Annotated in this window: 101 protein-coding genes and 12 pseudogenes (1 of these 113 running past the window's edge); 88 read left to right on the top strand and 25 right to left on the bottom strand. The window is 44.5% G+C overall.

Annotated features, from left to right (window positions below; all coding sequences use genetic code 11):
• The 4 genes and pseudogenes from A372_RS0117825 to A372_RS0117810 all read left to right on the top strand — a co-directional run.
• Nucleotides 1–1,312, top strand: partial view of a cytochrome P450 gene (locus A372_RS0117825; RefSeq protein ID WP_019422243.1) — the 3' portion only. The gene continues 80 nt to the left of window position 1, outside the view; only the last 1,312 of its 1,392 coding nucleotides appear in the window; its start codon lies off the left edge, out of view; its stop codon occupies nucleotides 1,310–1,312.
• A 117-nt stretch (nucleotides 1,313–1,429) separates the two neighbouring features.
• Nucleotides 1,430–2,500: a right-handed parallel beta-helix repeat-containing protein gene (locus A372_RS0117820; protein ID WP_019422242.1), complete on the top strand. Its 1,071-nt coding sequence runs from the start codon at nucleotides 1,430–1,432 to the stop codon at nucleotides 2,498–2,500.
• Between the two features lie 413 nt (nucleotides 2,501–2,913).
• Nucleotides 2,914–3,657 (top strand): CsxC family protein, encoded by a 744-nt coding sequence (locus A372_RS0117815; protein ID WP_019422241.1) that lies wholly within the window; start codon nucleotides 2,914–2,916, stop codon nucleotides 3,655–3,657.
• 121 nt (nucleotides 3,658–3,778) lie between these two features.
• Nucleotides 3,779–4,186: pseudogene (locus A372_RS0117810) on the top strand (IS256 family transposase); the annotation flags it as partial.
• A gap of 228 nt (nucleotides 4,187–4,414) precedes the next feature.
• On the opposite strand, the gene A372_RS0117805 reads toward A372_RS0117810, so the two are convergent.
• Nucleotides 4,415–5,392, bottom strand: coding sequence for an EndoS/ChiA family endoglycosidase (locus A372_RS0117805; RefSeq protein ID WP_019422239.1), 978 nt, complete (start codon nucleotides 5,390–5,392; stop codon nucleotides 4,415–4,417).
• 1,028 nt (nucleotides 5,393–6,420) lie between these two features.
• Between A372_RS0117805 and A372_RS0117800 the strand changes: the two genes are divergently transcribed.
• From A372_RS0117800 to A372_RS0117790, 3 genes are all read left to right on the top strand, one after another.
• Nucleotides 6,421–7,263 (top strand): PEP-utilizing enzyme, encoded by an 843-nt coding sequence (locus tag A372_RS0117800; RefSeq protein WP_157259603.1) that lies wholly within the window; start codon nucleotides 6,421–6,423, stop codon nucleotides 7,261–7,263.
• A 137-nt stretch (nucleotides 7,264–7,400) separates the two neighbouring features.
• Nucleotides 7,401–7,994, top strand: a complete 594-nt coding sequence (locus A372_RS0117795; protein WP_019422237.1) for a TetR/AcrR family transcriptional regulator — start codon at nucleotides 7,401–7,403, stop codon at nucleotides 7,992–7,994.
• 359 nt (nucleotides 7,995–8,353) lie between these two features.
• Nucleotides 8,354–8,731, top strand: a complete 378-nt coding sequence (locus tag A372_RS0117790; RefSeq protein ID WP_019422236.1) for a hypothetical protein — start codon at nucleotides 8,354–8,356, stop codon at nucleotides 8,729–8,731.
• A 69-nt stretch (nucleotides 8,732–8,800) separates the two neighbouring features.
• On the opposite strand, the gene A372_RS34220 is transcribed toward A372_RS0117790, so the two are convergent.
• Nucleotides 8,801–9,322: a uridine kinase family protein gene (locus A372_RS34220; protein WP_051004506.1), complete on the bottom strand. Its 522-nt coding sequence runs from the start codon at nucleotides 9,320–9,322 to the stop codon at nucleotides 8,801–8,803.
• Between the two features lie 809 nt (nucleotides 9,323–10,131).
• Between A372_RS34220 and A372_RS0117780 the strand changes: the two genes are divergently transcribed.
• From A372_RS0117780 to A372_RS0117765, 3 genes are all read left to right on the top strand, one after another.
• Complete coding sequence (locus tag A372_RS0117780) at nucleotides 10,132–11,076, top strand: GNAT family N-acetyltransferase (RefSeq protein WP_019422234.1); 945 nt, start codon at nucleotides 10,132–10,134, stop codon at nucleotides 11,074–11,076.
• 789 nt (nucleotides 11,077–11,865) lie between these two features.
• Nucleotides 11,866–12,519, top strand: a complete 654-nt coding sequence (locus A372_RS0117770; RefSeq protein WP_019422233.1) for a FusB/FusC family EF-G-binding protein — start codon at nucleotides 11,866–11,868, stop codon at nucleotides 12,517–12,519.
• 130 nt (nucleotides 12,520–12,649) lie between these two features.
• On the top strand, nucleotides 12,650–13,756 hold the full coding sequence (locus A372_RS0117765; RefSeq protein WP_019422232.1) for a DUF3626 domain-containing protein: 1,107 nt from the start codon (nucleotides 12,650–12,652) through the stop codon (nucleotides 13,754–13,756).
• Nucleotides 13,757–13,824: 68 nt separating this feature from the next.
• Here the strand turns inward: A372_RS0117765 and A372_RS34215 are convergent.
• Nucleotides 13,825–14,025, bottom strand: a pseudogene (locus tag A372_RS34215) (ABC transporter ATP-binding protein); the annotation flags it as partial.
• Nucleotides 14,026–14,580: 555 nt separating this feature from the next.
• On the opposite strand from A372_RS34215, the gene A372_RS0117760 reads away from it, so the two are divergent.
• The 4 genes and pseudogenes from A372_RS0117760 to A372_RS36495 form a co-directional block, all read left to right on the top strand.
• Nucleotides 14,581–15,144: a MarR family winged helix-turn-helix transcriptional regulator gene (locus tag A372_RS0117760; RefSeq protein WP_019422230.1), complete on the top strand. Its 564-nt coding sequence runs from the start codon at nucleotides 14,581–14,583 to the stop codon at nucleotides 15,142–15,144.
• A 201-nt stretch (nucleotides 15,145–15,345) separates the two neighbouring features.
• Nucleotides 15,346–15,756 (top strand): hypothetical protein, encoded by a 411-nt coding sequence (locus tag A372_RS0117755; protein WP_237728557.1) that lies wholly within the window; start codon nucleotides 15,346–15,348, stop codon nucleotides 15,754–15,756.
• On the top strand, nucleotides 15,753–16,619 hold the full coding sequence (locus A372_RS0117750) for an NmrA family NAD(P)-binding protein (RefSeq protein ID WP_019422228.1): 867 nt from the start codon (nucleotides 15,753–15,755) through the stop codon (nucleotides 16,617–16,619). Before A372_RS0117755 ends, A372_RS0117750 begins: the two co-directional genes overlap by 4 nt.
• 216 nt (nucleotides 16,620–16,835) lie before the next feature.
• Nucleotides 16,836–17,321 (top strand): annotated as a pseudogene (locus A372_RS36495) (aminoglycoside phosphotransferase family protein); the annotation flags it as partial.
• A 25-nt stretch (nucleotides 17,322–17,346) separates the two neighbouring features.
• Here A372_RS36495 and A372_RS0117740 read toward each other — a convergent pair.
• Together A372_RS0117740 and A372_RS0117735 are read right to left on the bottom strand one after the other, a co-directional pair.
• Nucleotides 17,347–17,655 (bottom strand): hypothetical protein, encoded by a 309-nt coding sequence (locus A372_RS0117740; RefSeq protein WP_019422226.1) that lies wholly within the window; start codon nucleotides 17,653–17,655, stop codon nucleotides 17,347–17,349.
• A 20-nt stretch (nucleotides 17,656–17,675) separates the two neighbouring features.
• A complete protein-coding gene (locus A372_RS0117735; protein ID WP_019422225.1) occupies nucleotides 17,676–18,857 on the bottom strand; it encodes a multidrug effflux MFS transporter in 1,182 nt (393 codons plus the stop codon).
• 317 nt (nucleotides 18,858–19,174) lie between these two features.
• Here A372_RS0117735 and A372_RS34205 point away from each other — a divergent pair, with 317 nt between their 5' ends.
• Complete coding sequence (locus A372_RS34205; RefSeq protein WP_019422224.1) at nucleotides 19,175–19,774, top strand: MFS transporter; 600 nt, start codon at nucleotides 19,175–19,177, stop codon at nucleotides 19,772–19,774.
• Between the two features lie 645 nt (nucleotides 19,775–20,419).
• Here the strand turns inward: A372_RS34205 and A372_RS0117725 are convergent.
• Nucleotides 20,420–21,355, bottom strand: coding sequence for a DMT family transporter (locus A372_RS0117725; RefSeq protein WP_019422223.1), 936 nt, complete (start codon nucleotides 21,353–21,355; stop codon nucleotides 20,420–20,422).
• Between the two features lie 111 nt (nucleotides 21,356–21,466).
• Between A372_RS0117725 and A372_RS0117720 the strand changes: the two genes are divergently transcribed.
• From A372_RS0117720 to A372_RS0117690, 7 genes are all read left to right on the top strand, one after another.
• On the top strand, nucleotides 21,467–22,873 hold the full coding sequence (locus tag A372_RS0117720) for an aminotransferase-like domain-containing protein (RefSeq protein WP_019422222.1): 1,407 nt from the start codon (nucleotides 21,467–21,469) through the stop codon (nucleotides 22,871–22,873).
• Between the two features lie 256 nt (nucleotides 22,874–23,129).
• Nucleotides 23,130–23,801 carry a response regulator transcription factor gene (locus A372_RS0117715; RefSeq protein ID WP_019422221.1) on the top strand — a complete coding sequence of 224 codons (672 nt, stop codon included), beginning with the start codon at nucleotides 23,130–23,132 and terminating at the stop codon, nucleotides 23,799–23,801.
• 140 nt (nucleotides 23,802–23,941) lie between these two features.
• Nucleotides 23,942–25,219 carry a sensor histidine kinase gene (locus A372_RS0117710; protein ID WP_157259602.1) on the top strand — a complete coding sequence of 426 codons (1,278 nt, stop codon included), beginning with the start codon at nucleotides 23,942–23,944 and terminating at the stop codon, nucleotides 25,217–25,219.
• 125 nt (nucleotides 25,220–25,344) lie between these two features.
• Nucleotides 25,345–26,211 carry a carbohydrate ABC transporter permease gene (locus A372_RS0117705; RefSeq protein ID WP_019422219.1) on the top strand — a complete coding sequence of 289 codons (867 nt, stop codon included), beginning with the start codon at nucleotides 25,345–25,347 and terminating at the stop codon, nucleotides 26,209–26,211.
• A gap of 104 nt (nucleotides 26,212–26,315) precedes the next feature.
• The gene (locus tag A372_RS0117700) at nucleotides 26,316–27,113 is read left to right on the top strand and encodes a carbohydrate ABC transporter permease (RefSeq protein WP_083858881.1); all 798 of its coding nucleotides are present in this window, start codon (nucleotides 26,316–26,318) and stop codon (nucleotides 27,111–27,113) included.
• A 45-nt stretch (nucleotides 27,114–27,158) separates the two neighbouring features.
• Nucleotides 27,159–28,292 carry an efflux RND transporter periplasmic adaptor subunit gene (locus tag A372_RS0117695; protein WP_019422217.1) on the top strand — a complete coding sequence of 378 codons (1,134 nt, stop codon included), beginning with the start codon at nucleotides 27,159–27,161 and terminating at the stop codon, nucleotides 28,290–28,292.
• A 15-nt stretch (nucleotides 28,293–28,307) separates the two neighbouring features.
• On the top strand, nucleotides 28,308–29,648 hold the full coding sequence (locus A372_RS0117690; protein WP_157259601.1) for an ABC transporter substrate-binding protein: 1,341 nt from the start codon (nucleotides 28,308–28,310) through the stop codon (nucleotides 29,646–29,648).
• Between the two features lie 126 nt (nucleotides 29,649–29,774).
• Here A372_RS0117690 and A372_RS0117685 read toward each other — a convergent pair whose 3' ends face one another.
• On the bottom strand, nucleotides 29,775–30,557 hold the full coding sequence (locus A372_RS0117685) for a formate/nitrite transporter family protein (RefSeq protein ID WP_019422215.1): 783 nt from the start codon (nucleotides 30,555–30,557) through the stop codon (nucleotides 29,775–29,777).
• A gap of 166 nt (nucleotides 30,558–30,723) precedes the next feature.
• Here A372_RS0117685 and murB point away from each other — a divergent pair, with 166 nt between their 5' ends.
• From murB to A372_RS0117660, 6 genes and pseudogenes are all read left to right on the top strand, one after another.
• On the top strand, nucleotides 30,724–31,641 hold the full coding sequence (gene murB / locus A372_RS0117680; protein WP_019422214.1) for a UDP-N-acetylmuramate dehydrogenase: 918 nt from the start codon (nucleotides 30,724–30,726) through the stop codon (nucleotides 31,639–31,641).
• A 234-nt stretch (nucleotides 31,642–31,875) separates the two neighbouring features.
• A pseudogene (locus A372_RS37470) lies at nucleotides 31,876–32,004 on the top strand (MFS transporter); the annotation flags it as partial.
• Between the two features lie 170 nt (nucleotides 32,005–32,174).
• Entirely contained in the window at nucleotides 32,175–33,371 is a 1,197-nt protein-coding gene (locus tag A372_RS0117675) for an MFS transporter (protein ID WP_036704596.1), read from the top strand.
• Between the two features lie 185 nt (nucleotides 33,372–33,556).
• Nucleotides 33,557–35,395, top strand: coding sequence for an ABC transporter ATP-binding protein (locus A372_RS0117670; RefSeq protein ID WP_019422212.1), 1,839 nt, complete (start codon nucleotides 33,557–33,559; stop codon nucleotides 35,393–35,395).
• Nucleotides 35,392–37,134, top strand: a complete 1,743-nt coding sequence (locus A372_RS0117665) for an ABC transporter ATP-binding protein (RefSeq protein ID WP_019422211.1) — start codon at nucleotides 35,392–35,394, stop codon at nucleotides 37,132–37,134. Before A372_RS0117670 ends, A372_RS0117665 begins: the two co-directional genes overlap by 4 nt.
• 125 nt (nucleotides 37,135–37,259) lie before the next feature.
• Nucleotides 37,260–38,267: a helix-turn-helix transcriptional regulator gene (locus A372_RS0117660; RefSeq protein ID WP_019422210.1), complete on the top strand. Its 1,008-nt coding sequence runs from the start codon at nucleotides 37,260–37,262 to the stop codon at nucleotides 38,265–38,267.
• Between the two features lie 308 nt (nucleotides 38,268–38,575).
• Here the strand turns inward: A372_RS0117660 and A372_RS38705 are convergent.
• A pseudogene (locus A372_RS38705) lies at nucleotides 38,576–38,740 on the bottom strand (cation transporter); the annotation flags it as partial.
• A 130-nt stretch (nucleotides 38,741–38,870) separates the two neighbouring features.
• Here A372_RS38705 and A372_RS0117650 point away from each other — a divergent pair.
• The 13 genes from A372_RS0117650 (at nucleotide 38,871) to A372_RS34195 (ending at nucleotide 54,593) form a co-directional block, all read left to right on the top strand.
• Nucleotides 38,871–39,470 carry a sugar O-acetyltransferase gene (locus A372_RS0117650; RefSeq protein WP_019422208.1) on the top strand — a complete coding sequence of 200 codons (600 nt, stop codon included), beginning with the start codon at nucleotides 38,871–38,873 and terminating at the stop codon, nucleotides 39,468–39,470.
• Between the two features lie 208 nt (nucleotides 39,471–39,678).
• Nucleotides 39,679–40,245, top strand: coding sequence for a TetR/AcrR family transcriptional regulator (locus A372_RS0117645; protein WP_019422207.1), 567 nt, complete (start codon nucleotides 39,679–39,681; stop codon nucleotides 40,243–40,245).
• Nucleotides 40,246–40,394: 149 nt separating this feature from the next.
• Nucleotides 40,395–43,592, top strand: coding sequence for a bifunctional cytochrome P450/NADPH--P450 reductase (locus tag A372_RS0117640; RefSeq protein WP_019422206.1), 3,198 nt, complete (start codon nucleotides 40,395–40,397; stop codon nucleotides 43,590–43,592).
• Nucleotides 43,593–43,866: 274 nt separating this feature from the next.
• A complete protein-coding gene (locus A372_RS0117635; RefSeq protein WP_019422205.1) occupies nucleotides 43,867–44,322 on the top strand; it encodes a V4R domain-containing protein in 456 nt (151 codons plus the stop codon).
• 399 nt (nucleotides 44,323–44,721) lie between these two features.
• Nucleotides 44,722–46,074 (top strand): ABC transporter substrate-binding protein, encoded by a 1,353-nt coding sequence (locus tag A372_RS0117630; protein WP_026011137.1) that lies wholly within the window; start codon nucleotides 44,722–44,724, stop codon nucleotides 46,072–46,074.
• Between the two features lie 40 nt (nucleotides 46,075–46,114).
• Entirely contained in the window at nucleotides 46,115–47,497 is a 1,383-nt protein-coding gene (locus A372_RS0117625) for an ABC transporter substrate-binding protein (RefSeq protein WP_019422203.1), read from the top strand.
• Between the two features lie 284 nt (nucleotides 47,498–47,781).
• A complete protein-coding gene (locus A372_RS0117620; RefSeq protein ID WP_019422202.1) occupies nucleotides 47,782–48,180 on the top strand; it encodes an Rrf2 family transcriptional regulator in 399 nt (132 codons plus the stop codon).
• Between the two features lie 240 nt (nucleotides 48,181–48,420).
• Nucleotides 48,421–49,347, top strand: a complete 927-nt coding sequence (locus tag A372_RS0117615; RefSeq protein WP_019422201.1) for an NAD(P)/FAD-dependent oxidoreductase — start codon at nucleotides 48,421–48,423, stop codon at nucleotides 49,345–49,347.
• Nucleotides 49,348–49,363: 16 nt separating this feature from the next.
• Entirely contained in the window at nucleotides 49,364–49,816 is a 453-nt protein-coding gene (locus tag A372_RS0117610) for a carboxymuconolactone decarboxylase family protein (RefSeq protein ID WP_019422200.1), read from the top strand.
• A gap of 37 nt (nucleotides 49,817–49,853) precedes the next feature.
• Entirely contained in the window at nucleotides 49,854–50,171 is a 318-nt protein-coding gene (trxA, locus tag A372_RS0117605) for a thioredoxin (protein WP_019422199.1), read from the top strand.
• A gap of 298 nt (nucleotides 50,172–50,469) precedes the next feature.
• Entirely contained in the window at nucleotides 50,470–51,087 is a 618-nt protein-coding gene (locus tag A372_RS0117600) for a class I SAM-dependent methyltransferase (RefSeq protein WP_019422198.1), read from the top strand.
• A gap of 822 nt (nucleotides 51,088–51,909) precedes the next feature.
• The gene (locus A372_RS0117590) at nucleotides 51,910–53,385 is read left to right on the top strand and encodes a protein adenylyltransferase SelO (RefSeq protein WP_019422196.1); all 1,476 of its coding nucleotides are present in this window, start codon (nucleotides 51,910–51,912) and stop codon (nucleotides 53,383–53,385) included.
• 476 nt (nucleotides 53,386–53,861) lie between these two features.
• Nucleotides 53,862–54,593 (top strand): NAD(P)/FAD-dependent oxidoreductase, encoded by a 732-nt coding sequence (locus tag A372_RS34195; RefSeq protein ID WP_157259604.1) that lies wholly within the window; start codon nucleotides 53,862–53,864, stop codon nucleotides 54,591–54,593.
• Between the two features lie 226 nt (nucleotides 54,594–54,819).
• On the opposite strand, the pseudogene A372_RS36480 reads toward A372_RS34195, so the two are convergent.
• Nucleotides 54,820–54,999: pseudogene (locus A372_RS36480) on the bottom strand (IS3 family transposase); the annotation flags it as partial.
• 415 nt (nucleotides 55,000–55,414) lie between these two features.
• On the opposite strand from A372_RS36480, the gene A372_RS0117580 reads away from it, so the two are divergent.
• From A372_RS0117580 to A372_RS0117575, 3 genes are all read left to right on the top strand, one after another.
• The gene (locus A372_RS0117580; RefSeq protein ID WP_019422194.1) at nucleotides 55,415–55,624 is read left to right on the top strand and encodes a hypothetical protein; all 210 of its coding nucleotides are present in this window, start codon (nucleotides 55,415–55,417) and stop codon (nucleotides 55,622–55,624) included.
• Between the two features lie 180 nt (nucleotides 55,625–55,804).
• Nucleotides 55,805–56,071: a hypothetical protein gene (locus A372_RS37455; protein WP_157259599.1), complete on the top strand. Its 267-nt coding sequence runs from the start codon at nucleotides 55,805–55,807 to the stop codon at nucleotides 56,069–56,071.
• 5 nt (nucleotides 56,072–56,076) lie between these two features.
• A complete protein-coding gene (locus A372_RS0117575) occupies nucleotides 56,077–56,550 on the top strand; it encodes a GNAT family N-acetyltransferase (RefSeq protein WP_019422193.1) in 474 nt (157 codons plus the stop codon).
• A gap of 641 nt (nucleotides 56,551–57,191) precedes the next feature.
• On the opposite strand, the gene A372_RS0117565 is transcribed toward A372_RS0117575, so the two are convergent.
• The 5 genes from A372_RS0117565 to A372_RS0117545 form a co-directional block, all read right to left on the bottom strand.
• Nucleotides 57,192–57,887, bottom strand: coding sequence for a MerR family transcriptional regulator (locus tag A372_RS0117565; RefSeq protein ID WP_237728555.1), 696 nt, complete (start codon nucleotides 57,885–57,887; stop codon nucleotides 57,192–57,194).
• Nucleotides 57,888–57,998: 111 nt separating this feature from the next.
• The gene (locus A372_RS35515) at nucleotides 57,999–58,979 is read right to left on the bottom strand and encodes a hypothetical protein (RefSeq protein ID WP_019422189.1); all 981 of its coding nucleotides are present in this window, start codon (nucleotides 58,977–58,979) and stop codon (nucleotides 57,999–58,001) included.
• A 43-nt stretch (nucleotides 58,980–59,022) separates the two neighbouring features.
• Nucleotides 59,023–59,907 carry a hypothetical protein gene (locus tag A372_RS0117555; RefSeq protein WP_019422188.1) on the bottom strand — a complete coding sequence of 295 codons (885 nt, stop codon included), beginning with the start codon at nucleotides 59,905–59,907 and terminating at the stop codon, nucleotides 59,023–59,025.
• Nucleotides 59,904–60,413 carry a S16 family serine protease gene (locus tag A372_RS0117550; RefSeq protein WP_019422187.1) on the bottom strand — a complete coding sequence of 170 codons (510 nt, stop codon included), beginning with the start codon at nucleotides 60,411–60,413 and terminating at the stop codon, nucleotides 59,904–59,906. The genes A372_RS0117555 and A372_RS0117550 overlap by 4 nt, the downstream gene beginning before the upstream one ends.
• A 44-nt stretch (nucleotides 60,414–60,457) precedes the next feature.
• Nucleotides 60,458–60,958 carry a YciI family protein gene (locus A372_RS0117545; protein WP_019422186.1) on the bottom strand — a complete coding sequence of 167 codons (501 nt, stop codon included), beginning with the start codon at nucleotides 60,956–60,958 and terminating at the stop codon, nucleotides 60,458–60,460.
• A gap of 229 nt (nucleotides 60,959–61,187) precedes the next feature.
• Between A372_RS0117545 and A372_RS0117540 the strand changes: the two genes are divergently transcribed.
• On the top strand, nucleotides 61,188–62,744 hold the full coding sequence (locus A372_RS0117540) for an ABC-F family ATP-binding cassette domain-containing protein (RefSeq protein WP_019422185.1): 1,557 nt from the start codon (nucleotides 61,188–61,190) through the stop codon (nucleotides 62,742–62,744).
• A 162-nt stretch (nucleotides 62,745–62,906) separates the two neighbouring features.
• Here A372_RS0117540 and A372_RS0117535 read toward each other — a convergent pair whose 3' ends face one another.
• Nucleotides 62,907–63,560: a class I SAM-dependent methyltransferase gene (locus A372_RS0117535; protein ID WP_019422184.1), complete on the bottom strand. Its 654-nt coding sequence runs from the start codon at nucleotides 63,558–63,560 to the stop codon at nucleotides 62,907–62,909.
• Between the two features lie 253 nt (nucleotides 63,561–63,813).
• On the opposite strand from A372_RS0117535, the pseudogene A372_RS37450 reads away from it, so the two are divergent.
• The 4 genes and pseudogenes from A372_RS37450 to A372_RS0117510 form a co-directional block, all read left to right on the top strand.
• Nucleotides 63,814–63,891 (top strand): annotated as a pseudogene (locus A372_RS37450) (DJ-1/PfpI family protein); the annotation flags it as partial.
• A gap of 314 nt (nucleotides 63,892–64,205) precedes the next feature.
• On the top strand, nucleotides 64,206–64,379 hold the full coding sequence (locus A372_RS38695) for a 4-hydroxyphenylacetate 3-hydroxylase N-terminal domain-containing protein (RefSeq protein ID WP_237728554.1): 174 nt from the start codon (nucleotides 64,206–64,208) through the stop codon (nucleotides 64,377–64,379).
• Nucleotides 64,380–64,388: 9 nt separating this feature from the next.
• Nucleotides 64,389–64,895 (top strand): annotated as a pseudogene (locus A372_RS38690) (ornithine cyclodeaminase family protein).
• Nucleotides 64,896–64,902: 7 nt separating this feature from the next.
• Nucleotides 64,903–65,160, top strand: a complete 258-nt coding sequence (locus A372_RS0117510; protein ID WP_026011133.1) for a hypothetical protein — start codon at nucleotides 64,903–64,905, stop codon at nucleotides 65,158–65,160.
• A gap of 203 nt (nucleotides 65,161–65,363) precedes the next feature.
• Here the strand turns inward: A372_RS0117510 and A372_RS0117505 are convergent, their stop codons facing one another.
• The 3 genes and pseudogenes from A372_RS0117505 to A372_RS36475 all read right to left on the bottom strand — a co-directional run bounded on the left by A372_RS0117505 (nucleotide 65,364) and on the right by A372_RS36475 (nucleotide 67,596).
• Entirely contained in the window at nucleotides 65,364–66,500 is a 1,137-nt protein-coding gene (locus A372_RS0117505; RefSeq protein WP_019422181.1) for a hypothetical protein, read from the bottom strand.
• A gap of 566 nt (nucleotides 66,501–67,066) precedes the next feature.
• A pseudogene (locus tag A372_RS34185) lies at nucleotides 67,067–67,384 on the bottom strand (DUF3238 domain-containing protein); the annotation flags it as partial.
• Nucleotides 67,360–67,596 (bottom strand): MarR family transcriptional regulator, encoded by a 237-nt coding sequence (locus A372_RS36475; protein WP_085981979.1) that lies wholly within the window; start codon nucleotides 67,594–67,596, stop codon nucleotides 67,360–67,362. The pseudogene A372_RS34185 and the gene A372_RS36475, both read right to left, overlap by 25 nt.
• Before the next feature lie 415 nt (nucleotides 67,597–68,011).
• Between A372_RS36475 and A372_RS0117490 the strand changes: the two genes are divergently transcribed.
• The 4 genes from A372_RS0117490 (at nucleotide 68,012) to A372_RS0117475 (ending at nucleotide 73,042) form a co-directional block, all read left to right on the top strand.
• Nucleotides 68,012–68,401, top strand: a complete 390-nt coding sequence (locus A372_RS0117490) for a hypothetical protein (protein WP_019422178.1) — start codon at nucleotides 68,012–68,014, stop codon at nucleotides 68,399–68,401.
• A complete protein-coding gene (locus A372_RS0117485) occupies nucleotides 68,388–69,026 on the top strand; it encodes an O-methyltransferase (protein ID WP_019422177.1) in 639 nt (212 codons plus the stop codon). Before A372_RS0117490 ends, A372_RS0117485 begins: the two co-directional genes overlap by 14 nt.
• Before the next feature lie 674 nt (nucleotides 69,027–69,700).
• On the top strand, nucleotides 69,701–70,051 hold the full coding sequence (locus tag A372_RS34180; RefSeq protein WP_237728553.1) for an alpha/beta fold hydrolase: 351 nt from the start codon (nucleotides 69,701–69,703) through the stop codon (nucleotides 70,049–70,051).
• 750 nt (nucleotides 70,052–70,801) lie between these two features.
• Nucleotides 70,802–73,042, top strand: a complete 2,241-nt coding sequence (locus A372_RS0117475; protein ID WP_019422175.1) for an ATP-binding cassette domain-containing protein — start codon at nucleotides 70,802–70,804, stop codon at nucleotides 73,040–73,042.
• A gap of 177 nt (nucleotides 73,043–73,219) precedes the next feature.
• Here the strand turns inward: A372_RS0117475 and A372_RS0117470 are convergent, their stop codons facing one another.
• Complete coding sequence (locus tag A372_RS0117470; RefSeq protein WP_019422174.1) at nucleotides 73,220–74,764, bottom strand: flavocytochrome c; 1,545 nt, start codon at nucleotides 74,762–74,764, stop codon at nucleotides 73,220–73,222.
• Between the two features lie 296 nt (nucleotides 74,765–75,060).
• Here A372_RS0117470 and A372_RS0117465 point away from each other — a divergent pair, with 296 nt between their 5' ends.
• The 11 genes from A372_RS0117465 to A372_RS0117415 all read left to right on the top strand — a co-directional run bounded on the left by A372_RS0117465 (nucleotide 75,061) and on the right by A372_RS0117415 (nucleotide 85,698).
• Nucleotides 75,061–75,885: a MerR family transcriptional regulator gene (locus A372_RS0117465; RefSeq protein ID WP_019422173.1), complete on the top strand. Its 825-nt coding sequence runs from the start codon at nucleotides 75,061–75,063 to the stop codon at nucleotides 75,883–75,885.
• A 65-nt stretch (nucleotides 75,886–75,950) separates the two neighbouring features.
• Nucleotides 75,951–76,973 carry a serine hydrolase domain-containing protein gene (locus tag A372_RS0117460; RefSeq protein ID WP_019422172.1) on the top strand — a complete coding sequence of 341 codons (1,023 nt, stop codon included), beginning with the start codon at nucleotides 75,951–75,953 and terminating at the stop codon, nucleotides 76,971–76,973.
• Nucleotides 76,974–77,129: 156 nt separating this feature from the next.
• Complete coding sequence (locus A372_RS0117455; protein WP_026011132.1) at nucleotides 77,130–78,257, top strand: NAD(P)/FAD-dependent oxidoreductase; 1,128 nt, start codon at nucleotides 77,130–77,132, stop codon at nucleotides 78,255–78,257.
• A 47-nt stretch (nucleotides 78,258–78,304) separates the two neighbouring features.
• Nucleotides 78,305–78,808 (top strand): multidrug transporter, encoded by a 504-nt coding sequence (locus A372_RS34175; RefSeq protein ID WP_337484143.1) that lies wholly within the window; start codon nucleotides 78,305–78,307, stop codon nucleotides 78,806–78,808.
• Between the two features lie 221 nt (nucleotides 78,809–79,029).
• A complete protein-coding gene (locus A372_RS0117445; protein ID WP_019422169.1) occupies nucleotides 79,030–80,871 on the top strand; it encodes a serine hydrolase in 1,842 nt (613 codons plus the stop codon).
• 368 nt (nucleotides 80,872–81,239) lie between these two features.
• Nucleotides 81,240–81,554, top strand: coding sequence for a hypothetical protein (locus A372_RS38680; RefSeq protein WP_237728552.1), 315 nt, complete (start codon nucleotides 81,240–81,242; stop codon nucleotides 81,552–81,554).
• A 1,017-nt stretch (nucleotides 81,555–82,571) separates the two neighbouring features.
• Complete coding sequence (locus tag A372_RS0117435) at nucleotides 82,572–82,955, top strand: GntR family transcriptional regulator (protein WP_019422168.1); 384 nt, start codon at nucleotides 82,572–82,574, stop codon at nucleotides 82,953–82,955.
• Entirely contained in the window at nucleotides 82,952–83,818 is an 867-nt protein-coding gene (locus A372_RS0117430) for an ABC transporter ATP-binding protein (RefSeq protein WP_019422167.1), read from the top strand. The genes A372_RS0117435 and A372_RS0117430 overlap by 4 nt, the downstream gene beginning before the upstream one ends.
• Nucleotides 83,811–84,437 carry an ABC-2 transporter permease gene (locus A372_RS0117425; protein WP_019422166.1) on the top strand — a complete coding sequence of 209 codons (627 nt, stop codon included), beginning with the start codon at nucleotides 83,811–83,813 and terminating at the stop codon, nucleotides 84,435–84,437. The genes A372_RS0117430 and A372_RS0117425 overlap by 8 nt, the downstream gene beginning before the upstream one ends.
• 55 nt (nucleotides 84,438–84,492) lie before the next feature.
• Nucleotides 84,493–84,783: a YfzA family protein gene (locus A372_RS0117420; protein WP_019422165.1), complete on the top strand. Its 291-nt coding sequence runs from the start codon at nucleotides 84,493–84,495 to the stop codon at nucleotides 84,781–84,783.
• Between the two features lie 36 nt (nucleotides 84,784–84,819).
• Complete coding sequence (locus A372_RS0117415; RefSeq protein WP_019422164.1) at nucleotides 84,820–85,698, top strand: CPBP family intramembrane glutamic endopeptidase; 879 nt, start codon at nucleotides 84,820–84,822, stop codon at nucleotides 85,696–85,698.
• A gap of 140 nt (nucleotides 85,699–85,838) precedes the next feature.
• On the opposite strand, the gene A372_RS0117410 is transcribed toward A372_RS0117415, so the two are convergent.
• Nucleotides 85,839–87,179, bottom strand: a complete 1,341-nt coding sequence (locus tag A372_RS0117410) for a lytic polysaccharide monooxygenase (RefSeq protein ID WP_036704583.1) — start codon at nucleotides 87,177–87,179, stop codon at nucleotides 85,839–85,841.
• A gap of 465 nt (nucleotides 87,180–87,644) precedes the next feature.
• Here A372_RS0117410 and A372_RS34165 point away from each other — a divergent pair, with 465 nt between their 5' ends.
• The 4 genes and pseudogenes from A372_RS34165 to A372_RS39610 all read left to right on the top strand — a co-directional run.
• On the top strand, nucleotides 87,645–87,902 hold the full coding sequence (locus tag A372_RS34165) for a DUF6463 family protein (protein WP_019422162.1): 258 nt from the start codon (nucleotides 87,645–87,647) through the stop codon (nucleotides 87,900–87,902).
• A gap of 434 nt (nucleotides 87,903–88,336) precedes the next feature.
• Nucleotides 88,337–88,606 carry a CD3324 family protein gene (locus tag A372_RS0117400; protein ID WP_019422161.1) on the top strand — a complete coding sequence of 90 codons (270 nt, stop codon included), beginning with the start codon at nucleotides 88,337–88,339 and terminating at the stop codon, nucleotides 88,604–88,606.
• A gap of 164 nt (nucleotides 88,607–88,770) precedes the next feature.
• Nucleotides 88,771–90,243 carry an amidase family protein gene (locus A372_RS0117395; RefSeq protein WP_019422160.1) on the top strand — a complete coding sequence of 491 codons (1,473 nt, stop codon included), beginning with the start codon at nucleotides 88,771–88,773 and terminating at the stop codon, nucleotides 90,241–90,243.
• A gap of 26 nt (nucleotides 90,244–90,269) precedes the next feature.
• A pseudogene (locus tag A372_RS39610) lies at nucleotides 90,270–90,427 on the top strand (integrase); the annotation flags it as partial.
• 143 nt (nucleotides 90,428–90,570) lie between these two features.
• Here A372_RS39610 and A372_RS0117390 read toward each other — a convergent pair.
• The 3 genes and pseudogenes from A372_RS0117390 to A372_RS38670 form a co-directional block, all read right to left on the bottom strand.
• Nucleotides 90,571–91,857: a DHHW family protein gene (locus tag A372_RS0117390; protein ID WP_019422159.1), complete on the bottom strand. Its 1,287-nt coding sequence runs from the start codon at nucleotides 91,855–91,857 to the stop codon at nucleotides 90,571–90,573.
• 20 nt (nucleotides 91,858–91,877) lie between these two features.
• The gene (locus tag A372_RS0117385) at nucleotides 91,878–93,284 is read right to left on the bottom strand and encodes an MBOAT family O-acyltransferase (protein ID WP_019422158.1); all 1,407 of its coding nucleotides are present in this window, start codon (nucleotides 93,282–93,284) and stop codon (nucleotides 91,878–91,880) included.
• Nucleotides 93,285–93,570: 286 nt separating this feature from the next.
• A pseudogene (locus A372_RS38670) lies at nucleotides 93,571–93,684 on the bottom strand (sensor domain-containing protein); the annotation flags it as partial.
• A gap of 429 nt (nucleotides 93,685–94,113) precedes the next feature.
• Between A372_RS38670 and A372_RS38660 the strand changes: the two are divergent.
• The 9 genes from A372_RS38660 to A372_RS34160 all read left to right on the top strand — a co-directional run bounded on the left by A372_RS38660 (nucleotide 94,114) and on the right by A372_RS34160 (nucleotide 102,208).
• Nucleotides 94,114–94,305, top strand: a complete 192-nt coding sequence (locus A372_RS38660) for a DUF4358 domain-containing protein (RefSeq protein ID WP_337484140.1) — start codon at nucleotides 94,114–94,116, stop codon at nucleotides 94,303–94,305.
• A 342-nt stretch (nucleotides 94,306–94,647) separates the two neighbouring features.
• A complete protein-coding gene (locus A372_RS0117370) occupies nucleotides 94,648–95,757 on the top strand; it encodes a saccharopine dehydrogenase family protein (protein ID WP_019422155.1) in 1,110 nt (369 codons plus the stop codon).
• Nucleotides 95,754–97,181 (top strand): MFS transporter, encoded by a 1,428-nt coding sequence (locus A372_RS0117365; protein ID WP_019422154.1) that lies wholly within the window; start codon nucleotides 95,754–95,756, stop codon nucleotides 97,179–97,181. The genes A372_RS0117370 and A372_RS0117365 overlap by 4 nt, the downstream gene beginning before the upstream one ends.
• A gap of 38 nt (nucleotides 97,182–97,219) precedes the next feature.
• Entirely contained in the window at nucleotides 97,220–97,555 is a 336-nt protein-coding gene (locus tag A372_RS0117360) for a hypothetical protein (protein ID WP_337484098.1), read from the top strand.
• A 317-nt stretch (nucleotides 97,556–97,872) separates the two neighbouring features.
• Complete coding sequence (locus tag A372_RS38655) at nucleotides 97,873–98,214, top strand: helix-turn-helix transcriptional regulator (RefSeq protein WP_237728551.1); 342 nt, start codon at nucleotides 97,873–97,875, stop codon at nucleotides 98,212–98,214.
• The gene (locus A372_RS38650) at nucleotides 98,118–98,522 is read left to right on the top strand and encodes a GyrI-like domain-containing protein (protein ID WP_337484137.1); all 405 of its coding nucleotides are present in this window, start codon (nucleotides 98,118–98,120) and stop codon (nucleotides 98,520–98,522) included. Before A372_RS38655 ends, A372_RS38650 begins: the two co-directional genes overlap by 97 nt.
• A 26-nt stretch (nucleotides 98,523–98,548) precedes the next feature.
• The gene (locus A372_RS0117355; RefSeq protein WP_019422152.1) at nucleotides 98,549–99,442 is read left to right on the top strand and encodes an alpha/beta hydrolase family protein; all 894 of its coding nucleotides are present in this window, start codon (nucleotides 98,549–98,551) and stop codon (nucleotides 99,440–99,442) included.
• A 312-nt stretch (nucleotides 99,443–99,754) separates the two neighbouring features.
• Nucleotides 99,755–101,110, top strand: coding sequence for an erythromycin esterase family protein (locus A372_RS0117350; RefSeq protein WP_019422151.1), 1,356 nt, complete (start codon nucleotides 99,755–99,757; stop codon nucleotides 101,108–101,110).
• 201 nt (nucleotides 101,111–101,311) lie between these two features.
• Nucleotides 101,312–102,208, top strand: coding sequence for a GNAT family N-acetyltransferase (locus A372_RS34160; RefSeq protein ID WP_019422150.1), 897 nt, complete (start codon nucleotides 101,312–101,314; stop codon nucleotides 102,206–102,208).
• A gap of 418 nt (nucleotides 102,209–102,626) precedes the next feature.
• On the opposite strand, the gene A372_RS0117340 is transcribed toward A372_RS34160, so the two are convergent.
• Nucleotides 102,627–103,241 carry a cysteine hydrolase gene (locus A372_RS0117340; RefSeq protein WP_019422149.1) on the bottom strand — a complete coding sequence of 205 codons (615 nt, stop codon included), beginning with the start codon at nucleotides 103,239–103,241 and terminating at the stop codon, nucleotides 102,627–102,629.
• Between the two features lie 208 nt (nucleotides 103,242–103,449).
• Between A372_RS0117340 and A372_RS37440 the strand changes: the two genes are divergently transcribed.
• The 11 genes and pseudogenes from A372_RS37440 to A372_RS0117290 all read left to right on the top strand — a co-directional run bounded on the left by A372_RS37440 (nucleotide 103,450) and on the right by A372_RS0117290 (nucleotide 114,320).
• Nucleotides 103,450–103,641: a hypothetical protein gene (locus tag A372_RS37440; RefSeq protein WP_157259597.1), complete on the top strand. Its 192-nt coding sequence runs from the start codon at nucleotides 103,450–103,452 to the stop codon at nucleotides 103,639–103,641.
• Between the two features lie 278 nt (nucleotides 103,642–103,919).
• On the top strand, nucleotides 103,920–104,933 hold the full coding sequence (locus tag A372_RS0117335; RefSeq protein WP_019422148.1) for a thiamine pyrophosphate-dependent dehydrogenase E1 component subunit alpha: 1,014 nt from the start codon (nucleotides 103,920–103,922) through the stop codon (nucleotides 104,931–104,933).
• Between the two features lie 12 nt (nucleotides 104,934–104,945).
• Nucleotides 104,946–105,929 carry an alpha-ketoacid dehydrogenase subunit beta gene (locus A372_RS0117330; RefSeq protein ID WP_019422147.1) on the top strand — a complete coding sequence of 328 codons (984 nt, stop codon included), beginning with the start codon at nucleotides 104,946–104,948 and terminating at the stop codon, nucleotides 105,927–105,929.
• An 18-nt stretch (nucleotides 105,930–105,947) separates the two neighbouring features.
• A complete protein-coding gene (locus A372_RS0117325) occupies nucleotides 105,948–107,165 on the top strand; it encodes a dihydrolipoamide acetyltransferase family protein (RefSeq protein ID WP_019422146.1) in 1,218 nt (405 codons plus the stop codon).
• Nucleotides 107,166–107,185: 20 nt separating this feature from the next.
• A complete protein-coding gene (locus A372_RS0117320) occupies nucleotides 107,186–108,325 on the top strand; it encodes an acyl-CoA dehydrogenase (protein ID WP_019422145.1) in 1,140 nt (379 codons plus the stop codon).
• A gap of 14 nt (nucleotides 108,326–108,339) precedes the next feature.
• A complete protein-coding gene (locus A372_RS0117315; RefSeq protein ID WP_019422144.1) occupies nucleotides 108,340–109,692 on the top strand; it encodes an acetyl-CoA carboxylase biotin carboxylase subunit in 1,353 nt (450 codons plus the stop codon).
• Nucleotides 109,693–109,726: 34 nt separating this feature from the next.
• A pseudogene (locus A372_RS0117310) lies at nucleotides 109,727–109,963 on the top strand (acetyl-CoA carboxylase biotin carboxyl carrier protein subunit); the annotation flags it as partial.
• A 22-nt stretch (nucleotides 109,964–109,985) separates the two neighbouring features.
• Nucleotides 109,986–110,888: a hydroxymethylglutaryl-CoA lyase gene (locus A372_RS0117305; protein WP_019422142.1), complete on the top strand. Its 903-nt coding sequence runs from the start codon at nucleotides 109,986–109,988 to the stop codon at nucleotides 110,886–110,888.
• A 36-nt stretch (nucleotides 110,889–110,924) separates the two neighbouring features.
• Entirely contained in the window at nucleotides 110,925–111,707 is a 783-nt protein-coding gene (locus A372_RS0117300) for an enoyl-CoA hydratase (protein ID WP_019422141.1), read from the top strand.
• Between the two features lie 31 nt (nucleotides 111,708–111,738).
• A complete protein-coding gene (locus tag A372_RS0117295; RefSeq protein ID WP_019422140.1) occupies nucleotides 111,739–113,277 on the top strand; it encodes an acyl-CoA carboxylase subunit beta in 1,539 nt (512 codons plus the stop codon).
• A gap of 146 nt (nucleotides 113,278–113,423) precedes the next feature.
• Complete coding sequence (locus A372_RS0117290; protein ID WP_019422139.1) at nucleotides 113,424–114,320, top strand: LysR family transcriptional regulator; 897 nt, start codon at nucleotides 113,424–113,426, stop codon at nucleotides 114,318–114,320.
• A 254-nt stretch (nucleotides 114,321–114,574) separates the two neighbouring features.
• On the opposite strand, the gene A372_RS36455 is transcribed toward A372_RS0117290, so the two are convergent.
• On the bottom strand, nucleotides 114,575–114,763 hold the full coding sequence (locus A372_RS36455) for a YgaP family membrane protein (RefSeq protein ID WP_083858869.1): 189 nt from the start codon (nucleotides 114,761–114,763) through the stop codon (nucleotides 114,575–114,577).
• Nucleotides 114,764–115,343 lie beyond the last annotated feature (580 nt).

The following is a 115,343-nucleotide window of genomic DNA, read 5'->3' as shown; positions in this document are numbered from 1 at the left end:
TTTTTTTCGCAGCCCGTTAATGTTCCAGCGTTGGTTGTATCATACGTATGGCAACTTGGTTGCTATGGGACAGGGGGACAGACCTACGCAAGTTTTTGCATTTGGACCTGAATTGAACCGTCAAATCCTTACCAATCCGGAATTTTTCGAAATTAGCACAGCGCTTGTAAGGATGCCTAAAGATACGGTTATGGGGCGGATGTTTTTTAACAACTTGTCATTAATGAAAGGAGAAAAACATAAGCAGCATCGTCGTCTTATGCAGCCGGCTTTTCATCACGAACAAATCTTGCAGTACAGTAAAGATATGTTCAGACTTACTAAACAGTTAAGCGATGAATGGCAGGATAAAGCCGAAATTGATTTGAATCTGGAAATGAAGAAATTAACGCAACGAATTGCAGTCAAAACGCTTTTTGGATTGTACAACGAAGAAGAATTGAATCGAATAGGCACATTTATCACACAAATGACCAAATCGATATTACTGGTCTCCCTCGCACCCTTTAACTTTCCGTATACACCGTATCATCGGGCCTTGCGCAATGCCGAGCAACTGAATACACATATTCGTTCGATGATTGAACAAAAAAGATTAGAACGAAACGCCACCGATGTACTTGCCTCGCTTGTAAAAGCTCATGATGAGGATGGCACAACGCTAACTGATGAAGAATTGATCGGTCATACGTTCAACTTATTTGTCGCTAGCCATGAAACTACAGCAAATGCACTGACATGGACCATTTTTCTGCTGAGCCAACACCCAGACATCCTATACAACCTTTTGGAGGAACTGAAAGAAATTGAAAATGAACTGAGTCTGGATAAACTAAGCAAATTGCCGTTACTTGAAGGAGTCGTGAAAGAAAGCTTGCGCTTATTACCGCCTGCGAGTGTTGGTGTTCGGATAACTGCTTCTTCGTGTGAACTGGGGGGGTTCTCCGTTCCAGAAAAAACAAATGTCTTCTTCAGTCAACTGATTACGCATCGAATGCCTGAACTTTATGACGAACCAAATCGTTTTATACCCGAACGCTGGAGCACTATCAAACGAACTCCATTTGAATATTTGCCATTTAGTGCGGGACCGCATATGTGCATCGGCTGGGGCTTTGCCATGCAGGAAATGAAAATTGTCCTTGCCGTACTCCTTATGCGGTACCGTTTCTCCGTTGTTCACCATGCAAAAATTAGTCCTAATCTAATGATGCGACCTGTAAGCGGGATGCCTATGCGTATTTTTCCTCAAGATTGGAAATTCGGACGAGTGCCTGTTCGTGGAACTATTAATCAACTGATCGATTTTTAACTGGATTAAAAAACACTGGCGCTTATATCATTTAATGAATCTATAAGTATGGTTGAGAGCGCTTGCCGCACAATACCCAACCTCAGAAGAAAATGACAAGAAAAGGAGAGATGACAATTGAGTAATCCAGAACGCTTTGCAACCAAGCTGAAAAAAACGGCGGCACTTTGGTTTGTTTTTTTGTTAGTTATCACCTTAGTGTCGTTTGCAGGGAGTGTAAGCGGCGCTTCCGCAGGAGAGGAGTCTGCAGCAATGCCGCAATGGGCGGTTCAAGAGCCTGACTCTGGCACGCCAACAGGCAAGAATGCGATTTCTTGCAGCACGGCTTCCTGCCTTTCCAGCGCTCTGAAGAACGTGATGCCAGGAAATAAAATAGTGCTCGCGCCCGGCACTTACAAGGGCAGCTTTTCCTCGGACGTGAATGGAACAGCGGAGCAGCCGATCATCATCCAAAGTGAGGACCCCGCCAATCCGGCCGTGTTATCGGGCCATTCCACAGGCTCAGGGTTCAGCCTGCGCGTACGCGGCGACTACTGGAATGTTCGCGATCTCCAATTTACGAACGCCCAGAAAGGCATCATACTGGATCATTCGAACCATACGCTCATTACGAATGTAGAAGTGTACAACATCGGCTCTGAGGGCGTTCATTTCCGGGACGGCAGTTCTTACAGCACCATACAAAACTCGAATATCCATCATACCGGAAGAACATCGCCAGGGTATGGCGAAGGGGTGTACGTTGGTTCCGCCGAAGGAGCCAGCTACAACCAAGCCACACATTACAATACGATTCGCAATGTGGTCATTGGCCCTCACGTGACAGCGGAGCATATCGATATTAAAGAAAGAACGCTCGGCACGGTTGTAGAGAATTGCACGTTCTATGGGGAGGGAATAAGCGGCAAAAACTATGCCGACAGCTTCATTGATGTGAAGGGCAACGAGGCCGTTATCCGTAACAATGTCGGGTATCAAGACAGCAACAGCAACATTATAGACGCTTTTCAGCTTCATCAGATCGTCGCCGGCTGGGGAATCAACAACAAGTTCACCAACAATACATTGCATCTGGATGACCCTGCGGTCTACGTCGTTGCAGGATACGGCAACGCAAGCGCATCGGCGACGCAAAATACGAGAATCCCGGCGGGCAATATGTACAAAGGAAACATTGCAGCATACTAAGAATATCCAATCCAATATCCACAGGGAGCATTGCTCCTTCAAAGCTATGGAAACCATGTTATTTATACTTAATAGCTGTACTAACAGAACAATAGCAATTAATAGCTATTCATTATCCGCCCAGACAATAAAGTCTGGGCGTTTACTTCGGCAAGACTGCAACGGTATCATTTTCTTTTCAAATTAATGCCGGATTTATCCCCGAATTTCACCGATGCTGCACGGTATGCACGTTGGCGGAAGTGTTGCCTCTTTCAATCTCCCGAATTAAGACATTAAGCGTTCTGCCTAGGATGGCCCAAACTCTGAAAAGAGGCTGATATTTAGACAAGCGCCAACGCAAATCTACCTTCCCGTAATAGTATAATACTGGAACACCATGATTAAGCAGCTTTTATGAGGAGGAATGAAACATGTCTTGTAAAGATCGAGATTGCCGCGTTGTCGAATCAACTACACTGGCTGAATGCGATAACGAAAAACACGATCCGCATTGGCCCACGATTAAAGTTCCAGTAGTATTGGCAGAGCGCGAAGTTCAAGTCAACGTGGAGGCCCTGATTAGCTTAGATGAACCTGCCTTGGAAATTAAACGTATCAAGAAGAAAGTGTTTTTGGAACAGTGCAAATTGGTTCCTACCGATTTCCATGGCAAATGGGTGACCAGAGCCAAATTGTACCTCAGAGGATTCATCCGCAAAAATATTGAATATGCCACGGCTGACAGATCTCCTACGGCTACTGCTGTTTGCGGAAGAATTCTTCATACGACTGTGCACGTTCCTTTCCAATGCGTCACCGAAATCAAATTCGGCAAAGTGAAGCCAGAGCTTACCTCCGAAAGAGTAGAAGAGTTCGAGTTCTTGGGTAAAGACGAAATGTCGCCTCGACTTGATAAAACATTGTTCAGTCACGAAGTATTCTTTAACGAGCAGCCTTTCTGCGAACTGGTAAAGGTCAGATTCCATGAACTCGACATTGGCGAAGACTTCGACTTCGATGATGATCTGCCTCGCAGAGAGAAGACGTTCGAAAAAGTGCGCGAAAAAATCGTTATGAACGTAACCGTAAAAGTATTGCAAAAGCAGCAAGTTCCATTGCCATGGGGCCATAAAGATGAAGATGATTGCAAAGACCACAAAAAAGATTGTAAGTAACGCCAATACAGCTTAGCTGCCGAGAAATTCTCGACAGCTTTCTTAACGTTTGAGGCATACCCGTTCACCCGCTTACCGCTCGTAATAAAGGTTCAAATAGGAGGGGATTCCTTACAACGTGGATCTGAAGAAGGTGACAGCGGACTTGAAGCCTATCTACAAGGCTGCGACAGAGGAAATGGCATTGCTTGAGCTGGATCGATTCGAAGAGACATGGGGCGCCAAGTATCCGCTCATTGTCCGTTCGTGGCGCGCCAATTGGGACGAGCTCGCTACGTTTTCCAAGTACCCGACAGAGATCCGCAAGCTTATCTATACGACGAACATGATCGAAAGCTGCCATCGCCAGCTACGCAAGGTGACGAAAGGAAAAAGCATTTTCCCTACCGATGAGGCGCTGCTGAAGATGCTATATCTCGTCACGATGGATGTCACGCGCAAATGGACGGGCCGCGTACAAAACTGGGGGCAAATGCTGCTGCAGTTCTCCGTCTTCTTTCCGGAACGCATCGGCCAGCATTTGCCGTGAGGGGCCCCCTCCCTCTCCGGGGAGCTTCGTATGAATGAGTATACACAAAATCCTTGACAGACCCGTGCAATACATTCGAGCAATTGAAGAAAGATATGGATGCCTATATCTATTTTTTAACAATGAGAGGTTTCAGACAAAATTATTACTTCAGTTTTAATACTGTCTACTTGACAGGGGCAAGATCACACCCCCGTCTTTTTTTATAGACAGCTTTTTGGGAAGTATTTAGTTATTTTTCAAGACATCAATTAATCTTTTTGTCCAACTAAAGTCTGTTTCAGTAATTGTATTGTCTCCGTATTCTTTTCCATCTCTATCGATGGCATAGATAAACATTCCTCCCTTAGGACCATCTTCCGGTTGCCAAACAGCATATTTGTAAGCTCTACTTGTTTCAAATGGTTCCTGAGTATCACCCCAGTTTGCACCTAATTCTTCCTGAAAAGATATCCCCGGAAGAAACTGATCAGGGAAGATCGTATCTTTATAAGTTGCCCATGTACTATCTAATCTACCAGGATCTCTGCCATAAGCTTGTAGAAACAAATAATCACAAAATGGAGCTACTTTTTTGAATAGACTATGATTGTCTTTGTGTGTATCATAGATAAGCAGCTTGCCACTATTCGACATTGGTCCTAACCGTTTAGACAGAGCTTCAAAAACACCAAAAGCTTTTGTTTCTTTTTCTTGAGTTAAAGTTTCCTCCATATCAATATCTAAGCCATCTAAATTGTAGGGAGTTAAGTATTTATCTATTAAGGATTGCGCATGATCATCATATTCTTTGGATGTGGGCATTGTACCAATACTAGGTACGTTATATAGCTCCCTTATATCTATAGTGCGTATCACTTTGGTTTGACGTTCGTGCAAGATAGGCACATACGTATCACGAAGCGTGTCCCAAAATAGTTGTTCATCTGTACCTGGTTTTACATAGTGGAAGACGGAAACGATATCGATTTCTTCAGGAATGTCTGTCATAGCTGTCACATTAGGGTATGGTAGAGTTGAATTTGCATCATGAGGCATGGTTACGTCACGCCATGTTCTATAGTATGCCATCATTACAGGAGCTTTTTGAGCTTCAGTTAACTCGTTTACTACAGAAGTTGAAGGACTAGCTGAAATAATTGAGCCACTTACCAAAGATAAAATTAAAATTGTCGACATGATTAACAACATTGATGTTTTCTTCATAAAAGATAACTCCCTTCCTTAAATGATAATATTTGAGATACTAAAGTAAGCGGTTACATTTCAGAGGGAATTCCGTCTTTATACCGAATACGATTTCGGTGAAGTAATGTCGTTGTTGCTAAGCCTTATTGCGATTATGACAGCCTTCAACAGTTGCAATCGTCCATCGGCAGTGCCGATAGTTTACAATTTCATCTTTCCAGTTACGCATCGTGCCCCATCGGTTCTCCTTGCTCTAACCACGCTCAACCTCAGGTTTGCAACAGCAAAGGTTGGAGAGCAGTCATACCATGTTGTAAGTGCTCCCATCCCTCACGCAGAACGGGTGAGTAATCTAATAAAGTTTGCAGTCGTTTTCTACTCTTATCTGGATTTAGACTTTGGGATAGGCCTTGGCTTGTGGCGCCAGCTTGCGCTGTACTTCATCCTAAATTATGAACCATTTTAAAACCTCCCCGAATAATTATTCATGTATTTCTTTTTGAATCACTCTCGATTTGCTTGGCGTAAATTCCTGCGCCCTTATGAGTCAAGAACGTCAATGGATCGCCACTTTTTCTCGTTATATCAAAGGGCTTATTCAGTAATTTAAGCTGCAAAAGTCGAGTCATTTATATAATCGGCCAGAAATAAAAAAAATTAATAGGTATAATCGACTAATAATCATCTGCGCAAAATTAATACTATTATCTTGATTTGGTCCCCACTACTTCTTCTTGGGTCTGTAAAATAAGCTTCCTCGCTATAGTTGATAGCGCGTCTTCCGCAGTTTGCTCGCAAGAGGTTTCTGCCTGTACTCATCGATCATTTTCCCGAGCCGCTGCGCCCTTTCGATTTCGATCGCTATTGCTGAGGCTCTGGATTATAAAACCGCTGTTGTCAACCGGGACATGAAGGGGCTCGCTAGAGTTGCGGCGGTTAGTCCAGCTGTTCTCGAGATATTGGATAAGCAGCCGTTTGGCAGTATGTACGAGTCTTTTATGAATGACAATCCCTGCCCTGCGTTCAAAGCGGAGATCGAACGCTTCATGGACAAACATGGATGTCGATGCGCATCAGGAATGGAACCGCAGCCAAGCTATCCGGCATGGAAAGATGAACCTGACAACGTGTTGAGCATGGTTCATGCCTTGGTCCAACATACCGAGGGGCTGGTTGACGATGAGAAGGAACGAGCAAACGAATATAATCGCATCCGGGCGGAGATCGTTCAGATATTGAAAAAGCCACAGTGGATCGAATCGTTTGAACGGGCGCTGGATATGACCAGAGGATTTTGGATTGCCCGAGAGGCTACGCTGTATATGTACGAAGAGATTGTGGCGATCCTTCGGGATTGCGCCGAACGGCTTGCCGCAAGGCTTGTGGCAGAAGGGAAAATACGGCATACACGGGATCTGTATTACTTGTCGGTAAATGAATTGGAGGACATTATTGACGGCAAGCAAGCAGAGGTAATGGCACAACTCGCACAAAAACGCCGGAAGGTGTGGAACCGTATGAATACTTGCAGAGGGGCGGCAGATATCAAGAAGCAGGAAGCCGGAGAAGAATCATTCTCCGGAGCCGGGGCAAGCCAAGGCGAAGCCGAGGGCGTCGTTAAGCTTATACGTGGGCCTCAAGAGTTCAACAAACTGAAGCCAGGCGATATTCTGGTATGCACAAATACGAACCCTGCCTGGACACCGCTCTTCTCCGTTGCCGCAGCCGTTGTCACAGATACGGGAGGCGTATTATCCCACTCGGCCATCGTAGCAAGAGAATACGGTATCCCCGCTGTCATGGCATGCGGAAACGCCACCAAAGTTCTCTCTGATGGAGATCGGGTTATCGTCAATGGCACAACAGGCATAGTGCACCGGGTACGATAAGGGGGAAACGGGTTGTTGGCTTGCCAAGCAAAACGCATTTAGTGTCGGATGGGAAATTGACAGGCACAGGATGATTTGTTAGCTTGTTAATAAATGATTAAGCAATAATTTGATTTATTGCGAATATGGAGCTGCAAATGACAAAAAACACTCTACGCCAACAAAAAGCGTTTGAAACCAAGAACAAATTGATCGATTCCGCATTGAAAATCTTTTCTGAAAGAGGCTTTGACTCAAGCACCACTAAAGATATCGCACGTGAAGCAGAAGTCACAGACGGTTTAATCTATCATTACTTCAATTCTAAAGAAGAATTGCTTTGGGCCATTTTAGAGAAACACACCCTTAATCATGACTTGAAAAATACTGCAAATACGAATTTCTTGCTGGATCAATCTTTAGATGTGGTGCTCAATGAGTTTTTCACAAATTTAATAGACATGCTGCATGAAAAAAAAGAGCTTATTGTCATGTTTTTCGGAGAAGCACAACGAAATCAAAAAGTGCGAGATCGACTTGTCCTGACGATTGAAGAGGGCTTACAGCCTTTACATCATCTATTGAAACAAAAGATAACGAAGGACGATGACTATCTTTTTTTAGCTATACGCAATGTCCAGACGAGTTTAGTCATGTATTTTTTGTTGTATGACAGGTTTCAAACCGATCCAGTTGAAAGAAAACGTTATATCAACATGAGCGTTCAGCAGTTCATAAAAGTAATTACGTAATGAAGGTTGTAGAACGAGTTTTTGTGTCAGGAAAAACTGTGTCAGAAAAAGCTAAGGACGCAATGGTTAAAATAAATCCCAGTTTCTCATTTGTTACACTGAGAGATTGGGTTTTTTTATACTGTAATGTCCTTAACGTTGTATATCCGCATTTTCCTGCTGCAACCCTTTCACTCTGCCGCCATTCAGCGTCGCAGCACAAACGAAACGGAAAAGTTAAATGATGAAAAAGAAAAAATAACATTAAAGACTTTGATTATTAATGAAAGGGTGATTCAAGGAATAAACTATTCAACTTACCAATAAGATGTTTTCGTAGTTATATATCGCTGATATAGATGTTGAAAAGGAGAATATCAATGGTAAAAACCTTACATTTTCAATTAAGTTCAGGCTACAGCAACGAGAAGCTTACCTTGTATGTTGGCATGAACCAGCATCCGCTGCAAGCGCACACGGAAGCAACGCTCCAGCAAGCGGCGTTAAGCAACCGGGCGCTCGCGCTGCTCCCGGCAGAGAGCCGCAAGCAATTCACGCATTTAGCGGAGGTGCCGAACGAGCATTTCCCTACGGACCGATTAAGGCGTATCCGCGTGACTTCACCAGACGACTCGTCGCTCGATTCTCTGCTTCCGGCGGGGGGCCTTGGCGGGAGTACCATTGCCTCGTTATCTGATAAGGTTGTGCGGCAATTCGACGAACAGAATCAATTTGAGCAGCAACATTTCAATGTATGATTAAGGATTTCGGCGTCTTGAGATGTACAGGATTCTAAGAAATGAAGCAGGGGGGATGACATATTAGCTTTAATTCGTTCCATCAACCACAAGGTCTGCTCTTTCAATTGGCTTATGCTCTTCCATATAAATGTCTTCAGCAATCATCCAATTCTTTTCCCACATATCATGAGCTGCTTCTCCGTCTCTTTCCACACCTCTTGCAAGTCTTATTTCTCTCAGACAATCAACCCATATCGTAAAATCGTATTTATTTGCTAGTTCCTTCCGAATGGAGTAAACACCTTCTATAATCACAATACCCCCAATAGGAATCGTATGCCATTCTGCCAAAGAGTCTGTTTCCCAATCGTATCGTTGATAATGCCCTTCCTTGTCTTGGCTAATGGGTTCAAGCACCTGACTGAATACTCGTGTCCAATCAAAATCTGCACCGACAGGCTTATTGGTTGGGGATATATTTTGAATTTGAGCAGAAGGCAGATAAAAATCATCCATATGAACAATCGTAACATCAGAACATTCTTCTTTTAATTTATGTGCCAATGTGCTTTTTCCTGAACCCCCGCAACCATCTATTCCAATTAACAGGGTAGATTTTTTTTGGGAATTTTGTCAATAGACCCCACTAATTGTTCCATCGTAGAAAATTCACCTTTTTTCGTTATGAAATCCACAAAATCACCGCTTTCAAATTTGCTAAATATGAATTCTTTATAGATAACATGAAACCCTGCTTATTGAAGGAAACTGTCTGTTAAATAGTCACTACAAAGCTAAGAGAAATCGTAGTAACTTAATAAAATTAGGAGGAATATTGCAACGGGTAACAAACTTACAGGAAAAGAAACCACGCCATACGCCATCTACTTACAAAGGAGCTGAGGCAAGCATACGTTGACCGTCAGTGTCAATTAATTGGGCAGCGCCATGAAAAAGGATAGCTTTAATAACATTCTGACTTGCGTATTTGGCGGTTAAGCCAGAACGTAATTTAGATAATCTGCTATTTGACGTTTACAACTTTTTTGTCTATACTAACTCACATATAAAAAAATGAACGAATGCCAAGTACTAATTGTATGACCTTCTAATAACACACTTGTATTTTAAACTTAGGAAATGGTGAAGGGGGAGTATCCAAAATGAAGAAAAGATCATTGGAGTCTTTATCTAAGGGTATAGGGTACTCTACTGCTGTTTTCTTTGATCATGCTAATCACGGGAGAAGTATGTCCAAAATTGGATGTTAGCGACTCTTATCCTTTAGTTTAGAGTGATCTTACTAGGATACAGTGGAAAAAACGCCACAGGTCGCTTCCCTGTGGTTACATATTTTATTGTGTACACCGCAGGATTCCTGTGGTGTTTTTTAATGTAAAAAAAAGGAGAAGGATAAAATGCAATTAAACGCGGAAAACATTTATGTAAAACTAGTTGAGGAATCTGATGCTGATTCACTATTAAAAATTGAAGTGAAGAATAAAGATTTTTTTCAACTATTCACTGGTTCAAGAGAGGAATCATTTTATACGTATCAAGGACAAGTAGACAGAATTAAAAGTGCAGTGGAATTAAAAAAAGAAGACAAAGGTTATGTATTCTTGATTTATTTACAAAAATCAGGACAAGTAATTGGTGAGGTCATTCTTTCCGAAGTGGTACGAGATAACCTGCAAAGCTGTTGGATCGGCTACTTCCTGGATAAAGACCACAATGGGAAAGGCTACATGACTGAAGCTGTAAAGCTCGTTGTAAAATACGCCTTTCAGGAATTAAAATTTCACCGTATAGAAGCTGGGGTAATGCCACATAACACTGGCTCAATAAAGGTTCTGTTAAAATCCGGTTTCCATAAAGAAGGCATAGCAAAGAAAAATGTGGAAATTAATGGGCATTGGGAAGACCATCAGACATTAGCCATTGTAAACGACGAAACAAGGGGCATTGAGGTTAAAAAAGTCCAACGTAAAAATCCGAAGACGGTTGCCCCTCCTATCGGATCATACACTCATCTCACAACTGTTCCCAAAGGAGCAGAGTTGTTAGTTCTTTCTGGTCAAGTTGGTACAGACATGAATGGAGATTTGCCGTCGGATATGAACGAGCAAATAAATAACACGCTTCAGAACATATTACGTATTTTTAATGCTGAATCTGTATCTGCAGATGACATCATTAAAATTAATATTTGGGCTACGGAAGAAGTGGATTGGGATTACTTTAATGAAGTGTGGGAGAAGTTTCATGGTGGTATAGCGCCTTCGATGACGATGTCTTACATCCCTTCATTGGCAGTTCCTTCTCTCAAAGTCGAAATAGAAGCATGGGCAGCTAGGTGGTAATGTAAAGAAGAAGGGGGATACCCCCGAGCAGTAGACCGAGCAATCAAAATTCAAGTGGATTGCCGTGCGGTTTGCAACAAATACGGAATAAAAACCCCTGATTTTACTACTCTCAAGGAGAAATCAGGGGTTTTTTTGTCCAACTAAAGCGCTGTTTTAATTACTGAACAAGGAAGTCAGTTTCTCACCATCTCTAACTCGAAATATTTTATCGCCACTTCTAATGTCATATTTTCGATAGGCTTTGGGATATACCACATTCACATCCCCCCTTACTATCGGCTTATCCACTATTTCATGAACCTCACCAATTTCTTTACCTACTGCTACTGCAGGGCGAATGGGGGAAGACAGACAGGTAATGTTTTCTCTGTTTCTAATATCCTTAATCACTCTGTCTCAAGTGAAAATCCCCTCCGGTCAACAGCTTCTGAGTCCAATAAAGGTACTGATAGTTAGAAATAACATTTTGTTAGATGCATAGAAACTTTTTGAAAACAGACGGCTAGGTATGCTTGCGCCCTAATCTACTTGATCTGAATCGTCGTGGGAAGTTGCAGCAAAGGTTGGATTTATTTTATAATGATCAGTAAAAGGGAGGTGGCAGGAGATGGCAATTCACTTTGCCGGAATCAGCAACGACTCATGCAAAGCCTAATATTGGGGCGATACTTTGCATGGGGCTGGACATTTATCATTGATATTGTCGCCCGAGAGAGCTTATATCGTTTCTAATAATGGGCTTTGCACCTTATTTTCCTTTCATAACAAATAAGGGGCTGAAAAGCAATGGTCAAACCATTTATTAGAAACCATCAATATAACTTGATTAAGAAGCAGGCGGGTATGCTGCAGCATGCCTGCAACACCGTTTCCGATCCGAAAGTGGTGGAATCGGTAAAATATAGCGCACAATGCAAAATTATAGAAGCGTTCCCGGAAGCGATGGAGCTTGAAAAGCAAACGTTGGAGAAGATCTCGACGTTTAATACGTCAGGAGAATTCCATCAATATTTGCTTTCGTTGGAGCCTTATTTGATGGAATTTGCGCAAGTGACGGATAAGCAGCTTAAAAAGCTATTCCCCAAAAACAAAAAGCTCAAGATTCCTGGTTTAGCCGCTATCGATTACCGCTATGTCACTTATCTTGGCTGGACCGACATCGGAACGAATAGAATGTTCCTTGTTTATCAGCTGAACGGGCAGCTCGTCGGCGTCGAAGGAAGATATACCCCGGCGAACAAGAAAAGCATATGCTTTTTGTGCAATCGGCATGAAGAGGTTGCGTTATTTACGGCGATCACGAAATGGAAACCGGCTAACGCTTCGCCTGATTACTATAAGGCAATCGGCAACTATATGTGCGTGAACAGCGACACCTGCAACAAGAACATGACGGATGTCACCGCATTGGAAAAATTTATTCATGACGTTGTGGGATAATCTATTGGAATAGAACAACAAGAGGCCGTCGAAGCATTTCGGCGGCCTTCTTTGTTCACCGCACTGAACTCAAGTCTTGGTGCGAGGAAAGGAAAGAACATTTGATTTTGGTATGAAAGGAGTGGCTCTTATGTCCGCGAAACTAACAAGCTCACAATTATCGGCTTTAGATTATATTACAAAGTACGCTAGAAACCGAAAAAATGAAGCTCAGCAAGCAATTAAGGACATTCTTCACATGTCTAATATTGCTCAGCACACATTTGAAGATGCCGTCAACAAGCTAAAGTCGCACACAAGGGTTGCCCTGCATTTTCATCCAGATAGACCCGATCCGACTATGAAAAGCGTTGCTGAGGCACTGTTGGAGCAGGGTATCTATAAGAGCCAGTTTGAGACGTTGTTATCCAATGGGAGTGTATCGGCTTATCCTGGTGGTGAACGCGACCTTTGGGAGAAAAGGATGTTTGGAGGAGCATATCAACTCGAGGGCACAACTAATAGCGAGCGCCCCAAGTATGGGGCACTGAATTTTATGCTGCATCCAGATGGACCAGCCCCACGATTTGGATCGTGTTATTTCCTCTTATATCCTGAGGTCTCGCATCGTTGCACATACACTTATTTGGATTCGCATCAAGACCCAATAGAGAAGGGGACTTATGAGGAGTTTGATGATATTTTAGCGGCTCTCATGAAGGATGCTTTCACGAGAGATTTCGCGATTGGGGAAAAGAATCTGACGCCGCGTAAATTAATTGATCATATGCTGGTGAATCTAGAAAGACCGTTCTCAGATCGTTCAAGCAAAGAGCCCAATCGCAATCTTAACCACTATATTGAAGCCCAGATTCATGGTGATATTTCTCTGAAAGAAGACGTGGAAGTACTAGTTGCTGATCCTTCATTCAAGGGCACTCATGCAGGAAGAATTATGGAGAAGCTATGCTTGCAATATTCAATTGATCTCTATTGGCATATGGGTTTTGCTTTGTTGGCAGATGAAGTTCCCGCGGACTTTAGAGGTCCATCGATGCCTTCCTTGGCCCAACGTATCGCACGAAACAATATGATCGATGTGAGCATGATTGGAGCTGCTGCAATGGACTTGAAGCGCGATCCAGTGTGCTGGAGTGATCGCGGAACCTATAAGGAAGTGCTTCAGGAATTGAAACTGTTGTGGCATGTATTAGTGAGATATGGGGAGCCGCTTCGAAACTTTAGTAAACTCAAATAATGAGAAAAGAGAAATAACGTCAGCTAAGGAGAAGGTGGAAATGAGATGTCTCACTTTATGTAAAATGCTCAGAAACCCATCTTTATTAACCATCTTGAAAGTTTTTCTTCTCTCGCTTTACTATCATTGTTTTCTTTTCTATATTTTCCAAGCCTTTGTTCGACAACAATACTGCCATCCAACATAAAAAGAACACGCTTCGTTTTTGATGCGACTTTGACGTCATGTGTTACTAATAGAATCGTCGTTCCTGACTGGTTGATATCTGCAAATTCCCCCTTTTTAATTTGCAAACTCACATTTTTAAGTACATGTTGTTCATTTTAGCAATACTGGATTTCTTTATGGATACAATACTCATTAATGTTGTGATCGTCACAATAATCATTAATGTATGCGGGCAAAGAATGTAAGCTTGAACAGGATCGATAACAAACTTAATTTTGGAAGCACCCATCAAAGACATTAGGGTACTAACCGTACTATGGCCTTGATGTAGTAAACAAGTTATTCTTTTTATTGAAAAAGTCTTTCTTTAGAATCTTTAACAACATCTTATTACCTTTGCTCCTTTCATCTGTCCAACGGTTGATGCAAGAGGGGTTATATTATATATTCTAGTGTTCGTCAGATAATACTTTGCACGTTGAATTCGTGAACAAGCTCAGAAGAAGCAGCGCAAGATAGCGTTTGTATAAGAATTGACCGAAGTGATATTGGCTACTAGCAACGATTGCGAGTGGTTGGATTGGATTTGCGTCGTAATGATATTATGAGATCAAAAATATATTGACAAAAAAATAGTTAGGCACCATATTATATATATGGCCAATAAAAATATCATTCCAAATGCCAATGATGCTGCTCCCTCGCTTATACAATCTAAGCGCCAGATTGAACGCTATAACCTAGACGTTGACGCACAGGCTGTGCTCGTCGCTGCCAGGCTGATGGAAGCAGGCTCCAAGCTTGGACATGCCTCGGAGATTCATTTCTCCAGATTCGGTCTGTCGACAGGTCGTTATCGTTTACTGGCTGACCTTGAGGATAACGAAGGAGAAGAGTTGCCCTCGCAATTGGCTGAGCACCTGGGGGTTACACGTGCTACAGTGACTGGTCTTATCGACACCCTTGAGCGAGATGGTCTCGTATCCCGTCGAACTAGTGCAACAGATGGCCGTCAGAGATCAGTCGTTCTGACGGAGCAAGGAGCGAGGAAGCTTCGTGATATGGCTCCTGAGCACTTCGCGAGGCTAGAAGCTATGGTTGGCTTACTTAGTGTCGAGGAACGAAGCGTATTTCTTGACCTGTTGGGCAGAGTAACCCAAGGTATCTCAGCGCTTACGGACGAACCGGGAAAAGTAAAGGAACACATCAGGAAAGAGTAAAATGGGCTAGTTAAGCTAGCTCATTTTTACTCTTATATAGTTAGGAACCTAATTATATTTCTGATTTAACCATCACAAAGAGGAAGGGATGAGAGTGAAGCAGTGAACAAGATGGAATTCACGAGTAAGACAGAAGATGTTAATGACAACAAGGGCGCTGGTTGCGATTCTAAGCTTTTTGTACTATGGCGTGAAGTGGTAATGGCCTATGTCGCCCCCGCCACGATGGCAGGCATCGGGGGCTTGGTGACCGGCGATAGGGGACTTCAAATCGCAGCGCTGACCACGATCGGGGGAACGTCGGCCCTGGCCGTTTGTATGCTTGGCCTTTGGTTGCGGAGACGAGGGGTACATAAACGATGGATTATCAGTGCAGATCGCTTCGTCGTGGTGGGGCTGTTCGTGCTGGCGGGGGCTTCGTTAGGCGTACTTTCCGCGTGGGTCACATTGTGTTTGCTCGGCGTTGTTTGGCCGAACGATCACTTGGCCTGGTTCAATCGGGTATGGTTCGATTTTCCGTTATCTGCAACGATTGCAAGCACTATCATAACATGGCGGTGGCATAATTCCGTCAAAAAAAATGATTTATCACAAGGAGAGAATAGAAAATGATTGTTATTATTGGAGCAACAGGTACGATTGGAAGTGCGTTGTTAACACGATTGGCTGATCTTGGTGTGCCCGCCCGAGCGCTGAGCAGAGAGCCTGAGAAGTTGCGTTTTCAAATTGGTGAATTAGGCCAGTCGACTATCGAAGTCGCGTCGGCTGACGCTTCCGCCCCGGAATCGTTGCGCCGAGCTTTTATAGGAGCCAGCCAGCTCTTTCTTGCAATGTCCAACAGTCCGAGACAGATCGAGTTGGAGACTTCGATTATTCGTACTGCCGCCGAAGCCGGAATTGAGCATATAGTGAAGATATCCAGTCCGGCCTTTGAGCGAAGCGCTCCGGTGGAAGTAGCGAGATGGCATCACGAAATCGAGAGCGCCCTGCACGAATCTGGACTCACTCATACTGTGCTGCGCCCATATGCATTCATGCAAAACTTACTACGCTTTTCAGAGACGATCGTAGCCCAAGATGTTTTCTACGGCTCAATGGGCGATGCGGCATGTAACTTTATCGATTGCCGAGATATCGCAGATGTCGCCGCAGAGGTTCTGACTAACCGTGAGAAGGCAGGCCAAGTATACACGCTTACCGGCTCGGAAGTTATCAGCTATCCGCAGATTGCAGATAAACTGTCTGCCTTGCTGGATCGGCCGATCCGCTACATCAACATGGACCTTAAAGCACAGCGTCGCGATCTAATCGAACATCGACACATGCCGTCCTGGCTCGCGAATCACGTCGTGGAAATTCAAGCCATGTCCATAGCGATTCCAGAGAAGCCTACGGACACTGTGAAGTGTTTGCTTGGCAGAGAGCCCCGGACGCTAGACGCTTTTCTGCATGAATATGTAGAAAGTTACCGGTAGGAGTCTCGCCAGATGAATGAAATAATATGAGTAAGTGATTTGTGAATCGAGATCGTTATGAAGTTTGCATGATAAAAACAATAAATAAAATATCTATATTATACCAGGGGGCACAAAATGAACATAGACTTAAAAGATATACCGGAGTTTCAAAGTTGGCATATCATTAAAGAAATTAAGGAGGGTTAGAAAGAACATAAACTCCGTAAATTAGAAAAGTACGAAAGCAGTTCTGTTCGTGTAGAAAATGATAGCTTTGCAATAGATTATGTGCGGAATCATATTCATAAAATAAACCCTTTGCCGCCAGTATATAAGCACGGAGATTTTCATGTCGGCAATTTAATACATTCAGACAATAATAGGGTAGGTGTGATTGACTTTAACAGATGGAATTGTGGTGACCGCTATGAAGATTTCTATAAAATGCAAAGTTTTAATGTTGAGGTAAGCATTCCTTTTTCAATTGGACAAATTGATGGTTATTTCGATAACCAACCACCAGCACAATTTTGGGATGTTGTTGCTGTTTATGTAGCACATTCAGCACTAAGCTTAATCAATTGGGCAGAAAAATTTGTAGATAAAGATGAAGTAAAGAATATGCAACAACGTTGTGTACATACATTTAAGGATTACGATTATTTTCAAACAACCATACCTCATTGGTACAAAGATAATTATATCAATTACAGAAAATAGCGTTGCTGTTATGCCCGCGGAACAATCAGGTGCCCCAGCACGTATCCATGCGTATAGGTGGCTTTACTGTTGAGGCGCTTGCTTTAGCGAACAGCCAAAGATGGAAGAATTGGTCGAGACTGATTGGTTCGGTAATGGAGGTCAAAGCTACAACTCCTGGGGTTCGGATCGGATTGATACGCATATTATCTTCAAATTTATACAAATTGCTCGAAGGCATGAAAACAGAGTTAAGGAATTCCTTGCAAGTTTTATCTTCATGCAAAAAAAGCAGCACTATGATAAATGCTGCTTTTTTGTTATTTCTAAAGCCCCGTTTTAATTCTCCTTGCATAAGTTACTTCTCAAAACAAGTTATTCAGTTTTAATAAAATTCTTACCAAGAAGCCACATTCCACAACTTATGACAAGGAAATATACTGGCATCGTCATCAGTGAACCATTGTGAAGAACACTCATTCCCCATGTCATTAAGCTAACCAACAAGTAATAACCTAAGCTAAATATCGCCCCAGCGGTTCCAACAACATCGTGAAAACCGACGAGTGAAAGACTTAAACAGTTAGGTAATGCGATGCCTGCTCCCATAAGCATAATAAACATGGTAAATAAAATACTAGCAATGGCCATGATCTTCGGCATTGTGTCAAACGCACTTGCAACTGTAAGAACCAATGCTCCAGCAGACATCACTAGAAGACCAATATGAATGATCTTCTCAGGTGCATAAATGGTCAATAATTTTTTGGAGAACATTGCACCAACAATCGATGCTAGAGCCACAATGATGCCAAAGAAACCATAAACCCCTGGTGAAACATGAAAGTGCTCAATAAATAAAAATGGGGCTTCGGCATAGTAACTGAAAATAACCCCATTTATTCCGCCAATCAATGTTCCGAAGACGATTACACGTGGTGACAACAGCATTTTCTTTGCAGTCGATGCAATGGCAACCTTTTTTCTCTTCGTAACATCTGCTGTTTCCGGCAACTTTAATAGAGCATAGACAAACAATATTACACTCAGGATAACAAGTGTAAAGAAAACAGCCCTGAAGCCAAGAGCTTGATCAACCCAGCCGCCAATGAGCGGCCCGACTGCGGGAGTAAATGCGATTACAGCAGATATTTGTGCAAACATAGCATGCCGTTGATTGCCTGATACACTTTCTCGCAGAATCGTTTGTGTAATGATTGAACCTGTCGCGGCACCAAATGCTTGAACAAAACGGCTTAACAAAAGGAATTCAATAGATGCTGAGAAATAGCACATTAAACTACCAAGTCCGTATAAAACGAGACCTCCCAGCATAGCTGGTCTCCGCCCAGTATAATCGGATAACCATCCCCAACAGAAAACACCCAAAGCAAAACCGATAAAGTAAATGCTCAATGTTAACTGTACAGAACTATTTGAGACACCAAGCGCCATAGAAATATCAGGTAATGAAGGTGTGTAAATGGTCTCGCTGATTTGCGGAAAGGCCACAAGCACGATCATTAACAGCAAAGATGGTACTACCTTTTTTTTCACTTTATTTTCGCCCTCCTACAAGCTTATATGACTCCGAACAATATAAGCTTAGCTAGGGAAACGGGGGCTTCATTATTGCAATTCGATTATAGGTCATCACTTTTTTTATAAATCCTTTGAAAGTTTTATAGGAGGGTTAATAGTGTACGATTTAAGCGTAATGTACATTATATCTTCTCAAATCGAATAGTCCAAGTCAATATATGGAGATTTCGTAAGAACAATCCGTTTCAAGGTAGCAGGGCACACGTTTTTCTCTTAACATTCAATAAAGTAAAGCGTCACAAGAAGATGCTGCGAAAGGGGAAAATGTGAAGATGGCTAGAATTCGATTCAGTATATTTTTTAGTGTTTTTGTTGCGATGGTTGCATTGATGATTATAGCTCCTGTCATGCCTCCGCTCATTCGTGAATTGGGGTTAAGCGAAACCCACTCGGGCTTAATTATCTCTTTAGGCTCTATCGCTATGGCGCTAATGGCGCCGGTGTGGGGAAGACTAAGTGATGTGAAAGGAAGAAAGCCTGTCATTTTAATTGGCTTCATAGGAATGTTTGTGAGCTACATTCTGTTTACGGCGACGATGTATGCAGGACTGAATGGGCTCATTAAAGGCGGACTTTTAGTCGGATTGCTCATTGCAGCACGCGCTATGGTCGGTCTGTTTATTCCAGCCGTTCCGTCGTCGGCACAAGCGTATATGGCGGACGTCACAGATGAAAAAGACCGTTCTGCAGGCATGGCTTTCATTGGCGCCGCCAATGGACTTGGCCTCGTGCTTGGACCTGCAATAGCCGGCGTGTTTGCCTTGATCGGACTGAGCTGGCCCCTTTACATTGGAGCTTTGCTGCCGCTCATTGCATTTGTCGTTGTACTAGTTCTCCAAACAACTGCTTCTGGTTGGATCGCTGCTTCCTGATCAGTATGGCGCTCTTTTTGTTCGTCATTAGCTTGATCAGCTATTACATCGCATTCTTTTTGTTCGGGGTGGGATCGGTTCAAGGTATCTCCGCTGTGATTGCTCCCATTCTTAGCACGAGTCTTTACCAAGTGGATAGACATCTTCCGTTTGCAATCATTGCTGCGTTGGCAGGGGAGCTTTAAGACAGATTAAATAAATGAATTGCACTACAGAGGCGGGCCTTGTTAACTCATTATTTGTAAATCATGCAACCCTATAACCATTTTTACAACCAAACTTTTTCCCTAGGCAAAAAGTTTTTTCTATTTGCAAGATTCTTTGTTAGTATAAAATGAACTTATCTTGATGACAATCGGAACTTGTTGCTACATGTTCTGAATATAAAAACATAGATTATTTTCATTGGTCTAAATGCAATGCAGGGCATCTTCAACGGATTCATTTGAGAAAAGGCAACAAGCCAAATCAAAGCTGACAGTCGACGATATCCAATGCCTTCATCAAGCAAAAGATATATTATCCCGTACCTGGAGACAACCACCAATGAAGATGAAAATCAAGACGTTAGAAGCCGAGGGTTGAACCTACGGTCTCTAACGTCTTATTTGTTTGACTTTGTTTGTCGCACACTCAATCATTTACCTAATTGGAGTGCGCCTCTTGGAGTTGTGTGATTTCCCTCTGCGGCTTCTGAAACAGTTGCTTTAAGCTTTCATAATTAACAAGAACAGTACCAACGATAATCGTAGCTGCTCCGACCACTGTTACCCAAGTAATAGCTTCCCCGTAGAGCAAGACCCCAATCGTGAGAGCAATCAACGGTGACACGTACAGCCAGGTCGAGGCAAAGACAGGGGTTGTCTTGGCGACTAGCCAATAGAATAGACTATGCCCAATCATCGAACCGATGACAATCAGATAGAGCATTGAGCCGATCACGTCCGCCGACAGTAAGCTCTTAAAGTACCAATGTTCTGTGCATGCAGACAGCATGAGTAATAGTGCTCCTCCATACATCATCTGAGCGGCGTTAAGCGCTATTGGCGATGCCTCCGGGAAACGTTTTGTAACTTGTTTTGAATAAATGGCGCCACATGAATAGAACAATTCACCAATCAAAATCACAAGGCTTCCGATGAGCAGCCACATACTTGCTGATAACGTAATAGCAGGCAGAATAATAAGGATCACGCCAATAAATCCGACGATGCAGCCTATTAAAGAGCGACGGCTTGGTGTCTGACGCATTATGATCATTTGCAGCAAAAGGATCAGAATCGGAGCAGTAGCCGAAAATACCGCTGCGATTCCGGACGCAACATATTGTTCACCCCAATACAAGGGTGCAAAGGTGCCAAAAGTCAGACCGATTCCTGTAAGCAGCATTTCTTTGCGCAGAAGGAGAGAGAAGCTTGCTTTTTTCCTCCATATCATCCATCCGAATAAAAGCAGGCCCGCGACGAAAAACCTTATGCCCGAAGATAAAAACGGCGGTGCAGAGGCGTCAACACCGATCTTAATGGCTAAAAATGTAGTGCCAAACACGAGACATACGAGTAAATAATTAAAGATAATCATGATTCTCCCCCTTTATGAATGATCATACACGGATGGGTATAGAACAGATGAATACAAATAGAACAGATTAGAAATGGTTAGTGTACAATAAGCAAAAAGGGGGCGGCTTGCATGCTTTTTAAACAAGTATACGATCACATCATGACGAGAATTGAGCGCGGAGATTGGAACGTACATGATAAGCTTCCTTCAATTCGACTGCTCGCTCTGGAGTTGGGCATCAATCGACTGACGGTGTTCAAAGCCTACCAATTGTTGAAACAGAACGGAAAAGCCTATGTCAAGGAGAAGTCTGGTTATTATGTTAGTCCTGAGAATTCGCTACCTAACCTCTACGAGCGTGATGTAAACGAGTCTATCGAATCTTCTGCTGTGCACCTGAATAGCAAGTTGTCCGATATTCACAGGGTAACGGCTGCTTATCAATTTTCCCAAGCACTGATTGATCCGAATTTGTTGCCAAATCTATTTCTATCTGAGTATGTGAAGAAGGTTTTTGACATCTACCCTAAGTTGATGGGGACTTATTCCACCCCGCAAGGGGATGAAGAGCTGCGTGATGTCCTCTGTCAGTACATCATACGTCATTACCGGGTTCATCTAAATATAAGCGAGGTGTTGATAACGACGGGGGCGCAGCAGGCGATCGACTTGCTTTCTAGAATATTCATAAGACCAATGGATGCGATTTTGGTGGAACGGCCGACATACAGCGCTGCGATTGATGTATTCCGAGGGCAGGGCGCCAGATTGATTCCTGTGGATTTTTCTCCGGAAGGCTATGATTTGAACATGGTCGAATTGTTGATGAAGCAGCATCGACCACGGTTCTTTTATATGAATCCTACTTTCCATAATCCAACGGGGTATACATTACCGACCACTCAACGTAAGCAGCTTGTAGAGTTGGCCGAACGGTATCGTTGTTTACTAATTGAAGATGATGCGTTTCACGACATGTACTTTGATGAACGTCCACCGCAGCCTTTATTCACTTACGATACAGAAGGATGGGTTGTATATCTCCGAAGTTTCAGTAAGTATGTGGCGCCAGGCTTGCGAATATGCGCCGTATTTGGCCGCAAGTCCGTGATAGAACCTCTGATAACGGCCAAATCGCTGGCTGACAACGGAACGCCGCTAGTCACTCAAAAAATATTTGTGCATTACTTTCAATCTGAACGGATGCAGCAACATTTGGAAAAATTGCGAATTGCGCTACAAATCAGAAGAGACATCATGAAGGAGGAATTGGCATTGGCGCCTATCGACTGGAAATGGATCACTCCAAAAGGGGGACTCAATATATGGCTCCAACTGCCGGATACGGTTCCAGCGAGAACATTATTAAACGAGAGCTTTCGACAATCTATTTCCTTCGTTCCTGGTCAAATTTGCGATCCGCTCGATGAGATGCAGTCTTGGATCAGACTGAGCTATTCATTCGTGAATGAAGAGCAAATACGTGCTGGAGTTCAACAGCTTGCAGAAATCGCACAACGTATCAAGGAACGGTGAAATACGAGATGGTTTAACATTTAGAAGCTGCAAAATAACGTAGATAGATACGTTTCATCAGTAGAATGCAGCACTTTTGTTTTGGTCTATTAATGAAGTAGAACCAGCCCCATATCATTAAAGCATGACTTCTATTTTTATGTTCCGAGCTTCTTCATTTCAACTTCAGCTAAATTTCATCTTAATTTCACATACCTTTAGTATAGTAGAGGCTTATATAGATAGAGACTTAAACTATACACTGGGGTGAAAATAAATGTCGGCAAATATTCTCGTTATCGAGGATGATATCTATATTCAAGAACTTATCCAAGAATTTCTTAGGGCCCAGGATTATCATGTAGAGGTGGCTAGCGATGGAAGCGAAGGGTACCAAAAATTTCAACAAGGCACGTTCGATCTGGTCCTGCTGGACATTATGCTGCCGAACATGGACGGTTATTCCATCTGCAGAATGATTCGAAACAAGTATGATACACCAGTGATCATTATGACTGCATTAAGTGAAGAGAAGGATCAACTTAAAGCGTTTGAATTGGAAGCGGATGATTTCATTTCGAAACCATTCTCTTTTAATGTGCTTGTCAAACGAGTCGAGGCGGTACTGCGGCGTTTCAGGTCGGAGATGAAACCAAAGGAACTTCATTGTGCTCGTCTCCGTCTGGATTGCGACAGTTATAAAGCCTATATCGATCACGCGCTGATTGACATCACGGTCAAGGAATTCGCCATCTTACAGTACTTTTTAGAGAATGTGGGGCGAACCATTACGAGGGAGATGCTGCTGGATAATATTTGGGGTTATGATTTCTACGGCGATACCAGGATTGTGGATGCACACATCAAAAATATACGAAAAAAACTGGGGTTGCCTTACATCCGAACGGTTAAAGGGATTGGCTACATCATGGACGGTGGCGATAGTTGAGACGTCGGGGCATAACATTCAAAATATTTGTAGTCACGACAATCTTATTGGTCGTTTCCGCCCTCATCTTGTATCTCACTCTCTATTTTTTACTCCCGCCGTATTATTATCATACCAAAAAAGCGAAGCTGGAAGCCGGTGTGCATACGCTGGTCACCCAAATCGAAAAGAGCGAATTAGAGAAGGCAAAGGGCATACTGAAGGAGTTTGAACACCGGTATAATGCTAATGTCCTGATAAAAAGCGAAGAGGAAAAGATCATTTTTCCCAATGTCGTCTTTGGCAATGATTCCGATAATGGTAAAATAGAGGGCTACACGATGCCTACAAAAAGAGATGATATTTTTAATACAATGATACCCATTTCTTTTGTTGGTGACAGTGAAAGGTATAGTTTGATTGTCGCTGCATCACTGCAGCCGGTTGATGAGGCAGCAACCGTGATATTGACGTTTCTGCCCTATATGTTAATCGTTATTTTGCTGCTTTCCTTTGTCGGCGCCTATGTATATTCCCGGCTCATTGCACGACCGTTGATCGGTCTGAACGTATTGGCCAAAAAGATGGCCAAGCTTGATTTCAGCGCCGACTATTCCTTCCAATCCGATGACGAAATTGGTGAGCTGGCGACTTCCCTAAATGAACTGTCCCGCAATCTGCAATGCTCGATGGAAGAACTCCATCAGGCGAATTCCCAGTTAACAGATGACATCAAAAAAAAGCAGGAGCAGGAAATCCAGCGACGGGAATTTGTCGCGATGATTTCGCATGAACTTAAAACCCCTATTACCGCAGTGTCTGGCCAACTGGAAGCGATGATCCATAATATCGGCCCTTATCGCAATCGGGATAAATATTTGCTGCAGTCGCACAAAATTACGAAAGACATGGAGAAGCTTGTTCACGAGATTCTTGACATTTCAAGTTTGGAGAGCCAGGAATTCAAGCCCCAGCTCCGATCCGTAAATGTTACTCTCCTTTTGACAAATATAGTAGAAAACTACCATTATTTTTGTGAAACGAAACATATCAAACTGGCAAGCGATATGGATTCCAACGTGATGCTGCAGGCTGATGAACGCTTGTTATCCAAGGCTGTGTCCAATGTAGTGGGCAATGCGGTAAACTATACCCGGAAAGGGGAAGAGGTACGCGTCCATCTCTTTGAAACCGAGGATTCCGTGCAACTGGATGTGCTGAATACTGGGGCACGTATCGAAGAAGATGAACTTCCACATCTTTTCAAACCATTTTACCGCCTTGAGAAGTCGCGAAGCCGTACGACAGGAGGCAGTGGACTTGGCTTATACATTGTACAAAAGGTGCTGGAAACCCACCATGCGAAGTACAGGTTGGCCAATGAGCCCAGTGGCGTTATGTTTACAATGAGTTTCCCAAGAACCCGGAACGGTACCTAGTTCCGGGTTTTTTCTTGCCCCATTCATATTGGCTTCATACGAACTTCATTTTGGACTTATATAATTGGCATTCAAGAAGACGGGAACAAACAGGTTGAAGTTGTTGCCAATATGGAGGAAAAGCTATGAACATACACCGTGTGAGGTTAAAGGAAATTTTAGTTGCTCTTTGCTTTCTCGCTCCGAGCCTGGTCGGGTTTGCCGTTTTTTATTTGATTCCGTTCGGCACAAGTGTACTGTACTCCTTTCAGGAGCGTCTCACGGCTGCCTTGACGCTTGCCAACTACTCAGAATTGCTATCCAGCTTGTCCTTTCAGAAGGCGGCAGCTAACACATTCCGATTCACCGCCATCAGTGTGCCCGTCCTCGTTGTCTTGTCCCTCGTCGTGGCCATGGTGTTGAATCAGCGGGTATTCTTCCGCAACTGGCTGCGTACGGTATATGTGCTGCCATTGGTCGTTCCGGTGGCTTCCATCGTCCTCTTTTGGCAGATCATGTTCGATTGGAACGGCGTAATGAACGCCCTTCTGAACTATGTAGGCTTAAACCGCATCGACTGGATGAAATCAGAATGGTCCGGGTCCATCATCGTTTTGATTTATGTCTGGAAGAACATCGGATACAATGTTGTCTTGTTTCTGGCCGGGCTGCAGAACATTCCGGAGCAATATTACGAGATCGCTGATTTGGAAGGAGCGGGGCCCGTCCGCAAGCTGTTCGGGATTACGCTGGTATATTTGACACCTACGATGTTCCTGGTCATCCTGATGTCCGTTTTGAATTCATTCAAAGTATTTCGGGAGACCTATCTCATCGCCGGAGCTTATCCGCAAGACCGCATTTATATGCTGCAGCACTATATGAACAATATGTTCTTATCGCTGGACATGCAGAAGTTATCCGCAGCAGCGACGCTGATGGCCATCTGTATTCTTGTACTGGTTGCCGTACTATTTCGAACCGAGCGGATGTTTCGCTCTTTCATGGAGTAGTGCTCTGAGCAAAGCTGGATTAGGAGGTTAAACAAGTGGGAAAGGAAAAAAAAGAATATATCCTGTCTCTCTTACGATCGATTCTATTAACGTTGATCGCTGTCATGTTGTTAGTCCCGATTATCGTAACGGTTCTTAATTCCTTCATGACGGAACGAGAAATTCATGCGAATTACGACATGCTCGGCAACACCGATATAAGCGAGTTCGTCAATTTGAAATTGGTCCCGGATTGGGTCTCATTTGAGCAATATTTCAAGGTGCTGATAGCCACTTCAGGATATTTACGAATGTTCTGGAACTCGGTGTATATGGTGGTGCCTATTATTATCGGTCAGGTGGCGGTGGCGTCATTAGCCGCCTTCGCCTTCGCAAAATTGCGTTTTCCAGGCAGGGACCTTTTGTTCTTCCTTTACCTGATAGCGATGCTGATGCCGTTTCAAGTGACGCTCGTGCCCAATTATTTGATGGTGGACCGTCTGGGGCTCTTGAACAGTCCTTATTCCATCATCTTTCCGGGTATATTCGCCGCGTTTGGGGTGTTTTTGCTAAGGCAATTCATGCTGCAGATCCCTTCGGCCTACATGGAAGCCGCCAAGATAGATGGAGCGAGTTATCTGCGTATCTTCGTATCCATCGTATTACCGATGGTCAAACCTGGGAGCGCGGCGCTGGTTGTCCTATTGTTCGCCGACTACTGGAATATGGTCGAACAGCCGCTCATCTTTCTGCGTGATGCGGAGCTTCAACCATTGTCCGTATTTCTCTCCAGCTTTCAGAAGGAAGCCTTCGGAGTTATCTTCGCCGCTTCTTGCCTTTACATGGCGCCCATGGTGCTTCTGTTTTTAAATACGGAACGATATTTCGTTGAAGGGATTCAACTTTCCGGTATAAAAGGGTAGCGACCTCAAACATATCATTCACATAAGCACAAGGAGGAAATGGAAATGGTACCAAAACGCCGCCACCTGCTGCGTTATCTCTTTATCGCGTTTTTTGTACTATTGGCTGGCCTTACCTTGTTCAGCAACACGTTCCAAACGATAATGCTGCCGAAAGTGACCACAGAGAATGCCGTAACCAAAACGTTATCTCATGTCATCGAGGGCAGTGGAACGGTCACCTACCGGGAACAAGATGACTTGGTCAGTGAAAGCGGCACGAAGGTGACCAAAGTGCATATCAACAAAAACGACAAAGTTAAGAAAGGCCAAGTGCTGCTTACGTTCGATAACTCTGCGGTAGAACAGCAATTGCTGGATGAACAAGATGGGCTGAAGAGGCTGCAACTGGATGTAGACATGCAAAGAGAACAATATATCGGCGCGCAGCGAGAAGGCGATGAAGAGACGGTGCGCCAAGTAAAGCGCGAACTTGAAAAACAGCAGTTGAGTGTGAATGCACAGCAACGAAAAATTGATAACTTGCGGAGCGATTTGTCGAAGAAATACAAGATAACGGCTCCTTATAACGGAAGGGTCTTAGATATCAAAGTGAAAGAAGGCGCGATTGTTCCCACGGGATCGACGGTTCTTACGATTGCTAAGCCCGAAGAAGGCTTCTTGCTTTCTTTCCCTGCGGACGCGAATTCGTCGACCTTCCTGCAAACGGGAGAGATTGTTAAGGTCAACGTGAAAGGTGAAAAGCAACGGACTGTGGAGGGCACCATCACGGAGATCAAGGAAGGATCAGCTCCGGATAACAACGGTAATCAAGGAGAAATGGGCGTTAGGGATGACAAGCAAGAGGATTCAAAAAAGACTATTGTCCTCTCCATGAAAGGTGACGACCTGAAGGGAGGTGAAGAGGCAAGTGTGCATATCGACAAGCCGTTCAAGCAACAAGGGATGGTCCTGCGTAAAGAGATAATTAAGAAAGATAGTACAGGAAGTTATGTATACGTCATTCGCGAAAAGAAAAGTCCGCTAGGCAATACGTACTCTGTGCAGAAAACATACGTGAAGACAGGGGATGAAACTAAGGAAGAAACGATTATCCTGTCCGGTCTTCACCCCAATGCGGATATTGTTGTAGAAACGAGCGAACCGTTGCAGGAAGGCAACCGTGTTCGACTAAATTAAAAAGGAATGATGAGATTGAACAACAAATGGATACTTCTCCTAGTGATCGCCATTTTATCTTTAACCGCATGCACTTCGAACAGCGCGGATCCCGCCACAGGCTCGCCCGCGGCGGAAGCGGAAGGCAAAAAAACCGTTGTTGTCTCCGTGATGAATGTGACCCCTTTTCTGGAAACGGTGGTTCAAAAATACGAAGAACTTCATCCTGACATTCATATTGAGCTTAAAACAACTGCATCTGAAGAAGACTTGTTTTCAATAGTAAGCGGATTGGGAACTGAGAAATATATCCAGACGGTGCTCACTGAAGTTATGTCTGGGAAAGGCTCGGATTTAATTGAAATGAAAATGTTGCCTGAAGATAAATTTGTGGATAAGAAGGTATTGGCTAACTTAAATGAACTCATGGAAAACGATTCGTCGTTCGATAAAAATCAGTATTTCCAGAATATTTTCCAATCACAACAAGAAGGACAAGGTCTATATACCATGCCGGTCAATCTTATGCTGGATATGATTACAGGGAATTATCCCGAGCTTTTGAAAAAGGCGAATATCACCATCGACGATAAGACCTGGACGTGGGATCAACTTAAGGATATTTCCAAAAAGGTGCAGTCACTGGAAGGTAAAGATCTACACGCCTTTGCTGGCATTCCTCCCGAAATGCTCTTGTCTCTCTTCCTTGAGGACAGTTATCGCGAGTTCGTCCTGAGCAATCAGCAGGCAAACTTTGATTCAGATGCGTTCAGAACGCTCTTGCAAAATATCAAAGCCATGTACGACGAAGGCCTTATTACGGAGAGTTCGGGTGACCAAAAAGAATCAGTTAGTTCCGCCGATAAGATCAAAGAAAGTTTGTTCACATATACGTTAAGTAACAGAGCAGAAACATTATTGACGAATTTGGTAGATTCTAACAGCCAGATATTCCAAAGACCAACGATGAATGGCGAAAACCAAGGTTGGAGATACAAATCCAGCAACAGTTTTGGCATCAATAGCAAATCGGAAGTTCAGAAGGAAGCTTGGGAGTTCATGAAGTTCATGATGTCTGAAGAGGTGCAGTCTTCGGACTACCTAATGGGAATCCCTGTCCATAAAGACGCTAATAAGAAAATGCTTCAAGAAGCAGCAGAAAAGTTGAAAGCAAACATTTCAGATGAAAAGTTTTTGGATGAACGAGTTGAATACGCGGGAAATGTGCTTGAGGCAGCACATCCAAGCTTCTCAATCGATAAGAAAATCGAATCCATCGTCAAAGAAGAGTTTGATTCCTATATGAATGGTCAGAAATCGGTGGAAGAAGTGAGCAAGTTGATCCAGAACCGCGTCATGACCTATTTGAATGAGTAATGTTTCCTAGCGGCAACTTGATCCCGATAGTGAATAGTTTATATGAATGGTGAAACTGCAATTGAACGGGATGGGCCGTCGCTGCTATGTGATGCACGGCTTCCGCTCCCTTTCACTTCATACCGATTAAATCTTGTTCCGGTTTCGCTTATTCAAGTAAAAATATATCATCCCCATAAAGACGCTGCCCCCGATAATATTGCCGAAAGTTACGGGAATCAGATTATGCAAGGCGCCGTACAGCGAGATGCCGGCCGGATGCTCCATGAACAATGCGATAGAGAAAGAGGTCATGTTGGCGATGCTGTGCTCGAAGCCGGATATGAAGAAGCAGTAGACAAACAGAATCATCGCAAATATTTTAGGCCCGTCGCCCTTCAGGGTCATCGGAATAAAGAATGCCATGCAGACAAGCCAATTACACAAGATCGCCCGGAAAAATAATTGAAACGTCGATGCCTCCATCTTATACGCTACTACATCATAAAAGAATACGTTGCTGTTATACCCGCGGAACAATCCAGTGCCCCATAAGAGGCCAGCAAATAAGAGTGCGCCTATAAAGTTGCCAAGATAGCTGGTGCCCCAAATCTTAAACGTATCACTCCAAGTCGTCGATCCGCGCAGGGTGGAGAAGGTGAAGTAGAACGTATTCCCCGTGAACAGATCTCCGCCCGCATAGCCGATCAAAATGATGGCCGCTCCAAACGTGACGGCAGCCGTCGTATAGGCGAACGGTGAGGCGCCTTCGTCGAATAAATTGCCCGTCTTAAACGCAACAACAACGCCGAACCCGATGAACATGCTTGCCATGATGGAACGAAGCAGGTACTGGAACTTGTTGGAGTCCCACGCCGCTTTCTTTTTTAATGCTAATGTCTCCACCTGATCTAACGGATGCTGTTCCATGACCTGCTCCTTGTTTCTTTTCTCTTCGTTTAGCACGCCTTTAATTGGATAAGATACCCTATAGCGTACGTATCCATGCGTATCGGTTGATTATCTGTGCATAGCCTATTACGAGGGTTATTGGTTATAATGGATAAGCGAAAAAGATAAGTAAGGATGGAATAGCATGCATAACCTCTTAGAACGTTATCACCAATTACGCGAATTGATCTCGGAAGATTCCATAAGACATGATGAATTATTGAAACAGCACACCTATACCCGCATGGGCGGCAAGGCCGATCTGTATATGACGCCTGCCCGTTACGAGGAATTGCAAGTTATCATTAATTTTGCGTGTCAGCATCAATTGCCGCTTACCATTCTCGGCTTTGGCTCCAATCTGATCGTTAAGGACGGCGGGATTCGGGGCATCGTAGTGAACTTGAACAAGCTGAATCAGATTGTCCGCAATGAGCATAAGATTATCGCACAAAGCGGCGCAGCCATCATCGACGTGTCACGCGCCGCGCTTGAACACCGGCTGTCCAGACTTGAATTCGCCTGCGGCATTCCGGGATCGGTAGGCGGAGCGCTCTACATGAACGCCGGTGCGTACGGAGGCGAGATTGCGGATGTGCTGGAAAGCGCACTGGTGCTAACGCCTGAAGGCGAGCTTGTCCGTCTGACGAAGGAAGAGCTCGAATTAGGCTACCGCCGGAGCAATATCGGACCGAACCGGTATATTGTGCTGGAAGCGACTTTCTCGCTTGTGTCAGGCGAATACGATGCGGTTAAGGCCAAGATGGATGAGCTGACGCACTTGCGCGAATCCAAGCAGCCGCTTGAATACCCTTCATGCGGCAGCGTCTTTAAGCGTCCTCCGGGCCGCTTTGCCGGCCAGCTGATTCAGGAATCCGGGCTGCAGGGTACGCGGATCGGCGGCGCCGAGGTGTCCACGAAGCATGCCGGGTTTATCGTTAACGTAGACGATGCGACGGCAAGCGAATATATTTCGCTTATCCGCCACGTGCAGCAGACGGTCAACGAACGGTTCGGCGTGGAGCTTGAAACTGAAGTGCGCATTATCGGCGAAGACAAGTAGTGACAGTGTCCATCATAAATAAGCGATCGATTCGGACATGGACACCCGTATCACGGCGCGTCAAGCGCAATAGCAGGTTAAGATTGGCGTGAATGTCCACTGAAGATTGTATTGCTGTACCGTTTAGACGTGTACGACAAGCAGAAGGCTTGCACCGAAAGGTGCTATGCTTTCTGCTCTTTTTATTTTTATATATACGCACACAAAGGAGTGTAACTAGACATGATAACGAACATGAACCACGGTTGGAAGAGAAGAGTAGCCTTGTTTCTCACCGCTCAAACGATATCCCTATTCGGCTCATCTTCGGTTCAGTATGCAATTATTTGGTATATCACCTTGAGGACATCATCAGGAATCATGTTTTATAGGAGGGCTTAACGCTAATAGTGTGCGGTTTAAACGTAATGTGCATTATAAATCCGTTTTTCCGTAAGAACAATCCGTTTCAAGGTAGAAATGCTTACGTTTTTCACTTAACATTCAAAAGTGAAGCATCAATAAAAGATGCTGCGAAAGGGGAAAATGTGAAAGTGGCTAGAATTCGATTCAGTATCTTTTTTAGTGTATTTGTTGCGATGGTTGCATTGATGATTATTGCTCCTATCATGCCTCCGCTCATCCGCGAATTGGGGTTAAGCGAAACCCACTCGGGCTTGATTATATCCTTAGGCTCTATTGCAATGGCCTTGATGGCGCCGGTGTGGGGACGGCTCAGTGATATCAAAGGAAGAAAGCCCGTCATTTTGATTGGCTTCCTGGGCATGTTTGTGAGCTACGTCTTGTTTACGGCGACGATGTATGCTGGACTGACGGGGCTCATTAAAGGCGGACTGTTAGTCGCATTGCTGATAGCAGCGCGCGCTATGGTTGGTCTGTTTATTCCAGCCGTCCCTTCGTCGGCACAGGCGTATATGGCGGATGTCACAGATGAAAAAGACCGTTCTGCAGGGATGGCATTCATTGGCGCCGCAAATGGACTGGGCCTCGTGCTTGGACCTGCGATAGCTGGTGTATTTGCTCTTATTGGACTAATTTGGCCCCTTTATATCGGAGCTATGCTGCCGATTATGGCATTTGTCGTTGTGCTGCTGTTGATCCCAGCCCATAAACCGATGATCCGAGACAAGCCGCCAAAGGTCAACCCATTTCAAAAAGGCGTTCGTCTTTATTTGTTTGCCGGTCTGGTAACGATGCTCAGTGTTGTTACCCTGCAAGTGATCGGAGGCTTCTATTTCCAGGACCAATTATCTTTGACTACCCAAGAAACGGCGCGAATGCTCTCGATGGGGTTGATGTTTACCGGGGTGGCGATGATCATTACGCAAGGGATTCAAATGAAAAATCAAAAATGGCAGCCCAAACAGCTGCTTCTGGTTGGATCACTGCTGTTTATGATCAGTATGGCGCTCTTTTTATTCGTTATTAGCTTGATCAGCTATTACCTGGCATTCTTTTTGTTCGGGGTAGGAGCGGGCCTTATGATGCCAGGCTTTATGGCGGGTTCATCGCTCGCCGTTTCCCGCGAGCAACAGGGAGGTATAGCGGGTCTTTTGGCATCAGTCCAAGGTATTTCGGCTATGATTGCGCCGATTCTTAGCACAAGCCTGTACCAAGTAAATAGACATCTTCCGTTTGCAATCATCGCTGCTTTGGTTCTCGTCTTGGCCATAACGATGTTTACCGTGGCAAATAAGACTGCCGAGAGCAGAGCGGTAACCGGTCAATAGAAATCATCCATATTAGATGGTTCATTTTTTTTCGCACCCATTGATAATGATTATCTTTATCGTTAATATAGGATTAATGATTATAGTCATGCAATCCTCAATCTCATGTTGACTAGACAACAATATATCACCCTATATTACTAAGCACTTGCTGCTAAGTAGACTATACGAAGGAAGGGATAGACATGAGTGCCAAATCTGAAATGTCAGGCTTGATAAAAATAGCCAGTGAAAAAAAGGGATTATTAACAGCGGCCAGCTTGTTCTCCATCCTTTCAAGCCTGCTGCAAATCGCACCATTTATCGCGGTATATAACATTATCGAGGAATTGTTGCGACATGCGCAGCAGCCTGCAAGCATAGACAAGGAATATATCCTATATTGGGGTATCTTTGCTCTCATCGCTTTGATTGCCGCGTTACTTACTTTATATATCGGTGTAATGTGTTCTCATATCGCAGCTTTCAACATCCTCTATAAGCTAAGGGTGCGACTGGCTGAGCATGTTGCAAAAGTTCCAATGGGTTATCATACGAAAACGGCGACAGGGGAACTCAAAAAAATAATCGAGGTCAGTGTTGAAAAAATAGAAAAATTTATCGCTCACCAATTGCCTGATACCGTCTGTGCGGTGATTATGCCGATTCTATTGCTCAGCTATTTATTTTGGCTCGACTGGCGGCTGGCTCTCGTGCTGCTCATTCCGATCGGCGTCGGTTTTTGGCTGCAGTTCCGTATGTTCGGCAACGTAATGGGACAAACGGCCTACAGAGAATTTCAACATGCGGTGGAAGAAATGAATGCAACAGGCGTGGAATATGTCAGGGGTATGCCGGCAGTAAAAGTATTCGGGATCACGGCGGATTCATTTCTCACTTTCAAGCAAGCAGTGACCAGATACCGCGATATTTCTTTACATATTACGGATTTATTTAAGACACCGTACAGTTTCTTCTCTGTCATTGTAAGCTCTTTGTTTACTTTCATTATCCCCATCGGAATTATGCTGTTGAGCGGTAATTCCGGCAATCAATCGTTTGCGATTACGTTTATTTTGTTTCTCATTATTGCACCAAGCTTATCCACGCCGTTGTTGAATTTGATGTATCTGGGCGGCGGGCTGAGAGAAATTGTGGAAGGAAACAAGCGGATTGAAGCTGTGTTTGCGGAACCGGTTGTAACGGAGCCTGTTGTACCCCAAGTTCCTGTCAGTTACGATATCGCCTTCCAGCATGTTTCATTCGCATATGAACGGAAAGAAAGCAAAGATTTCAAATCGGTATTACAGGACATTCATTTTGTGGCAAAAGCAGGGGAAATGACAGCATTAGTCGGTCCTTCAGGCGGCGGAAAATCGACTATTGCCAATCTATTGCTTCGTTTTTGGGATGTTCAGGAGGGCGAGATAACGATTGGCGGCGTTCCGATTCGAGAGATGGGAACGAATAAGTTGATGGAAACCGTCTCCTTTGTATTTCAAGACGTTCATCTTTTTTACGATACGATTGAAGCGAATATTCGAATGGGCAATATGACAGTTTCCAAAGAAGCCGTCATTGAAGTCTCAAAGACTGCCTGCTGTCATGAATTCATCGAGAAGCTGGAGCACGGGTACGACACGAAAATAGGAGAGGGCGGCACCTATTTATCCGGGGGAGAGGCGCAACGAATTGCCATCGCTCGGGCGCTGCTTAAAAATGCGCCAATTCTGGTGCTGGACGAAGCGACGGCTTATGCGGACGCTGAAAACGAAAAGAAGATTCAGCAAGGGCTGATTGAGCTTGTGAAAGGGAAGACCGTCCTTATCATTGCTCATCGCCTGTCCACGATTCGTGCGGCAGAACAAATTCTTGTCGTCAAGCAGGGGGAAATCGTCGAACGCGGAACGCACGACGAACTGCGGGCAGAAAACGGGTTGTACGAGCAAATGTGGCAAGCACATCAAAGTGCCTCCTCTTGGAGACTGGGTGCGGAGAATATAATATCGCCACAAGCAATTCCTGCAGGGGAGGCTTCCAGATGAATCAATACTTTTACAACATTTCGGCAGGCAACATCAAAAATTTATGGCCTTCCGCTTTTGCAGCCATATTGGACGGCATAGCCAAAATCATTCCGGCAGCTTTGCTAATCGATATTTTTAATACCATTTATGAATCTTTTGCGTATCCGGAAAAGGGCTTGAACACCGGGCGGATGTGGATCGTATGCATCATTCTGATCGCCTGGCTGATGGTGTCCTATGCCGCTACTTCTTTTCTTTACGATAAATCCTTTAAAGCTGCCTACAGCTTGGCAGCATCCGGTCGCTTAAAAATAGCCGAGCACCTGCGACATCTATCGTTAGGTTATTTCGGACAGCGGGATCCAGGTGATATGACGAACTTATTGCTGAGCGACTACGGACAAGTCGAACATACGATATCTCACAATGTGCCGCAATTGATTAGCGCGATTATGCTGCCCGTACTGGCATTCGCGGGGCTTGTATTTGTGGACTGGAGAATGGCATTGTCCATGTTCATAGCGGTCCCAATAGGGGGATTGCTGCTGTGGCTGACAGACTCGATTCAAGCGCGCTTAAGTGAACGTCATGTCAAAGCCAAAAATGAGGCTGCCAGTCGACTGCAGGAGTATTTAGCCGGTATACGCGAGATCAAAGCCCACAATATGGGCGGGGATCGGTTTGAACGTTTACGCCTTTCATTTGACCAATTGAAACGCGCTTCTATTCGGCTGGAAGGTCTCGTAGGTCCTCTGATTATGGGAGCGATGCTGCTGATCCGCTCCGGGATGACCATCATGATTTATGCCGGAAGCTATCTGCTTGTTGGCGGAACGTTGACTTTTCCCATCTTTCTTTTGTTCTTGCTGCTTGGGACCCGAACATTTGAGCCGTTAACCGTCGTGTTAATGAACTATGGCGGAATGCGGTATTCTGCTTATAGCGCACAGCGGATCATGGACGTGCAGCAGCATGAACCGATGCAGGGCACAGCAAGCATCGAGTCTTCCGGGCCGATCGTGTTCGACCGGGTCACATTTGGATATGACGCCGATACGCCTGTCCTGAAGGACTTGTCTTTTACGATCCAACCGAATACGATCACGGCTTTGGTAGGACCGTCCGGAAGCGGGAAGAGCACCGTAACACGCTTGATTGCGCGCTTCTGGGAAGTTCAACAGGGAGAAATCAGGATTGGGGGACAATCCATTCGAGATGTCAATCCGGAAAACCTGCTGCAGCATATGTCCATGGTATTCCAGGATGTGTATCTATTCCAAGATACGATCGGCAACAATATCCGCATCGGCAACATGAACGCAACGCAAGCAGAGATTGAAGAAGCGGCCAAGCGCGCTTGTTGTCATGACTTCATCTCCCAATTGCCGCAAGGGTATGATACGCCGGTAGGAGAAGGCGGCTCGACATTATCCGGAGGTGAAAAGCAGCGGATTTCGATTGCCAGAGCATTGTTGAAGAATGCGTCGATTGTGCTGCTGGATGAAGCAACCGCTTCTTTGGATCCGGAAAATGAACTTGCTGTGCAGCAGGCCATCAATGAGTTGGTCGCCGATAAAACCGTCATTCTGATTGCGCATCGCTTCAAAACGATTCAGAATACAGACAAGATTCTTGTCCTTGAGCATGGCCGGCTCGTTGAAGAAGGCACTCATCGCACCTTGTTGGCTCAAGAAGGTCTATATGCAAAGTTGTGGAGGTTGCAGCAGGATTCCGATGGCTGGCAAGTGAAGTCATAAATGGTCATGATCCGTTTTACAACGAAACTTTTTCCTAAGGGAAAAAGTTTTTCGTATTTACAACATATTTTTATTAGGATAAAATGAACTCATCTTGATGGCAATTAGAGTGGAGGAGGATGGCTTTGAAACTGCAAATGGACACCTGGGATTTGGGAGGCGCTTTCGGGGAATTACAAGATGTCACTCCATTATCCCCGCCGCAGACGCAGCACCATCAAATCTATTCCTTTCCGACACAGAGCGGTACAGGGCACCTGCAGCGCATTTGTCTGAGACAAGGAATGGAAATCAATTGGATCGATGCAGAATTAAACAATCCGGTGACTATGGATGTCGGCGTCCATTATCCTCATTTGGAAATTTCTTATACCATGTCGGGCAAAGGCTGCTGGGAAACATCCGGCCAGGACTTCGAAATATCCGCAGGTGTTTCGTCGCTGATTTATATTCGAGGGGCGAAAATGCATGCCGAGCTATCGCACAATGAGCGAGTGCATCACATGGAGCTTCGAATCGATCTGAGGCATTTCAATACCGTTCTTCCCGAGCTGGATCGATTGACGGCCAATCCGGTCTACTGCAGACAAACGGCAGGTTCTCCGCAAATTCCGATCATCGTGGAACAAATGAAGCGTTGTCCGTATAACGGATCACTCCAGAAGCTTTACTTGGAAGGGAAAGCACTCGAATTGCTGGCCTTCCATTTAGATGGAACGGATAAGGAAGAGACGAGTCAACAAGTCAAATCCAAGCTGACAGCCGAAGATATCCAATGCCTTCATGAAGCGAAGGATATATTATCCCGTACTTGGAAGCAGCCTCCGAGCTTGCTTGGACTTGCAAGATTAACCGGGCTTAATGATTACAAGCTGAAGCTCGGCTTCAAAGAATTGTTCGGCACCACTGTATTCGGTTATGTGCGAAGCCTGCGAATGAATGAAGCGCGTTATATATTAGAGCAAGGAAAAGCCAATGTCAGTGAAACGGCCATCATGGTTGGGTATCACAATGTAAGCCACTTTGCGTCGCTCTTTCGCAAGACCTTCGGATACAACCCTAGTGAATTCGGAAAACTTGCCTCCGCAGTTGCTCTTTCACAACAAAAGAATCCGCACATTGTTTCCAGGTGATAAGCCAAGAACGCTAGCTTGACTCTTAAAGTAAATGAGGAATATTACGAATGCTCGTCAATCGTATTGCGTTCCGCAAGCCATGGGCTATCACCTTGATCAGATGATTACTACGCGTACGAGCATGCGTATTCCGCAAAAGTAGTGATGGATTAAATTACAATGGGCCAACAAAAAGGCGGCATATGCAAGGAAATGTCCTTGCATATGCCGCCTCTATATATTATGACATCCGTAATATCAGGATCCATAATCAGTTTCTCTTGAACACGGAATTTTATATCGTCAGCATCAGCTAATGATAAGCCGATGGTTACTACAATTACGGCAATCATGCAGAAGATGTTAATAACTCTTCCAAATCCAGTAGGGAATTAACGGGTAGGTTTTTTCTCCGAAAGAATACTGCCTACAAACACAAATCCTTGATTAACGCTATCAGCCAGCGAGTGCATGGCAGATGCAAACATTGACTGGATTAATATGGAATAGGTTATTGGTGAATACAGTCACGAATTGATGTTGAAGTAGCAGAATTATATCGATATAATAATTATATATAGAACATATTAAATATAACTTTTTTAAAATGGGAGAAATGATATGAGTATTCAAAATAAGTTTGACTTTATGAAAACAGGAAAAATGTATAACGATTTAGATCCAGAAATAGTAGCGTATAGAGAGAAGATAGTACTGAAAACCAACGAATACAATCAAAGTTTCGGACAACCACGTGAAACAAGAGAAAAGATTCTCCAAGAATTTATGGGTAGCATTGGTGAAAATGTTCATTTTGAGCCAACATTCCGTTGTGAATTCGGAGCCAATATTCATATTGGCAATGATTTCTATGCAAATTTCGATTGTGTGATGTTAGATGGCGGGGAAATTACCATTGGTGATAACGTACTTTTTGGTCCCAGAGCTGGACTATACACTTCTAATCATGCCATTAACCATGAAGAACGTAAGCAAGGCGGTTGCTTTTCTAAGCCCATTAGAGTGGGGGATAATGTGTGGTTTGGAGCAAATGTAACGGTCATGCCCGGTGTCACTATTGGAGACAATACGGTGATTGGCGCTGGAAGTGTGGTTACTTCTGATATCCCAAGCAACGTGATTGCAGTTGGCGTTCCTTGTAAAGTGCTTAGAGAAATTACCGAAGCTGACAAGACCGACTATCTGCTAACACTAAGATAACGCCAAAGAGTAGCAATGCCGTAGTACATTGAACCAAAGGAGCCGCGTATATCGCGGTTTTTTTATTGTAACGATAATTTTTACTGCTGAAATATTGGGATGCGGCGAAAGAGACTGAATCAACGTTATATTCAGACTTGAATTCTTAATTTTGCTGGTATATTATGTAATGGAATGAACGTTCATTCCGCATGAAAGGTGAGATCTAGTGACGACGAATAAGAGAGAAGATATTTTACTAGCAGCATTGAATCTGTTTACCGAACGTGGTTTCGATGCGACAACCGTACCGATGATAGCAGACACCGCAAAAGTAGGCGCCGGTACCATTTATCGATATTTCGACAATAAAGAGGTTCTACTGAATTCCTTGTTTCAAGAATGCGTAGTGCAATTTTTCCAGACGATAACGCAAGGTTTTCCCGAATCCGGAACCGTTCGCCAGCAGTTTCATCACATTTTTTTTCAAACGATCCACTTCGCAAAAGGGAACAGGGAAGCTTTTTCGTTCATCGACTCACACTTGAATCCTCGATTACTGGACGATAGAAGCCTGAAATCATTCGAAGTAGGCATGGATTTTATTCGTCACTTTTTAGTCCAAGGACAGCAGCAAGGCATTATCTCTTCGTTACCGCCTAATGCGCTGATCTCCATTTTCTACGGTGCTCTCGTCAAATTGTTTGAAACGATAAGAGCGGAGGTACTGGAGGAAACGGACGAACTTCTTGCAGGTGTGGAGGAATGTTGCTGGAATGCGATCCGAGTCCATTAACTCGGTCGTCTTCATAACGTAAGCGGAATGAATATTCATTCCTATTTTAATCCCGTGTCCACCAAGGTCGGTCATCAGTACCAGAAGCAGGCTCCTATTGAACTACCTCTTACCAAAAAGAAGTATTGAATTTAAGGAGGCGTAGTAATATGTCTATTGCGATTCCACAGCCCAAATCGTACGGACCACTCGGAAACGTGCCCCACATTAATCCTGACACGCCCGTTATGTCATTCATGAAGCTTGCGGAAGAATACGGTGAAATTTTCCGAATGAAGCTGCCGTTTGGAACCTTACATGTTGTTTCGGGATATGAATTGGTGAAAGAATTTAGTGATTCATCGCGCTTCGGCAAGGTCGTCGATAAAACGATTTTAGACAACGTGCGAGCTTTTGCAGGGGACGGCTTGTTCACGTCCGAAACCGACGATATGAATTGGAAGAAGGCCCACAATATTTTGCTCCCGAGCTTTAGCCGCACGGCTATGCGCGGATATTTTGACATGATGCTGGATCTGGCCACGCAGCTTATTCAAAAGTGGTCGCGCCTGAATCCCGACGAATGCGTAGAGGTTCCAGAGGACATGACCAGGCTGGCAATGGATACGATCGGGTTATGCGGCTTCAATTATCGGTTCAACAGCTTCTATCGCGAACAACCCCATCCGTTCGTTACCAGTATGGTTCGGGCGTTGAATGAAGCTATGAATCAAGCTCAGCGTCTCGGCATTCAAGATAAGCTCATGATTAAGACGAGGCGCCAGTTTATGCAGGACATAGAGGTTATGTTCTCATTAGTGGACAAAATCATCGCCGAACGCAAAGCCCACGGTCATCAGGAGACGGATGACTTGTTAGCCCATATGCTGCAGGGAAAAGATCCGGATACGGGAGAAGCTTTGGATGATGCGAATATTCGTTTTCAGATCATTACGTTTTTGGTAGCCGGCCACGAGACTACAAGCGGTTTATTGTCTTTTGCGTTGTATTTTCTGTTGAACAATCGCGATAAGCTGCAAAAGGGATATGAGGAAGTGGATCGCGTATTAACGGATCCCGTTCCGACTTACGCTCAGGTAAAGAACTTGAAATATATCCGGATGATTCTCGATGAGTCGCTGCGTTTATGGCCTACAGCCCCGGCCTTTAATCTGCAAGTGAAAGAAGATACGCTGCTCGCTGGAAAATATGCTATGAAAAAAGGGGATCGCTTGCTTGTGCTGATCCCTCAATTGCATCGCGATGTTACCGCGTGGGGAGACGATGCGGAGGAATTCCGTCCGGAGCGGTTCGAGGATCCGAGCCGAATTCCCCATGATGCCTACAAACCATTCGGTATCGGTCAGCGGGCTTGCATCGGTCAGCAATTTGCTCTGCAAGAGGCGACGCTTGTGCTGGGACTGATTCTCAAACATTTCGAACTCATCGATCATACTCACTATCAATTGAAGTTAATGGAATCGCTAACATTGAAACCTGAAGGGTTCACCATGCAAGTCCGTGCCCGCAACAAACAAGCCGGCTATATCCCTGCAGGCGACGGGTGCAGTACGCAATCGGCAATGAATATAGCGGTTAATCAAGGCGAGCCGGATCAGGTGGAACGCCATGATACTCCGTTGCTGGTGCTTTATGGATCCGATCTTGGCACAGCGGAGGGTATTGCCCGGGAATTAGCGGATACGGCACGTTATCAAGGCTTCCGAAGCAAGGTTGCGCCTCTGAATGATTATACTGGCAAACTGCCCACAGACGGCGTTACTTATATTGTAACGGCTTCTTATAATGGCCAGCCGCCCAATAATGCGCGCGGCTTCGTTCAGTGGTTGCAAGAAGTGACGCCCGGTGAATTGGAAGGTGTTCGTTATTGCGTCTTTGGCTGCGGTGACCATAACTGGGCCAGCACGTATCAGAGCGTCCCGAAATTCATTGACGAGCAGCTCGCATCCAAAGGAGCAACAAGGCTGCTTCCTATCGGGGAAGGCGACGCCAGCGGCGATTTCGAGACAGAGGTGGAAATCTGGCGTGATCAGTTGTGGCCTGCAGTCATGGGCTCATTCGGATTGAGCGTCAAAGAAAAGGAAAGACGCGTAACCCCTGCTTTGTCTATAGAGGTTGTCAGCGGAACGGTAGATGCACCGCTTGCCGAAACGTATAATGCCCATTACGCAACGATACTAGACAACCACGAACTCCAAAAAGGAGGGGATGGGCGCAGTACGCGTCATATTGAAATCGAACTACCGGAAGGAGTGTCGTATCGAGAGGGAGATCATTTGGGCGTTTTTCCTCTGAATCGGAAAGAACTTGTCGAGCGTGTATTAAGCCGATTTGGGTTGAATGGCAACGACCATGTCATTCTGCATACGACCGGATTGAGCGTGGCGCACTTGCCGCTGGATCGCCCTGTAAAGCTATACGACCTGCTGAGCCGCAGCGTGGAATTGCAAGAGGCCGCAACTCGAGCGCAGATTCGGGAGCTTGCCGCATTGACCATATGTCCGCCGCATAAGCTAGAGCTGGAAGCTATGATGGGGGAAGAAGCATACAAATTGAACGTCCTTCAGAAACGGATTTCGATCCTTGACCTGTTGGAAAAATACGAGGCATGCGAAATGTCGTTCGAACGCTTTTTGGAGCTATTGCCTCTTCTTAAAGTTAGATACTATTCGATTTCCAGTTCTCCTCGCATACAGCCGCAGGAGGCCAGCATTACCGTTGGCGTTGTGCGAGGTCCTGTATGGAGCGGCCAAAATGAATATCGAGGGGTTGCTTCCAATTATCTTGCCGACATGCAGCCGGGAGATTCGATCGTGATGTTCGTGCGTACGCCGCAGTCGGGCTTCCAGCTTCCTGAAGATCCAGGGACTCCGATTATTATGGTAGGCCCAGGGGTTGGGATTGCGCCGTTCCGCGGATTTCTTCAAGCACGTCGTGCCCTTAAGCAGCGAGGAGTTCATCTCGGCACAGCGCATCTCTATTTCGGCTGCCGCGATGCAATGGATCATATATACGAAGAAGAGCTGGAGCAGTACCAACAAGAGGGGCTTGTTACCGTACACACCGCATTTTCACGGATTAAAGGGCAGCCGAAAACTTATGTTCAACATCTGATGAAACAGCGTGAGCAGGAGCTAATCGGCATCTTGGATCAGGGAGGACGGTTCTATGTGTGCGGAGACGGGAGCAAGATGGCCCCAGATGTAGAGGCAACCCTGCAAAAGTCTTATCAAGTTGTTCACGGCGTTAGCGAAACAGTAGCGAAAAAATGGCTGGATCGTCTCGCGGTCGAGGGACAGTATGTCAAAGACGTGTGGGCAGGGGGAAAGCTTGATTCTTTGGATTAAAATGCGCAAGTGATGGTATTGTTACCTTACCATTATATTTGTTGCGAATGAAGGGCGCTCTCAGGCGAGCGTCCTTTTTAAATTCGCCGTTCTTGTTAAAGGCTTGGTATATGAGGGATGAATCCGATTTAATTACATATGTACAAAATACTATGTAATATCAAATTGGAGTCACTGCTATTCATAAATGTGTGCAGGATCACTCTCTTATTATACTGAAATGTTAAACTATAGCCGTAACCCTATAAAGTAAGCAAAGAGAGGCGCAGCAGGCATGAAAGAAGCATTTACTTACGAAGACATGAAGTTAATCGGTCGGGAGAAGCTGGGAACCCAGGTGCCCCTGGAGTTGTTCCGGACAATCCGGTTGATTGGCTTACATCAAGCACTGCCTATGGGCGGAAAGGGAACTACCGTCACAATTGGCCGCAAAATAGGAGAATCGCTGCCTGTATCCACGTTAGAGGATATCTTGGTTCTGTTCGAAGAGCTTCAGATTGGTATTCCAAAAGTTGTATATCAGGATGAGCATAAGCTTCGGATAGCAGTTGAGGAATGTTTCTGCAAGGGGCTTCCGGTGATGGAAGGGAAGATGGTCTGTGATTTGGAAGGAGCCATATTAGAAGGGGCTATCAATAAAATATGGAAAGACAAGGTATCCGTGCGAGAAGTTATGTGCAACGTATGCGGGGATGATCATTGTGAATATGAGATCCGTTATATACGATAGGGTTTGCCCAATACATAAAAAACTATAGTTGTCGTTTCTCTCGATTAACTTGCCGAAATAGAAGCTTCCCACTATTGACTAGTGAGGAGGCTTTTTTTATATATTTTTTAAAACAGGGGGGTTTCCATGGCGATATAGTACATTCCCTAATGGGGACTTAGGCGGAGGATTATGGACAACCATTCGGTTGGCGCTTTCTGTTTTTTTTGAATAGCATTTGGACGAATGTCACAATTCGAAGATTTGAATTGTTATATAGGATGAAGGCGTATGGGAGGTGAACCTGTGGAACATTCCAACCCCGGGGAAAAGGAACAGAGACAGCAATTATTCATAAACGTAAACATCAATGCTGATCTGTTCGATGAACATGGAAACAAAGCAGAGGGAGAGGTAACTATGAGGAAGAAATGGAGAATCGGAATCATGCTGCTGACGATCATGTCTTTGTTAAGCGGCTGTTTCGGGAAGAAGCAAGAACTGGAGCCACTGCAAGCGGGCACGATCAAGGTTGTCTATCAGGATGAAGATGCGTTCTACCGCGATTACGGAAAACTTTTTAATATGAAATACCCTCAGATTGAAATTGAAGTCATCAGCCAAACTGAAATGTTCCTAAACCTGCCAAAGGGTGGAACTATTGATGACCTTTATGCAGAAAGGAAGAAGTTCTTGGATAAGCATAAGCCAGATGTATTGCTTCTGGATGAGCTCCTGTTCGAGACCTTTGCACAAGAAGGAAAACTGTACAATATTGAAGCGGCCATCCAGCAAGATGACTATGATATTGAAGGATTCATGCCTGGTCTTATCGACAAGATTAAAGCGAGGGGAGAAGGGAAGTTGTATGGGTTGGCCCCCCATTTTGAGAGGGAAGTACTTTATTACAATCGTGCATTATTCAAGGAGCATCATATCGAACTGCCAACCAACAAGATGAGCTGGCAGGAATTGTTCGATTTGTCCGGAAGATTCTCCAATGTTGGATCGGGCGACAATCCAGTGTATGGATTGTATGAGGCTTTCGGTGATCCCGGAAGGTTAATGTACCGGATCGGCTCTTCCTCCGGGCTGAGGCTGTTCGATCCGAAAGGAGAAAAGGTGCTCATTAACTCAGACGGCTGGAAAAACGCAATCAAGCTGGCAACAGACGCAGTGCGCAACAAGTCCCTATTTTTTCACCCTCAAGATCAAATGCATAGTCAGAAGGAGCCCTTTTTCAAGGGACAAGCTGCGATGATGTTCAATTCCCCATTTCTTACGTTAGAGTTAAAGCAGCGTCCAACTTATGTAGAGGGAGAAAAGGAGATAGATTGGGGAGTAGTTACAACTCCAGTAGATCCTTCGGATGAATCTGCGAGTATAACTTTGCCAGACATTTATGCGGTAGCTGCTGATTCCCAGAATAAGCGAGCGGCATGGGAATTGGTCAAGTTCGTGAATGGAACGGAAATGGCCCAGGCCTATTCGCGAACGACTAACGGAAAATTGCCTACACGCAATGGCTATATGAAGGAAATTGATGGTAGAAGCACGGAAGCGTTCTATCTTCTGAAGCCGAAGGAAGCAGATGGAATGTGGGGAAATAATAATGTCCCCAGTGAATTCTACAACTTATTCGATAAACCATTGTTAGAAGAGCTGCAAGCAGTCATCGATAATAAGAAGACGATAGATGAAGCGGTTATCGAGCTGGAAACAAAGGGGCAAGAAACGCTGCTAAAAGCGCGTGAAGCGAAGAAGGCAAAATAAATAAAGTAGAATACGAATTTACGGTATAGGAGAGTTAAACGTGCAGAAGAAATGGAGAATCGGAATCATGCTGCTGACGATCATGTCTTTGCTAAGCGGCTGCTTCGGGGGGACATCAGAGCTGGAGCCATTAAAAGAGGGCAAAGGGAAGATCAAGGTCGTCTATCAGGATGAAGATGCGTTCTACCGCGATTACGGAAACTTCTTTAAAATGAAATACCCTGATATTGATATAGAAGTCATAAGCCAAACCGAACTTTTTGCCAAATTTGGACAGGGTGAATCTTTTGACTTTGATGAAGAAAGAAGAAAATTACTAGATAAGTATAAGCCGGATGTATTGTTGCTGGATGAGGGCATGTTCGAAGTCCTTGCGCAAGAAGGAAAGCTGTACAATATTGAAGCGGCCATTCTTCAAGATAAATATGATATTGAAGGTTTCATGTCTGGACTTATCGACAGGATTAGAGCGAAGGGCAATGGGAAGTTGTATGGGCTGGCTCCCTATTTCGAAACAACTGTATTGTATTTCAACCGTGAAATATTCAAGGAGCATCATATTGAACTACCAAGAAACAAGATGAGCTGGAAGGAATTAATAGATTTGGCCGGTAGATTCTCCAATATTGGATCGGGCGACGATCAAGTGTATGGATTTTATCAAGATTACGGCGGTCCCGAACAATTGATGTATGAGATTGTTGCTTCCTCCGGGTTGAGGCTGTTCGACGCGAAGGCAGAAAAGCTGCTCATTAACTCGGACGGCTGGAAGGAGGCAATTAAGCTGGCAACAGATGCTGCGCGCAACAAGTCTGTATACATTCCGCCTCAAGATGAGAATGGCAATCGGCTGAGTCAGGGGTATGAGCTCTTTTTCAAGGGACAAGCTGCGATGATGTTCCATCGACCTTGGTTTACGAGAGAGTTGAAGGACCGTCCACTCTATGAAGAGACAGCAATGAAGATCGACTGGGACATCGTTACAACTCCAGTTGATCCCTCAACTCCCGATGAATCCGCGAATGTGCGCTTGTCGGAAATTTATGCGGTAGCTGCTGATTCCCAGAATAAGCGAGCGGCATGGGAATTTGTCAAGTTCGTGAATGGCACGGACATGGCCCAGGCCACTTCGAAAACGAACGACGGAAGATTGCCTACACGCATTGACTATTTTAAGGAGCTTGAAGGGAGGAGCACAGAAGCATTCTATCTTCTGAAGCCGAAGGCAGTATCTGCTTATGAAGGATTATGGGGCAACAAAAATGTTCCTGAAGATTTCATTGGCTTATTCCGGCCTCTATTGTCAGAAGCGCTGCAAGCAATCATTGATAATCAAAAAACGTTAGATGAAGCGATTGCCGAGCTGGAAGAGAAGGGACAAGAAGCGCTGCTAAAAGCACATGAAGCGAAGAAGGCGAGCTAGAAAAGAAAATAAGTTAAATGAAGTACATGAACATATGTACAAAGTAATCCGTCAACGTGCTGAACGCTTTGACGGATTTTTCTTTACTACATTCAGATCTTGAATTCTTAAACTATGTAATGGAGTGAACGTTCATTTCGCATGAAAGGTGAATTTAGTGACGACTAATAAGAGAGAAGACATTTTACTGGCAGCATTACACCCAAGATTCTAATCTACTAACTTGACACACTGGTGATTCAAGGATATTATGGATACAATAAGTCTTTAAATGAGGTGCGACCATGAGATTTACAAAAGCGACGAATTATGCTCTACACACCATGCTCATGCTAGTTGATGCTTCCCCAGTTAAGCCGGTAGGCGTTCAGCAGCTGGCGGAATCCCAGGGCGTTTCTCCAACCTATCTATCCAAAATTTTAACTAGGCTCGTGAAAGCAGGAATGATTGAATCGATTTCCGGAGCCAACGGAGGCTATCGGTTATCACGGAAGAGAGACGACATTACGTTTTTGGATATTATTCACGCCATAGAGGGCACCGCCTCCTTGTTTGATTGTAATTTTGTCCACGGCGACGAATGCTTGATTCAAGCGGTTATGAAGGAAGCGGAAGAGAAAATGGAGAGTCATCTCAAAAACACGAAATTGGCGGACCTGGCCCAAAGAGAAACGAAAGTTTAAGTTGGATCACTATATGTTTAAGAGGTCGTTCAAAAAGTCCACTTTTGATCAAGTTTTGCAACGCAAAACTCTCTTCGGAAGCATACTCTTCGAGTTCTTGCAACCTTCTCGGTGCTAAAAACTGACCTTTTTGAACACGGACTTTAAAGGAAAAGGTACGGTTCGCTGCGTATAGAAATTTTTTTAAATTATTATAGATATAAAGAGTCTTTAATATCTGATTAAGAGGAGATGAGCATCATGATTTACGATTGTGCCATTATTGGAGGAGGTCCCTCCGGGTTGAATGCATCCCTTGTGCTCGGCAGGGCGATGCGTAGCGTGGCTTTATTCGACAACAATCGTCCAAGAAATGCCGTTACACATGCGTCACACGGCTTTATTACGAGAGACGGCATAACGCTGGCCGAGTTCCGCCGTATCGCTTACGATGAGTTGCGGCGTTATCCATCTGTCGATCAACTGCTAAGGGAGGTTGTTTCGGTTGGCAGAATCGAATTAGGATTTGAAGTGCTTGATTCGTCCGGCCTGCGCGTTCAAGCGAGAAAACTGATCTTGGCGACCGGCGCAAAGGAGATATTTCCCGAGATCAAAGGCTTTGATCCGCTATATGGGAAAAGTTTGTTTAATTGTGTTTATTGCGATGGCTGGGAGCTGCGCGATCAACCGCTTGTCGTTGTTTCCGAGTATCCGACCGTTTTTCAAACGGCCAAATTGCTCCTCAATTGGAGCAAGGATTTGTTCGTATGCACGAACGGCCAGGCACCCTTGTCGAGCGAGCAAAAAAAACGGCTTCAATCAAAGGGAATCGTGGTGATAGAGCAACCTATAGCGGCTTTCATCGGACAAAATGGGGGGCTTGAGCATGTTCGCTTTGCGGATGGGACGCAAATCCCGAGGACTGCCGGCTTCGTGACTCCCAAATTAGTACAAAGCGCACCTTTCGGAGAACGTTTGGGCTGTGAAAGGACGGAGTCAGGCGGAATCAAGACGGATGAATGGGGACGAACTACGGTTCCTGGTTTATATGCCGCCGGGGATGCTTCGTGCTTCACGCCTTCCCAATTGGTATTTGCCGCGGCCGACGGCAGCCGAATTGCTATGGGCGTAAATAAAGATTTGGCGGAGGAAGATTTCGAACTTAGTCCAGATATGATAACGAATTGAATTGGAGGGATTCCGAATGGAATTGAGAATGATTCACTATGAAGTAAATCCTGCTGCTTACGAGGCATTGATGGGCCTCGAGTCGTTTGCTATGAAATGCGGGTTGGATGCATCCATTATCGAGCTAATCAAATTAAGGGTATCTCAAATGAATGGCAGTTCCGTTGGCATTAATGTGAATGGTAGAACCCTCCATGACAAAGGAGACAATTTCGAACGCATTTTACTCCTGGATGTATGGCGTGACGTACCTAACTATAGCAGCAAAGAAAAAGCAGCACTTGAACTGGCTGAACATATTACGCGAGTTTCCGAGTTAGGGGTGCCTGATCATGTATATGAACAAGTCCGTGCTCATTTTAATGAACAACAGTACATTGATCTTGTGATGGTCATTAATGTAATCAACTGTTGGAACCGGCTCGAAATTGCTACTGGGATGACACCTGGATGTTCAATGGAAAGATAAATTTACGTGCGATAAACCAATGGAGAGGAAGATAAGAATGACTATTTACAAGGTTACAGATGCCTCTTTTAAAAACGAACTGCAAAGCGAAGGATTAACTATCGTCAATTTCTGGGCACCTTGGTGCGGACCTTGCAGGATGTTTGCTCCCATTCTTGAAGCGTATGACGCAGAAGGGAACAACGACGCCAAGATTCTCAAAGTCAATGTAGACGAAAATACAGAGACCGCCGCTTCCTTTAGAATCATGAGCATTCCGGCCACGATTCTGTTTAAGAGTGGCGAAGCTGTCGATAAAAAAGTCGGATTAATGTCCTTAGAGGGATTGAAGCAGTTTATATCGAGAAATCAATAAAACATTTCATTTTCTGACAAACACACATAACTACCACATTACCCTTCGAGCAAGCGATTGGGGTGACCAGGGAAGAGCACTTCCGGGAACTGTCCTGCAGGAGCTCTCTACAAGTTTCATCGGTCTTGCAGGACAGTTGGTCACGCCAATCCCATCTGCAGGACTTCATGCTTGTACTTCGACAATGCTTGAATACCGATCGTCGCAGGAATTCACTTAACCCCTTAACAGAAGTTTTATTTAAGGAGCGTATATAGGCATATTGCAGTAATAAGTTTATCACAGGAGGCCAGAAAGTATGGAAAATACGTGGCATGAGCGATTTAATTCGGAGGAATATATGTATGGGGAAGAACCTAACGCATTTATTCAACAACAAGCCTTTCGATTAGAAAACTATCAAAAAGTTATCGTATTTGCTGAGGGAGAAGGTAGGAATGCTGTTTTTTTAGCAAAAAGAGAACATGAAGTGACAGCAATTGACTATGCGGAGAGTGGTCTGCAAAAAACGAAAAAACTAGCTCAGAAGTATGGCGTTGACGTGCATACAAAAAAAGTAGACCTATTGGTAGATAGGGTGCCACATGAGGAATACGATGCTGCAATAATGGTATTTGGACATTTTCATAGAGATGCCCAGAACATGATTCTTAATAAAATGAAAAATGCAATAAAGCCTGAAGGGATTATTATGCTTGAGGTGTACTCCAAGGATCAATTACATTATGGTACAGGTGGACCCCCAGATCTTGATATGCTTTACGAACCAAAAGAAATTCTTGCTTGGTGCGAAGGTCATGAGGTGATCCATTTCTTCTATGGAGAACAGGAGCGAGTGGAAGGAAAGGCGCACACCGGTTTAGCTCATGTCATTCAACTTGTATTAAGACATCGGTCTGCTACATTCAGATCTTGAATCTTTAATTTCTCTGGTATAATATGTTATAAAATGAACGTTCATTCCGCATGAAAGGTGAGTCTAGTGACGACGAAGCTGAGAAAGATTCGGGAGTGGATCGGGATTGCGGAAGCTCACACCATGTTTGAATCGTATATGATTTTTCAGAATCTTGGCTCATACTTCGATATCGTCAGTTGAGTAGGAGATCCCGATAAGATTCCTCTTGTCAACGAATACGAAAAAGCGTCGCGATCTTCAACTCCGCCACTCCGCTGCGTGTCGATATCGTTGGGACTTTGGATGGTCACTGCCAAATATATATGACCTACCTCAAGGCGTATTTCCTCGACGAGTCTATAGGGCAGATGCTTGCGGATCTGCAAGATACTTTCATCAGTATTCGTCAAACTCCTGATTGTGTACGAAGGAGCAGTATGCGAAAGCATCAGCTCCTTTTCTTTTTAAGCTAAAGGGCAGCAATGCTTGTCACATCGGCATTTCATTGATATTCTGTGTTTGCTTCCGTTTAATTCTTTTTGTTGTCAGGTGTCCGCAAAAGGAGGTAATAAATGATGGAGATTTATTGGATACTCGCATTGGAAATAAACTCATTTCGAGCCGGATAGTGTTGGTTCGAGACTGATATGTCACCAATAAGAGATGATCGCCTCAACGCAAAAGGCCGTAAACGCACTACGGGCAAAGTGGAGATAAAAGTTTATAAGTCGGTTACATAAAAGGGTACATATATGGTGAAAAAGGTATAATAAATAAGCGATAGTAAACCCTAAGAGGGGCACCTTAGATACAGAAAGATAAAAGAAAAAAGGAGATACGATGACAGAGAAAAAAGAAATAATAGAAATAGGATGGAACTTCGACAACAGTTATGCTTGTCTTCCGGAATTATTTTTTACAAAGCTCGACCCAACCCCTGTACGCTCACCGAAGTTGATGATCCTTAATGATTCGTTAGCACCATCCCTGGGATTGAACGTTGAAGCACTGCAAAGCACTGATGGCGTAGCGGTATTTGCCGGCAATCAGGTTCCTGAAGGCGCCTTACCTCTTGCCCAAGCTTATGCAGGGCATCAATTCGGGCATTTTACCATGTTAGGGGACGGCCGTGCTCTGCTGCTTGGCGAACAGATCACTCCCTTAGGCGAGCGGGTTGATATTCAGCTTAAGGGTTCAGGCAGAACGCCGTACTCTCGGCGGGGCGATGGTCGAGCGGCACTTGGACCGATGCTGCGCGAATACATCATTAGCGAAGCAATGCATTCTCTTGGTATTGCTACTACCCGAAGCCTAGCGGTGGTGACAACAGGTGAGTCAGTAATCCGCGAAACCGAGCAGCCTGGTGCAATACTGACCCGTGTAGCTGCCAGTCATTTGCGCGTCGGCACCTTTCAATACGTATCCAATTGGGGTAACGTCCAGGATCTTCGAACACTAGCTGATTACACATTGCAAAGGCATTTTCCAAAGGTTGACGCTGATGAGAACCGTTTTCTTGTCCTACTTAAGGAAGTAATTAAGCTTCAAGCTGTGCTGATCTCCAAATGGCAGCTCGTTGGCTTCATTCACGGGGTGATGAACACCGACAACATGGCTCTTAGTGGAGAAACCATCGATTATGGTCCTTGCGCCTTCATGGATACGTATGACCCAGAAACAGTATTCAGTTCCATTGATATGGATGGCCGCTATGCCTATGGCAATCAGCCGAACATTGCCGCGTGGAATCTCGCGAGATTTGCTGAAGCCCTCTTGCCGCTGCTGCATGACAACGAGTTGCAGGCTGTCCAACTGGCCGAGGACGCAATATCAGAATTTTTCGAGTTGTATCACCGTAATTGGCTGGAGGGCATGAGGGGCAAGCTAGGAATCTTTAACGAGGAAGAGCAGGATGAATCCCTTATGGACGGTTTACTTAGTATGATGCAGAAGTATCGTGCGGATTACACGAATACTTTCCGTGCATTAACTTTCGAAAAGTCGGAGAACACAGCTCTATTTGGCAGCACGGAATATGCTGAGTGGCATGAACTGTGGCAGGCGAGACTAACCAGGCAGCAGGAATCAAAGGCCTCCTCGCAGCAATTGATGCGAAGTAGCAATCCCGCGCTAATCCCGCGCAACCATCGGGTAGAAGAGGCGCTAGAAGCCGCGGTGAAGCAAGGAGACTACAGCGTGATGGAGCGGCTTCTCGATGTTCTTTCGAGCCCATATGCACACAGCATCGAACAAGTTGAATATTCTACGCTGCCTGCGTTATCACCCCGTTCTTACCGAACCTTTTGCGGTACATAAAATAGAAGGGGATGTTAAGACAACTTTCAGAAGATCTTGACTTCATTTTTTTGGGCTTATTTAGATAACGACAAAAGGGCGTAGAATGGCGCGTGTTCATTCTGCGCCTTTTTTTATTTCACGCAAATCCATTTTTTCTCAATAAGGAGGGGGATATCGAATGAGAAACTATATCGAGATAGCAAGCGAACATGTATGTTTTGAAGAAAGAAGCTTATCAAGGCTGGAGCATTAACAAAGGACAACGGTGTACATTACACAGTGGAAGGAAAGGCTTTGATTTTTGCCTGAAGACTCTAATGCCAAGAGAAAAGAGTGGGCCAAGTAATCTTTGGACATATTCTTTTATCTAAAATTAAAATCATTAATGATAACCAAATTGCAGAATCACTTGCTCTTGCTCTCTTCATGGGGAATATCAGCACCTTTTGAAGTACCAGATGAAGCATTTATGGCATTAGAGCCGTGATGATCTTATCTTTGTCTTGACATCGAAAACGGGAGAACGTCATTATACACGTACCATCTTGTTATGTGCTGGTCGAGGAATGACGCAAATTCAGAAGTTAGATATTGAAGGTGCGAATCGTTATGAGTTGACGAATCTTCATTACACGGTTACGGATTTGTCGAGGTTTAAAGATAAACGTGTACTGATTTCAGGCGGAGGAGATTCCGCCATTGATTGGGCCAATGAAATGGTAAAATGGGCAAGACAAGTCATCGTTGTCCATAGACGACATGAATTTACTGCACATGAACTGCCTGTAGCTCAAATGAAAGCATCCGCGAAGGTGATGACTCCGTATAGTATTAATTGCTTATACGGTGTCGATAATCACATTGACAGTGTTGCTCTAAAACATTCGGAGACTGGTGTAATCGAGCAAATTGAAGTCGATGAAGTATTGGTGAATCACGGATTTGATCGTGACTTTGGCGATTTATTGAAATGGGGATTAGACAAGGAAGACTATGGTGTGTCTGTTGATCCGCGAATGCGAACGAGTATCCCTGGAATCTTCGGAGCGGGCGATTTTATTACATATGGCAGCAAAGTTCGCTTAATTGCAGGCGCCTTTAATGACGCTGTGCTAGCCGTGAATAGTGCGAAGCTTTATCTTGATCCAATAGCTCCAGACATGGCAGGTGTTTCTTCTCATAATGCTCGTTTTTTCGAGAAGAATAAAGCGATTATGCAAGAATAACAAAACGAAAGCATAGCAATCGACGAATTCTCCTTCGTTCGGTTGCCGTGCTTTTTGTTTGATGTATGATTTACCTACACCGGATCAGGACATATCGCTGCGTATGATACAAGCAGAATCAGTCCGATACTTAATCAGCGGTACGACTGCTCTCTTCCGACACCGAAATATGCTTAAAGGCGGAGTGGATTACTGTCAATAGATTGGACACATAAAATCGGGAGAATTACGCAGCAATACGGTACATACGTTCGAACTGATTGGGTGTGAAATACCCAATAGAGGAATGGATTCGTTTTCCATTGTAGAAGCATGCAATATACTCAAAAATTCGTTCTTTAGCTTCTTTGCGCGTCTTGAACTTCTCTAAATATACAAGTTCTTTCTTCAACACGCTGTGGAACGATACCATCTTCTACAGATGCTTAGATAATAAACCACTATAAAGGATCCTCTATTGGGTCCTCTATTTTTACTCATTAACAATATCGCGTAAATAACCACATAAAAAAGTGCAGCTACAAATGTAAGTATTGCGGCTACAATCATCAAAGAAACCTTACCCGATGTTTGAATCCCCAAAGAATACCCATGATGATTGCTGACTTAAGAAGTGTGTGCTTCTTTTGAAGTTCAGGTCAAAAAGAACGCTCTCCATCCCAATTCTTCACCTAAAGGTCCGCTAATAAGATTTCGTATAAATAAAATGACGAGCGTTGCAGGTGATAAAATGATTAACTTCAAGGCTTTTGAAGCATATCACTCTTTAAGGCCATTTTAAAGCCTTAATTATGATGAGACTACGGTCAAGGAAGCATGGAATGAAGCTGGAGAGTAGGGGGGAATCCGTTTTTGACAAAGCCGGAAAAATCATTGAGCAATCGGGGATCTTAAACCCAAGAATAGATTTGCCAGATTGGGTTCCTGATCTTCCCGGGACTAACTTACCGAGAATAGATGTTTCACGGGTCCGTCTGTTGATCTGCCAGAAATCAGATGGTAACTGGCGTTTATTTCAAGGAGACAAGTGAGGAGTATCGGAATAACGAGGCAAGAACGTAGTATTTTAGTGATAAGTAGGATAAAATCATACTTAGAAAATTTTATCAATTGTTACTATCGCACTCATAAACCACAAAACGAGTTATCATTTAATCCCGGCCGTCGCTAGAACTTATTCAAAGCAAATTTGCAACCTATCGGAAAAATGTATGGTTCAGACCGAGCTGGGACGCTTTGCAACAAATGATGAGAGGCAACGGATTGCCATTGGTTCATTGCCATCAAGCCTGCCTATCGGGGGCAGGGGCTGGACATGTCTATGTTCAGCAGAGCGGTTCATCTATTCCGTACTGCGCCTATTTGTCACTTCCGGGAATGCGCCGGAGAAGCTATACTCGAATCTTGGATTTTTATCCGGCGATGAACTGACAGATATGATATGCAGCATGCCCCGATTGAACGATTCGAGAGGATGAAGACCATGTTATCGTTTCAGAAATCATCGGCGGAGCTAGTGGATGCCGAAGAAGCAATTATCAATTCCAATCCTTTATTTAATTTGATATCCAGAAATAAGGAGATGATTTCAACGAAAGAAGTGCTTGATGATATTCAGCAGGCCCATCGCATCGGTGCTCAGCGGATGCTATTGAAAGAGAATCAGGATTATATTGGCATCCTGGAGTACTTGCCTGTCAATCCGGCCGATCAATGTTCATGGCTGGGGCTGCTGCTGATTAGTGGAGAGCTCCAGTCGAAGGGATACGGTTCGCAGGCAGTGGTGTTATTTGAAGAATATATAAGGAGCCAGGGAGTTAGCAAGTACAGAATCGGAGTCATTACGAAAAATACACGAGCCCATCTGTTCTGGATGCGGCAAGAATTCAAAAGGATCAATTCGAAAACAAACGGCAACAACAAAGAGATATTAATCTATGAAAAAAACCTATCGTGAAGGCGAAAGGCAAGGCAGCTTCCTCCCGGATTAACAAAATAAAGGGATGAGAACATTGGAGCTTATGCGGCTAAGCGTACTTCAGGGATTTGCGATCGGTTATAACAAATTTTATGACTGCAGCAGCATGGATGCAATCATCGGTTTCTATGGTTGAAGAATAAGGAAGATTTCTCGCATGCAATCAGCGAACTTCTTGTGGGTGAAATGTACGAATTTATGGGAACTTAGGAATGTAAGTCTAAATCGTCCCGCAAAATTACTGGGTGTTCTGGGGCAATGATCAATCGCTGGTAATTGATCTCGACAAAGGAAGTAAAATTAACGCTCACCAAAGCTATTTCGATGGCAAACAGCACGGTCAAATCACTATTTAATGTAAATTTAGCAGGAAATAAAGTAAGCGCTAAAGAGAATGAGTATACATTCAAGCGAGACAAACAACCTACAATCGTTGGGAAAATCAACATGAAAGGACAGTTCTATTCCTTTTCCATCATTCCTCAAGCTGGATCTCCACTCCAATAATGAAGAAGCGGCCATACTGTCATAGGATGGCTGCTTCTTTGTTATGTTTAACCTAGTTAGAGCTATGGAAATCCTGCAGGCGAGCGCTCGCTAATAGAACGACAGCTCGATACTCAAAAATGCTCCTTCTGTTCTGATTGTCCCCGTTGGCGAGAAAGATAAATTTCATAGGCCTGCTCGAAAAGCTCAAGCAGCGCAGGTTCTAGTGGATACAGTCCGATTTGAGCAGATTGTTCCGGGCATTTCCGGATTGCCCACAGTTTATCAAGAAATTCATCTTCGCCTGAAAATGATTCGTCGGTTTTTTCCAGTATACGTCTAGTAATCCGCTGTACCTGGGGAGCATTCGGTCCGGCATCCATATTCTGCTTGAGCTGTGCAATCAGCGCGATCCATTCCAATGAATCTGGATCATCGTTGCTAACATTCGGCAAACGTGATAAAAGCTTCTGCTCGTGCTCCTTGAACAGGAGCTCTCGGTATTTCTTCTTCGTCTCCTGACTGTGACCTGACAACTGAATCAACTTGTGAACTGCAGCACCCCTCGCTTTGCCTTCGAAGGCCATGCCGTGTATCAATTCGCGAAGATACTTCTCCATAAGCTTAAGTTTCTCTTGTTCCTCCAATACATAAGCTAACTGGTTGTTTAAACTGGCGGACCAATTCCGATCCTGGATGGCTAACATCTCATCTATTTCTTGTAAGCTAAAGCCCATCTGTTTCAAAAATTGAATATGCTTCATTCTCATTAAATCATCATTAGAATAAATTCGATGCCCGCCGGGCGTCTTGGCTGAAGGTTTCAGCAACCCGATCTAATCAGGTTATTGAAAACGAGAAGCTCAAATTTTTATCATAAAAAGGCTTGGAAATGACGCAACGTCATCTTGTAGAATGTCTAATATATACTGGAATCTTCTTTAGTCATTTCCAAGCAATCTTTGCAGCAACCATTGCGAAATAGATGGAGCCTCACCGGAATCCACGAGCCGTTTTTCATAGAAGTGATATCCAGGTGAAGGATTAATCTCCAGACAAGAGAATAATTGAGCAGCTTCGTCATAAATAAAATCGATACCTGCGAATTCCAAGCCCTCTCTACGTGCAGCTTGAATACACCAAGCAGCCACATCTTGGGGAAGTTCATACCTGGTCATCTTTATTTGTTCTCCATATCGATAATCAACGGCATCTCCGTCGATTTTGGCCGCATGCACCGTATCGCCACATACATGCGCTCGAATACAGGAGCCTTGAAGCATAGGCTGCAGTTGGATTGGACAATGCAGTGCACCCGCTCCATGAAGCAATCTTGCATCCGTTAAAGCAACCACTTCAGATCGAATGGAACTAATCGATTTTACAATCGTCTCATTCGATGAAGCTATCTTGGCAGGAACATTACTCAAGAAGGTAGGAATTGGCTTTACCGTCTGATGAATTGAACGCGAAATTGCCGTCATTTGCAGCGGCTTGGAGTAGTTGAGCGAATGCCTAGACGGACGGTTAATTATAATACCCGGGTAAAAAGCCAACACATCCTGCATAATTTCAAGAACCCTATTTAGCTTTGCACATCTTGTCGACGCGCCACGAAAGTAAATGCCAGGGAAGTGCCCCTGGCGTGATATGTCCTGATCACTCCAAGTAAAGTTGCTCACCAACGAAGAGTCTTCAATGGACACAAGCGAAATCGAACAATTGTTCCGTTCGACGAATTTTTTAAAGTAAAGTGCTGTCCGATCTTCTTCCGAAGCAATGATCAAAATAGCGGGCGAACCTTGTTCTATTTGGATGTCACGGCCATGTCCCTCGTCATGCATCAGCGATGGACGCAGATTAACTTGTGTACCCTGTACGTGCGGTCGCAGTACCGGGAGAATAAAGCATTTTCGTTGCATATTCCATCATTCCTTACCTCAAATCTCTTCCATATATTAAAGGTTAAAGCGGCGATCCGTCCAAAGCTGCAGAGATAAGCTTCAAAAATTCCGAAGTTCTGTCGCCAGGGATATGGCCTGCTTCAATATAGGGACGAATGCTGCCGAACGTGTACTGATTCGCGTATTCGTCATAAAAGAACAGAATTTCGGCCAATCGGATATGAAAATGTTCCATTAGCGCGTGGCAAAGCTGATTCACGTCTTCCAGCGCGCGTGAGCAGTTCATGCTGCCGCCAAGTGGCTGAATCCATTTATTGTTGTCAATCGCCGTAATCACGAAGGGTTTTCCGCGCGGACGCTCATACCATAAATAATGCTCATCAGTTGCTATCGATGTCGGAAATCCAATTTTCCAGTTCATCACATTGAAAGGGTTGTTGGAAACAATAATGTTGGAGCCGAATCGAAAATCGTTAGGCACGTGCTTATACGTACTGAAGCAAGCCCCCGGAACTCGAATCTGCCAAGCATGCCGCTGAACCCAAGCCCACTGGTATGGCAAACTTTGGCAATACCCCGACAATGCCGACCCCCAGGCTGGATTCAATACGTTGCGAAATTCATTTAAGGCAAACAACAAGTACGAATTGAACTCTGATTGGGCAAATTCTCGATCCGATTCTGCAAATTCATGAAACAGGGAAGGATCGAAGCACCCGAGTTGGTTAAGTACACCCGTAGTGCGTTCCGGCGTAATATGTATCCCTCTGTACCACCAATTCACTTTCACTTGTGATTGGTTGGAAGCAATCTCATCATCCACGACGAGTTCATTTATGATGTCATGTCCATCAAGCCATATGACCTCTCCTTTATTCGACGTTGAGAGAAATTCATATACGACATTCAGAAGTTCATTGGACTTGTCGCCAATTAGTAGCTTCATGCGTACCTCCTCATCAAGTCTGTTAAATGGTTGATTCGTAACATGGAGCTGTCATATTCAGGCTGCATGCTGGAAACGATCATATGCTTAAAACCGGCTGCATGAGCAGCCTTTATTTTTGGAGCAGTTCCGTCAACCGGGAATACATCACCGTTAAGATTGATGTTCCCCGTTAAGGCTGTCGCCGATGCAGGGAAAGGTAATTCAACTCCTAGCACCTCCAGTAGGGAATAAGCTAAAGCCAATCTACACGAGATCCCAGAGCCGTTAATCCGATGGAGCGGGAAATGAAGATGGCAGTCAAACGGCTTGAACGGAAACTCAAGGCTATGGAGGACGAGCTGGACTGCAGACAAACACAGCATAAAGCTTTGCAGCAATTCCTGATCCCATGGCCCTGTTGCTGTCACCTTGTAGGTTCCACCTTGACGCATACAAATTTCAAACGGTATCATATACCCGTTAATCCCGTCTTGACCAACTAACCAGCCCTGGGAATACTTCATGGACATTTCTCCGATCTAATTAGGCAACATGGGTTGTCCTTAACTTACAACAAGCATCTGCTAGCCACATTATCAATGTATGCTTTGCCGTAATAGCCTGACTTAAACAGGGGATCGTTCTCGACAATTGCGGCAGCCTCTGCTAGCGAGTTAGACCATATCACTTGCACGCCTTGTTCCCCGGCGGCATACGATCCCGCTAACACTAACGTTCCTTGCCCGTTCAAATGCTGCAAATAGGCATGATGCTCGTTCAGCAATTGCGGATTGAAATTGCCTTGACGCGATCTTTCTTGGAAAAACGCAATAAAAAGCTGTCTTTCCGGACTAATCTCATATCTGGACTTGGATATTAGCGATACCCCTGCGTTCATAAGCATAGGGGCTTCGCTCATTTCTTTCCCTTTATCGCTCGAATCTTTTCCCTTGTCGCTAGCATCTTTTCCTTTGTCACTGGCGTCTTTCCCTTTGTCGGAAGATAAACTACCATAGAAGATTCGAGCTGAAGGCTGCTTATGCACAAGGTCTAAGAAAAGGTCGCGCATGTTATTGATTCTCCTTTAACAAAGTTGTTATTTGATCGACGTGTCGATGGTAGCTTTTATTCCCGCCTCCTTATCAATTTATACTTATTGCTGAATTGAGTTGTGTCTGGGGAGAAGGAAGCAGATGATTCTCATTCATAATGCGGGGCAGTCTATTTTACGCTTACTTTTAGGCTCGATAACGTTTATAATATATCGAGTACAAAGTATATAAGAAAAGGTGTCATGGATGAGCATACTAAACGTAGAACGACTAAGCCACGGCTTTGGAGACCGTGCGATCTTCAAGGACGTATCCTTCCGCCTGCTCAAAGGCGAGCACATTGGACTGATCGGTGCCAACGGAGAAGGCAAGTCCACATTTATGAATATTATTACAGGCAAGCTTCAGCCAGATGAAGGCAAGGTTGAATGGTCCAAGCGTGTACGTGTCGGCTATCTCGATCAGCATGCCGTACTTAGCAAGGGCTCAACGATCCGTGATGTCTTGAGGGGAGCCTTCCAATATTTATTTGACCTGGAACAAGAAATGAACGACATGTATGGCAAGATGGGGGACGTAACTCCAGAAGAACTGGAGAAACTTCTTGAGGATGTCGGTACGATCCAAGACATGTTGACGAATCAAGATTTCTATATGATTGATGCCAAGGTCGAAGAGACCGCTCGTGGACTCGGACTGAATGATATCGGTCTGGATAAGGACGTAAACGATTTGAGCGGTGGTCAGCGTACTAAGGTGTTGCTGGCGAAGCTATTACTTGAGAAGCCGGACATCCTGCTATTGGACGAGCCGACGAACTATCTGGATGAACAGCATATCGAATGGTTGAAGCGATATCTGCAAGCCTATGAGAATGCATTTATTCTCATATCACACGATATTCCGTTCCTGAACAGCGTTATTAACCTGATCTACCATATGGAGAACCAAGAGCTAACCCGCTATGTCGGTGACTATGACAAGTTCCAACAAGTCTATGAAATGAAGAAGCAGCAGCTGGAATCTGCTTATAAGCGTCAGCAGCAGGAGATTGCCGACCTGAAGGACTTCGTCGCACGCAACAAGGCGAGTGTCGCTACACGCAACATGGCGATGTCGAGGCAGAAGAAGCTGGATAAGATGGAGATTATCGAACTGGCGAAGGAAAAGCCGAAACCGCAGTTCAACTTCAAAGATTCCCGGGCTTCCAGCAAGCTGGTGTTTGAGACAAAGGATCTGGTCATCGGTTACGATGAGCCGTTGTCCCGTCCATTGAACCTCCGTATGGAGCGCGGTCAGAAGATCGCATTTGTCGGTGCGAACGGTATCGGTAAAACGACGCTGCTGCGCAGTATTCTGGGTGAGATTCCAGCGATATCAGGTTCCGTTGAACGCGGAGACAATCTGGATATCGGCTATTTCGAACAGGAAGTAAAAGATGCGAACTATAATACGTGCATCGAAGAAATCTGGAAAGAGTTCCCTTCTTTCACACAATTCGAGGTTCGTGCGGCACTGGCGAAGTGTGGTCTGACTACGAAGCATATCGAGAGTAAGGTTGCTGTACTAAGCGGTGGCGAGAAGGCGAAGGTTCGCCTCTGTAAGCTCGTTAACATCGAGACCAACCTGCTCGTACTCGATGAGCCGACGAACCATCTGGATGTCGATGCGAAGGAAGAGCTGAAGCGTGCCCTCAAGGCATACAAAGGCAGCATCCTGCTAATTTCCCACGAGCCTGAATTCTATCGTGATGTCGTGACGGAAACATGGAACTGTGAATCTTGGACGACGAAAGTATTTTAATTCAGAAGCGTAAAAACGACTCTGTCGCAATTGATGCGATTAGAGTCGTTTTTTTATACGCTTTGAAAAGGAGATAACCCATTTCCCATTCTTGGGATTCGGGGCAGCTTCGATGGCTCGCTAGGATTGTCTCAATATGCTGATGTCTGTATACAGTTTGAGTTATTCCGGTTTCTGTGCACGGTATGAGCGCAATGTCCCAAAAATGGTCGCAAACTGACCGGTTTGTTGAACATGTTCAAAACCGCTTTCACGAAATAATTGTGGAAGTATTCCCTTAGCATGATCTTTGGTGGTTTCAAATCCATCAAGTAATTGAATAGGCAAAAACGCGATCCGCATCCAGAGATTTTGCGGTTTTTCAAAATCAATAATATTGATTTGTCCTCCGGGACGTAAGGTTCGAAGCAGCTCCTCTAAGGTTTTGCGCTTCATCTCCAAGGATAAATGATGAAAAAAGAGACTTGAAAAAACTTGATCCAAATACGCATCTGGAAAGGGGAGAGCTAGTGACATTCCTTTTTGAAAAGAAATATCCAACTGGTTCTGTTCTGCTTTCGTTTTAGCAATGGCTAAAACTTCGGGATCTGCATCCAGTCCGATAATTTCCGCTTCCAATTGCGCTTGCTTTATCATCAGCGTTAATGTTCCTGTTCCGCAGGCTAAGTCCAAAACTCGCTGCCCAGGTCTCAGGTCAGCTTGATGAATCAAATGGCTTTTAAACTTCGCTTCCTTCATTCCCCGTTTTAACAAAGGATCGTATATGGGGGTCAGCCAATGGAATTTCATCGCCGGAATATACTCTTTTTGCGACATTATTGAACTACCCCTTTACCGCGTAATCGGGATGTTATAAAATGTCTTTGCTGTTTTTCTCTTTCTTCATACGCCTCTTTAGTTTTTAGTTAATTTTATCATAAATAGGGAATTATGTCCGATTTTTTTTATAGTGTATTGAAAGCCTAGACCGGTGAAAAGAGTGGGAAGGACCAGCTTGCTAGAGAAACGGACATCTGCTATACAATAAATCGTTGTATCATATGATTCATAATACAAGGAGATGAATGATATGAAAAAAGTATGTTTGCTATTACCGAATGGTTTTGAAGCCGTTGAAGCAAGCGTATTTACAGATGTGTTCGGATTCCCGATTCACAGATCTAACACCGGCACTTTCCCGGACAGGCTGTGTGCATTAGGTACTCGTTCATTCAAATCCGCCTTGTAACGATTATAGAAACGAGGCGGCGATGGAGGCGATTGCAATGCCAGTGAAGAGCGGCAGGGAGTATATAGAGCGGATAAACAATAATCCTCCCGACGTCTGGATCACGGGGGAGCAGGTGAACGGATCTATATCGGAACACAAGGCTTTAAAAAGGGACTTATGGCTCACAAGCTTCGATGTACGACATGCAGCATGCCGAAGAATCGAAAGCAACAATGGTATAATCCTCGTCCTTGACAGGCGATCCGGTCGGTTTATCCTTCAAGCAGCCGAAAACAAAGAAAGATCTTGCGCTGCGCAGGCAAATGATGCAAGCATGGGGTAGCATCCATCACGGCTTCCTGGAACGCGCTCCCGATTACATGAACACCGCACAGATGGTAATATACATGCAAAACTATTTATGAAAGAGATGAATGCATATGAATAAAAAGATAGATTATACAACCCGAATTCTAACGAATAATGATGTGTCTAAGATACTATCATTTGAACTAGTCATAAATGCCGTTGAGGAAGCATTTAAATTGTATTCAAAGAACAAGGTCCTATTAGCCCCTGTTGTATCGTTAGAGGTAAAAAATGCAGATGGTGAAGTTGATATTAAGTCAGGGTACGATCAGGAGAATGAACTGATTGGTACGAAAATTGCCGTTGGTTATTGGCACAATCCCTAAAATTATAGCTTACCGTCAAGTTTGGCTACTATAGTGCTTCAAAGTGGCCAAAATGGTGTGCCGTTGGCAATTATTGAAGCTAGTTCTATTACTAACATGAGAACAGGTGCTGCCGGTGCTATTTCGGCAAAATACTTAGCCCGTTCAGATTCGAAAAAAATAGCCGTATTAGGAACAGGGACGCAAGCAAAGATGCAAGTCCTTGCCTTATCAGAGATTTTTGATATTGAAACTGTAGGATTCTAAAGTAGTAGTGGATAGTCTTGCCCAATGCACTAAACGTGGAGAACTACAACATGCGGTTCAGCAAAAAATCATCGTAGAAAAAGATGTATATGCAGAATTAGGAGAAATCATATTGGGCCATAAGGATGGCCGACAAACTTCTAACGAAATCACAATCTTTGATGCAACTGGGTTGTCAATTCAAGATATATCGGTTGCTAAAGAAGTCTTAACAAGTGCTATCGAACGAAATATAGGGTTTTGTCTACCCTTCATTGAGATATAATTGATTCATTTGGTTGGTTCATCCTAAGGAACGTATCTCTCGCATAAAAGTCGGGGAATATGTTGCATTAGTGCGCCCCTCAGGCGAAATCTATGTTCGTTAATTCCACGCGTTTATGAAGTAAAAGAGGGACAAATCCTTCTTGATGGCAACAATATTAGAGATATAAGCTTGCGTTCATTAAGGCGGAACATAGGCTTTGTTCAACAAGAGTCAGTTTTAACATCCCTGATTTTCCAAGGGGAATACACTGATTCCCTAATCACCATAAATCGAAAGGTTATCGTCTTCTCTGTTTGAGACTTTCGTTTAACAGTAACCGTTCGCTTAATCTCTGCAGATAAAGAAAGTTCTCTATACTTATTGGCGTTTTTAACCTTATACTTATTTAATCGAAAATTGGTTTTGTTCTCCAGTTCCTTTAGAAACGGATTTGCAGTATCAGGGGGCAGTCCTTTGGATACATGTTTAAAAAGTTCATAATCCCGCTGAGTCAATGCCCCAATAAAGATATCCGAAAGCATATCGGGCGACGCATTACCTAAAAAAGGGTCCCGTTTTCCAGCAGCTGTATGAACCATCAACTGGTGAAATAAATCGGGATTCTTGGATCGATGCGTACTGCTGCCTAAAAAATGAACGCAGAAATGACCAGAAAACCCGTTGTCCGGGATCCCGTCTCCGCCGTGAGGCATACCGTTCATGGAAGCTGCTATCCTATTACGATCAGTAACAACGATAATCGCTTTACGATCCCAGCTCCATTGATTATTATAAATTTCCTTCATCGTCTGAGTGTCTTGTTTGGTTAGTGGCTGTACGTCGGCATGTTTGCTTCCCGCCCGTCGTTGCACACGAAATGTAAGCCCCTTTTCTAAATCTATAATAGAAAAGACGCTTCTCCTCGGAAGCCTTTGTTGGACTTCGCTCCAAGGCATAATCATTCCATAATGTTTGGCTCGTAATTCGTCCGCATATTTCAGTATTTGTTCTGTTCCTTTTCGGGTGAAGAGAAGGCGATTATATTCTATTTCATTCCATAAGGATCCAGACTCCTCCATTCGAAAGTGTTTCTCTTTACCTGCTTGTACAATTTTTACGTAGATGTCTGTTAATGAAGCTTGATATTCCGATTTTTCTTGCTTCGTTGATTTTAATAACCGGAGAGTAGCTTTGTTACCTAGAATAATTTTGTGTTCATATGTTGCCGAAGGGCTAGTGCGTACACTAATGACCATCATTGTTTGAGATGTATCTGCAGCATATGCCGTCATCAGGTAAAAAGGCGAGAAGCATAGAACCAATAAAAATAAAGCGGATCGAATCATCACAGGATTCATATGTAAGCCCCCAACAAAATTAATCTTTTGAAAAACCTTCGGGCAACTATGGTGAATAATTTGTCCCCATAAGTAGTGTTAGACCTAGTTTAGCCGCAAAGCCAATTCTTATTCGACATAAGCAATCACCAAGTCCGTAGCACGCAGCTATAAAAGGGGAGGGGGAATATATCTTAAATACTGCCCGTACAGGGGTTGGGCTTATTTATCCTTGAGAATCGTATGACTGCAGTATCTAAGGATCTTGAAAATTTATTGTTTCACGTTAACTAAACTCTGTTCGAACATATCCATGATTTCAAATAAGCATCCGGCTTCATGAAATACATGATCAGCTAGTTCACGAAATCAGCTAGTTCACGAAGATTGCACGAGGATCTGATATAGACAATAGAACGCGAAAAACGTACGTTAGCAATTGTGTTACGTTCTGATTCGAACATTAAGCGCTAAGTTGTATTGCATTAGGGTATCTTAATGCCCCGTTAAAGGAGGCGTCATACAACGCAATTGCTCTTGTGCTTCATTCCTTAGCGTACGAAATCCGCGTTTTGTTGGCGCCAGCCCTATATCCTTTTCTCAAAATGATATTCCATCTCGCCAGCCAAAGACGCTGGAGTATCGCCGGTCTCATGGAAATTATGCAAATGAATGGTTTGAAACTTGCCAAAGTCGACTTGTTTGTAAATTTCATAACATGGGAATCCGTCATGAGAGCCTTTCATATGAACCGTGCCATCTGTACTCACTTTCACGTTAAGTTGGTAATCTGCAGCCGGAGCAGTAGGCCGTAGTGGATTGCTCGCGCTTGCTTTCATTACGAATGTGACCTCATGATCGCCCCACGATTCATTTTCCACTATAACACCATCCGTCGATGCTTGCCCTTGCCTATAGCTCTACGATCTTCAGGATGTGGAGATCGAATTATCCATTCCTTTGTTTCAAGTTTGTCAACGATTCGGGTGATATTGGTATGGTCTTTATTTACTTTCTCAGATAATTCTCTTATTGTAATTCCGTCCTTAGTCCATAAAGTGTTTAGAATCCCCCATTGTTCCAACGTAATATCGAAGGGGTCTAGACTCTTCTGCATGTTTCTGCTTAGGAACAGGCTTGTTTCCAATCAGAAACCTCACGGCCATTTTCGAAAGCAAATCGAGTTCAATCTGAGAAAAGTATTTTCTAACGAAAGTCTCATCCGCCTTGTTGATTAAATCGGCATATTTTTTCCCTTCCTCCCCAAGGAGGAGCATCATATTCTCATGTTGAACCGTTAATTGATACTCATCTATTTTTTTGACCCCAGCCCGAACGCTAATCGTCCAGACATGAAGACATAGAAGGGACTAAAGAATACTATTCGCGACGAAAAGTAGAAGCTGTTACTTTTCACGGAAACCGTATATGGCTTAATTTGGTGCATAAATATTGACAACATGTATACGTTTGTATACAATTAAGACCACAACGAAGTGTATACAAATGTATACAAGGGGAGGATCCTTTTCATGAGAAATGAAAGATTTAAGGAGTTAGAGAGAGAGGGGCATCGTCGGGGTGAGCGACACAAAGGTAGAGGCGGTTCACATCAACATGGGCCAAAAACGTTCCGTAGAGGTAGGGCAATTGCTTTTTTAGAGATGATGAATCTGAAGCGTTCAACCATTAAGCAGCAGTTAGATCAACCAGAGTTTCAATCCATTCATCAAATTTTAGTCGGTGAATTAAAAGCCATCGATATGGTCATCAACGAATTTATTCAATTATTTGAAATTCACGAAAGCGAAGAAATCGAAACGCATATCAATAAAAATCACCACATGGAAATTTCCGAATCGGAGAGTGCAGAATCTGTAGATAATGGCGAGAAAGGAATTGAATCTGATGAAACAAATTAACAGTTATATCGATTCCGTGTTTCATAACCAAGATGCTCTTCTGGAAGAAGTCATTTCGTCTATTAAAGAAAACGGAATGCCTTCCATATCGGTGTCTCCCTCCTCTGGAAAACTGCTAACGATGCTTGTATCCATTTCCGGGGCCAAAAATGTTCTGGAAGTAGGAGCTCTAGGAGGCTATAGCGGGATTTGCCTTGCCAGAGGGTTCGGTAACGAAGGACAATTAACTGCCCTTGAGTTAGAGGAGCGATACGCAAAGTTAGCATACAGCAATCTATCCAAAGCTGGTTTTGGCGATCAAGTATCCTATATGATCGGAGAAGCCATGCGGAGCCTTGAAAAACTGGTCGGCGATAATAACCGATTTGATTTTTTCTTTATTGATGCCGACAAAGAAAATTATGAACATTACCTGAGTTACTGCATTAGACTGGCGGAATCGGGGGCTTTAATCGTTACAGATAACGTTCTTGCGGGCGGTAGTGTAGCAGACCAGGAAGCTAAACCTAAACGTTATACGGAAATAATGAAGAAGTTTAATGAAACGGTAGCCAATCATCCTCAATTAGAATCCCTGCTTATTCCAATTGGCGATGGGATGACCATTTCAAAAGTAAAGAAATAAGAAAGGCATCGGGCGGTATTAGTCTCCTTAAGGCAAGTTAACAATCATCACAAATTTGCTCAAAATACTTCTGAAATGCTACATATACATCATTCATTTAGTGAATAACAGATAATCGAAATGTCATTGATAAGTCCATTCAGAACCTAAATATAAAAGAAAAGTGCCTATCATTTATGCGGCACTTTTTGTTCTGTAGGGAATAGGGATTTTTATATAATGTTTTTTGCTTTAGAAATCCAATCAAACCGTCTAATCGAAAGCGTAAATCCCATCAATCTGTTCTAATGTTCAATATAGGATGTGTTTCTTAACGGTTATTATATCGTGTAAGCTGCTTACGATATTAACGAACTAACACATAAATAAGTAATATCGAGCCAACAGCCCATATGATACAAGTTATTAATGTACCCGTAGCCAATAATTCTACGTATCCCCCTAAAAGTTCAGGCAGCATCACAATTTGAGACTTGTAGTCGATTCACGACATCACTATCATACCCTGCAAAATTTGTTGTTATTTCAGCAAGCTCCACATTCTTGGTGGCATTTTTACTTGATTAATCAATCATTCTATTCTATCATTCGGTAGTATGTTTTACCATTTCATGTCGAGCCTCTTTTCAACACATCATATCGTTTATGACAAAGTCGGCAAGGGCCCAGCATTCGTGCTTGTCGCAGGTGCATTCAGCTATCGCAAATTCCCAGCTCAAGTGCAGCTGGCTAACTTGCTGTCAGCGCATTATACGGTATACAACTACGATCGCCGCGGTCGCGGCGATAGCGGAGATACGCAGCCTTATGCCACACAGCGTGAGAAAGAGGATCTTCAAGCCATCATTGATGAAGCGGGTGGTTCAGCTTATGTCTGGGGCCTGTCATCCGGTGCGATTCTTGCCCTGCAAGCAGAAGTCTCAGGAGTGAATATTTCGAAATTAGCGCTCCATGAGCCTCCTTTTATCGTCGAATCGAATGATCGCAAACCGCCGCCGGATCTTCGAAAGCACGTCCCGAACTGATCGCGGCCAATCGCCGGGCGGATGCAATCAAATATTTTATGACCGAGGGGAAGAAGCTTTTTGGTATTCACCATCGGGATAATCGGGTTAAGCTTTGCGCTGGCATGTATTTGAAAGCTAAGTGACAGTGTGTGGCTTTGCGTTTTATTCCATTGCTGTTCAAATGCGTTTTCAAATGTATTTTTGGTGAAGGCAACAGTGCCGGCAGCTATCGTAACTGCTGTGCTTATGGTAGTCGTTTCAACAGCGATGATGATGATATGTAGAATGAAAATATCCAATGGATAAATGATACCTTCTGGATCGCAAAAACAGCCGGATCGTGGAGGATACTGGGCCAGAAGAAAAATAGGTATAAATCAGTCAGTATACAAAGAGATGATGCTGACAGTTTATATAAGGGAGCTCACCCGCTGTACGCTGCGGAGCTCCCTTATATCATTTATAGCGTGAGTTTCTGTGAGCGATCATAAAGCATGACGGACTTGCATCCCCTTCATACAGGGCGTGATCCTGAAGGGTTAGCCCGAGTGGCGAAAGAAACAGGCGTGAATATTATCATGGGAACAGCACATTATATTGAACCAACCCTACACTCCTGAAATGGATATGGCCAATAGAGCTGTGGAAGATGTTGCCGGACAATATATCAAAGATTTATGTTGCAATTTCAAATTTACTTTTGATAGAATTGGATTCCTCGAGTCGGTATCTCAACAAGATTTGGAAGACTTCAAAGGAGGATACTTCATGAAACAAGAGTTCATCGAAATTATGAATGCAAGAGAGAACAACCTGAAAAATGTTAATGTACAGATTCCAAAGGGGAAAATTACGATTTTTACAGGGGTATCCGGTTCAGGAAAGTCATCCATTGTTTTTGATACCATAGCCCAGGAGGCAGGAAGACAATTAAACGAAACCTACAGCAGTTTTGTGCGAAATTTTCTACCGCGATATAGCAGACCGGAAGCAGATGAAATAAGCAATCTGTCCACTGCTGTCGTGGTTGATCAAAAACGGCTTGGAGGAAATGCCCGATCTACACTTGGAACTGCGACTGACATCAATTCCTTGTTGCGACTGCTATTTTCACGTTTTGCCAAACCCCATATTGGATATAGCAATGCTTATTCTTTTAATGATCCTAGCGGCATGTGTCCAACATGTGAGGGGATTGGCAGAATCATTACTTTAAATATCGATGCTGCGTTAGATCGTGAAAAATCCTTAAATGAAGGGGCTATTTTACTTCCCGGATTTGCTCCAGGCACATGGCAATGGAAATCATATGGGGAATCTGGTTTCTTCGATAATGATAAGAAAATCAAAGATTATACAAAAGAAGAATTTGAAAAGCTGGTATATGCGGAACCCCAAAAAGTCGTGGTCAATCACTTGAATAATGATATCCATGCAACTTATGAAGGCTTGGCTGTGAAATTTATGCGTCTCAATGTAAAAAAAGAAAAAGAGACAACGAAAGTCGGAGAGAAGAAACTGAATAACTATACAACAACTTGCACATGTCCTGCATGCGGTGGGTCACGATATCATGAGAAAGTCATGTCTTCCCAACTTATGGGGTATTCCATTTACGATCTGACATCCATGCAGTTAGATGAGATAATTGAGGCTCTTCAGAAGATCAATGTGCCTATGGCTAAGCCCATTGTGGACGGCATTGTGGAACGGTTAAAAAATCTTTGTGATGTTGGGCTGAGTTATTTGACGCTGACAAGAGAAACACCAACTTTATCCGGCGGTGAATCCCAAAGGGTAAAAATGGTGAAATATTTGTCTAGTACCTTGACAGGGTTAATGTATATTTTTGATGAACCAAGCACGGGCCTTCATCCAAGGGATGTATACCGGTTAAATGAATTACTTGTCAAATTGCGTGACAAGGGAAATACCGTATTAGTCGTGGAGCATGATCCTGACGTCATTCAAATTGCAGATCATATCATAGATGTTGGACCGAATGCAGGCTCCGGTGGCGGAAGAATTATGTATAGCGGCAGTTACCAGGGATTATTGTCTTCAGGTACGCTTACAGCCAAATATGTAAGCAGTAAAGCCGAAATAAATACAACACCAAGGCTGGTTTCCAAGTTTCTTGAAAGCCAAAAAAGCAGCCTTCATAATTTGAAAAACATCAGCATTCGTGTACCCAAAGGTGTGTTTACTGCTGTTACGGGAGTTGCCGGGTCTGGTAAAAGCACACTCGTAAACGAAGTTTTTGCTAAAGATTTCCCTGAGGCAATCCGCATTGACCAAAGCCCGGTGCATGCCAACAGCCGCTCCAATCCGGCGACCTTTACTGACATGATGTCATCCATCCGTAAAGCATTTTCGGATGCGAACCGTGTTGAGAGCGGGTTATTTAGCTATAATTCAAAAGGTGCATGTGAATCATGTGGTGGATCCGGAAGTGTGGAACTCAATCTATCCTTTATGGATAAATTGGAGGTGGAATGCAGCGATTGTCAAGGTAGCCGTTTCAAACAAGAGGTGCTCCAATACTTGTACAATGGCAAAAATATTGTTGAGATCATGGAGATGTCCGTGGTCGATGCTTTGGAATTTTTTGAAGCGAAAGACATTCGGAGAAAGTTAAAAAGCCTGGAGACAGTCGGTCTTGGCTATCTCTCGTTAGGGCAGCCGCTGGACACGTTATCCGGTGGGGAATGCCAACGGCTCAAGCTGGCAAAGGAACTAAACACAAAGGGGAACATCTATATTCTTGATGAACCGACGACCGGATTGCATATGTCAGATGTCTCCAATATCCTGAGGATCATCAATAAATTCGTGGAGAAGGGCAATACCGTTGTTGTCATTGAACATAACTTGGACGTAATCCGGAATAGTGATTGGATCATTGACTTGGGCCCAGATGGTGGTACTGGTGGCGGAGAAATCTTATACGAAGGGCCACCACTGGGTATTCTGGATTGTAAGCGATCGGTTACAGCGCAATATTTATAATGTGGCTATCAGTGAAGTAAAACGTGACAATAATGTAATTGCCATAGAAAAACAAGACGATGATTTACACCGTATTTTCCAATCCGTTCGGCGCGACTTGGTTATATAGCTGACAGTTTATATAAGGGAGCTCACCCGCTGTACGCTGCGGAGCTCCCTTTTATCAGTTTTAATCTCTTATTTTACCGTTTTGGCGTATTCAGAGGACTTAATACCGGCTTGACGTCCGAATATGATGATTTCCGCGACTGAATTACCACCGATTCGGTTCTCTCCGTGCAGACCTCCAGTAACTTCACCCGCGGCAAAAAGACCCGGAATCGTTTTTCCGTCTTTGTCCAACACTTCCGTATTCGTGTTGATTCGCACACCGCCCATCGTGTAGTGAATTCCTGGGCCGATTTTGATGGCGTAGTACGGCGCAGCGGTAAGGTCATGATCCATTCCCGTCTTTCTGCCGAACTCGGCGTCTTTCTTATTTTTTACCGCACTGTTCCAGCTATCGAGGGTCTTTTGTAATTGATCCGCCGGTACGCCGATTTCTTCAGCCAGCGCCTTGATTTTGTCCTTTGTCTTCACAAAGCCCATTTTTTCATATTGTTCGACGGCTTTGGAGCGTGATTTGACGCCTGAATCGAATACAAGGAAAGCGTTTTTCTCCGGCAGCTTAGTGATCGCCTCGGTTACGCTGTCACGAGCAGCCATTTCGTTAATGAACCGTTTGCCTTTGCTCGTTATGAGAATTGCGCCTTCACCGCGTACCGCTTCGCCGATGAGGTAGGAGTTTTCCTGCTGCACCGTCGGGTGAACCTGGATCTGTTCCATATCGACTGTGTTGCCTCCCATTTTTTCGATCATTTTTATGCCGTCGCCGGTGCTTCCTTTTTGGTTCGTCGTCACATAGCCTTCTAGATCTGGCCGAACCTTGGCGATGATGTCCATGTTGGCGCCAAATCCTCCAGCCGTGATCACGACGGATTTCGCAGCGATCGTTTTTTCGCCATTCTGACCGAAGACAACTTTCACCCCGTTCGCTTTTCCATCTTGTTTCGTAATTTCTTTGACATTGGCATTGACAAATATCGGGATGCTCTTCTCTTGAACGTTCTTCAGTAAGCCGGTCACAAGATACTGGCCAACGGCGGAACCATCTTTAGGACGGTGGGTCCGTTTCTCGCTCATGCCGCCCGTGATCGTGATATTGTTCAATGTGATGCCGATGGAATCCAGCCACTCGATGGCTTTGGCTGACTTGTCGACGAAAAAGTGAAGCATATCCTTATTGTTCGTGTTATGTCCACCTTTTAATGTCTCTTCGTAAAATAAATCATTATTGTCCGAAATGCCCTGCTCCTTTTGGAATTTCGTTTCCGATGCGTTCATGCCGGAAGACGATTTGCTTGTATTGCCGCCTGCAACCGGCATTTTCTCGAGAATGACTGGATTCATGCCTGCGGCTTTGGCTTCAAGCGCGGCAGTCATGCCTGCGCCGCCCGCGCCAACGATCACGATGTCGTAACTGTTTTTTAGCTCCTCAAGCGGCGTATAACTCGCCATCGATGCACCCGACGTAGCATCTTTTTTCCCTTTATCCTTCTCTTTTTGCGCAGTGTTGTTCGTGCCCGCGTTCTTCTCCGGTTTCTTGCTTACGTTTCCGCATCCTGATAGGATGAGCAGGATGGAGAGCAGAAGAATCAGGGCAATGTTTGATTTTTTTCGCATCATGTAATCCTCCACTATTGAATTTCTACTGTCTCTAGGATGAACATAAGGAGCCTAACCCCCAAAGAGTGCCCTTCCGTCTGCTACGGTAAAGTCTCCGGGGTTGCTCTGGACTCTCTTGCAATTCATCACATATAGCATGTCAATTTCCACTTTTTATTATTTGTGAAAATCTCCAAACTCAATACTTTTGCATTTGACTTTTCCATTAGGGGAAGGTGTACAGTGAAATGGAACAAAGATCGAAATGGAAAGCATGTAGTCCGTGTAAAACTACGAAGAATGGAGGTGACCTCTTGCTATCGATTGGAGAATTCTCAAAGATATGCGGAGTATCTACAAAAACGCTTCGATATTATGATGAAATTGGATTAATTCATCCTGATGAGATAAATCCTGAAAGCGGTTATCGGTATTATTCCATCCGGCAACTAAAAAAGATGCTCTTTATTAACCGATTGAAATCTTATCATTTTTCTCTGGAAGAAATTAAATCCATTCTGGAATGGGAAGAGGATCAATCCGAAGAGATTCTTTGTTCCGCCCTTAATCGCAAGAGAAGGGAAATACTGCAAGAGCTGAATGCTCTTGAACATATCCTCAAACAAATGACTCATGATATTTTAACTTTAGAGAAGGGCACACCGATTATGTCATACCTTGACAATATAGAAGTACAACTTGTTGAAACCCAGCCAATGAATATCCTTTATATGCGCCGGATGATGAGTAGCGATGACTATGTTGCAGGATATGGAACGCATTTCAGCAGGCTGTATGAAAAGATTGCTGCTGAAAAACTCACCTTGCTAGGTACTCCAATGACGATTTATCACAGCCCTGAATACAATCCTGCCGGCAATGATACAGAGTTTGCTATCCCGATAGAGGAGGCTGTAAAGGGAACGAGAGATTTGCCTGGAGGCCTTTGTGCGAAGTCTGTTGTAAAGGGTTCATATGCAGAATTGACATCGGTATATGCCAAGCTGAGGGAATGGGTAGAACATGAAGGATATGAATTGGTGAAATCACCATATGAAGTCTATGTAACCGACCCTAATCAAGCCACTGTTCCTGAGGATATGGTTACCGAGGTGTATTTTCCTGTAAAGAAAAAATAGTAGCAAGACCTGATATTTTCCTTAACGCTCGCTAAAAAAACTCTTTAAGAGAGGTACTACCTATAATGAACATAAACAACTGGCCAACGACAGAATGGCAAGCCGCAGAGCCGGCAACCTTGAGAATAGACTCTGTAAAGCTGTCAGAGCTTGAACCTATGATAAAAGCCGAGTACAGCAATATAAACGGTATTGTTGTTGTGAGAAATGGATCTATTGCTTATGAAAGATATTATAATGGCTATGGCCCGGATGATACGCACCATGTGGCATCTGTAACGAAAAGTATAATATCTGCCCTTATTGGTATTGCCATAGATACTGGATATATTAAAAATATAGATCAGAAGGTGCTGGATTTTTTTTCCGAATATGTACCCGATGCTGCTGATAAGCAGAAACGAGAAATCACCATACGCCATCTTCTCACGATGACGGCTCCTTATCCATTTGAGGACTGGCACGAGCCACTGGACAAGATGTGTATGCAGCCTGACTGGGTAACGTATACGCTGGATATGCTAGGCCAAAAAGGAAGTATTGGAGCTTTTAAGTATTCCACCGCAGGGGCGCATCTGCTTTCAGCCATCATCACTCGCAGCACAGGACAAAGTGCCCGTGAGTTTGCCAACGAACACTTATTTAAACCGATCGGCATGAAAGAAATCCCGGATTATGAAATGAAATCATTTGGGTTTGATGATTTATTCGGGAAGAATGTGAAAGGGTGGGTGAAAGACCCAAACCGTAACTCCACAGGAGGCTGGGGACTTACGCTAAGTCCTCGTGATATGGCACGTTTTGGTTTGCTATATCTGAATTATGGCATTTGGGACAATAATCAAATTATTTCGGGGACATGGATTGACGAATCAACAACGATGAACCCCAATCATTACGGTTATCTATGGTGGTTACGCGAAGAGGACGGGGATTTTGCATACTTAGCACTAGGCGATGGCGGTAATGTCATTTGTTGCATTCCAGACAAAGACCTAGTCGTAGCCATTGCATCCGAATTCATCATGAATCCTCGTGATAGATGGACACTGATTAAGGAATGTATTATTCCGGCAGTAATAGACTAAATATTTGATCGCCAAGCTCGACAAAGATGAAGGTGCAGTGGCTAAAATAAGCAGGCTAAATCCTAAAGCAACTTATTTAGAAGTTTTATGTTCAGGCAGTTGCAAAGTTTAGATAATATGTATAATGGATACAAGGAGTTAGGAAAGGGATGTAATATGAAGAAAGTCATCGTAGTCGGAGCAGGAATTCTTGGGGCATCGACAGCATACCAGTTAGCCAAAATGGGGGCGGATGTCCTTATTGTAGACCGCAAAGATCAAGGGCAGGCTACGGATGCCGCTGCCGGCATTATCTGCCCCTGGCTATCACAACGACGTAATCAAGCTTGGTACCAGTTAGCAAAGGCCGGCGCACATTTTTATCCTGGGTTAATTAAAGAACTCAAAAGCGAGGGTGAAACAGAAACAGGCTATGCTCAAGTCGGTGCTCTTTGTATTCATGATGATTTGGAGAAGATCAGAAAGATGGAGGAGCGAGCACATGTACGAAAAGCGGATGCACCGGAAATCGGTGAAATTACCCAGCTTACTGAAACAGAAACCCATGAGCGGTTTCCGCTGTTAGCAGAAGGTTATCGTTCTGTTCATATTAGCGGTGCCGCTCGGGTAGATGGTCGTGCGCTGCGCGATGCGTTGATCCGATCAGCACAAAGAAACGGGGCAGTCTTGATCAATGGGGATGCTACGCTTCAATATCAGTCGAACCGTGTAACAGGAGTAGCTGTCGGTGCAAAAAGCTTCTCGTCTGATCTCGTTATTGCATGTGCAGGGGCATGGGCAAATCCCCTTTTCCAGCCTTTAGGGCTTCACTTTAAGGTAAGTTTTCAAAAAGCACAAATTATGCATTTACAGGTTCCTGATCAACAAGACACAGGCACCTGGCCATTAATCATGCCGCCTACTGATCAATATGTGCTCACTTTTGATCATCAAAAGATCGTTATAGGGGCGACTCACGAAAATGAGATAGAAGGCTACGATACTAGGATTACAGCAGGCGGAATACAGGAAATCCTGAATAAAGGGCTAAAATTTGCACCCAAATTAGCAAACAGCACGTTACAGGAGATAAGAGTCGGTTTTCGTCCGTTTACACCCGGATTTCTTCCGGTGATCGGTGCTGTTCCTGGCTGGGATGGGCTTATAGCGGCAAATGGACTGGGAGCATCAGGCTTGACGGCAGGACCCTATCTGGGAAGCCAGCTGGCAAAATTGGCACTCGAAATGGAGCTGGATATCGATCTGAATGATTATGATATTCGAAAAGCAATGGATGAAAATTGAACAATAGATACATCTTTTGAACAGATTCGCCGCTAACTTCCCATCCGATTACCGGCTGTTTATTAGATAAGTTCGGTGCTAAAGCGCTTATGTTAACGGGGCTTGTATTTGTCATTTTAGCGGTATGGGGAGTCACAAACCTAAGTGATACGACCAGTTACGATTATATAATGATACGTACAATGGTCTTACGGCTAGGTTTATCTTTGTTGGTCATGCCAGTAACGACCGCGGGCCTCAATGCGCTTCCTAAAAAATGGACCTCTCATGGCTCGGCTGTTACGAATACGGTTCGGCAAGTGGCCGGCGCCATCGGCACCGCGCTTGTCGTGACGGTGATGACGATGAGTGCCAGCCATCATGCAGCTGATTTGATTCAAATCGAGCCGTCATGGTCAGAAGCCCACCTAGCGAAGGAGTCATCCATCCTTGGCAAGAGCGATACGTTAATGTATATTTTCATTGTGGGAATCATCGCATTCGTTCTGACTTTATTCTTGCCCAAGCGCAAATCGGGCTCTGTTATTGTCGGTAATAAGAAAGCATTTTAATTGATAGCTGATTAGCTTTTATCATCTGTATACATTGTCTTTGTATTCGTAGGTACTCGCAAAAAGGGCTTCGCAGTCGCGAAAACCCTTTTTTATGTTTCGCGCATATTATCCAAACAGAGACAATATGTTTATTTATTGAAGTCTATTCCCCGCTATCCACTACATTACACTGTATTCTATTTTTGATTTATTTAAATCATGATGCAAGGAGCGATACTATGGCATATGCATGGCAGGCGCGTCACGGACTTTCGTCCGCGCAGTATCAGGCGGAATTTAATTCCCTACTCTCTCAGGGCTATCGACTCATCGACATTAACGGTTACAGTGTGGGTGGAGTCGATCGTTATGCCGCTATTTGGGAGAAGTCTCCAGGTTATGAGTGGCAAGCGCGTCACGGACTGTCCTCGGCGGAACATCAAACGTTATTTGCGACCCTTACTTCCCAAGGATACCGTCCGATATGCGTTAGCGGCTATGAAGTAGCTGGTACCGATCGCTATGCATCACTCTGGCATAAAATAAACGGCCCCGAGTGGCGCGCTCGCCATGGAATGACCCCAGCTCAATATCAAGCCGAATTTGACGCCCTGGCGTCGCAAGGATTTCGGCCAGTTGATGTGTGCGGGTATACGGTTGCCGGACAGCCACGATTTGCAGCCATTTGGGATAAATCTCAAATTCCGAATTGGACCGCTCGCCATGGCCTGAATGCTGCCGAGTACCAGTCAGAGTTCACGCACTGGAGTAGTCAGGGATTTTTACTATGGCGCGTAAGTGGCTATGAGGTTGCTGGGCAAAACTTTTATGCAGCAATTTGGATCAAAGGTCCCAGCCTCACTTGGTGGTCACGTTACGGATTATCTGCTGCCGATTATCAAACGGACTTTAATTCCATGTTGGCCCGAGGGTTCCGTTTGGTTAAAGTGAACGGATACCCCTTGCAGGGAGAAGCACGGTACGCAACGATATGGCACAAGCCATATTTGTCTGACGACGATCAGTCATTTATCCGCCAGACTGTAACAACCTTTATGAACAATCATAGGGTTCCAGGAGCCTCCCTAGCTCTCACTCAATTTGGACGACTCGTCTTTGCTCAAGGATATGGCCTCGCCAACCAAGCTATGAATGAACCGGTCACGACTAGCACCCTATTTAGAATTGCCAGTGTTTCGAAACCGATTACTTCAGCAGCAGTATTCAAATTAATTGAAGCTGGGTTGTTAAATCTGGGGGACAGAGTGTTTGGCACAAATGCCATCCTCGGTACCACTTACGGAACACAGCCGTATAGCGCGAATATTAATCAAATTACCGTGCAGCATCTTCTGGAACACACTAGCGGGTGGGCGCGGTCGCAAGATCCAATGTTCGACCATTTCAATTTAAATCAACACGAGCTAATTACATGGATGCTAGATAACTCACCGTTAACTTTTGTGCCAGGTCAGACATTCGATTATCTCAACTTCGGTTATTGTGTGCTCGGACGAATCATTGAACGAGTTTCGGGTGCTTCCTATGCTGATTACGTCCGACAGCACGTTCTCGCTCCCTGCGGGATTTCGGATATGCACATTGCTGGCGATACTCTCGCAGACCGCCGATCCAACGAAGCTGTGTACTATACACAGAGCGGCTGGAACCCGTATGCAATCAGAGTGTCTCGCATGGATGCGCACGGAGGATGGATCGCGTCTGCAACTGATCTAGCCCGTTTCCTCGTTCGTGTAGATCGCTTCCCTACTAAGCCGGATATTTTATCTAGCGGTTCTCTCGCAACGATGTACACGCCAACGATCGCAAGCAGGGCCGATGGCAGCCCTGCTAACTATGCTAAGGGATGGAACATCCACCCTTCAGGAAATTACTGGCATGACGGTGATATACCAGGCACTGCTTCGATTGTTGTTCGAACAAATAACGGCTATTGCTGGGCCGTATTGGTCAATTCACGTAACGATGCTCAATTACAGAAAATGCGAACTGATCTTGACAACCTGATGTGGACGATTGTCGGGCGCATTAGAGATTGGCCTTCGTTTGATTTGTTTTAAAGCTTCAATTTATAAATCAATTAGCAAGAAAACTGTACGGTGAACTAATATTAGTTCACCGTACAGAAAACGAAAATTATAAGTACAAAGCAAATCAAGGTTATACAAATAAAACAATTATGTTCATGGAATCTGAACCTAATGAATTACCACCGCATGAAAGCCAGGTGTTGGAGATGGATGCAGATGCATTCGCAGCTACTAGATCCGCAAGTGATGCGGGTCATTTTTGCATGTAACAAAAGCGTGAAAATATTTCTCTGCACAAAGTATGTTGATATTATTGAACTACAATTATAGTATTAATTTGCAACTACAGTTGTAGTTTTTTTAAATCAAAAAAAATCATATGAGAGGAGCATTACAAAATGAAAGCAGCAACAAAAGTAGCAATCGCAACACTAAGCGGTATTTTGTTATTGGGTTCTTCCGTGAACCTCGCGGCGGAGGCGGCATCTTCCCAGCCAGCCAAAAAAACCGCTGCTAAAGAGGCAGCCAACAAAGCTCAAACTGCAGAGGAAAAGAAGTTTATCGAAAGTGAGATAACGAGAGTTAAAGAACTGCCAAAAGAGCCGGGTGATATTTACGTCATGTATTTTAAATACAAACAGCTGAATTACGGATTTGATTTTCTCCCTTTTGGGAAAGACCTTGAATACTCTACATATGAGGATTACTTTTAAAAAAGCTTCTACTTTGAAAGGCTCCATCTTGCAGCAGCCTTCCAACCTGCCAGAGGGATATAAGTTTTCCAAAGCGATCATTGAAAGTCCAATGGCGAATATTAAAAGTGAAATCGAAAAAAATTTTTTGATGCTCTGAGGGACGAAGGGAAGAAGAGTGGAAAAGCCGTTTACACGAAAAAGTTTGATTGGAAAGAGGCGGGAAGAATCCGTCTTGAGTATACGAACGGGAAAGACACGCTGATCTTAAATCAGTATACGGCGGATGAAGAATTTTCTAAGCTGAAAGGTTTCAGTTACGAAACGCCGCCTACTGTTGACAGATACGTATTTTGGTAAGGAATCGGCAAATCCTATTACACTATTGCAACCCATTCGGATATGTCCAAAGAGCAGATGAATGAAATTCTGGAAGCAGCGGTGAAAAAATAACATTTTGAGCCAGCCATAGGTCTTGCGTACAAGACCATGCAGTCTGAAAAATGGTTAGTTCCATGAATTTTGCTGTAGAGGCAGCGCCAAGTAAGCCTGTAAGCAGTACGTTGAAAACGGAAGCTCAAAAAAGGAAAGCGGTATACTCCAAGAAATACACTTGGACGGAAGTCCAATTGTTCAATGACACAAAGTTACCCTCAACAGATTAATTTAGACCCTACTAAAAAGGGTAACTTTGTGTCACTGATGTCGATTGATACAAACATTATGACATTTCCGTTTTTGACAAGAACATAAGGACACTACCGATCTTGTCATAAATCAAATATCTAAAACTGGAAGTACCAGTACCTCTGTAGAGATGCTGGTGCTTTTTTGCTTTTTAACTATGCCGGCAAAGTGAACTTATTGGATTCTGAATCGGCTGTCAGAGGACAATAACATATATTCATTGGATTGCCCTTTTTCAATAAATATGTAACTTCAAACAATAAATAAATTATATATTGATGCACAAGTGAATAGTGTGTATATTGTATATATACGGTATTTGATCGATTGACAGAAGCGAGGTGATGAAACATGAAAATTATAATATCCAACGCATCGAGCGATCCGATTTACATGCAGATTATGAACCAGATTAGACAGAGCATCCTAAGCGGTGAATTGCGTGCAGGCGACAGCCTCCCCTCCATTAGGCAGCTGGCCAAGGATTTGCAAATTAGTGTAATTACAACCAAGCGTGTCTATGAAGAGTTGGAGAAAGAGAAGCTGATCGACTCTGTTGTAGGCAAGGGTTCTTTCGTATCAGGGGCCAATAAAGACTTCATTCGGGAGCAGCGTATGAAACAACTAGAAGAAAAAATGCTCGACATCATTCGTGAAAGCAAGGAGTTAAGCATGAGCCAACAAGATGTAATTGATCATATGAAGTTATTGTTCGAGGAGGAACACACACCATGAACGTTATTGAAATACGCAATCTAACGAAAACGTACCCCGAATTTACAGTCGATCAAGTATCTTTGGATGTGAAGCAGGGCTACATTACCGGGCTCATAGGTCCGAATGGAGTTGGGAAGAGCACCTTAATCAAAATGATGCTCGGCATGATTCGCCCTGACTCCGGGAGCGTAAAGATACTAGGCTGCGATATGCCTGCACAAGAAGTGGACATCAAGCAGCGCATCGGCATCGTGTCGGATGATTGCTTCTATTATGAACACCTTACGATTCGAGACATGAAGAAGATGATTGCTCCTTTCTATCAAAAGTGGAACGAGCAGAAATTTAACAACTATCTGGAACAGTTCGAGCTGTCCCCGAATAAGAAGATTGAACAATTATCCAAGGGGATGAAAGTGAAGTTTGCCCTTGCCGTTGCTTTTTCACATGAGGCAGAGCTCCTCATCATGGATGAGCCAACCTCCGGGCTAGATCCTGTGTTTAGAAGGGAAATGCTCGATATTCTTGCGGACATGATGCAGAACGAGCGAAATTCGATTATTTTCTCAACTCATATCACGACAGACTTGGATCGCATTGCCGACTACATTGCTTTCATCAATCGCGGAAAGCTCGTATTCAATGAAGCGAAAGATGATGTACTCGATAGATACGTGATCGTGAAAGGTGACTCCCAACTACTAGATTCCGATGTTCGAAAGAAATTTGTCGGAATTCGTGAGACAGCCGTTGGTTTTGAGGGCTTAATAGATAATCGGCAGGAGGCCGAGCATTTATTTGGAAATTATGCGGTTCTCAACAAACCATCATTAGAAGACATCGTGTATTTCACAACCAAGGGAGGACGCGTACATGCTTAACTTGCTTCGGAAAGAATTCATCGCTTTGAAAAGCTCGCTGTGGACACCTCTCATGTATTTTGTTGTGTTCAGTGTTGTTTTTATACCAAAGCATTCATCGTCTGTTCACCTTGTGGGTATTTATACGGCTTTCGCTACGCTTAGTCACGTTACGCTGATCGATATAAAGAATCATAACCACAATTTTCTGGTCACCCTGCCGATTAGCCGTAAAAATATCGTAAAAGCGAAATACATAACGGGCATTATTATTAGCCTTGTCAGCGTCCTAGCATCTTATGGCATTCACCTGTTCGTTACAACTGTATTCCCGGCATTTAACAAGCCAGAATTAACGGTCATGGATATACTAGGACCAGCAGTCATCACGCTAGCCCTGGCTTCCATTTATTTGCCGCTGTTTTATACGCTTAGTAAGAAAGGAACGTCTATTATTCAAGGGGTGTTCACACTAATCCTAATTGCACTGGCGCAGCCTACGGCAATATTTATGCAAATGATCAACGAGAACAGATTGCATAGTGATTCTACTTTATATCTTATTTTAATCGGAATCATCTTGTTGTTCATTGTTTCCTACTATATAGCTGCAGTTCTGTTTACTAAAAAGGAATTATAAGAGGCCACATTGTTGCATGATCAAAACAATATTCGAAAAGGGGAGAGAAACGTAGATGCAAACACAAAAAAGTCGTCCAATTCAAATAAAAGGTTGGATGATGCCCCTTGTGGGATTTCTTGTTGCGCAACTCTATTTTATAGCCTGTGATCGATTTTCATGGAACCCGAACAGAGAAATCAATCCAGGAACGATCATGGGCAGAATTTTGAATTCTAAACTTTTTACAGAATGGTTCACTCCGTATAACTTACCGATAAATAATGTCATTACTGCATTTTTAATCGTAACCTTACTGCTGCCCGCGCTAATAGGCGCGATGAAGAGTATTTTTTTCAGAAAATAAATCGACTTATGTTAGGAATGAAAGGAATGTGATGTAATGATAAAGAGAGAAAATCAGAATTTGAAATGGATAGGTTTATTGTTCGCTGGATGGTTAACAGTAACTGCTGCCCTGTTTTTAGCCGGTCTTTCCGGTGATGTTGCTGAACATTTGTTCGGCTCATCAAGGCATGTTCGGAACCTGATTCAGGCTCTTGTGATGAGCGGGCTGGTTGTTCCTATTATTTTGTATTTATATCAGCGTCTCTATCGGATGACTGGTGTGAAACCTAAGACACCGGTATATTCCTGGAAAAGGGGATATCACTTTTTTACTGGGGTTCTATTGGCAAGTGGACTGGGTGCATTGGGCTTCGTTATAGCAAGTGTTCAAGGTTGGATTGTCATTGAAAAATGGCACGCCCCCGATCAGTGGTTTGCTGCGCTGCTTATCAATGTATTGTTTGCCGTGTTTTTTGAAGCTTTGCCGGAGGAACTAGGGTTAAGAGGGCTGTTGTATGATGTGTTACGTCATCGATTCCCAGCTTGGTTATCCGTATTCATTCAAACAATACTATTTGTATGCGTCACGACAGCGGTTGCCCTATTTCAAGCATTCGTTGGACAGACACCCGGATTAACGCTTAATATCTTTTATATCGTAGTCATTTTTTGTTTTGGAATAGGCTTGCAGTTACTCCGTTTATGGACCGGAAGTCTTTGGGCGTCAATCGGTTTTCACCTTACCTACTTAGAAATTATGCGGTTTGTCGTTCTTCCGCATGGCTATGGCGGTGGTGTACCCCCAATTATAAGCTACCAAGAATCAGCACCCTTACTCGGCTACTTAATCTCTATTAGTATGATTCAAATCGGGGGCATTATCGTATCGCTCGTTATATTAAGTACGAAGCGTTTAATACGGAAAGGGAGTTAACATCGGTGCAAGAGCCAGTCTCGTACATTTGTCGTATGCGCCATGGAACGCCATAGTCCCGAACAACGCAAAAATGGCCGACAGCAACTCGAATGAGATGCTGCCGGCCATTTGTATAGGTTATTGAGGGCGCACTATTTCTAAGGGATTACTTTCCACACATCGGCGCCTGAAGAGCCTGGCGTTTCGCCTTGTGTCCACCATTTCGCTTCATAATTTACGCCGTTATGCGTTACTTTATTACCGGCTACATACACTGTCGTTGCGCTCCAAGACGGATATGTAGTAGGAGCGGACGGTGTAGTGACGTTCAGAACGTTGCTTGCTGACGATACGTTGCCAGCAGCATCAATCGCTTTAACGGTGAAGGAGTACGAAGTGTTTGCCGTCAAACCCGTGACAAGGTATTCCACAGTTGATCCTGAGACAGTCGCTATCAACGTCGTGCCTTGAAATACTTGATACCCCGTAACTCCGACATTATCCGTAGAAGCGTTCCACATTAATGGAACTGTTGTGGAAGTTGAGCTGCCCATGACATGAAGGCTGCTTGGCGCTGTAGGAGCTACTGTATCCGGTCCGGTCACAGGTAGCGTCGTGAAGGTTACCGCATTGCTTGCTGCGGATAGATTTCCGGCGGCATCAACAGCTTTTACCGTAATCGTATACGAAGTATTCGAAGTTAAACCTGTCAAGTTGGAGGTTAACGCTCCGTTTGTCGTTGCGATTTGGTTGGAGCCGTTAAAGATCCGGTAGCCGGTTACCCCAATGTTGTCCGTGGAGGCGTTCCAAGTGATGGTTGCGTTTGTCGTCCCAATATTGGATACCGCTGCACCGGTTGGGGCAGTCGGAGCTACATTATCAACGTCCCCACCAAAATTAACGTCAATTACATTATAAAAGGCATTTAAGGTATCAGAAATTTCCCAAACCGCAAGAATGACTTGATACCCAGTTCGGCTCGGAACGTTGCAAGTGTCGGAGTAAGTGTTCCCAGGCAATTTACCGTTGTAAGGCACGTTGCAAAAAGGAGTTAAATCGAAGGAGTCGCGAGTAAGCGGTGCATTAGGATTCCAGTTTTGCTTTGTGATGTAATATTTCCAGCTTGTCGTTGCGTGAGGTACTTTAATCTTCCAATTAAACGTTGTTGGACCTGGGCTTATGTTAACCTTTGTCCAACGAGTCGCAGATTGCTCGTCAAGAGGGGCGAATGCGCCGTTAGCACTCGCAATCTTCCCATCGGCAGGGCCTCCCGCCGGGAATCCCTTGCGTGCCTCCAAACTATACGGTTCATAAATAATCAGTCCACAGTTTTTATTAACGCCGTCTGCGCATAGACCTGCCCGGCTGTTGGTCACGTTACCGTGTGCGAATGCCTTATCCCCGAGTATGAGGGACATCGCGAAGAGAAGCACGAGCATGGTACCACCAGTAATGAGAAATTTTAGCCTCTTTGCACTGGATAAACATAAATTAGACATCATAAATTTCCTCCATTCATCATTTTTATTAGCAATCCATAACTTTTGTAATGTTCAAATGACACCTCCTTCATAAGCTGAATATATATAAACTCGCATAAGAGCTTATATCAGTTCCTCACAAGACGAAAAGAATTCTGTTAAGCAGGCTGATAGAGAAGTAATGCATTTTGATATTGCCGAATCGTCAGAGGCGTATTCTAGAGCAACGGGAGCGGCATCATGAAGTATCTGATTCTTGAAATTAGGTGTTAGGTTGAGGGATATTGTAGCCGAATTGAACTTATAGCGAACGCGGCCACATGGCTCAATAGTTGGTCAAAAGGTAGGGTCTCATGCAAATTCTTAATTGGTAGGATGCATCCGAGCAGAAGTAGGTGGTGCGTGTGAAAGCAACATATTAATACCCATAATATTACTATGCAATAAGAATATATCATTATAAGTTTTCAGTAGCAACTAGTTTTGTTAGGAGTTGACTTTGATGCGCCACATCCCCAACTGCACGCCAACAGAGCTGCCGCTTTCTGGTTTTTGTTGTTTGGTCTTTTTTTGTTTATGCTTGCCCGCTTAATGAACTGGCTTATTCGGGTCAAGGGGACGGATGTACCAAAATTCATCGGCGTCCACCTGCTGGCACTTAGCTTGATTGGTGTATTTTTCATGCCGGTATCCGGCTTCTGGCTCATCATTCCGCAAGCAGTCATTATCATACGCAGGTAAGAGTCAATCTTTGTCGCGTCACGTGAAAACACGAATACGAGATCAAGATCAAGCATAGCGTAACCGAGGGCGGGATATATTCGCGGACGACGCTCAAGAGCCCGATTCCTCAATAAGCAACTAAGACGAGGCTGCCGGCATGGATCGGTAGCCTCGTTGCGCTAACGGGAAATGAGATAATGTTAAGAGGGATTAATGTGATTACCATAGAATATTTAGTTATCAAGTATTCAGTTGAAGGAGGGTGAAGATTGAATAATAATGTCGCTAATGACAAGCTCCATGCAAAGTCTATATTATGACCATGGCGGTTATTTGTATGGAGCTTAATAAAGTAACCGCACGTTTTCATTCTGATTTGTATGGTGAGAACAGTTTATAGTATAGATTTTGCTACCTTAAAATTCAATTTAATTTTAAGGAGTAGATCTATTTTGAAATATACAAGTGCTGAAGCTATTCTGCCAAAAGACTTGCTTAAGGAAATACAGAAGTATGTGGAAGGTCGAATGATATACATCCCCAACGCAGAAGGGTCTCGAAAAAAGTGGGGAGAAAAGTCAGGCAACAGAAATTACCTGAACCTCAGAAACGGCGAGATTCGCCAGCGATTCAATGATGGATTGACGATAGATCAACTCTCAGAACAGTTCTTCCTTTCCCATGATAGTATCAAAAAAATTGTGTATTCAAAAAATAGCTAGAACCAAAGGTTTGTCGGGTTAAACCCGCAAACCTTTTTTATGTGCAATACGAGTAGTAATTGTTTTTTATATATATTAAAAGCAGTCAATTCTATAAATTAAGCTCATAGGATTGATAAAAATGAGTTAAATGAATGACCCAAAATCGAAAGTAGGAGTTCAACATGGAACATATTTTTGGATTAGAAAAAATAAATAGTGAAGAAGCGACGATACTTGAATTACAGGATGCAATGTATAAGGGGGAAGTTACATCAAGAGACCTTGTTATGTATTACATGTATCGGATCGCAACGTTCGATCAGAGTGGACCCATGATCAACTCTATTATGGAAATGAATCCTGATGCGATTTTTATTGCAGAAGCATTAGACCAAGAAAGAAAATTAGTAGGAGCAAGAAGCCCTTTACATGGTATCCCTGTATTGTTGAAAGGAAATATTGAAACAAAAGACAAAATGCATACAAGTGCAGGTGCAATAGCTTTGGAAAACCACATTAGCGCAAAGGATGCTTTCCTTGTTCAAAAACTAAGGAAAGCAGGTGCAATTATTCTTGGAAAAGCAAATATGACAGAATGGGCAAATGGTATGTCGACATCTATGTGGGCTGGATACAGCTCAACAGGAGGACAAACAAAGAATCCATATGGGGATTATTTTCCTGGTGGTTCTAGTACGGGATCTGCCGCATCCGTTGCAGCAAATTTTACTACAGTTGCCGTTGGGACAGAGACATCTGCTTCTATTTTAAGCCCATCTGTACAGAACGCTGTTGTTGGTATAAAGCCAACCGTAGGTTTAATAAGTCGATCAGGGATTATTCCGTGGACTTATTCTCAGGATACAGCCGGACCTATGGCAAGGACTGTGACAGATGCAGCGATCTTATTAGGTGTTCTTACGGGAAAAGATGAAAGTGATCCAGCTACTTGGAAGAATGAATGTTCTAATGTGGACTATACAGCATTTTTGGATAAAGACGGATTAAGTAAAGCAACCATAGGTATTTTCAGAAATATTCCGCCTGTGAAATATCGTGACATTGGAGAGTATGATGAAAAATTATTTAATGATGCTGTGGCTATACTTAAAGATTATGGAGCCAATGTAATAGAAGAAATAGAAATTCCATCGTTCATTAGAGCATGGGAATATAACAAAATGAACATTGAATTTAAGCATTCTGTTGAACATTATTTGCAAAGTCTCCCAGCTCATTTACCAATTCATACTTTGCATGAGTTAATTGAATGGAATGAACAGAATACGGAGAAGGCTTTGAAATATGGACAAGATGCATTGAAGCATCGATCACAATTAGAAAACCCATTAAAGAGTCAGAAATACATTCTAGAGTCTATCACTGATTTATATTACTCGCAAAATATGGGTATAGATCATGCTTTAGAAAAGTATGGATTGGATACAATCCTGTTTCCTTCTTATGTCGGAGCTGATATATGTGCTAAAGCGGGTTATCCATCCATAGCAGTGCCCGCAGGATTCCAAGATAATGGAAGAGCATTCGGGATTACATTCGCAGGAACGGCATTTAGTGAACCGACACTAATTCGTATTGCATTTGCATTCGAACAAAAAACGAAACACAGGAGAATGCCAGATCTAAAGAATTAAAAAGATCGAAGCAATCTGGTCGATAAAAGCCAAGCAGTTTAGGGCATCGCATTCGCTTTATTCGCTCATTGTTTCGCTTTGCCTATGAAGAAGCATATGTAACTTCAAACCTTGCGTTAAAATTAAAAGAACCCAGGATGATAAGCGCATTCCAAAGTTCTTAATTGAGGAAGATGTGATTCATCGCGAGAAGATCATTGCGGTTTTATGAAGGTTTAGGATTTGTAGCGACCCATGAGGGTCTAAAGATGAAACTTTAATTTGAACTGAATATAGCAGAAAGAAAGCAAAGTCTTCTGCGGAAGACTTTGCCTTCTTTGCTTAGACCTAATTGTCGTCCTTTTTCTCAAAATGATAAGTACCGCTAAACAGATTGTCGTCGTGAAAAGCGATGATTAGCATATCATAATGCTCGCTCGTTAGAATCTTTTTTAAGCTGAATTCCGAGTAATAACGATTGTCGAGAACGGTTAGTTTGGTGAAATGTTGAGCTAAATACGGCGTAATGGGATTCATGAAGGAATCTTTAAGCAGCAGGACATTTAATTTATTATTAGCGTTTGAATTCTCATAAGTGATTTTTCGTCTGTCGCCGCCATATATGGTGCCATAAGAATAAGTGCGCCGACCTTTTTTGAAACCATAAAATTCATTAAAGTTCGTAACGGTTTGTTGGCCGTCCTTGTTAATAACTTCAAAATTGTTAAAGGTGAACGGCGTTCGGGGTTCGTAAATAATCGTTCTATCTGCTTTTTTGGGATCTAAGGCATAATTGATTTGAGTATTATAACTGCCCTCGAAGCTGCCAGTCGTTAATTGAGAAACATGGATATCACTTAAAGACATCGGCTTGTCTTCGAATTTGGTCGACAGCTTAGAGATTTGAGTAATCATTTCCTGATAAGCTGTAAAAGCGCCTTTGATATTCCAATGATGGTCGGTTTCCAAGTAAAGCTCTTCTAACTGTGCTTTAGTAAAGGTATCGAACTTATCACCAATATTAACGACGTTAATATGTTTGTCGAGTTTAGATAAGAAGTAATTTTTCGATTTGGCATACGCGTCGGTTTGCAAATATTTCGGGTATAAATGCATCAATGATTTGGTTCTTGACGGGTTAAAGACGAAAAACGTTTCTGTTTCTTGATCTTGGGCGAATTTAACCGCATCGTTTAATTTGGCAGTCGACGCGTCGATATTATGGGTATGCAGAACTTTGTCGGTATTTGGAAAGAGCCACTTATTATTAGTCACCACAAGCTTGGACACGATACGTGAATCTGTTACTATTGTTCCATCTTCGGGTTTATGTGGTTTTTTAGCGTTGACCATGTTCTCGAACAGCATGGCGTTAAACATCCCGGAGTTTTGCTGTTTCTGGTAGATTCTAACCATTTCGTCACGCAACACGATTTGGTCATTTACATACTGATTCATGTCTTCGAAAAAGCTACGATTTGAAATGGCTTCGATGCTGATGTAGGGCAACTTGCTTAACGTTCTATTTTCACTAGTGGAAATGTCCTTATCCGGTAAAATGATGCTAGCAATTCCGAAGCCGAAAATAATAGCTAAAAAGGTGACCATATAAACGATTGAAATAGATTTATTCACTTCGTTACTCCTTTTGAAAATTAGAATCTAAAATATAAGAAAGGATTATAAGTTGAATTAATAAGAAATAAGATCACTTCCGCGAACAGGAAGAAGTAGAACAGCAATGCAAAAGCGGTCTGTACTTTGGTTATCGACTTGCTGAATTGCAGCTTTTGAAGTTTCGGAAATACCGGCGTTGAAACAAGAATAGCAATAGCAAGGTAAAACCAATTTAAAGATAACAATGAAAGTGCTTGGGAATCGAATATTTCATTGCCACGGGAATAGAACATAGAAGTAATAAAATCTGTCGTGTATCCAAAGTTGTCAGCGCGGAAGAACACCCATCCAATCATGACTAACAGCAACACAACAACATGGTTTAAGGGATAAATCTTAGAAAGCATCTTTTCAAGACCGGCTTTTTCCAGTGCGATAAGAATCCCGTAATAGGTGCCCCAAGCAATGAATGTCCAGCTGGCTCCGTGCCAAAACCCCGTTAGTGCCCACACAATAAATAAATTTCGATAGATCTTCCACGGGGCAACTCGACTTCCACCGAGCGGGATATATACATAGTCCCTGAACCAACTGCCAAGAGAGATATGCCAGCGTCTCCAGAACTCAGAAATGCTTTTAGAAATATAAGGATAGTTAAAATTCTCTGCGAATTCGAAGCCAAACATTTTACCTAAACCGATCGCCATATCGCTGTAACCTGAGAAATCAAAATAGATTTGTAGCGTATAGGCGATTATTCCAATCCAAGCACTTCCGGTTGAAAGATCCATTGTAGACGTGGCGAACACGGTGTCTGCTGTGGACCCGAGTGGGTTGGCTAAGAGTATCTTTTTAGACAAACCTAGAATAAAACGCTTGATTCCCTCAGTGAACTGGATAGAAGAAAATACGCGTTTGCTGAGTTGTTCGGCGACAGCATTGTATCGAATAATAGGACCTGCTACTAGCTGCGGGAAAAATGTGATGTAAAGCGACAAACTGAATAGATTTCGTTGGGCTTTTTCTTTTTTTCTATAGACATCAATTAAATAACTGAGCGCATGGAATGTATAAAAAGAAATTCCTATAGGCAATGGAACAGTCTTCAAATGAATATTCGTTTGTAGTGCAGCATTCATGACATCAACAAAGAAGTTAGCATATTTAAAGAAGCCTAGAATTCCGATATTAGCAACGATTGCCATCGTTAAAATGTAGACTTTCTTTTTGGGTTGATTTTCCGTTCTATCGATCCAGATCCCATAACCATAGTTCATGATGATGGATAATATCATTAGAACGACATACCTCGGTTCACCCCATGCGTAGAAGACTAAACTGAAAATTAATAGAATCGTATTTTTGAATTTGAACGGAACAGCAAAATATAGAGTAAGAACAAGCGGTAAAAAGAAAAACAAAAATATGACTGAACTAAAGACCAAAACTAACTTCCTCCTTATGTTGGATCATGGGTGTGATTGCTTGAATGTAAGAATGCTATGACCGGAAAGCTTGCCTCGCTATTATCGCAAGTTTGATAATAACAACTGGAAAAGACCCGAAAAGATGTTGTCACTTTGATTCCAAGTGTTCATCTTTTGGGTCACAGTTTTTCATCTGTAACATTGGTTGCCTCAACAATCCTGAGTATTATACCAGCTATTCCATCTCATGTAAAACCTTCAGGAGAAGCTCAAAACAATAGATTCCTTAGGCTAACTGGCAGAAAGATGCCTCTATTCTTATTCTCCGTTCGTAAGGCTGAGTGGTGATATCGGTATAGATCTTCGTTTGTATACGTTCGTATTGCACGAAGGTTAGCGTGGTTCGCAATACTTGAGTAGGCATTCTATGTATTCGATGAACAATCTGAAGAAAAAGGACAAGTACGCCACATTTTTCAACGGCAATCATTCCCTTATCAAGATTCATAGACATGCTGATCCTTTATAACATGAATACATTTGTCGAGGCTCCTTCGATCAACCATTTAACGAACGATAAAAGAATAACGGAGAAGGGGAAACAGTATCTATGAAAAGTAGTGATCAAATCGTTAATGTCAGACGGTGGGGAGTATTGCTCATGCTTGTCTTTGCAATATTGGATTGGTGGGATGTACTTCGAAGCAGTCAACCATCAACGTATCTGCTGCTGCCTAGATAGAGGTGCACATGAAGCAGTCGGGCAAATTGGATAAGTTGAAAAAAGGGGATGCGAATAATCTGAAGAAGCTGTACGGCATTTGGCACCGAACAAGTTGAGGACTTCATACTGTATACGGCTAACTCCAACGTCAAAGCAAGTATTACAAAAAGAATCGACGCTCAAACGGTCAAATTCAAAGACTATCGTCCCAATGAATATGCTCTTCTCAAAAAACACGTACTAAAGGTGCAAGTTCCCTATATTCTGTTTACGGTTGAGGGTGTCATAATTGAGTTCAAGCAGGAAACAGGCTGAAACTTAATTGCAGATGCTCGCTCAGCTCCCATCGGCGGGCAACTCCAGTCCCTGGCTTGAGAAATCGGTTTTGCGGACAGATAAAGCGATGCCGCCAATTCCTTGGTCGGCACGCCTTCCGATCTGCTGCTCTGGCAGTCCGGAGTCATGCCAAGGTCAACAGGCGAATGGTTGTCGCAGAGAATACACCTTAACAAATTCATTAATGCAACTATTATTTAATGATATAAATCAAATAAATCATGCTGCAATCCCTAAAATATGTGATGGTAAAATTAACCTGATCCTGTATAATTGAGAATGTTTCTTATTTACTTAATTTTACAGGATGTGGTGATAGAGATGCATACAAAAGAGGATATTGTTGTCATCGGGGGCTACGGCTATGAAGGGAGGACCATTTGCGCGAGACTGGGAGAGCGTTACCCTGGCAAGGTGTATGCAGCCGGACGAAGCCGCGAACGGGCAGAGCGATTCTGCCATTCCACCGGAGGAAAACTCAGGCCGCTGGAGATCGATATCCGGAAGCCGATACCTTCTGCCATGCTTAACAGCGTAAAGCTCGTTATCATGTGTCTGGATCAGACCGATACGGGCTTTGTCCGCGAGTGCTTCCGCGCTGGCACGCACTATATCGATGTGTCGGCGAACGGCTCCTTTCTCCGCCAAGTGGAGCAATGCCGGGAAGAGGCGACGGCTCACGGGGCGACCGCGTTGTCGAGCGTGGGGTTGGCTCCCGGCCTGACCACTCTTCTGGCGCTGGAGGCACATCGGCTGTTGGGCGAGACGGATCAGATTGATCTCGCGATAATGCTTGGGCTCGGTGATGCCCATGGGGAGGCGGCTATCGAATGGACGGCAGACAATATGGGCGCCCGCTTCGACATCACGCAGAACGGGAGGCAAGTGGAGGCGCTGAGCTTCACGGACGGCAAAACGTTCGATTTCGGCGCTGACATCGGCAACCACCTGGCCTACCGCTTCCCGTTCTCCGACCAGCAGACCCTTTCGCGAACATTGGACGTTCCTTCCGTCGCGACGCGCTTCTGCCTTGATTCCCCGCTGGTCACCGGGACGCTGGCCGGAGCCCGAAGGACCGGGGCCGTCCGGCTGCTCCAAGCGGGCTGGCTGCGCAAGTGGATATTCCGCAGCCTCGGGGCGCTTCACTTCAGCGGGAACCGGTTCGCTGTCAAGGCGGAAGCTCGGGGAAGAAGCAAAGAGGGGAAGCCTGCCTTGGCGGAATGCTTCCTCCAGGGCAGGGATCAATCCGCCGTGACGGCACAAGTCGCGGCTGCGGCCGCCGCGATGCTGATTGATTCGCCCAGTCCGGCCGGGGTCTATCATCTTGAGCAGTTGACCGATGTGGCAACCATGCTGAAGGAACTGGGGCCGGACATCATGTTCGATACCCAGCAATCCGCTCTTCTACTGGAGGGGAGGGAAGCCTGTTGAGCGCTTCCGCACACGACAAGCCCGGAACAGCTGACAACCAGCGGGCATGGATGATGACGGCTATTTGCCTCAGCGCTTTCTTGTCTCACTTTACCGCCGGGGTGGTGAACGTTTCACTTCCCCGGTTCATCACCGTGTTCCAGTCGGATATCGGGACAGTGCAATGGATGACGACGGGGTATCTGCTCGCCATTACGTCGCTTCTTCCCTTGATGGGCAAGTTAGGCGATCGCTGGGGGCATCGCCGCATCCATAACTGTGGTATTGCCCTGTTCACGATTAGCTCTGTCCTGGTCGCGCTCTCGCCGAATCTCACTGTCCTCCTCTTGATGCGGATTGTGCAAGCGACAAGCGCGGCGATGTTCCAGGCGACGAATATGGCGATCATCACGTTTCATTTGCCGGGCATGCACAGAGGGCGGGCTCTCGGGTTAGTGAGCACCGCCGTTGCCCTCGGCGGCATGGCGGGACCGGTTGCCGGCAGCTTCACCGCGGCCTGGCTGAGCTGGCAGTGGGCGTTCCTGATTCATGTGCCCGTGGCGGTCGTGGCAACCGGGCTGGCGGTGCGCTTTATTCCTGCTGATCAGAAGGAGGAGACGAGGAAAGCCTCATTGGACGTGGTCGGAGCCATCCTGTTCATGGGCAGCATCGGCACAGGAATCTACGCCATTGTGAACGGAGGCGCCTTAGGGTGGGGCTCCCCGAGTATGTTTCTACTGTACGTTGTCTTGCTAATCGTCTGGCCGTTGAGCTGGCTGTGGCAGTCCCGGCAGGAGGAGCCTTTTCTGCCGCTCGCGGCATTCCGTAATCCGGCCGTGGCCTGCGGCCTGATGATCAGCTGCGCATCGTTCCTGATGGCCAATATCGCGTTGGTTCTCATGCCGTTCTATATCTCCGAGACCACTGCAGTATCCGCGGCGGATACAGGCTATGTCATGCTGGCGTATCCGCTCCTCTTGGCCGTGATCGGTCCCGTCGCGGGGCATTTATCGGATCATATAGGCTCACGGCGCTTGATGTGTCTTGGGCTGTGCGCCATGGCAGGCGGGTTCATGCTGTTCTCCGGGGCATTCGGCGGGCTGCCGCTGTGGGCAATCATTTGCACGCTGGCGTTGATCGGTTCGGGGATGGGTTTGATCGCCTCGCCGAATAACAACTTTATTATGAGCTATGCCGTGAAGGAAGACGCAGGCTCGATCGGGAGCATGATTGCATTGACGCGTAACGTGGGCTTGGTGCTCGGCGCCGCGCTGGGATTAGGGCTTATGGACGACGGCGATCCCGCCAAGCCGTTGGAGGCGTATCTGCACATCTTTGGTTTCGGCGCCTGGATCGGCGCTGCCAGCCTGCTGCCTCTCGGATACAGCTGGTACGCAGGGAGAAGGATGATGAAACGACGACGTGACATCAGTACAGATAAATGACGGCAGGCCCCTGTCCTGCGCCGTGGTGCCGTTCGCTCTTGACTTCTAAGGGAAATCCAGAGTTTGAACTTGAATTTGATGAAAAGTTATGGATTCGAAGCGTAACAAAAACCGAAACAGGCTATGATATCGTTATCGCCAGAAAAGAATTTCTATGCTATGTATGCTTTCAAAATGACCCTTTATCTATAAAAGCCGGTGGTAAAGTCATTCCCGTATCTTCGATTTCCAAAGAACGCCCTTGGGATTTGAAGAACGGTAACATTCTGTGGGAGCAGATGTATTCTTTTAACACCACGGACAAACCGGAATTCCTGCTGATGGACGGATTCCAATATATTAAAACCTACAATAAGAAAATATCGATTTCTTAGATATCAAAAAATAAAATCATGCGCTGGTTATAGCAGCTAAATCACCTTATGTCACACAACATAAAAAAGAACAGTTCTCAGGTTTAGGATGAACTGTCACCCGGAAGATAGCACTTTTGAATAAAGAGTGGCTATTCTCCGGGTTTTTGTATTTTAACAAAAATATAGGAATGGATTCACAATATTATTACATCAGGAATATAGCAGTCTCGTTAAACTAACGAGCAGAATAGCTGCGGGTACTGTTTAATAAGTTCTGCCTTTAACTGCGCAAAATATATCAAAAATGATAACTTGAATTATTGTATAGTATAGTTATGTTAGCTCCATGGAGGCGTTGGAATGCAATACTTTGTACAGCAGATGAAATTGCGGAACGGGTAGGTTACTCACCTTATCATTTTCACCGAATTTTTCAATCTGTTACACGAAACTCCGTTTCGGAGTACATTAGGAGACGTAGATTAACCCTCGCTGCTTATGACTTGTTTTACTCCAACCTCCGAATAGTAGAGATCGCCATCAAATATCATTTCACATCTGAGGAAGCTTTTACACGTGCATTTCAGCAAAAATCAGAAAGCTATGGAACATTTTCCGACAACGCGTATCAGAAATTGATAGAAGGCGAGATCCCGAGTCTATTTATTACTCTTTAATTGAACTTACCGGAGATAAATGGGAAGTCTCTTATACAGCCTGTATTGAGATCAACGAAGAGGGAGAGCTGCCTGAAGGAATGGTGTATAAAGTACTCCCATCAACAACATACGCAGTATTCTCACATAAGGGAACCGTCGCGAGAATTCAAGATACGTTTGAGTACATTTATAGCTCCTGGTTGCCCAAATCTGAGAAAACGCGTATGAACCAGCCGGAATTTGCACGTTACGATCACAGATACCTCGGACCGATGAGTGAAGATTCAGAAATTGACATTTACATTCCAATTGACCCTATATCTTAATATTTCTCAGGGGAGGAAAACATTAAATGGATATAAATGGAATAACACAGCTAAGCTATGCAGGATACCATAAAGTGGAAATATCCGATACATCTCTGGGAGTTTCATTTCCAATGTGGGTGATGTATCCTACGGGCACGGCTGAGCAAACAGTTCAATTGGGGCCATACTCGTTAGAGTTAGCAAGAGACGCGGAAGCCTTGGAGGGAATGTTTCCCTTAGTTTTGCTCTCTCACGGTACTGGCGGTTCTCCGCTTGTATATCGAATATTAGCTCGGCATTTAGCGCGGAACGGTTTTATCGTCGGAATGCCTGAACATCCGTTCAATAACAGGAACAATAATAGCTTGGAAGGTACTATACAAAATCTTACCTACAGACCGAGACATATTCGTATGGCTATCGACTGGTTTTTTGAAAATAAGATGTTTGCAGGAAAAATAAAACCGAATGCCGTTTCCATTATCGGTCATTCGCTCGGCGGTTACACAGCTTTGGCAGTGGCGGGTGGTTTGCCTACATCATTTCCACACGAGACCCCGGACGGACAACCGCAACTCATAGAGGTTGCGCTGGATCCCCGAATTCAGTCGCTGGTATTGCTAGCGCCGGCATCGGTATGGTTTCAATCCGAGGGGGCGTTAAGTATGGTTAACGTTCCAATATTGATGCTTGACGCCGAAAAGGATCCGTACACTCCTTCTTTTCACGCGCAAATTATTGTGAGTGGGGTTGCTGACCGAAATAAGATTCAATATAGAACAGTAAAAAATGCCGGACACTTTTCCTTTCTGAGCCCATTTCCAGCTTCGATGATCTCCCCATCATTTCTCCCTTCTCAAGATCCTCCCGGCTTTGATCGGAAACAATTTCAAGAGGTACTTAATGCTGAAATAATGAGTTTCCTGAAACGTCAGTAAGAGCCAGCAGGTATCCCCTCCTGGACTTCTTTAACAGAAATGAGGCGCTCCATGTTCTTGGCGTTGCACAAATTCTGAATCATTAGCCTGTCGATATGACAGGTTTTTTTGTTTGCTGTAAATAAAGAACTTAACAAAGGAAGGAGGTAATTCTTTCCTTATACACGCGTGGAGCTTCAGGCTGATCGGGTCTGTCACACCCATTGAAGATTTTAACTCCATCTTTATACTTTCCTTAGAAGTTCCTGTTACGATATCTCTGCAGATAAGAGAGTAACGATAGTGGACTTCGAAGGAGGAGAATTTTTAAACATGCAAGCAGCACAACGATTAACAGGATTGATGGCTCTGGGCCTGGCATTTACGCTCATTCTATCCCCAGTCAACGCAATGGCGGCACCGCAGAAGAACGCCGGATTAAAGGAGAATATACGGGAGATTACATCGCTAACGTCATCGGACTACAAGGATTTGGCGTTCTTGAAGCCTATTTTGAAGGATAAGATGGTCGTCAGCCTCGGCGAGAACTTCCACCGTGTCGCGGAATACAGCAGCATGAAGACGAGACTGATCAAATATTTGCACGAAGAACTGGATTTTGACGTGATCGCGTTTGAATCAGGACTTGGGGACGCCTTCATGACGAACGAGAATGACGGCACATGGACCTCGGCAGAGATGATGCAGCGTTCGATTTTCCCGATCTGGCATTCCAAGGAGACGCTGAATCTATTCGATTACATCAAGAAGCAGCAGGGAACCAAAGATCCGCTGTATCTTGCAGGTTATGACATGCAATTCACTTCGGGATACCTAACGCAGTTCATTGCCGGTTGGATTGCCAAGGTGGACAAGGATCAAGGCGAGCAGTATTTCAACTTTGAAATGCAAGCGATGACGGATTTCTATAAAGTGCTCAACCAATACGGCATGGACGACAGCCATCCTGAAGCGAAGGCGGAGATCAAGAAGGTCAAAGAAGCCTACGAACCGAAATATAAGGCATTGATCCAGTTCATCCAAGAGCACAAGGAAGAACTCGCGGCGGCTTACCCAGCCAACCCGCATATGGTGGATATTGCGGTTAAGACGCTCGAAGATCGGGTCAACTTCATCGAGATGGGAACGTACGATACGAAGGAAAGCTATGAATTCCGCGACCGGATCATGGCCGACAACGTCGAGTGGTTGATGAAGGTTATGTATCCCGGCAAAAAAGTGATTTTATGGGCCCATAATGATCATCTGGCGAAGAATACGTCCAAAATTCAAACGAAAGAGCAAGGGAAATGGATCGGCAGCTTTACCAGCATGGGCGAACTGCTCCATAAGAAGCTGAAGGATAAGGCTTATGTGGTCGGTTTGTATATGAACAGCGGCAAGGCGAGCACCATTACGACGCAGAAGAGCTTCGATATCAAGCCGATGCCGAAGGGAAGTCTAGAGGAGGTGATGATGCGAAGCGGTTATAAGATTGCCTTTGCCGATCTATCGAAGCACAAGTCCCCGAACCAGAACAACGCATGGATGTTCAAGCCGATCTATGCAGCCGAGGATGGCATGACGTCCGAGATCATCGTGCCGATGTCGATGCGCTTCGTTCCGAAAGAGCAGTTCGACGGCATCATCGTCTTCGATAAAGTGATGGAACCAACAACGAAATTCTAATCCGGTTCCATTGGAGAATCAATCGTTCCTCCTGTCGTGAACACCGCGTGTGTTGCTGCAGGGGGATTTTTGACGCGTAAGCAGGTACATTGAGAGGATATAGGGCTAGTCTCGTTAAACTAACGGGGAGGATAACGCAATACATATGGAAATGCCTGTGGTAAAATATTACTACTAAAACTATCGAAAGGGAGTACATGAGTGGAAAACCTGATAATAGAACCCTACAACCCCAAAAGGGATAAAACCGCAATCAGTGCCATGTTATGTGGAAATGAACAGTTTGACGAAATGTTTCAAGAGAGCGAAAGAGTTTTCTCTGACGGTATACTTGTTGCTCGTTACAACGGCGTAACAGTAGCTTTTCTCTCATTTGATGGGTTTCAGAGAGCAACTGACACGACAATATATGTCAGTAAGGAATACAGAAGAATGGGGATTGGTACCGAACTTATTAGGAAGGCGGAGAATTTACTCTCACAAAATGAGGTAGTAGAGCGTTCTATTGGTGCATGTATGGATGGTGACCGATCTTCCCTGCAATTTGTATATAGGAACGGTTATTACATACTTCATTCATCCTATATCATGGAGCGTGAAGGCGAACCTCTTCCTGAGAGTAATATTTCTGTCAGGCAATATGAAGATGATGATTACCTTCTTTGCAATAGTATCAGTCAAATAGCATTTTACAAAATGCGTGAACAGGTTGGTATTCTTCCGTCTTATTATCTTCCTCCTAATGAAAGGGAACGGAAGCGTTTTGCGGAAAACAAAAGCAACATATACGTGATGCTTGTCGACGGTGAAATCGTGGCAGTCGGAATTATTGACGGCAGTGAGCTGAGTCATGTCTCTGTTCGGCATGATCTGCAATCGCGTGGATACGGCAGAGCTTTTGTTTCATTTCTTGTAAATGAAATTATGCGTCGCGGCGAAAAAATCGTGAAGCTAGGGGTTGTCAAAGGCAATCCTGCGAAAAATTTGTATGAGCGTCTTGGTTTCAAAGAAAAGTCAATATACCATTGGCTAACAAAATATTATAAGCCCGACACTCGATTGAGCAGACCGCCAGGCGAGAATATATCAATGAGCTAACGGGGAATATTAGTTGAATAAAAAACAGAGGCAGCCTGGGATGTATTCCAAAGCTGCCTCTGTTTTTTTATTCAAGTCTAATACTAATTTTTAAGGAACCTGACACGGTAGGGGCTTTTTGTTGGTTGACAAGAACATTGAGACATTACATGCCGCGTAAAATGCGGCTTTTTTTATTTATGTCCCCAAGTTCTTGTCATACCATTTAACATAAACTGGGGACATTACCGAGTACACCTCGATCCAGATTTTCCTCGTTCAATCTCCATATAAACTTCGCTACAATGCATGGAATGTTAATATTAACGGGCTTGAAGATCATAGAGGGTATGTTAGTGTAATTGAACTGTCTGATGTCGAGTGACAAGAATATGTACCGATTGTAGAAAAGAGCCAAGAAAGTAGCGAAGGAAGTATTTCAATGGTTGTGAAGTTTACTGGAAAGTGTTATGAAATCAGTTTTCGTTAATACGACTCGGTTTCGTGTTCCAGGACTATTAAGCAAATGCCATGCTGTGTACTGTTCGGCATATGGATTGGCAGCAGACATTCCGTCAACAGGAACCGCAACATTATATCCACGGAATGCAGCAGCTGTAGCTGTGTGAAGAACCGCTCCATTAGCTGAGTAACCAGTTACAATAACAGTTTGAATATTATTCTTTTGTAAAATATTCTCTAAATCAGTTTTGTAGAATTTATCTACGTTTGATTTCACAATTGGATCTATAACGGAAGGGCTTAATTGATGATTAATATCAGAAACATTTCCTGCATGCGTAAGACTGTAGACTACTAACATTCCTACCTCACGTGCTTCAGTCAATAAATTGTTAATCTTAGAGATGGACGCAATACAGCGATGATTGTTACATATAGAATCCTCCATATCTAAGATAAGGAGTGCAGTACTGCTAGGGTCAATATAGACTGCTTTTAACTCAGGTGTAGGTGGGGGGATAACATTATTCCATTCGTCGATGATTGTATGGTCAGATCGCCAATTACCGCAAAAGGGACAACGATACCTCATAATAACCCTCCTAGATGCTTCTTTATAGCCTATGTAACGAGTTAGAAAAGGTGTATGTATGGAAGGTGAGCAATATGCCTTTTACGAGAAATAAAAGGGTGCTCCATCAGCGATATCCAAGAGGCTGGCTATTAACTATGCCGATGAAACAGACTGGATTGAATCTATTGGGAAAAGGAAGAGTAAAATCCCTGTTATGGGGCCTTACATGGAAATCATAGATAACTGGCTGGAAGAAAATCGCTTGGTTCCTTGGAAACCAACGTTTTCAGGCAGACAGCGAACGGTGCTGGCGTATATTCGAAAACAAAAATGGAGCATGAAATGCGCCAAAACTTACGAACGGCTAGAGCATCTGCCGAGGGGAAGCCCAGGTTTATTTTATGACCATTCAGGTTAGTCAAGCGCCTTATGTGCTCATTATAGGTTCGAGGCGTTTTTTATAATTCATACCTACGACCCAAATCCTGCCCCTATCGGCACAATCCACGCTCCGGACGTCTCCGGGCGACCACGCCTCAAGTTGGTACAAGGGCGATATAGCCAACAAGCAAATAAACTGACTATATTTTTTTTGCATAGTTTCTATGCGCAATTTATATTTCACGATTGGAATGACGGTATGTAACATAAAGGTAACCGCAGTAGGCAGCGGCACAATTGTCGGAGGGATATGATATGAATAAAACCGGAAATGGTCAAGTCAAGAACCGGCACCAAGCACTCGATTTATCGGATCAGCAGATTCTTGAAATGTATCAGAATATGGTTTTGGCGCGAAAAGTAGATGAACGGATGTGGATTCTAAATCGTGCGGGAAAGATCCCTTTTCTCGTTTCTTGCCAAGGTCATGAAGCAGCACAGGTAGGAGCGGCTTATGCGTTGGATCGAACGAAAGATTTTCTGTGTCCGTATTATCGGGACATGGGTATGGCCATTGTTTTCGGGATGACGGCAAAGGAATTGATGCTTTCCGCTTTTGCCAGGGCGGGAGATCCAAACAGTGGCGGACGCCAAATGCCAGGGCATTACGGGAGTAAAAGACTGAATATTCTTTCCGGGTCCAGTGTCGTATCGAGTCAAGTGCCGCATGGTGTTGGAATCGCTTTATCTGGAAGAATGCAGGGGGAAAAACTTGTCGTGTTAACGGCCTTTGGGGACGGGGGCAGCAATCAAGGGGAGTTTCACGAAGCGGCGAACTTTGCAGGGGTGCACAAGCTTCCTGTCATTTTCTTGTGCGAGAATAACAAGTATGCCATTTCTGTCCCCTTTTCAAAGCAGGCGGCTTGTGAAAGTATCGCGGATCGGGCAAAAGGTTATGGGTTTCCTGGCATCAGTGTGGATGGCAATGATCCCTTAGAAGTATATAAGGTCACGAAAGAGGCGGCCGATCGAGCAAGAAGAGGAGAAGGGCCAACGCTTATCGAGGCGGTCGTCTATCGTTTAGTCCCTCATTCAAGCGACGACGATGATCGAACCTACCGTTCCCGTGAAGAAGTGGAAGAAGCCAGGAAGAAGGATCCGCTAGTAACCTTTAGCACTTATCTTAAAGATGTGGGGATATTAGATGAACGTAAAGAGAAGGAAATCCATGACCGGATGCTCATGGAAGTCGATGAGGCCACGGAATATGCGGAGAATGCCCCGGATTCGGCTCCGCAAGATGCCCTTAAGCACGTGTATGCAGAATAGGGGGAGTGAGAAATGGCCGTAATTTCTTATATTGATGCAGTGACCCAAGCTCTTCGGGAGGAAATGCAGCGAGATAAAAGGGTATTTGTACTAGGAGAAGACGTCGGGGTACGTGGAGGGGTGTTTCGGGTTACACAGGGATTCTATGAGGAGTTTGGGGAACAACGGGTTATAGATACGCCACTATCCGAAGCGGCCATTGCAGGTGTATCGGTTGGGGCCGCCGCTTATGGATTGAGGCCTGTAGCAGAAATTCAGTTTGCCGAATATATCATGCCTGCCGTCAATCAAATTGTGAATGAAGCAGCCAAAATGAGATACCGCTCGAACGGAGATTGGAACTGTCCCTTAGTCATTCGTGCTCCTTATGGAGGAGGAGTTCGCGGCGCCCTCTATCATTCACAATGCGTCGAAGCCATGTTTTGCAACATACCCGGTCTAAAAGTGGTTACACCTTCCACTCCTTATGATGCCAAAGGACTGCTAAAAGCAGCCATCCGCGATGCAGACCCTGTTCTTTTCTTTGAACACAAGCGATGCTATCGATTGATCAAAGGAGAAGTGCCGGACTCGGATTACATTGTTCCCATCGGGAAGTCGGATATTAAGCGGCAAGGAGAAGACCTCACGGTTATTTCTTACGGACTTACCTTGCATTTTGCGTTGGAAGCGGCAGAAAAACTGTCCCAAGAAGGATACAGCGCTCACATTCTGGATTTGCGTACCCTCTATCCTCTGGATAAGGAATCTATTGTAGAGGCTGCTCGTAGAACCGGTAAAGTGCTGATTATTCATGAAGACAACAAAGAGGGAGGGGTTGGGGCTGAAGTAGCAGCTGTGCTCGCAGAGGAATGCCTTTTTGAATTGGATGCTCCGATCAAACGCCTTTGCGGCCCAGACGTTCCCGCAATACCTTACAGTTTGCCAATGGAGAAATTCTTCATGCTCAATCCGGATAAAGTATACCAAGCCATGAAAGAATTGGCGCAATTATGATCCGATCGGGAGGAGAATATGGCTGAGAAAATCGTTATGCCCCAGTTAGGAGAAAGTATAACGGAAGGAACCATCTCCAAGTGGCTCGTCAACATCGGGGATAAAGTCAAAAAGTATGATCCCGTATGCGAAGTGATTACCGACAAAGTTATTGCGGAGGTTCCTTCTTCTTTTAGCGGCACGATATCCGAAATTGTCGTTCAAGAAGGCGAAACGGTAGAGGTAGGAGCTTTGATTTGTTGTATTGCGGCGGAAGATAATGCGAATACGCCGGTTGAATCCAAGACCTCCGCTCCATATCAGGAAGCCGATGATGTGACAACGCAGGGAACCGATGATCTGACAGCGCAAGCAGCTACGAACCAACGGTATTCGCCGGCCGTGCTTAAACTGGCGCAAGAAAACAACCTGGATCTTTCCCGCATAGAAGGATCAGGCGTTGCCGGACGAATCACCAGAAAAGACATCTTGGAGATTTTGCAAGAAAAGAGTTCGGTGGATGACCAGTTTGCCGTTCATTCTCCGGTAAATCCAGCCGACGAGACGATCCCGGTTACCGGCATCCGCAAAACGATTGCCACACGAATGCTAAAAAGCAAGCAGGAAATCCCTCACGCCTGGCTTATGGTTGAATGCGATGTCACCAATCTGGTACGTTATCGAGGCCAGATCAAAGAGGAGTTTAAGAAAAAAGAAGGAATCCATTTAACTTATTTGCCATTCTTTATCAAGTCGGTTGCAGAAGCCTTGAAGGAATTCCCTACCTTAAATTCGCAGTGGGCAGATGATCACATTATCGTCAAGAAAGCGGTTCATATCTCGATTGCCGTTGCCACCGATCAAGCGTTATTCGTTCCCGTCATTAAGGACGCCGACAAAAAAAGCGTTTTCGGTCTTGCAAAAGCAGTAGATGAATTGGTCAAGAAGACGAGGGAGGGCAGGTTAACGCCAGAGGATGCAACCGGCGGAACTTTTACCGTTAATAACACAGGCACTTTCGGTTCCGTTCTTTCCGCCCCAATCATCAATCCTCCGCAAGTGGCCATTTTAAGTGTTGAAGCCATCGTAAAACGTCCGATCGTCATCGATAACATGATTGCCGTCCGCGATATGATGAACATCTGTCTTTCCTTGGATCACCGGGTTTTGGACGGTCTGGTGTGCGGCCGCTTCTTGAAGAGAGTCAAGCAAAAGATTGAAGGTTACGGAACGGGCACCGACACCGGACTCGATTAAAGGAAAGGGGAGATGAAATCATGCATTTTGATTTAACCGAAGAACAAGCGTTGATAAAGAAGATGATGCGTGATTTTGCGGAAGGCGAGGTTGCCCCGGGCGCAGATGAACGTGATCGTACAAAGCAATTTCCGGAGGCTGTGTTTGAAAAATTAACGAAGCTGGGAGTCATGGGTCTGCCTTTTCCCGAACAATATGGCGGCGGGGGAGCAGATACAATAAGCTTTGCTATCGCTGTAGAAGAATTAAGCCGGGTATGCGCATCCACAGGCATCACCTATTCTGCCCATATTTCGTTAGGCGGGGCACCCATCCATTTATTTGGGACGCACGAGCAAAAGGAAAAATACTTAACCCCCCTTTGTAATGGAGAATACTTGGGGGCGTTTGGGCTGACGGAACCGAATGCAGGTTCCGATGCAGGCGGAACCCGAACGACAGCGAAGCTGCATCAGGATCAGTGGATCATTTCCGGTTCCAAATGCTTTATTACCAATGCAAGCTTTGCCAAAAGCCTGGCGCTCACGGCCGTAACGGATCGCTCCAAAGGGACGGATGGAATCAGTGCGTTTATCGTGCCTACAGATGCACCAGGATTTACGGTCATTAGCAATTATGAAAAGATGGGGCTGCACGCTTCGAATACAACGGAGTTAGTTTTAGAAGATGTAACCGTTCCCAAAGAAAATCTTCTAGGGAAAGAAGGACATGGATACAAGCAATTTTTAGCTACGCTTGACGGAGGCCGAATCGGTATCGGAGCGATGGCGGTCGGAATTGCCCAAGGGGCTTACGAAAAATCACTCCAATATGCCAAAGAAAGAAAACAATTCGGCCAAAGCTTATCCTCCTTTCAAGCCATCCAATTCAAGCTGGCCGACATGGCCATGAATATTGAACTCGCACGCACTATGGTGTATAAAGCGGCTTGGCTTAAGGATAAAGGCAGGAAGTTCAAGAAGGAAGCGGCGATGGCCAAATTATTTGCTTCGGAAATATGCATGAAGGCGTGCGATCAAGCCGTTCAGATCCATGGCGGGTATGGTTATATGAAGGAATACCAGGTGGAGCGGTTCTTCCGGGACGCCAAGCTGCTAGAGATCGGGGAAGGAACTTCGGAAGTGCAACGAATGGTCATTGCACGCCAGATCGGTTGTTAAAGGGGATTGGTTCTATGTTCAAAAAGATTCTAATCGCCAACCGGGGCGAAATTGCGGCTCGAGTAATCCGCACTTGCAAATCGCTGGGCATTGCCACTGTCAGCATATACTCGAAAGTGGATAAGGAAGCCCCTCATGTCAAAATGGCAGATGAGGCCTACGAGGTGGGAAATCCCAAAGTAACAGATAGCTATTTAAAAATCGACAAAATTTTAGACATCGCCCGTCTGTCAAAAGCGGATGCGATTCATCCCGGATACGGACTTCTCTCGGAAAATGCTGAATTTGCACGCCGTTGCGAGGAAGCGGGTATCGTATTCATCGGTCCATCAGCGGATGTCATTGCCCGCATGGGTAGTAAAATTGAAGCCCGATACAGCATGGAACAGGCAGGCGTGCCTGTTGTCCCCGGCATTTCCTGCGCATTAGCAGATGCGGAAGAAGCAGCACAGGCAGCGAGTCGTATCGGCTATCCGGTCATGCTCAAGGCTTCGGCCGGCGGTGGCGGGATCGGCATGCAGATCGTTTATAACGAATCGGAGATGAAGCAAGCATTTGAAGGGAATCAGAAGCGTGCCTCTAATTTCTTCGGAGATGGGGCCATGTATCTAGAGAAGGTTGTGGAAAATCCTCGGCATATCGAAATTCAGATTTTGGCCGACTCCCATGGGAATACCGTCTACTTATGGGAACGGGAATGTTCCATTCAACGACGTCATCAAAAAGTCGTGGAGGAAGCTCCTTCTACCTTTTTGGATGAACTCATGAGAAGCAAAATGGGAGAAGCGGCGGTAAGGGCGGCTCAATCCATCGGATACCGGAATGCAGGAACCATCGAGTTTTTAGTTGACGGGAATAAAAATTTCTATTTCCTTGAAATGAATACTCGTCTACAGGTGGAGCATACGATTACAGAAGAGATTACCGGCTTAGACTTGGTTGCAGAGCAATTGCGAATTGCGGCCGGACATTCCTTGAATTTTGGTCAATCCGATGTGACACGCGACGGTCATGCGATTGAAGTGCGGATTTATGCGGAAGATCCGAAGACGTTCTTCCCATCTCCGGGAGTGATTTCGAAGTTTGCTATACCTGAAGGAGACGGAATCCGACATGAGTTGGCTGTACATGATGGTTCCATGGTGACTCCTTTCTATGATCCGATGATTGCTAAGCTCATAGTCAAAGGGAAGGATCGCGACGAAGCGATTGACCGGATTCAAGAGGCGCTGGCCGATTATCAGGTTGAGGGCATCAAAACAAACATCCCAATGCTGCAAGAAGTCATCGCGCATCCCGCATTCCGTTCAGGCGATACGACAACGAGTTTCGTTGCGAAATATTTTAATGGAGAAGACATGACTTGATCGGGTAGGGCCTCGGCGAGTTACCGAATGGCTATTCGTAGAACAGGAGGTTATTCAGATGAGCAAAATCGTAGCGGTTATGGCGGGGAATGTGTATAAAATTCTTGTCAAGCCTGGGGATCAAGTCGAAGCAGGACAAAATGTGGCCGTTTTGGAATCGATGAAAATGGAGATCACGATTACGGTTGGTTCTGGCGGGAAGGTAAAAGAAGTAATCGTGAGCGAAGGCGACTTTGTTGATGAAGGAGATCCATTGATCGAGCTGGAGTAAACGTATGCTGGGGGTTGGGGAGATGAACTGGCCGGCGAGTGTGACGATCAAAGAGGTTGGTCCGAGGGATGGATTACAGAACGAGAAGGTCTTTGTGCCAACAGAGGATAAAATCGCTTGGATCAACCAATTGTCCGGCACCGGACTCAAATCCATTGAAATCACTTCGTTTGTGAATCCTAAGTGGATCCCGGCGCTGGCAGATGCCGCAGAAGTTGCGAAAGGGATTGAACGGAAGCCTGGCATCACGTATTCGGCTCTCGTTCCGAATCGTCAAGGCCTGGAGCGAGCGTTCGAAGTCGATGTGGATGAAGCAGCCGTCTTTATGTCTGCCAGCGAAACCCATAATCAAAGGAACATAAACAAGTCTATTCGCGTTACCTTTCCCATTCTAAGAGAAGTGGCGCAAGAAGCTCTCTCAGCAGGAAAGTCAGTCCGCGGTTATGTGTCAACCGTCTTCGGTTGTCCCTATGAAGGTCCTGTGTCCATCGACGAGGTGATCCGGGTAGCGGAAACGTTGTTCGAAATGGGGATTGGCGAGTTATCACTCGGGGATACGATCGGCATTGCAAATCCTAAGCAGGTGCAAGGTGTATTGGATATTCTTTTGCAGCGTTTCGATGCCAAAAAACTGGCCCTGCACTTTCACGATACGCGCGGGACGGCTCTGGCTAATATTCTGGTGTCCATGGACATGGGGATCACGACGTTTGATGCCTCCGTCGGCGGTTTAGGCGGATGCCCGTATGCGCCTGGCGCCTCGGGCAATGTGGCTTCGGAAGATTTGCTTTACATGCTGGATGAGATGGGGATTCGAACTGGGGTAAATCAGGAAAAGCTGCTCTCCGCGGCCCGTTTTATTCAGGAAAAGATAGGAAGAGACTTACCAAGCCGTAATCTTCAGGTCGGCAGCTCGAACGGATAGGCAGGCTCATCATTCGGTCAGGGAAGGAGGGGGAGCATGGAAAAAGCCGTATTGGTCTCCAACATGGGAAATGGAATTGTGCTCATGACTTTAAACCGGCCGGAAGCCGCCAATGCGCTATCGATAAAGATGCTGGAACAATTGCGGGATGCGGCTGCGGCATGTAAATTTGACCAGTCTGTTCGCTGTATCGTAGTCACAGGGGCTGGAGAGAAAGCCTTTTGCGCAGGTGCCGATTTAAAAGAGCGCGCAGGAATGGACATGAACCGGGTGCGCAGGACGGTTTCTTTGATTCGCGAGAGCATCAATGATTTAGAAGCCTTGCCCCAGCCGGTCATTGCCGCCGTGAACGGAGCCGCTGTTGGCGGGGGAACGGAATTGGCGTTGGCATGTGACATTCGGATCGCCTCCGAAACGGCAACATTCGCCCTTACGGAGACTTCGCTTGGGATTATTCCTGGCGCAGGAGGAACGCAGCGGTTGCCGAGGCTGATCGGGAAGGGGCGCGCCAAAGAGCTCATTTTCACGGCAAGAAAAATCGATGCCAAAGAGGCTAGGGACATGGGGGTGGTAGAGGTTGTGACACCGCCTGAATCCCTTCTCGATAAAGCATTAGAAATAGCGGGCCACATTGTTCGAAATGCTCCTATCGCCGTGGCGCAGGCCAAGTTCGCCATCGATAAGGGATGTGATGCCGATTTGAGCACCGGGCTTGCGATTGAGCAAAATGCCTATGAAGTAACGATTCCGACAAAGGATCGCTCGGAAGGACTGCAGGCGTTCAAAGATAAGCGTCCCCCCATATTTAAGGGCGAGTAACAAGCATGTTGGAGATAAGGAGGAATAGGGGATGTCCATGGAAATAAATCGGGAGGAGCTGCAGGAACGTAGTTCACGGATCCTCCAAGGGGGGGCGCAGGCTTATCATCAAAAGAATGCGGAACGAGGAAAACGATTTGTTCGCGACCGTTTAAAGCTATTGTTTGATCCGGGTTTCGAGCTGGAGGATGCGTTATTTGCCAACTGTGTGGCAGAAGACCTTCCGGCGGATGGCGTGGTTACGGCGATTGGAAAGATTAACGGGCGAATCGTGTGTGTGATGGCCAATGATTCCACCGTAAAAGCCGGTTCTTGGGGATTGCGTACGGTAGAGAAGATCATTCGAATACAAGAGACGGCCGACAAAATGAGAGTGCCGTTGATTTACCTCGTGGATTCAGCAGGTGCTCGCATTACGGACCAGGTCGAGATGTTCCCTGGCAGGCGCGGGGCTGGCCGTATTTTTTACAATCAGGTCAAATTGTCGGGTAAAATTCCTCAAATCTGCCTGCTCTTTGGTCCTTCGGCTGCAGGCGGAGCATACATTCCGGCATTTTGCGATATCGTGATTATGGTGGATGGAAATGCATCCATGTATCTCGGTTCCCCGCGGATGGCGGAGATGGTTATCGGAGAAAAGGTTACGTTAGAAGAAATGGGGGGCGCGCGCATGCATTGCTCGGTATCCGGATGCGGTGATGTGCTGGCCAACAACGAAGAAGAAGCCATTTCGATGGCACGACGATATCTCTCCTATTTTCCCGCCAATTTTTCCGAAAAACCGCCGGTCGTGGAAGCAGCGGCACCACAATACTTAGAGAAATCATTAGAAGAGCTCATCCCATCCAATCAGAATGCCCCGTTTAATATGTATGACCTGATTGACCGGATTATTGACGAGGGGTCATTCTTTGAGATTAAGAAGCTGTTTGCCGGCGAACTGATTACGGGATTGGCCCGAATGAACGGAAAACCGGTTGGGATCATTGCCAATCAGCCGCGGGTGAAAGGAGGCGTGCTGTTTCACGACTCGGCGGATAAGGCAGCCAGATTTATTACCCTTTGCGACGCGTTTCATATCCCGCTTCTGTTTCTCGCCGACGTTCCCGGTTTTATGATCGGCACCAAGGTGGAGCGGGCAGGAATTATCCGCCATGGCGCGAAAATGATTTCTGCCATGTCCGAAGCAAGCGTGCCCAAAATCTCGGTGATCGTCCGTAAAGCATACGGAGCAGGCCTCTATGCGATGGCTGGTCCTGCGTTTGAACCGGATTGCTGTCTCGCATTGCCTACGGCTCAAATTGCGGTGATGGGACCGGAAGCTGCGGTCAACGCCGTCTATGCGAATAAAATTGCTCAACTGCCTGAAAACGAGCGGGCCTCTTTTATCGAACAAAAGCGGGAGGAATATAAGCAGGATATTGATATTTATCGGCTAGCCTCCGAAATGATTATTGACGGGATTATTCCGGCCGATTCGTTACGTGACGAGTTAGTGAATCGATTGGAGGCTTATTCATCAAAGGTTGTCGTCTTCTCTGAGCGGAAGCACCCGGTATATCCGGTTTAATTCGCTGGCATTTCCAAACAGCACCAAGCGTTTAGCGGCGCGCCGGTGCTGTTTTTTGCGTGGACAGCATATCATAATCTTGAGCCAGAGGATGAATGGTTTGGATACCGCTTTGCCAATAGGGGAAGGAGGCAGATCCGGATCAGATGGATATTAGACAGCTTCATTATTTTGTAGAAGTGGCCAAACATAAAAATTTTACAAAAGCTTCGCAGGTCCTGTTTGTTTCTCAGCCATCCATCAGCAAGATGATCAAAAGCCTCGAAGACGAATTGGGAGTTACTTTGCTTGACCGTTCCGAGAGGGAGGCTGTACTCACGGATACAGGAAAGCTGGTTAACGAGAAGGCTTTGAAAATTTTGCAACTGCTAGAGGAGATATCTTCTTCTGTTAATGAGCTGGTTCAAGTACAAAGAGGAAAAGTGAAGATGGGAATAATGCCTACAATCAGCGCATTGCTTTTCCCAAAAATAATTGCCGGATTCAAGAAGAGATATCCCAGGATTGAGATTCAAATGGTAGAATACAGCGCCAAACAAGTAGAGATGCAGATGGAGCAAGGAAATATCGATTTTGGGGTCACTGTGTTGCCGGTGAACACTCGGCTGTATGGAACGGTTTCCTTGTTATCTGAAGAGCTGGTTGTCATTGTAAGCAGTCACCACTGGATTGCCGGAAGAAAATCCGTCAGTTTAGTCGAATTAAAGAATGAGCCGTTTATTCTGTTCACCAAGGAATTCGCCCTTCATGACGTAGTGTGGCAAGCATGCTTGCAGGCCGGGTTCCAACCAGAGGTGGCTCATATGACCTCCCTGTGGGATTTCTGCTGCGAGATGGTGGCGTCTCAATTAGGAATTTCATTGATCCCCAGATCGATGGCGAACCGTTTGCATCATCTTGCCGTTCATACCGTTTCGATTTCCCATCCGCAGATTGCTTGGGAGTTGGCGCTTATTTATCCCCGGGATAAATACCTTTCATATGCATCCCGGGAGTTTATTGACTATATCCAGGCCAATCCGCCGAATCAACCGGGATTATGAACGGGGCTGTGGGCGGGAAGCACTCAGCTAGCGGAAAATGGCCACCCTGTAAAAGCAATGGGAAATCTAAGTATCGACCCAACCAACCTATACCTTCGCTACATGCCCTAAGCCTGACATATTGATTGTCCCAAGGGGGTGGGGAACAAGTAGAAGAAAGGGGAGTCTAAAACCTAATAATAAGGTTTTAGACCCATTGTCGGAAACTTCAACCATGTGTCATTTGAATACGGAAAATATAAAAACGAAATGGATCACTGATTAACTTTGCAATTTTGTATTCCAAAGACCGCATTCGCCGGACAATAGCGGGTTGTGCCTGTAATTATCGGAGCCAATCCGACTAGTCCCCACCAGCTTCTGTAATACAGTCCCGTAAAGACGATTGCAGCTCCAATTGTAATTCGAATCGCTTGTTCCGTTTTACCAACGTTACAGTTCAAGTTCTACACCTCCGTAAGTTAAAGTCAATTTGCTCATACTTAGAGTTGCCGCATAGTTATTGTTTGAGATAAGATGCATTCTCATGCTTGGAATAGATTGGCTAGTACTTATTGACGATATATTGTCACCACCGTTCCCTTCTTGCTCTCAGCCAATCAGTGAAGCTTTTTCATGCCCTCTTACGTAAAAGGGATGACTGAAGAGCGATAGCTTTCGAAATGATGGGAATATACACACTCTCCTAATGCGATGCATAGGAGAGTTTTTTATTTGCAGCGACGGGAGGGATATTCGCATGAATGGAGCGGGTTTATTCAGGTTAACGGGCATTGCCGGTTGCCATACAGGAAAAAATCTTAGAGTGAGCACTCATGACTGCTATTTGCCAGACGTCAAGAAGATCGCCAATCAATTAGACTCAAAAAATTATATCTTGTGTTATTGAAGTACGGAGCTCTTGTATTCTAGAAATATAATAATTTTATGCCAAAATACCGATAAAGTTTTTACATCAAAGGAGGAGATCTTAATGAAGATTCCACAACATGGTAAAGGAATAAAAGTGCTCGTAAGTCTATT

Origin of the sequence: Paenibacillus sp. OSY-SE, from assembly GCF_000283315.1 — a bacterium.
Lineage (GTDB): Bacteria > Bacillota > Bacilli > Paenibacillales > Paenibacillaceae > Paenibacillus_B > Paenibacillus_B profundus.
The sequence above is the reverse complement of the archived record's forward strand: the minus strand, read 5'-3'. Positions and strand labels throughout refer to the sequence as shown.

What these genes read in the sequence shown, in the direction of transcription:
- A372_RS0117815 (WP_019422241.1), top strand. Translation starts at nt 2,914, where the DNA reads ATGTCTTGTAAAGATCGAGATTGCCGCGTTGTCGAATCAACTACACTG.
- A372_RS0117805 (WP_019422239.1), bottom strand. Translation starts at nt 5,392, where the DNA reads ATGAAGAAAACATCAATGTTGTTAATCATGTCGACAATTTTAATTTTA.
- A372_RS0117800 (WP_157259603.1), top strand. Translation starts at nt 6,421, where the DNA reads ATGGACAAACATGGATGTCGATGCGCATCAGGAATGGAACCGCAGCCA.
- A372_RS0117795 (WP_019422237.1), top strand. Translation starts at nt 7,401, where the DNA reads ATGACAAAAAACACTCTACGCCAACAAAAAGCGTTTGAAACCAAGAAC.
- A372_RS0117790 (WP_019422236.1), top strand. Translation starts at nt 8,354, where the DNA reads ATGGTAAAAACCTTACATTTTCAATTAAGTTCAGGCTACAGCAACGAG.
- A372_RS0117780 (WP_019422234.1), top strand. Translation starts at nt 10,132, where the DNA reads ATGCAATTAAACGCGGAAAACATTTATGTAAAACTAGTTGAGGAATCT.
- A372_RS0117770 (WP_019422233.1), top strand. Translation starts at nt 11,866, where the DNA reads ATGGTCAAACCATTTATTAGAAACCATCAATATAACTTGATTAAGAAG.
- A372_RS0117765 (WP_019422232.1), top strand. Translation starts at nt 12,650, where the DNA reads ATGTCCGCGAAACTAACAAGCTCACAATTATCGGCTTTAGATTATATT.
- A372_RS0117760 (WP_019422230.1), top strand. Translation starts at nt 14,581, where the DNA reads ATGGCCAATAAAAATATCATTCCAAATGCCAATGATGCTGCTCCCTCG.
- A372_RS0117755 (WP_237728557.1), top strand. Translation starts at nt 15,346, where the DNA reads ATGGCCTATGTCGCCCCCGCCACGATGGCAGGCATCGGGGGCTTGGTG.
- A372_RS0117750 (WP_019422228.1), top strand. Translation starts at nt 15,753, where the DNA reads ATGATTGTTATTATTGGAGCAACAGGTACGATTGGAAGTGCGTTGTTA.
- A372_RS0117740 (WP_019422226.1), bottom strand. Translation starts at nt 17,655, where the DNA reads ATGCAAGGAGAATTAAAACGGGGCTTTAGAAATAACAAAAAAGCAGCA.
- A372_RS34205 (WP_019422224.1), top strand. Translation starts at nt 19,175, where the DNA reads ATGGCTAGAATTCGATTCAGTATATTTTTTAGTGTTTTTGTTGCGATG.
- A372_RS0117725 (WP_019422223.1), bottom strand. Translation starts at nt 21,355, where the DNA reads ATGATTATCTTTAATTATTTACTCGTATGTCTCGTGTTTGGCACTACA.
- A372_RS0117720 (WP_019422222.1), top strand. Translation starts at nt 21,467, where the DNA reads ATGCTTTTTAAACAAGTATACGATCACATCATGACGAGAATTGAGCGC.
- A372_RS0117715 (WP_019422221.1), top strand. Translation starts at nt 23,130, where the DNA reads ATGTCGGCAAATATTCTCGTTATCGAGGATGATATCTATATTCAAGAA.
- A372_RS0117705 (WP_019422219.1), top strand. Translation starts at nt 25,345, where the DNA reads ATGAACATACACCGTGTGAGGTTAAAGGAAATTTTAGTTGCTCTTTGC.
- A372_RS0117700 (WP_083858881.1), top strand. Translation starts at nt 26,316, where the DNA reads ATGTTGTTAGTCCCGATTATCGTAACGGTTCTTAATTCCTTCATGACG.
- A372_RS0117695 (WP_019422217.1), top strand. Translation starts at nt 27,159, where the DNA reads ATGGTACCAAAACGCCGCCACCTGCTGCGTTATCTCTTTATCGCGTTT.
- A372_RS0117685 (WP_019422215.1), bottom strand. Translation starts at nt 30,557, where the DNA reads ATGGAACAGCATCCGTTAGATCAGGTGGAGACATTAGCATTAAAAAAG.
- murB (WP_019422214.1), top strand. Translation starts at nt 30,724, where the DNA reads ATGCATAACCTCTTAGAACGTTATCACCAATTACGCGAATTGATCTCG.
- A372_RS0117670 (WP_019422212.1), top strand. Translation starts at nt 33,557, where the DNA reads ATGAGTGCCAAATCTGAAATGTCAGGCTTGATAAAAATAGCCAGTGAA.
- A372_RS0117665 (WP_019422211.1), top strand. Translation starts at nt 35,392, where the DNA reads ATGAATCAATACTTTTACAACATTTCGGCAGGCAACATCAAAAATTTA.
- A372_RS0117650 (WP_019422208.1), top strand. Translation starts at nt 38,871, where the DNA reads ATGAGTATTCAAAATAAGTTTGACTTTATGAAAACAGGAAAAATGTAT.
- A372_RS0117640 (WP_019422206.1), top strand. Translation starts at nt 40,395, where the DNA reads ATGTCTATTGCGATTCCACAGCCCAAATCGTACGGACCACTCGGAAAC.
- A372_RS0117635 (WP_019422205.1), top strand. Translation starts at nt 43,867, where the DNA reads ATGAAAGAAGCATTTACTTACGAAGACATGAAGTTAATCGGTCGGGAG.
- A372_RS0117630 (WP_026011137.1), top strand. Translation starts at nt 44,722, where the DNA reads ATGAGGAAGAAATGGAGAATCGGAATCATGCTGCTGACGATCATGTCT.
- A372_RS0117620 (WP_019422202.1), top strand. Translation starts at nt 47,782, where the DNA reads ATGAGATTTACAAAAGCGACGAATTATGCTCTACACACCATGCTCATG.
- A372_RS0117615 (WP_019422201.1), top strand. Translation starts at nt 48,421, where the DNA reads ATGATTTACGATTGTGCCATTATTGGAGGAGGTCCCTCCGGGTTGAAT.
- A372_RS0117610 (WP_019422200.1), top strand. Translation starts at nt 49,364, where the DNA reads ATGGAATTGAGAATGATTCACTATGAAGTAAATCCTGCTGCTTACGAG.
- trxA (WP_019422199.1), top strand. Translation starts at nt 49,854, where the DNA reads ATGACTATTTACAAGGTTACAGATGCCTCTTTTAAAAACGAACTGCAA.
- A372_RS0117600 (WP_019422198.1), top strand. Translation starts at nt 50,470, where the DNA reads ATGGAAAATACGTGGCATGAGCGATTTAATTCGGAGGAATATATGTAT.
- A372_RS0117590 (WP_019422196.1), top strand. Translation starts at nt 51,910, where the DNA reads ATGACAGAGAAAAAAGAAATAATAGAAATAGGATGGAACTTCGACAAC.
- A372_RS0117580 (WP_019422194.1), top strand. Translation starts at nt 55,415, where the DNA reads ATGAAGCTGGAGAGTAGGGGGGAATCCGTTTTTGACAAAGCCGGAAAA.
- A372_RS37455 (WP_157259599.1), top strand. Translation starts at nt 55,805, where the DNA reads ATGGTTCAGACCGAGCTGGGACGCTTTGCAACAAATGATGAGAGGCAA.
- A372_RS0117575 (WP_019422193.1), top strand. Translation starts at nt 56,077, where the DNA reads ATGTTATCGTTTCAGAAATCATCGGCGGAGCTAGTGGATGCCGAAGAA.
- A372_RS35515 (WP_019422189.1), bottom strand. Translation starts at nt 58,979, where the DNA reads ATGCAACGAAAATGCTTTATTCTCCCGGTACTGCGACCGCACGTACAG.
- A372_RS0117555 (WP_019422188.1), bottom strand. Translation starts at nt 59,907, where the DNA reads ATGAAGCTACTAATTGGCGACAAGTCCAATGAACTTCTGAATGTCGTA.
- A372_RS0117550 (WP_019422187.1), bottom strand. Translation starts at nt 60,413, where the DNA reads ATGAAGTATTCCCAGGGCTGGTTAGTTGGTCAAGACGGGATTAACGGG.
- A372_RS0117545 (WP_019422186.1), bottom strand. Translation starts at nt 60,958, where the DNA reads ATGCGCGACCTTTTCTTAGACCTTGTGCATAAGCAGCCTTCAGCTCGA.
- A372_RS0117540 (WP_019422185.1), top strand. Translation starts at nt 61,188, where the DNA reads ATGAGCATACTAAACGTAGAACGACTAAGCCACGGCTTTGGAGACCGT.
- A372_RS0117535 (WP_019422184.1), bottom strand. Translation starts at nt 63,560, where the DNA reads ATGTCGCAAAAAGAGTATATTCCGGCGATGAAATTCCATTGGCTGACC.
- A372_RS0117505 (WP_019422181.1), bottom strand. Translation starts at nt 66,500, where the DNA reads ATGAATCCTGTGATGATTCGATCCGCTTTATTTTTATTGGTTCTATGC.
- A372_RS36475 (WP_085981979.1), bottom strand. Translation starts at nt 67,596, where the DNA reads ATGCAGAAGAGTCTAGACCCCTTCGATATTACGTTGGAACAATGGGGG.
- A372_RS0117490 (WP_019422178.1), top strand. Translation starts at nt 68,012, where the DNA reads ATGAGAAATGAAAGATTTAAGGAGTTAGAGAGAGAGGGGCATCGTCGG.
- A372_RS0117485 (WP_019422177.1), top strand. Translation starts at nt 68,388, where the DNA reads ATGAAACAAATTAACAGTTATATCGATTCCGTGTTTCATAACCAAGAT.
- A372_RS0117475 (WP_019422175.1), top strand. Translation starts at nt 70,802, where the DNA reads ATGAAACAAGAGTTCATCGAAATTATGAATGCAAGAGAGAACAACCTG.
- A372_RS0117470 (WP_019422174.1), bottom strand. Translation starts at nt 74,764, where the DNA reads ATGCGAAAAAAATCAAACATTGCCCTGATTCTTCTGCTCTCCATCCTG.
- A372_RS0117460 (WP_019422172.1), top strand. Translation starts at nt 75,951, where the DNA reads ATGAACATAAACAACTGGCCAACGACAGAATGGCAAGCCGCAGAGCCG.
- A372_RS0117455 (WP_026011132.1), top strand. Translation starts at nt 77,130, where the DNA reads ATGAAGAAAGTCATCGTAGTCGGAGCAGGAATTCTTGGGGCATCGACA.
- A372_RS0117445 (WP_019422169.1), top strand. Translation starts at nt 79,030, where the DNA reads ATGGCATATGCATGGCAGGCGCGTCACGGACTTTCGTCCGCGCAGTAT.
- A372_RS38680 (WP_237728552.1), top strand. Translation starts at nt 81,240, where the DNA reads ATGAAAGCAGCAACAAAAGTAGCAATCGCAACACTAAGCGGTATTTTG.
- A372_RS0117435 (WP_019422168.1), top strand. Translation starts at nt 82,572, where the DNA reads ATGAAAATTATAATATCCAACGCATCGAGCGATCCGATTTACATGCAG.
- A372_RS0117430 (WP_019422167.1), top strand. Translation starts at nt 82,952, where the DNA reads ATGAACGTTATTGAAATACGCAATCTAACGAAAACGTACCCCGAATTT.
- A372_RS0117425 (WP_019422166.1), top strand. Translation starts at nt 83,811, where the DNA reads ATGCTTAACTTGCTTCGGAAAGAATTCATCGCTTTGAAAAGCTCGCTG.
- A372_RS0117420 (WP_019422165.1), top strand. Translation starts at nt 84,493, where the DNA reads ATGCAAACACAAAAAAGTCGTCCAATTCAAATAAAAGGTTGGATGATG.
- A372_RS0117415 (WP_019422164.1), top strand. Translation starts at nt 84,820, where the DNA reads ATGATAAAGAGAGAAAATCAGAATTTGAAATGGATAGGTTTATTGTTC.
- A372_RS0117410 (WP_036704583.1), bottom strand. Translation starts at nt 87,179, where the DNA reads ATGTCTAATTTATGTTTATCCAGTGCAAAGAGGCTAAAATTTCTCATT.
- A372_RS0117395 (WP_019422160.1), top strand. Translation starts at nt 88,771, where the DNA reads ATGGAACATATTTTTGGATTAGAAAAAATAAATAGTGAAGAAGCGACG.
- A372_RS0117370 (WP_019422155.1), top strand. Translation starts at nt 94,648, where the DNA reads ATGCATACAAAAGAGGATATTGTTGTCATCGGGGGCTACGGCTATGAA.
- A372_RS38655 (WP_237728551.1), top strand. Translation starts at nt 97,873, where the DNA reads ATGTTAGCTCCATGGAGGCGTTGGAATGCAATACTTTGTACAGCAGAT.
- A372_RS0117355 (WP_019422152.1), top strand. Translation starts at nt 98,549, where the DNA reads ATGGATATAAATGGAATAACACAGCTAAGCTATGCAGGATACCATAAA.
- A372_RS0117350 (WP_019422151.1), top strand. Translation starts at nt 99,755, where the DNA reads ATGCAAGCAGCACAACGATTAACAGGATTGATGGCTCTGGGCCTGGCA.
- A372_RS0117340 (WP_019422149.1), bottom strand. Translation starts at nt 103,241, where the DNA reads ATGAGGTATCGTTGTCCCTTTTGCGGTAATTGGCGATCTGACCATACA.
- A372_RS37440 (WP_157259597.1), top strand. Translation starts at nt 103,450, where the DNA reads ATGGAAATCATAGATAACTGGCTGGAAGAAAATCGCTTGGTTCCTTGG.
- A372_RS0117335 (WP_019422148.1), top strand. Translation starts at nt 103,920, where the DNA reads ATGAATAAAACCGGAAATGGTCAAGTCAAGAACCGGCACCAAGCACTC.
- A372_RS0117330 (WP_019422147.1), top strand. Translation starts at nt 104,946, where the DNA reads ATGGCCGTAATTTCTTATATTGATGCAGTGACCCAAGCTCTTCGGGAG.
- A372_RS0117325 (WP_019422146.1), top strand. Translation starts at nt 105,948, where the DNA reads ATGGCTGAGAAAATCGTTATGCCCCAGTTAGGAGAAAGTATAACGGAA.
- A372_RS0117320 (WP_019422145.1), top strand. Translation starts at nt 107,186, where the DNA reads ATGCATTTTGATTTAACCGAAGAACAAGCGTTGATAAAGAAGATGATG.
- A372_RS0117315 (WP_019422144.1), top strand. Translation starts at nt 108,340, where the DNA reads ATGTTCAAAAAGATTCTAATCGCCAACCGGGGCGAAATTGCGGCTCGA.
- A372_RS0117305 (WP_019422142.1), top strand. Translation starts at nt 109,986, where the DNA reads ATGAACTGGCCGGCGAGTGTGACGATCAAAGAGGTTGGTCCGAGGGAT.
- A372_RS0117300 (WP_019422141.1), top strand. Translation starts at nt 110,925, where the DNA reads ATGGAAAAAGCCGTATTGGTCTCCAACATGGGAAATGGAATTGTGCTC.
- A372_RS0117295 (WP_019422140.1), top strand. Translation starts at nt 111,739, where the DNA reads ATGTCCATGGAAATAAATCGGGAGGAGCTGCAGGAACGTAGTTCACGG.
- A372_RS0117290 (WP_019422139.1), top strand. Translation starts at nt 113,424, where the DNA reads ATGGATATTAGACAGCTTCATTATTTTGTAGAAGTGGCCAAACATAAA.